Genomic DNA, 114,095 nt, shown 5'->3' on the forward strand with positions numbered 1-114,095 from the left:
GGGGCCCGGAGGGGGCGGTCCGGGTGGAGGTGGACCTGGCGGAGGCGGTCCGGGCTGACGGTCATTATCTGCGAAATACAGACAGCAGGCAGAGTCAGCATTCTGCCTGCTTATGAAAGCACAAGCGGCATGAAGCAGTCATGTCGCTCGCGGAGAACAGATCCACTTCAGTGGCGTAAATGATGAAGAACGTTTACCTGCCTCCCGGGTCACCGCAAGGACCCCTTCTCTCACGGGCCATAAGGTCACCGAAAACGACGTAAGGCAATTCCTTGAATATCATAATCGTCCGGGAAAACTGGGACTCTACACCCGCGTCGGCGGTGGCCACTATCCGCTCAGCCGGCTTAACCCAAGCGAAAAAGAATTCTGGATAATGGCAGAAGACTATTGCCGGACTTACAGTGTTCCGGTGACCTTATTTCTGCGTATTGTCAGTCCCCTTATCAGCGCAGTGCCGAAAGAAAAATGACGTGTACAAATACTGTTTTGGCAGGGGTGTGACTTTTCTATCTCACCTGTATTAACCGTATTTTGCCTTACCGCGATTGCCCAGCGCTTCAGTGCAGATGTCTGAGGTCATGATTCCAGCAGATTGAACATATTTGGTTATGCTCTGAGTGAAAAGTATCTATGGGCCACTGACAATGTACGAACTGTAAGCCTTTTGCACTGAATATGAAATTCAGTGAAAAGCCGGGACGCCTCGCTGAACGTAAATGATTACGCGGAATCTGACCCTCCGTTAATCATTTCAGAGAGGTAATTTAAGGTGAAGATACTGGTCATCTGCAGAGATAACATCGGCGACAGCATACTTGCCACGCCCCTCATAGTACACCTGTCCACTATCCACGGAGCGACCACAGATGTGCTGACAAACAGCTATGCCTCGCCGGTGTTCAGCCATAATCCGCATATCCGTAAAGTGCATGAGTACAGCAAATCCAAACACTGTAAAAACCTGATCAGCGTTATCGTGGCTGCTGCCGTACGATTAAAAACCATATTCAGGCTGAGAAAGGAAAAATATGACGCGGTGATTATAGCTAAATCGTCCTGGGATCCGCATTCGGTCAAGTGGGCTGCCGGCATAGGCGCAAAGCGCGTTATCGCATTCGGGGATGAAGCCCATCCGCTGATTGACAGGCTTGTGTCCCGGGCTGAAGGCACCCTGCACGTTGCTGAAAGGCTTTTCAGGCTGGCTGCAGCCGTAACGGAAGCGCCGCCGCTGCACCGGTTTATCCCCGGGAAGAGCAGCGTCTACCCGGCCCCTGAGCTGGTAACGAAGTTCAGGATGACCTGTGACGTTGCGCCGGGCGAGCGTATCATTGCCCTGCAGATAAGCGCACGAAAACCGGCCCAACAGTGGTCCGCGAGTAACTTTATCACGCTTGCCCGCCTTATCGCTGAGCGCTACAGATGCCGCATGTTTCTATTCTGGTCACCCGGCGACAGCTCGAACCCCATGCACCCGGGCGACGACATTAAGGCGGAATACATCATCGGACTGGCGGCGCGTTACGGACTTGAGGCCGTGCCTACCCGCACGCTGGAAGAACTCAAAGCTGCGCTCTCCCTGTGTTCAGCAGTGGTGAGCAGCGACGGGGGGGCTGTACATGTTGCAGCCGCGCTCGGATTACCGGTCGTGGCATTATATGGCAACAGCGATCCGGCACACTGGCATCCATGGCATGTGCCTCATCAGGCTCTGCGGGGCAGCCGTGAACACGTCAATGATATCAGCCCGGAAAACGTTATGAATGCGATCGTTCCGCTTATCAGCCCGGCAGGTGAGCAAGGAGCCAGCGCATGGAGTTATGCCTCGCGTACCAGTGCCTGAAGTCGGCCATGGAAAATCCGGCCAGCCTGCGGGTGGCGCTGGCTGTTTTCACAGAAAACCTGAGAACGCTGAGCAGGCACAGCGCCCTTCTTTTTGTCCGTTTAGTGATGCCGGGAGCGGTACTGCTCCTGTGCGGTTGCGGCTTTCACCGGCATGGACACATCCGCGGGGGACAGACAATATCAGTCAGTCTGACAACAACAGATCCTTACGGGCCCTACGCACGAGCGGTCAGGCGAGAGCTCAGGCTGGACGGCATAGAAGTCTTGCGGAATGGCAGTGATGCCACGCCGGAAACGGTCAGGGTGGATCTGATTTCTTCCCAGGTAGGATCGGATACTGCGTCAGTATTCATTAACGGCAGTACGGCGGAATATGAAATGGTTATGGATGCCCGCGTCAGCATTACCGCACCCGGCTGCTCACCCGTGAGCGTCAGCATCAGGCCCCACAAGTCGTATATAAATTATACCAGCGGGGCGCTGGCGGTGGATGCGGCGAAAGAAGTTTACACAGAAGAGATGTATCAGCAGGCTGCTATGATGATCAGTCGCCGTGTACTGACTACATGGGATAAGCACAGCACGTGTCGTCAGCCATCCTGACAGATTCAGGGACCCGTCAGGTCCCTGAAACCGTCCATCAGAAATGCAGTCCGAGCTCTATGTAGTAGGTGCGTCCCGATTCATTATACGTCCGGGCGCCTGCGCCGTAAGCGTAAGTGCCTGAGCTGCCGGTTGTGGTTGAATTGCCTTCTCTGAAGTGGCGTTTATCAAGAAGATTTTCAATGCCGGCTGTCAGGTCGACGTATTGACTCATGCTATATACGGCGCTGGCACCAAAAAGAGCATAAGGTGAAACCTGCCATGTTTCGCTGCCGGAGGTAGCCTCTCCTTTGTAATTATACTTTTTGGGCTTCTGCTTTCCGTACCAGGTCATCGTACCCTGTATGGCTAACTTTTCAGTGGCCTGCCAGTCTGCCGTAGAATTCAGGGTAAACTTTGGAATTACGGTCAGGTAATCACCTGTGGTCTTATTTTTATTCTCAATAATGTAAGTCAGATTGTTTTTGACATTAATTGTCTCACTGACCGGGAAGTTAAGGGTCCCCTCAACGCCTTGGACGACAGCCTTGGGCACGTTCTCCCACTTGTAAACATCGGATGTGCCATTAGAGTAAGCGGCAGAGTAGCCCGCCTCAATTTTATTATGGTAGTCGTTGCGATACCACGTCAGCCCGGCCTGAAGTCCTGCGTGCTTGTATTCAATACCGATTTCCTTATTAACGCTGGTCTCTGCTTTCAGATCACTGTTTCCCTGCAGATAGCAGCTTCCTGAACTCGCGTAACAACCATTTCCGCTGCTGTAGAGCAGATAGTTCGGGTTAGTCTGGTAGAGGTTAGGCGCTTTCCAGGCGCGGGCGATGCCCATTTTCAGGGTAAAGTCGTCGCCCAGCTCCTGGGAAAGATTAAGGGCCGGACTGAAGTTACTGCCGGTGATGGTCTGATAGTTAAAACGCAGTCCCGGGGTCAGTTTCGTCGAGTCGGTCAGCTCAACATTATCTTCTGTATAAAGACTGTAAATATCGGCTGAACTGTAGGCACTACGTCCCGAGCTGGAAACCCCGGAAACGCTGCCGCCGGAACTCGTCGACTGGGTATTTGAGGTCGGATCTTTCATAGACTGATGGTTCATTTCAGCACCCAGCGTGAGTGTCTGCGGAATTCCTGCCTCAAACGGTATGCTGACGTCTGAATGCAGATTAGTGTCATTCAGATAAATAGTTGAAAACCCTGTGTCAGACGTACTGAACATGCCTTCAACGCCACCCGATAATCCTTCATTAAGCCGGCGGTTACGGGTCTTTTCAAACTGAATATAGTTGCTGGTAGTTACGCCATTATCCCAGGAACCGGTATATTTCAGGCTCAGACTCTGACGATAAATAACGTTTGTTTCTTTACCGTAGTAGGATTTAGTAAGCGTACTGGAGTTGGTGTTCTGGGTATCGCCTGCGTAAAGATTGCCCTGCCGGCTAAATCCGGCTTCAAGCTCAAAGGCTTGCCGGGGCATAAATTCCCAGCGCAGGGCAGCACCAATATTTTTATTAATAACCCCTTCACGCCCCGCAGGATACTGCCCGGCATACTTGCCGGTTCTGGCTGCTTCATGACCGCTGTTAATATCCTGCGCGTCAGCCTGTGTCTTACCCCAGTTCCCGTAAAGCCGCGCCGTCAGGTTATCGGCGATTTCTCCACTGAGGCTGGCGCTGTAGCGCTTTGTTGAACCTTCTGACTTGTGCTCCGGTGCATTGAAATAGGTGTTAAAGTTACCGTGCCACTCGCGTGTCGCTGGTTTGGTGATGATATTTACCACCCCTCCCATGGCTCCATTGCCGTAGAGTGCAGCGGCAGGTCCACGTATAACCTCGATACGCTCAATCATTTCAGGCGGCACCCAGTTGCTGTCGCCACGGGTATCCCGCTCGCCCCGCCATCCGTAGCGCACCGAGTTGCGGCTGCTGACCGGCATTCCGTCTATCAGAATCAGTGTGTTTTCCGGCCCCATACCCCGGATATCGATCTGACGGTTGTTACCGCGCTGGCCGCTGGCAGAGTTGCCGGTCAGATTAACGCCGGGCATGGTGCGAATCATCTCTGACACGTCTCTTTGTACGGGATGCTTTTTCAGCGCATCACTTTCAATGATGGACACGCCGGGTGCCTGAAGCGTCTGCTCGCGGGCGGTCACCGTGAGTGTATTTTCCTTTACAGAGTTTTTGCGTGCTGAAATTTGCAATACCGAATCTTGCGTTGTCTGCTGGGTGGTCTGAGAAACTACATTAGCATCAGTGACCTGCTGCTCTGCCCTGACAGGGGATAAGAGGCCGATACAGACGGAAGTCATAATCAATGAATTATTCAATAGAGGTTTATTGCACACTTTCCGGATCCAGAGAATATAGTGGAAAAGAACCCTATTATATTCCGGTGAGAATGATTCTCAGTTAACGTTTCCGTATGGCAGTTGAAAGATATCCGTAATTCAATTGAAAATCATCCAGTGTGTCAGCCAGGGGTGGGTGCAGTGGCAAAAATTAAGTAATTATGAACCCCAGGCAAGTGAATATTGAATGAATAAATAGCGTAAATTTTGTAAAGAAAAAACAAACTCCGTGAATTTAACAGTTATAAAAATGTCTCTGAATCATGGAAAAAATTCCAGAAGGAGATATTAAAAATGAATACGTTGTGTGGAAAGATAATGCATGACTAAGCTCCGTGATAACACACGTTGTGGCCCCATAAATTTAATGTTGAATATTTCAGGCTATGATGACGAAACGCTGGTAAATCTGCTCCCTTTGCTGAAGGAATTTCGGGTGAAAATTCCGGACCTCCGATTGACGTTTTACAACTGTAATGCTGATTACCGCTTTACCCCTGAACTGATACGCTTGCTGGAGAAGCATGTGAAATATAATCTGTTCACACCAACATACTCAGACGGCGTAAAAATGCTGACTGCCGTGATAAGACGGCAACACGTGATTCTTACGGAAGATAATATGATGGTGCTTGCAGCCGGCGCGGCGCGGATTAAGACCGTCATTTTACCCGACGCAGGCTTGCACCATGCGCAAAGCGATGGCGCTGATTATGAGGGCACAAGATTGAGAAGTCATAAAAAAAAGCTTTTTATTCGCAGGCTGAAAAGCGGGCTCATCAACGCACTGGAAGAGGCAGCATATGATCACTCGTGATATGACTGCCGAGAAAGAAATCCTCAAAATGCTGACCTACTACGCTGGAAAAGTCACGGGGCAATCTGTCTTCACAAAAAAGGATATGCACCTGCTGTGGACCGGGATAAATGAAGTTTATGCAGAAATGATGATGGACGAATTTTTCACCCGGTTTAATGTAGATTCCTCCGGCTACCAGCACGCGCTGTATTTTCCGGCAGACGGCGAGACAAGCCTTTGCATCAATCTTATAAGGTATCAGCATGGACAGGAAAGTCGTGCAAAGCCCCTTACCCTGAAACTTCTTACAGAGTCAGTCCGGGTGGGGTACTGGATTGACAGGCGGGCAGAACCCACCTGTATAAGGCGGATTTGAATCAGCTGTAAAAGCCATTGCTGCTGACACTTGTACTGAGAATTCCCTCTGCTTCAGTGTTACTGACGCGCTGACATTCGGGCGGAATATCACTCACCGGAGATGTTCCGGGATAAATCACCGGCACTCGCAGCGATGCGGCCATCCAGGCCGCGTCCCGATCTGCACTGACTAACCTGCTGCACAGGGATATCATGGCAATAAAATCAGCTGTTTTTGTCGTGGTCACCACCGTCACGACCACGTCGCTGCATAACGACTCAGCTTCGGCCATGATTGCCCTGTCCTGGTGGGCAGATACAGATTTATCTCCGGCTGATATAAGGAAAACGCGTCCACGCACGGCGAGTTCACGCATGAGCTTTGCCCATTGCACTGCGGTCCAGCCGACGCGAGACGCGGAGTTAATGACTATACCGATATTTTCAGCCGTCAGAGAGATGCAGTAGCGTCTCGCCATTAACATGGCAGACTGGAGATCAGGGTACAGCTTCAGAGAGGCTTCCCGGGTTTGCACTCTCTCAGACTCTGCAAAAGTATCAGTTCCAGTCAGCTTATGATAGTAGTCAATAAAGCCATCATCCCGGAAATAACCGGCCCACTTTGCGCCACTGAGTATTTTCCACATTCTGGACTGACGGGTACTGACAGAATTGAGGGATAGAATACAGTCGAACTGTTCGTGACGCATGGTCATGAGTGTTTTCAGAAAATTCATCCGGAAAAATAACCGTCCCCATCGCGAGTGACGGGACGTAGCGTTGACTCTGAATATTTTTCTGAGATCTGGATTTGTAATAAATAAGGGTTGCTGTTCTGTACTGATCAGCATATCGATTTTAATGAGATCGTTACAGGCCAGTTTTCTGAGAAAAGGCGTAGCCGAAAGGTTGGTGACCACGTCATCGGCACCTATAATCAGTATCTTCATGTTATTTCCAAAAAAAGCCGGCATTCACGCCGGCGAAGATAATAAGTGTCTCAATCAAGGAATGGTTTGTCTCACCAGACGTTGTAAATAATAGGTGATATAATGATTATATCAAAACATGAAACACCCAATATAAAGTAAGATTTAAGATGAATTTGTAATGCTAATGAAAAACAGATGAATGATTGTTCTGTGAGTTGCCTTCACCCTTTCTGTATCCTGCGTAATATTTAACCTCGCAAAAATTTCAGATTTCTTTCCACCTGCCAGCATAAAATTTGACGGAGTGACCGCAGGGTTAAATAAAGCCGGGAGATCTTCCCGGCTGATAGGTGACTACCAGGTCTTACCAATGTTGAACTGGAACTGTTCTGACTTATCCCCTTCATATTTCTTAAGAGGCAGGGCGTAAGAAAAGACCAGCGGTCCAAGAGGGGACTGCCACTGAAGGGCCACCCCTGACGATACGCGGATCTTGGTTGGATCGCTGTAGTCTGGGATGCCCGCAGCACGGGTTTCGGCAGTATTCTGCCATTTTGTATCCCACACGCTCCCCGCATCAACAAAAAACGATGTTCTGAGCGAGTCCGCGTAACGCTCGCTGACAAACGGCGTCGGGGTAATCAGTTCCGCACTGATAATCCCCATCGCATTTCCTCCCACCGCATCGCTGGATTTCGTGACCGGGCACGTACTGGTACTGCTCTCAGAACCATTACAGCGGTAATAAGCAGCTTTAGGGCCGATAGTGTTCGAGGAAAAACCGCGTACAGAGCTGGAGCCGCCAGCGTAAAAGTTGTCGTAAAACGGCACCTCTTTGCCGCCCAGCCCAGCTGCATATCCCGCTTTCGTCCGGCCCATCAGTACCCAGCGGTGGTCACTGCTGATTGGCAGGTAAGCACTGGCGTTCAGCGTACTCTTGTAGTAACTGTTGGTTGAGCCCGGAATGGTGACTTTGGTATTGAACCCGGCTGTTACACCCGACGTAGGAAAAAAGCCGCGATCCAGTGAATTATATCCCCAGCCGGCATTCCAGAAGAAATCATTAGCGGTATAGGTCGCATCGCTCGCTCCGTCATCATCAACCGTACGAGTTGTCACGGAAGGATGGATCCCCTGTGAACCCAGATAGCGCCACATTGAAACCTGCGGAGACATGTTGCTTACGCGGTTATAAACATAATCAAATCCGGTGCTCAGATTACTGTTTTCACTGACAGGAAAACTCAGCGTGCTGCCCGCGCCAATACTTTTCAGTGTATACTCAGACAGGTCGTTGTCTTCTGCGCTGTAGTCATTATAGAAGAGCTTCCCACCCAGACTGACACCATCTACGGTGAAATAGGGGTTGGTCGCCCCCACCTCAACATAGGTCTGATAGCTGTTTTTTGTACCACTAAAGCTTACCGTGTTACCCGTCCCCAGCCAGTTGTCCTGGCTGACGCCAAGCTGATAGCTGATACCACTGTCCGTACCATAACCGAGGCCGACATTAAACGTTCCGGTATTGCGCTCTTTCACTTTGTAGATCACGTCAACCTGATCCGGACTTCCCGGTACGCGCTGAGTGTCGACATCCACGCTCTCAAAATATCCCGTGCGGTTCAGGCGAGCCTTGCCCTGTTCAAGCTTGTCTCCTGCGAGCCAGGCACCTTCCATCTGCCGCATCTCCCTGCGAAGGACGGCATCCCGCGAAGTATCATTGCCGCTGAATTTCACCCTGCGAACGTAAAAGCGACGCCCCGAATCGACGTTAACATGTAAAATTACCGTTTTATCTGCATCATTAATTTCAGGCTGCGTGCTGACCTGCGGAAATGCATAACCATTCCGGCCAAGCATTGATTTTACAGCGTCTTCCTTAGCCGTTATGGCCGCACCACTATACAGAGCGCCCTGAGGGAAATTAGCGATTTTTTCAATTTCCGCGGCATGTCCGGACATATCTCCGGTAAAAATTACCTGAGATACATGGTAAACATCGCCTTCATGAAGATTGACGGTCAGGTATATTCCTTTCTTATCGGGCGTAAGACTGACCTGAGTAGAATTAATAGCGAAACGCGCATAACCGCGGTCCAGATAGTAACTTCTGAGCGTTTCAAGATCGGCAGCCAGTTTCTGTTTCTGATACTTTCTGTCGGCGATGAGGTTCCACCAGGGGACATCGTCCCGGAGCTGTAAGTGAGAGATGAGCTCATCGGAAGAGAAAGCCTGATTGCCGACAATATTGATTTGCTGAATTTTTGCCGACACACCTTCATTAAATACAAATTTAAGGTCTACGCGATTGCGAGGCAACGGCGTGACAACCGCTTTGACGCTGGCCGTGTATTTCCCGGAACTGTAATAAAAATCTTCCAGTCCTTTCTCAATATCTGAAAGCATGGTGCGATCAAGAGCTTCTCCCACTCTGATACCTGACGCATCCAGATTCTGCCTGAGCTGGTCTTCCTTAAGCGCCTTATTTCCGGCGAAAGATATGCTGGCAATCGCTGGGCGTTCTTTGACTTTGACAATGAGGGTATTTCCGTCGCGTAACACCTGGACGTCATCAAAGTTACCGGATGCAAAAAGGGCACGAATGGTCTGACGGATTTCTTCATCGTCCACCTGTTCACCCACGTGAACCGGCATTGTAAGCAGTACTGCCCCTCTGGTAACTCTTTGCAGACCCTCAAATTTAATGTCATTTATCATAAGTTCACCTGCTCCCGCCGTAGCAGAGGTCGCGATGAAGAGTAGCCCGGTCACTAACTTTCTCATTCTTTGTTGTCCTGATGATCCGTCTGAATAGCCATACATATTGCTTTTAAAGAGACAGGTGCATGATTCACAGATATATGTTGTTTGATATGAGTAATGCGTTTTGAGACAGTTTGCGTTCATTTTAATTCTTGAGCGTTAACGATTTTTCGATTTCATTACAGTAACCTGTAATGAATATGCAGCATTGATACTGAATGAATATTTTTTCAAAGCAGGGAATGGTATCTTGAAATAATGCCAGCGATGAGATTTTCTTTTGACAGTCACACTGAACTTGTTTGTTTTGTCTCTGTCATATGCATACCTGTAATATGCGTAATGGAAAAGAGATGATTTTTACTATCAATAAACACAGCTGCAACAGAACAAAACAAATTTATTATGCTGTCAGCCCTCAGGGGTGCATATTGGTGTTGTCCTATAATATCCCCGTGTTTTTTTGCCAGGGGGACAGATTTATAAGAATGAACGCCGGGTCCATTATCTTCCAGGGAAGGTTAAAAATGCCTGTTTTTACTCATTACTTTGGCCACTGCGTCTTCACAGCTGAGAAAGTATACCGGAAAATGGTGAGTGCCGATCTCTCTTATGAACGGTATATTCGTGTTTCATAGTTTTATGTTTGAAAACAGGTGGATTTGAATGCCGAAATTTTTCTCCAGCAGGCTTATGCAAATTTAAAATATTATTATTTCAATAAGGGATGCTTAGCACTTCAAGATTTTTTTTATATCTTTTATGATATGATGACTTTTCTTTGATTCACTTTCAATTTCCCTGCCGATTTCTCAAAATTACCAGACAGGTTATTACATTTAATATCAACTCTATTCTGAACCGCCACTTCGGGGCTTTAACCATTGCTACATTCAAACCAGTGCTTAGACCGCTCGGGCATCTTTTTTCTTAGTCATAAACTGAATCTCCTGTGAGTGCCTGCTCCGGCATTGCTGACTTTTCCGGCAGCAGAGTAGTGTTTGCTGACGGTACAGACAATAAGCGCCCTGTACCCTTCAGCCCTTGATGTTATGAGCATTTCGCGTGCCAGCGCAGTGTTTTACTCAATTCAGTGGGTAGCCAGGCATCCACATCAGAGTGCCTGGACTGCGCCCTGCCCCGCCTGTTTTTCCTCTTTTCTCTTTACTTCAGTGAGTTACGTAACTTTTCCAGTCGGAACCGCCGCCGATCGCCCCGCTTTTTATTCCGGGCCGTCCAGGTTATTCTCCGTATACGGAAGAATAGCCGGAAAACCGATCCGAAGAGGATCCGGTGAGGATCGATTTATTCCCGTGGTTTTCGCTGGACAGACGCGCGAAAATACGTTCTCACATGCCAGACGACGGAGATTGAAAATCTGAGCACTTTACCCCGCGAAATCCCGCAGAATTCGCACAGCGTTGTCACTGAGCATAATCTGCACGATCATGGCGCCGCGCGCTACTTTGACTATGAAAGTGCGGTAGCGCTGCGCAACCTCGCCGCCGCTTACGGCACCGACATGCCCCGCTACCTGCTGGCGCCCGAGGTGGCGGTACTGCTCGCTAAGGTGACCGATCTCCGCAAACGGCTGTTCATCGACGCCCTGTGGAATACCGGCGGGCGACTGAACGAAATACTGCCGCTGACCCGGGAGGACTTTGTGCTCGACGACCCGCTCACCGGCGCGCCGCTGTCGTCACCGTTCGTGGTGCTGCGCACCCTCAAGCAGCGCGGGCTCGAGGAGGCCGCAAGAAACCGCAGCCGCCGGCGCGGGCGCCCGACGAAGGAGGAGCAGCAGGCGGAGCGGGAGGCTGAGGCCGAAATCAGGGATAACCCGCCGCGCGCGGTGCCGCTCACCGATCCAGGGTTCGTGCAGCGGTTAAGAGAATGGTTTGCGACGGTAAACCCGCCGGCGGGCGCCCGGCTGTGGGATATCAGGAGCGAGGATACCGCGCGCAGCTGGATCTCACAGGCGGTCGCGGCCGCCGAGCGTGACGGCGTCACCTTCTCCATCCGGCCGGTGACGCCCAAAACGTTCCGGGACTCGTTTGCGATGCACCTGGTGCAGCACCAGGTGCCGCAGAAGGTCATCCAGACGCTGATGGGGCACAAGGACGCGAAGTCCACCGAGTGGTACACCCGGGTGTTTGCGCTGGACGTGACCCGCCAGCTCGGCGTGCGGTTCTCGATGGATCCGGCTGAGGCACGCTCACTGCTGCTGCCCGGGGGGCGCCTGTGATAGCGGACTGGCGGAATTTTGTGACGCTGACGGACCTGCTGCTGATGGCCGGGCTCGCGGCGGTGGCGATGCTCAAAAAGAATGGGATATGAATATCACATGTCAGCGTAAACCCGGGGACTGTTAGTCCCCTGCTCACTAGAAAAAACTTATTGTACTTTTCTGAAGTTACTCTAGCCTGCCCTGCGGATAATCAATCATTATTTCATGAATATCCATCGTGTATACGTTGAATACCCCTTGGGTGTCTTTTGTGGTTCTGATGTGTATCTTTTGTGGTTGCATTGGGTACGCGAGGTGCTTGCCAACAATATTCTTTAGTGATATAAAAAACTAGTCCGCAGATATGCATTGGATATCTTGAGTGGATTCTCTGTGCGCACTTGGTGGATTCAATGTGCACTTGTCAGGTATACACTCGGTGGCGAATATGACAGTTATTGTTATGGCACATAATAAGGGCGGGGCAGGCAAGACTACTTCAGCTGTCCATATAGCGGGCGAACTCAAACCAACTAAAGCCCTGGACCTCGATACTCACAAAGGCCTCTCAATCATTCATGGTTTACGTCCTGAAGACAGGCAAATTCCTATATCAATCCCTGAGACCCAGGAAGAGTTGGTTCAAGAAATCAATCCGTTTAAAGAAAGCGAAGATATTTTATTTATTGACTGTGGTGGCTTCGACTCCGATATGACCCGTACAGCCGTCGCTTTTGCTGACCTGATTGTCGTCCCTGCGAAAGATTCTCTTACCGAGAGAATAGGTCTGATGAGCTTTGACAGAGTGTTGGGAGAAATTGTAAGCACACCCCTTTTAGTTCCACGCATCTTTTGAGATTTCCGGCTTTTCAGCCATCAGCCGGTACTCTTCCGGCGTCAGGTTATTCAGGGATTCGTGGGGGCGCTCGCTGTTATATTCAGCCAGCCAGTGCTCTGTCATTTCCCGTGCTTCATTCAGTGTTCTGAACAGATAAAAATCCAGTATTTCTGTTCTGTATGTCCGGTTGAACCGTTCGATAAAGGCATTCTGCGTTGGCTTGCCGGGCCTGATAAATTCCAGCATCACACCATGCTCTTCTGCCCACTGTGCCAGCGTCAGCGAGATCAGCTCAGGACCGTTATCCATCCGCATCTTCAGCGGATATCCACGGTTTGCCACGATCCTGTCCAGTACTCTCACAACCCGCTGCGCCGGGATATTCAGGTCAATTTCGATCGCCAGCGCTTCCCGGTTAAAATCATCCACCACGTTGAAGGTCCGGAAGCGTCTGCCGCACACCAGCGCATCGTGCATAAAATCGATGGACCAACTCTGGTTCATCGCCTCCGGCGTTACCAGCGGAGCCGGATTACGCACCGGCAGGCGCTGTTTTCCCTTACGGCGAAAATTCAGTTTCAGCAGGCAGTAAATCCGGTGAACTCTTTTATGGTTCCAGGCGTTGCCCTGCCTGCGAAGTACCTGAAAAAGCTTTTTAAATCCGTATCGTGGATAGCGTTCAGCCGCCACGGTCAGCGCCATAATCACCGGTTCATCACGTTGCGTATCCGGCTGGTAACGAAATACCGTCCTGCTCAGCGACAATGTCCTGCATGCCTGACGTAAGCTCATGGCAAACTGCGCGGTCAGATAGCTGACCAGCTCACGCTTTATCGCTGGTTTTAAAGCTTTTTTTCAATAACGTCTTTCAGTGCGCGGCACTCGAGACTCAGGTCCGCAAACATCTGTTTCAGCCGGCGATTTTCATCCTCAAGGTCTTTCATCTTTTTGATATCAGAGGCTTCCATACCGCCGAACTTCGCTTTCCAGTTGTAGTACGAGGCCTCAGAGATCCCGGCCTCGCGGCAGACGTCTTTAACGGTGCGTCCGACTTCGACGGACTTCAGAACGGCGATGATCTGGTGTTCGGTGAATCGTGCTTTGCGCATGGCGATCTCCTCCAGGAACATAATCAGTATGCCGGAAGATCTCTAAATGTGAATGGTCCGGTTTACCGGGATGCTTACACAGCTGCGGGAATACGACAGCAGCGGCCGCCGTATTCTGCAGCGCAGCCTGCTTTCCACCGGCGTGACCCTGCCGGAGCAGGACATCCTGTCGCGCGCCTTCCGCTACACCGCCCGTGACGAACTGGCCGGCGTCAGCGACACGCTGCGCGGGGAAATACAGTACGGGTACGACGCGGAGGGCCGCCTGCTGAAGCACTACGAGGCGCGGCAGGGGCACCGCAGCGACGCGTTCCGGTACGACTTGGCCGATAACCTGCTGCCGGAGGATGACGGCCTGCCCGCGCCGCCGGTTACGGATAACCGTCTGGGGCAGTGGCAGAACCTGTTCATGGAGTATGACGGCTGGGGCAACCTCATCCGCCGCCGGCGCGGGACGGAGGAGCAGCACTATGCGTATGACGCGGAAAACCGGCTGATATCTGCCCGGGGCACGGGGCCGGAAGGCGCCTTTGAGGCGCGCTACCACTGGGACGCGCTGGGACGGCGCACGCGGAAAATCGTCACCACCGCCCGTGGCACGGAGGAAACCCGGTTCCTGTGGCAGGGCTGGCGTCTGCTGCAGGAGCAGCAGGAAAACGGGGCGTGCAGCACTTACGTGTATGACCCGGCGGAGGAGTGGAGCCCGCTGGCGCGCATTGACCACCGGCAGCATGAGGCGCAGGGCGATATCCTGTGGTTCAGCACCGACCTGAACGGGGCGCCGCTGGAGGTGACGGATGCGTCAGGAAAGCTTCGCTGGAGCGGGCAGTACGGCAGCTTTGGTGAGGTGACCCGCCAGACGGACGGGGTCTACCGCCGGGCATCGCAGACGTCGCTGTCACACCAGCCGTTGCGCTACGCCGGGCAGTACGCGGACGCGGAAACCGGGCTGCATTATAACCTGTTCCGGTACTACGACCCGCAGACGGGGCGGTTCACGGTGCAGGATCCCATCGGCCTGGCGGGCGGCTGGAACCTGTACCAGTATGCGCCCAACCCCCTGACCTGGATTGACCCGACCGGACTCTCCCGCTACCCGGGAGTTGATTTTTCAGGCAGCGACGCCCTGTATCCGGATGGTGAAAGCATTGTTAAAATCCAGATGACCGGCAGCCGTTATGGTGATTTTAAAGCCGCTAATGAAATCGCGGGTTATGCGAATGCGTCGGGAAATATCACAGGTAAATCCCATCCGGAAAATTATACCGGGCACCACCTGAATGACTACGATCCGGTATCAAATACATCAACGATGCAGCTGGTTGACACCAGTGCACATGAAGCGACTTTCCCTCATTCAGGTTCAGTCAGCCAGTTTGAACAGCATCACGGCGTTAAATACGAATCAGCAGAAGCCAAAAAAACGGCTAAATCATTAAATTGTAAATAGACGGGATGATCACATGAACTCAGAAAACCTGAAGTTTTACGAAGATGACGAAGGTATGGCAGCTGAGCTGGTTCTGCCGGCATTAAGTACCGATCCTGTGCAGTGCATCAATCCTGAGTCGGCAACTGTTGATGAGAAAATGAAAAATGACATTGATTTTCTTATAGCAAAACAGACTGACTTTGCAGTGAAAATTGAGCAGGAAGCAGAGAAATACTGTATACGGGTGTACGGACAGAAAGCTACGGACCTCACACTGGTCAAGGTCTATCTGTCGCCGGATGAGGAAAATGAATACGGATTTATGTATTCCACCTCTCTGGACAATGAACACGGGGTCGGAATGAAGTTCAGCGGTCTGGATATGAAGAAAATCGGAAGCAGCGAGACGGCATTTTTATAGATTAAAATTTGCATGCCGGAACAGGCTTTATGTCTTTACATACATCGATAAATACTGCCCGCTGGCAGATGGAATATGACGATTACACTTACTGGTTCATCACCCTCACTAACAGAATAAAGGTGATGAACCGGGAATCGTTGCTGAATACATGAAGCATCCACGGTATCTACGTGTCTGGTACCCGGTTAACTGATCAGAGGCCGCCTCTGCTGAGGGGATACGTAACAAATGATCTCCGTTTCATTTTCAGTGACGGAGCCGAAGCAGTTCTTCTTCGGTCAGTCCGGTCATTTTCATGACAGTACTTCTGTCCAGGCCGCTCTTCAGCATGGTCCTAGCAATTTTAAGAGTTGCATCGCGCTCACCTTCCAGCTTCCCTTCCTGACGCCCTTTTTGTTCGCCCAGTTGAATACCTTTCTCAATCCCTTTCTGTTCAAGCTGTTGTGCAATCGTCATCAGTTCATCCTCATGCTGCGGCACTCTCTGCGCCAGGTTACGTACAAAGGTCTCTGCGTCTGACGTTTCGCCCGTCTGTACCAGGTAGTTTATCAGCGAAACCAGCTGCTGTCCCGTCAGATGACCGGTCACCAGCGTGGCGGCCAGCTGGTCCAGCAGGTCAGCCAGGTCCCGACGGTGAATGTGTTTCTGCAGCAAGGTCAGTGCGGCCATGCTGCGGTGGTTCATGATGTCATCGTCCGGAATGACGGTGACGTCAACCAGCGGAAACGCACCACTGTAAAGCGTGCCGGCCAGCTGAGGGTCATCAAACTCATCCAGCCAGCGGGTGGAAAACGGATAAGGGCTGCGCTTTCCGGTGTAAAACAGCACCGGAATAACCAGCGGCAGCTTCTTATGACCGCTGTCAAGATGACGCTGCATGGCCGCCACGGCATAGCGCATCAGGCGAAAGGCCATGTGCTTATCCGGCGAGCTCTGGTGCTCGATGAGTACCTGAATGTAGCCGTCACCGGCCGTTGTTTTCAGGCTGTAGAGCACGTCGCTGAAATACTGGCGGAGATCCTCCTCGACGAAGGAGCCGGATTCCAGCTTCAGGGTGCTGAGGTCGCAGACAGCGCGCAACTCTGCCGGGAGGTGCAGCTCGATAAAGTCACGGGCCGTAGCCGGATGCGTAAGAAACGCCTTGAAGGCTGCATCGTGCGGCACCGGTGTCGTCTTTTTCATTATTATTCCTGCTCTGCCTGTCCTGGTGAAGTTATATTATCACTCAGCTGCCTCGCGGCAGTGTCGCGGATGCGCATTACGGTCTGCCGGGTGGTGCTGAACTCACGTGCCACGGCAGCAACGCTGGCACCGGTGCTCAGTCGCGTCAGTATCTCCCGGCGTTGTTCCGGCGTCAGGGAGAACGGCCTGCCCGGATGGCGGCCTGCAGCCTTCGCCCGTTCAATGCCAGCCTGAGTACGTTCAATCAGAAGGTCACGCTCAAATTCGGCCACCGCCCCAATGACCTGCATGGTCATGCGACCGGCAGAGCTGGTAAGGTCAACCCCACCAAGAGCGAGGCAGTGCACCCGGATGCCCCCCCCTGCCAGCCGTTCAACGGTCGCCCTGACGTCCATTGCATTACGGCCAAGACGGTCAAGGCGGGTGACGACCAGAATATCGCCCTCCTCCATCCTGTCGAGCAGCCGGCAGAAGCCGGGTCTTTCACCGGCTGACACTGAACCGCTGATGCATTCCTCAATAATGCGGTTGCCCCGGACGGCAAAACCCGCCTGTCGGATCTCCTGCCGCTGATTTTCCGTCGTCTGGGTCGAAGTGGAAACCCTGCAGTATGCAAACACGCGTGACATAATCAAAAATTCGTCCGAAAAGGGTGTAAATTATAACCTGAGTGTAAACAAAATGAAACCCTTATTTACGTACATGGCTGGTATTGGGTGTCCGTAAACGATCGTATCCCTACACGCCTTTAATGGTTACAATGAGTAATTATGACTGTATAGGCTTTGTGTAGAGAGGCTAACGGGTTGAAAGGCTGCGCCGGAAAATATTTCTTCAGTATATTATTAGCATGATTGTCATTCATCGGATGATCTAGATCCGTACGACCTGGTTTTGCTGAGAGAACGGAGCACAGGCTGGTAACACCCTCTCAGAGTTACCGCACAGGAGCAGAAAGCAGGAAAACTCACCTATCTGTATCCAGTGGAATCAGCATTGCATGTACTGAGGAATGGATGTGGCTTGAGGCAGCAGGCGTGATTAACTTTCAGGGCAGCCTGTTCACAGCTAACGGAACGGCAGTCGCATGGCCGGAATATCGGGAAGCGGGATGAAAAGTCCTCCTGCCGGCCTGCACTCAGGTTGTTGAAAAGGCTTCGCAGTACCGGAGCACACAGGTAATACAGCAGCGTTGCCGGAAACGGCAACGCGCACCGGAGGGTTACCAGTGGTATCTGCCTGAGTCTTCCCACTCTTTGACTTCTTTTTCAGCCCGGTCTTTTTCGTAACCATACCGTTCCTGAATTTTACCAACCAGCTGCTCGCGTCTGCCTTCAACGACGGTCAGATCATCATCAGTGAGATTACCCCACTTTTCCTTCACTTTCCCCTTGAACTGCTTCCAGTTACCGCCGATACGATCTTCATTCATGACATTTCTCCTTCATGCTGCACATGCCCTGATGGGCGGTATGCCGGTCAACATCCCCATGACCAGCGTTGTTTTTAATGATGGCATAAATAACAGAAAATGCATGAGTAACAGCGGATCAGACTGAAAACAGGGGTGTTTTAAACCATTATGTGCCATAAGGCAGTATGCAGGGAGGGATAAATGACATGTCAGGTTGCGGTTTTTACAGGAAAAATGTCCGGCCACTGCGGTGTCCTGCCCGGTCATTTCCTGAACAGCATACCGATAAGTTCGCGCAGGTGCCCGGCATCTGCTTCATCCCCGGCCGCATCAAGCCGGGCGATAAGTTTCAGGCAGACGTTGATACGCGTAATTTTCCTGTCCTGCCGGAGAATTTCCATGGCGATCGCCCCGAGAATTTCCGTCTGACGGGGGTGAGTCACCCTGCTGAAGCAGCCGGAAAGTCCGGCCTGTCTGTCCGGGGGAAAACCGTCCTGACGCATAAAATTCCTGAAGGGTGATAATTGTCCGGATGCAAAGTAACCGATATGCGGGTCCCTGTACAGAACTGAGTGACCGGGGTGGTAGCTGCAACAGTCAGGGGGAAAATATGTATCCCGTGCCGGATACGGAAAAAGGAAGCATACGGGGGATACATGCTGTATGAAAATAAATACCGAAAGAATTTATCCCACCGCCTGAATTAATTCAGCCAGATGTCCTTGCTGAATCCGGAATATCGTAATGTTTAGCGGGTAATATACAGCTCGGGCCGGGTATGCTATAATCGGAGAGCCTGCCCGCTGGGCCTCATATAAACACAATTCTGAATCCCTTATCGCCCGTGGCAGACCGGGATCGCATAATCTGACCGGAGAATGACAGGCCGGACAGGGACAGGTTTTCATGAGCGGAAATGTGTCGGTAAGCTGCCTCCGTAAAGGCTTAAATGCATTTTGATATTTTTCCTAATCCAGCCGGGAAGTTATTTACGGCATATATATTTCCTTGTCTGTGACTTATTATTTTTTCAGGGGTATTTCAGTGATTTAATCTAAGAAATGGTGTCAGGGATCTGGATCTTATTGAAAGATGACCGTTGAATACTAAAATGTAATTATCATTTTTCGTCAATGGAGGATATACCGTGTTATTTCACGACGATGAGAAAGGTCACGTTATTATTGGTGAAGCCGCGGTGAACCTGGCTCTCGGCAAGAAAGAAATCAGCGTCAGTTCCCTCATCGCAGAGCTCAGCCAGATGGCAGAAAGCAAAGCCGGCGAGGACAGACTTGCTCAGATTGCAGACGCCCGGCGCTGGCTCAGGGAATTTATGCAGCCGGGCCGCCGTGATCAGGCGGTACTGCACTGGCTGACGGTAGCGGGGCCGGACGACGGCGGGAAACACAGCACGGATGTTATCCGCCTCCGCCCGGAAGACCACGATGAACGATAACCCTCATATCGTGCGTGCCGGTGCAACCGCAACCTGCTTCATGATGCCCGTTTCAGGGTGCAGACCCGCCCGTGTGCATCCTGTACATCTTTCTCACTGCCACTCATACCTGTACACCCGCATTATCTGCCTGCTAATACTCACCTAAGTTACTGTTAAGTATTAGCAAGCACTTTTTGCAAAAAAGCGTAAACGGGAGTTAAACAAAATTACTGTACAAGTTTGTTTTCTTTGTATAACTTTACCTGAAGCCAGAACCGGCTATATTTTAATCACCTGAGAGGTTCGCCATGCGTCAGAACGTTACGAAATATCCGGACACGGCCAGCGACATTGCCCACTATTTCAGTAAGCTGCCACAGCCGTCACAGCAGGAAACGCTCGGGCAGATTGTGGTTGAAATTCTGCGCGCAGGAAACAACCTGAACCGCAAGGCCGTGTGCTCAAAATTGATCCTTCGCCTTGAGGTGGCTTCCAGCCCGGAAGAAGAACAGCACTATCATGAACTTATCGGTCTGCTGTTTGGGCGCTGAGTCTTAAGTGTTTCTGAGGGCCCCACGGAGCGGCGGCCTGGTTTTTTTGCCCCGAGACGGCATATGCATCAGAGATTAGGTTATGCAGAGAGATAAAGCTGAAAGACTGACGGATATCGTTATCGGCGAAGCCGTCACGGTCATGCTGGCAGAAGATGATGCCATCAGCGCAGAGGCACTGGCACGGCAGCTCAGCAATATGATGTCGCGTGAGTCAGATCCCGGCCGGCTGACGGCCCTGCAGCGGGCCGTTGCGGAAGTGCAGGCTGTCCCGGCAGGTGCTCAGGATAGGCAGGGCACATCAGTGCATGCTTTCGCGATACCGGTCAGGCCGGATATCAAAAAGCATTAAGCGACAGGACAACTTTCCGGCACAGGCGGAAAGCGGGAAGGAACCCGCAGGATGCGGTCATCTCCGGATGGCCGTTTTTTATTTCACGCGGATTTTTCCGGCTCAGTTACCCGCAGTGGCGCGGGCATGGGATAACAGCATGCAGCAGAACACACCCGAAGCAGAACTCATTAATCATTTCCGCAGCGGAGGCGATAAGCTGGCGGCTGAAACCGTCGTGCTGGACGCCGTCATTCGCGACATAGTGGTGCACGGCCGGAAAGTGACCAGCAAGGCCATCATCCTGTATCTGATTGCCGAAATAGAGAGCACGTCTGACGTGGTAATGCTTGACGTGCTGCGCAGCACGCTGGAAATCGTGGTCGGACGCACGCCGGACGACGAAGGTTTCTGACCTGCCGCCTCCGCAGGACAGCCTGTGCGGCTGGCGGGAACCTGATGAATTTCTCCCGGCAGTAAAGTGATAATATCAGTTCAGTGCTGGAGAGGCTTCTGACATCTGCCCGCGGTGTGTACCAGTACGTGAGTATTTTTACAGGGGTCAGTGCATCTGGCGGGCGAGCAGGCGAACAGCATGGCGACAGGCATCGCGCACATCCTGGCCCGGGGCTGACTCGCCCATCTGATGCAGGGCGGCAGTGATATCGTGAAGGGTAAGATGCTGTCCCGGCTTAAGAAGGCGCGCCACAACCGTTCCTATAACGGCATAGATATCTTCAGCAGTGGTGTCATTTTTCACATGAGCTCCGGCTGGGGGTGTATTAATATACAGTATAACAGATGACCTCAGTGCTGTCAGCTCATGAGGCAGTCTGTCCTGTTCACCCGGAGCATATGGCTGGTCAGTGGAGTTTCCCGCGCGGGGCTAAAGGATCTGATGTGCTGTCATAACTTCTTTTATGGCCGCCAGAGCTTATCTGCATTTCGCGTCTGACCTCATCAATGGCGCGGACCACTGCCCGGAGGCGGTCCTCATCCGTTTCCCCGTTCAGCGCCGCGCGGAGTTTATTCAGCAGAGCAATCCATGAAATGTCCATCCCCGCGCTCAGGAGTTCAGAGACGGCCTCGCCGATGATTACTTCTGTCATCTTTTCGTCATGGCTGTTTTTCATCGGTCTGTCCGGCCTGTGGATTCGGGCTGTCAGATTACCATAAAATACGGGCGACATGAAAAGGTGGCCACCGGGCGGAAGCTGAACACCGTCCGGTGGCCGGAAATCCCCCGCCCCGGAGGAAAAGACAGACACAGCCATACAGAGAGGATATTGAATAATCCTCTCTCATATTAGCTGCTTAAAAGCATTCTGCCCCCCTGGCCCGACATTATTTTTACGGGCCGGGATACAGGACACCTGGATAGGCTATCTGCCGATGACCCGTGAGGAAGCCAGTCTGTTCTTCCGGTTGCTGAACCGTAGATATGAGAAAGCGAGCATCGTGCTGACGTCAAATAAAGGGTTCGCCGACAGGGGAGAGATGTTCGGCGATAACGTGCTGGCAACGGCAATCCTGGATCGACTGCTACACCACTCAACCACACTAAACATCAAAGGAGAAAGCTACCGGTTAAAGGAAAAACGCAAAGCCGGAGTGCTGGCAAAAAACGCCACGCCAATCAGTGATGATGAAATGGCGGAACGGGGGTGCGGACGATTTCCTGGACTGATTAATTATTTGTAGCCCAGTATCTGCCGGTACGTTTCCGGACTGACTGCCCCCAATGACAGCTTGATGCGGCAGCCATTATACCAGCGAATGTACCCATCCACCTGTTGCATAAAGCCGTCAAGTGTCACACCCGACCAGTCCCGGCCATAGTACATCTCGTTTTTCAGCCGCCCGAAAAACCCTTCACATGCGGCATTATCCGGAGAACATCCCTTGCGCGACATTGAGCGTGTCAGCCCCGAGGCTGATATACGCTGCAACCAGCCCGGCCACCGGTAATGCCCCCCACGATCGCTGTGTATGATCGGGCGTTCGTAGGGTTTAAGCGTGCCGATCGCGCTTTCCAGCATACTGTTGGCCAGCTCTGCGTCGGGCCGTGTGCCCACCGACCAGCTCACCACCTTGCCGTCAAAGCAGTCCACGACCGGTGACAGCCACACTTTACCTGCGGGCAGCTGGAACTCCGTGATATCCGTCAGCCACTTCTGATTGGGCAACACGGCGGTGAAGTCCCGGGCAAGAAGATTGGCAGGTGCCGGGCCGATTTCTCCGCAGTACGAGCTGTAACGCCGGCGACGGGCTGTACTGACGACGAGTTTTTCCTCTGACATCAGCCTGCGCACGACTTTTTCTGAGAGCCTGACACCTTCATGACGAAGCATTGCGTGCAGACGACGATAGCCATAACAGCAGTAGTTGCCGTGGAAGATCTCTGCCAGTGCAATACGTATACCCGCATGTTTATCACCGGCACGCAGCGTGGCACGGTGGTAAAAATAGCTGCTGCGGGCCAGGTGGAGGATGCTCAGCAGCGCCGGCAGCGGATACGCCTCCCTGAGGGCATCAGCGACCTTCGTTTTTTCTCTGTTTGTCAGAGCGCTGGCGCTGATGCCCGGGCCTTTTTTTATTATTTCATCCGCCTTCTTCAGGATGTCGTGTTCCATCTGCAGCTGCCGGATTTCCTGCAGGAGCTTATCCCGCTCACTGCGCAGTGCGTCGATCTCTTCATCTGCACTGGGTGCGCTGCGTTTACGCATAGCGCTGTATGCTTCATCACCGATGACCTCGTCTTTCCATTTATACAACACCTGACGGCTTACTCCCGCGTCCTGTGCGATATTTTGGGCGGATTCACTGCGGGTACATAGATCTCTGACGGCCTGCCGCTTGACTTCCGGCCTGAAGGGGGCAGTCGGGTTTTGCGTACCGGTAAAAATGCGCCGCTTCCCCGGGTGAAGTTCATCTAACCAGCGGATAAGGAGTGCGCTGCAGGGGTATCCCAGCGTTCTGCGGGTATAGGCAAGGCAGCAACCGTGCGTAAGATAATGGTCAACGGCAGCCTGTTTCTGCGCATCAGAGTAGCGTTCTTTGCGGGGCAGACAGCTGATGTCACCACCACTGGCTTCCCATGCCCGGACCCAGCGCCTGAGATTACGCTCGGTGGGGTAGCCCAGTTCACGAATGACAGCGGTAATCTTTCTGCCGTATTTAAAATAGAGCTCAATCGCGCGAATGCGATCCGCTTCGGTAAACATATTTTATCTCCTGAGAGTCCAGGAAATCGTCCGCACCCCCAAAACGGCCAATAATCTTGGCGTTGACAATTGAGGTCGCACCCCACGCCAGCCCTGCATCCACGGCTCCTGCCGGCATTGTCTCTACGCCACTGGACGACACGCTGGCCGATACCACCGTGCGCCTGCTGCGGGCATTGTGTTCACCGCTGGAAGCACGGGTGCTGGGACCTGCCATCGTGCGGGAACTGTGCTTTCGTGTTCTGCTAGGGGAACAAGGCGGCGCCATTCGTGCGGCCCTGGCCAGCCGCGGCAACTTCGGCCGTATAGCGCGCGTGCTGCGGCGCATCCATGAGGACTATGCCCGGCCGCTTAACGTGGCTACGCTGGCGCGCGAGGCTGGCCTGAGCGTGCCTGCCTTCCATGCGCATTTCAAAACCGTAGCCGCAACCTCACCTGTCCAGTATATCAAGTCGGTACGGCTGCATCAGGCCCGGCTGATGATGATCCGCGATAACGTCACTGCCGCCGGCGCGGCTGCACGGGTGGGATACGAGAGCGCCTCCCAGTTCAACCGTGAGTTCAGGCGGTTGTTCGGTCGCAGCCCCGGGGAAGAAGCGCGAGAGATGCGCTCGGCGTTTGCACTTATGGAACCGGCATCACCCGGAGTGCCGGTCGTCACACACTGAACGCGACAGCGTTCAGTGCCATTACGGTGTGAGCATGTCGTTGATGTGTAAACCCCCTGCTGACATCCAGTGATCCCGTGATACCCCAATGTCGCGCCGGGCTGATTTACGCAGCCCGAATGACGAACTTCTGCGTCATTCCCTGCGGCGGTAATAACGTTTACTGTACACAACCATACAGCTCAGCAGAAATATCACGTACCTGCATGATTTTCGTGTTTATCATTATAAGTAACCTGAAAACCTATTTTCCTGCCCGATTCACTGTATCCTGCACCCGCATCTCCTGTTAAATCCCGCAGATCCGGAAAAAGACAAAGCCGGATCTGTACTGATTAATCGTATGGGAGGGCAAACGAGATACGGCAGAAAGGAGTTCAAGGCAGAAGTCAGGTGGGAACGGAAGGTCCGCTTTGAGCGAGAAGCGGACGTTAACGTTCAATGCAGCGAGCGGCAAAGCAGTCCGATTGACTTTTTTGTTATGTGCCGAACTCATTGTGCGCTCTGAGTATCCGGTGTGCCCGTCTAATTGTTCGTTAGCTCTTGTAACTCATTAAGAGATATAGAATTGATAAATAGCCTAATTTAGGGGCCTTGGCGGCGTGGCACCGTTGGCCCAAGGCCATTTGCGGGTGATATCAATAGCTTCTTTGATACAAATTGCAATGAAAGGCTATATGCATAGTCGACAAAACTCTCTCCTAGACTAACAAGCAAAATGATCTTCGGGAGTTAAATGTCGACCGAGAAACATATTTCCCAGCTCCGCGACAATATCTTATAGAGGGGTACCAATGAGCCCTGCGGGTCTTGAACAATTACAGAATCTCGATGTATACATGCTAGCTGACATCATGAAAACGATAAATCCGCCCATTCTCGTTCACCTCTGCCACCTTTCTCAAAGCCTCCGCTGGCGACAAACCGAACTTTCGGGTTAACACAACGAACAAATGATAGAACTCGGATTTCAAATCCGCTGCAAAGATTCCCGGATCATCAGATCCCAAACAAATAGACATAGGGACGTCACCTTCAACCACCTCACCCGGCAAGCCTATCCAGCGAAAGATATGATGTTCGCTGACATCTCGATACTGACTTATGCGAGTATTGCTGGTCGGAGGGCATTCTATCGCAATGTTTCGGTCTGCCATTTTTGCCATTACAGCTTGTTGTAATGCAATAACTGCTTCATCCGGCAAATATTCCAGAGCAACTTCAACATATTCAGCACGCTGCTTTTGCGCATTGTGAGATGTAAGCCATTGCTTATACAACTTCAGCGGCCTTTTCATACCTGCCGTTTTAGCCAACTCTCTGGCGCGCTCGTACTCTTCCAACCATAGGGATTTGGGTTTTAATGGCCCATCCAGTTCACCCAGTAGGCCTTCCGATTCAGCCAACATCCCCCGCAACTCAAAGACCTGATCAAGGGTGGTAATCGAGATTTCTTCTTCCAGCGAAAATACCTCATGGGCCAAATGAACCGCTTCAATCGCTGCATCACTAGCGTAACGCAGCAGTTCCGGATGACTTCGAAGTTCCCGCCAGATAAATACCAAATCGAGCAGTCGCGTTTCTTTGGTCATGGACAAAGACAATGGCAAAGAGCGTTTCCAGATGCCAGGTGTGATGCCAATCGCCGTGCAGTGACCAAGACGGTCGCCATTCCGCAACGGCAAAAACCTCAAGGCATCATCAATTGATCGAATACCACTGATCAGATGCGGAAAGTCCTCGCCAACATGATAGGTAAAATGAGCAACACCCGATTTAGCCAGCACCCTGAACAAAGGTCCAAACAACTCTGGTGGAGCATGCATCTCATTAGCAGCAGCATCTACTCCTCGAATCCAGCGTGTTAAGCGCGGCTCATGCTTTAGCATGTCCATCAAGATAGCGGCCTGATTCTTCAGGTCCTTGAATAGTAATGCGTAAGGATAAACCTCACCCTTTTTTGGCTTTCTTTTGATAAAGTGCGGCACTAGCGCCAGCTCTGCACACTTGCCATTATTTTCAACCCGTTCGAGATTATCGAGTACTTGCGACACAGTCAGCGGCTTATCATGCACCCATTCAAGAGGCATATGAGCACTCAGGTATTCCCAATACCCTCTTAACACACTGAAGATCAGTTTTTGCATTTTGCTGGGGTCGCTCTTCGGAGCAAAACGTCCTTCCAGATAACGCACCTGAGAATACACACCGGCGCCATGCGCATGTTTGAAACGAGACAAATAAGATTTCTCGGTTTCTTCTCTCAGCTCCGTCATGGTGTATTTCTGGAACTGATCAAAACCGAAAAAATCGTCTCGCTGAACCAGCAGCGTCAAATACTGGTTCTGAATCAGCAAGTAAATCCAAAGCAGTCGCTCCAATCCTTCGGGCGCACCATGTCGCCATTTTTCCAATACCCCGGTTAACCAGCAAAATTCAGACTCCTGACTGTATTTGTAGTCAGTTGGCCAAACCGTGGCAAACCCATACTCCTTGCCCAGATGTAGAATTGTGCTGTACGCCAACTGCTGCGGGTGCTGCAATGACGCCATCCACTCTGGCAACTCCATGCCCTGAGCTACCCGACAAAGGATTTCGCGAATATTACTGGCGATTTGCAAACGATCCTTGAAGATTTCAGGTGTCAGAGAGGGGTCAATCTGGGCGCTGAGTTGTTTCATCTCTTGAGATGCCCAGCCCTTCTCGAAATCTCTGACGCTCACTTCTGGGTGCTTGAGAGCATCCAGCCAACACTCTTCCGCACTGGTACTGCCATTCAAATGTTGGTGAGTTTCATGTAGGCGTTCACGGGTAATGTAGTCCTCAACCGTCGGGTGATATGGGTATAAAGGCCAGCGAAAGCTATATTCCTGACTGGCAGGCCCGGGGTTAAATACCTGATGAAACGCCATAATTGGCAGGCACGACACTCGGCTCATCAGCGTTTGCCATTCCGAGAACAAAGAAAGATCGGTTCTGGGGCCATCTTTCTCGTTTTTAACAAATTTTTCAGCGATCAGGCGTAAGGCCGCTACCGGACCAAGTTTCATATTTCGCTGTTTGAGCCGCTGTTCCAGGGATGACCAAGCCGATTTGGCTACATGATCAGGCAAACTACGCGTTTGTTCGTATTGAGTAAGGAACACGGATGACTCCACCCTGTCATCAAGTGATATCTCATTCAACGGGACGGTGCTCAGTTGATCCAACAGTACTGTCGAGTTAAGAAGAAATCTTTCCATAACCAATCCTTAAATAGTTGCCAGCATTATTCATCTGCCGCTGGATTAGCTGAAGAATTAGCACTGTCACTCTTTTTCTTTGATTCATAAGGTGCAGCAGCAATACCAGCAACATTCAGAAACTTAAATCCCAATACAGATTCTGAAGAATCTAAAGACTCTACAGCACTAAACTGAACCTTATCCTTAAATCCATTACCAATAATTCCATCCAACAGAGTAAGAAGAATTTTTTCCTGTTGAGAGAGAAAATTATCTGCCGAATTAATACTACCCAAAGGGAAAATAAATGGATGCACTAATGGACACTTCAAAATAGAGTAGAAGATCGGATGCGTGTTGCTTATATCCGAGAGATTCTCCATCGATTGCAATTTAGTCACTAACTGACCAACAGATGTAACCGGATTCTGCTTAAAATTCACAGAAATACATGAAACAGAACTCTCGCTAACTCTATGATATGCATCTTCCTCAACTAAAACTGCATGAAGAAAGGCCAACACATTGAAACGCATAATTTTTGCCGCATTAGTCTGATTTGTATACTTACCTTCACTCGCTAAGGGATCACTACCCAGCAAAGATTTATGTTTTGCCGCAATATTTGATAGATTAAAAAACAGTCGCGTCCAGATCTTACCTATAAGCATAGATGACGGTTTTATCTTGGAAGATAATTGTCTAACAAGGCGATTCCATTTTATTAGAAGAACTATGGATGCGCTTATATCCTTCTCATCCACAACATCCAACTCATCAACTTCCTCGCCAACACCTTTTTCAGCATACCTAGACCACAACGGAGCAACACAAGTCGGTTTTGCAATGATCTTTATAACGGCCTTTCTAAAGCTTTCATTTTCAGAAATTATTTTTTTATGAATGGCAGGAGCATGTTCAGCAGTTGTTTCAATTTCCTTTATTTCAGAAACACCGGTATCTACATCTGCAAGATCAGCAATTGCTCCAATGAGATTAAAAACGGACAGGAAATCAGTCGGAGAAGGCGTCAAAGCGGAACTCAAAGATGCTGCAAGTGCAACCTTTGCCAGCCCACTTTCTGCATTGATATCTAGCGCTTTATAGGCTGCTCTTTTTTTCTTACTCATGTGAATCATACCAAGATACACACCAGGAGACGTATTAAGACTTCCATCATCAGAAATAACAGCGCAACTTCTATTAGCCCAATTGGTTACGCTTTCACGCCGCCCAATGGACATATATGATTTAAATTCAATATCCGTAGGTTGTTGATAACGATCACCATGATTTCCAACTAATTTTTGAACACTATCAAAAAGACTGACACTACCACAACCAACTAACATTAACTGAAGAAGCTGGGAAAGTCCCCCATCACATAGAGCGCTCACCTGAGATGCTAGGTATACAGAGCAATTTCTAAGAGCTTCATTACTCGATTGAGGGCGAAGGTAAAACCCTGTATTAACCTCCTGATCTTGGCGCGAATATCTAAATATATCATCACACAAAGAATCCATACCAATCCGATGCTGTTCATAATTCAAGCCTGCCCTATAAATACTACTAAGCATTGCTCCATATAACGAATCCCTCAGCAGCACACTTTCAGATATACTAGATGCTTGCAAACGGGAGTAATAATCCTGCATCACCTGCATTAACAATCTAACCGGCTGTTTCAAAAGCTCATCAACATACATATCAAGATCGGAGCCAACCCGTATGTTCAAACCATTCGAAACAATATTCTCCAAAGCACTCCTAACTGTATTGACCTTTATGCCATCTGAGCCTTTACTGTATAAAACACTAATCTTTTCAGAGTGTTGATCTCGCCCTTTCTCTCCCACTAGTTGCAGCATGGTTTTCAACTGCATACGCTTCTGAACCGGGAACAGTTTTAACAAATATTGCTGTTCAAGGTGCTCCACCATATAACCCCGCTCAGCTAAGCGGGCGCTCTCTTTTTCCTGATCGAGCAAAGTTTTGCTGTAATTTTCGTATTGCTTACCGCGAATCAATTGGGAATATAGGCGTAAGTCACCTGTCGCCACCACCACCAATTTCTGGCTGTTAAAGAATTTACGAATAGATTCAAGTACATCCCAACCCGCGTCAAACTGAGTATCAATATCATCAAAGGTGATCAAAATGGCTTTGCAGCCGAGAATGTCACACGCACGTTCAACCAGCTTGTCAAAGATTTGTGATAAATCCTGGCCACCAATGGAGTAATCAAGCTGGGCATCCAGCTTCAAAGCATCACTGAAATATTCCGGCTTATATTCCTTGTCTGTGAGCAGATGTAAACCACGCTGGAGCTGCGCAAGGTGATTCTGCCATTGTTCTTTTTGTTTTTTATGGTCATTCGACGACCAGCATCCTTTTAACTTGTCGGACACCATTTTATTCAGACGGGCAGTCACAGTGACCAAAATGGGTTCATGACGTGGCAACTTGGTAGGGTCGATGGTCGGCAAACACTTGATGCTGACTTTGACATCACCTGTGTCACTGTTCAGAGATTTGACCACGCTATTGATAAAAGTGGTTTTACCCGCACCGCGAGTACCATCCACAAAAAATACATTACGACCGGACTCATCAATAAACCGTGTTAGCCCAGCAGACTTATCAGCATCAGGAAGGGTAACCGAGTTTCGGATACTCTCGACCAACTGATCACGCAGAGATTTCTGAATGAGATCATCTTCATTGGTGCTGCCCGGAAGATTGGGCGCAAACAAGTTGATGATGATTTTTCCCTCGGTCGTTTCAGTGTGTACGCTGTCTGTCATGTCAGTATCGATCCATTTATTTTGATTTTTTGCCAGCCTGAGCATCAGAACTGGTACTTTAAATTTCCACTGCATTGATTTATGTAATGCTCAATGCCCTTAGCTTCAATCAGTTCGTTGGGGCGCGCTTCGCCAAGATCTATCCTACAAAACCACCTGCAGCGAAGGTAAAACTGACCACCTCATTCATTGCCCCCATCCACGCGACTGAACGGTTCGTTTTGTCGCGCAGACATTACTGCACGGAGTGTGGGACCGAGGGTAAAGCATGAAATGCTCATATTGTGTCGGCACATCTCCACTAGTTCTAGTGGATAATATACTAGCGTTAACTTATTGATAAATATTAACTACGATCAATTACTACTCCTGTTACTCACAGCGTGCTGGTATATTATTACTTTTTCCTAGCCATTTGTTTTTAGGTTGCCCTACCCTAAGTGCCTAAATTGGCTGGCTTTACCTTCTTCAGCAACAAATGAGTGTTGCCTGTTTATTTGCTCAACGCGAACCTGTTTTATGGCGAAAATAAACAACTACTAGTATTTATCCACATGAACAACTAATGTCTGCTTCTGGCACAAAGCGGAATTCAGGGGCGGCCATGATGTCACAGGTCAGAACGGCAGATCAGGATGAAATGATGAGTGCCGCTTAGTCGCTGATTCGGCGTCGGGCTGACTTGTTCACTCAGAGCAATAATAGTCACTATTCATTTCAAAAAAGACAATAATCCAGATATAGCAACAATCATCCTTAATTAATGCCTGTCCTGCATCAATATTTAACTATCCTCTCCCAGATCCGGAAACCCCAAAAGCCGGATCTGTACTGATTAATCGTATGGGAGGGCAAACGAGATACGGCAGAAAGGAGCGAACAACGGACATTCCTATTATCCTTTTGTGTGAGTTAACGGGGAGCAGGTTAGCAGTACCAGGATCGCTGTACGCTAATCAGTAGGAAGTCTTGCATCCTAAGCCAGTTTGTCGCTAAGAAGGTTTTCCGCAATTTGCAATGCGGCAATATGTTTATGGTGAATACTAGGTTTTATACAATTACAGTCATTTTCATGATATTCCCGTTCCCATAAACCATCCTTATTCTTTCGGTAAAACCAGCCGGTGCTCAAACCTGCTTCTTTCATGTCTATTCCTGGATGCCTCACAATCAATTCGCATACTTCAAAAAGTTCAGAGCCATGATTGATTATTGCGACTCCCTTTTGATAGACAGTCTTATATCCCATGTTAGGATGCTTAATGATTTCATCTATTTCGAATGCCAGGTAATTTTTATCCCTGAGTAAGCGTTCAATCTTAGGGAAATGTAATGGAGTCGGTGTATTAACTGTTCCGTAAATGATTATTGCTGGAGACTGAATGATTTTTCCATTTGTTATTGGTCCATAGCGTGTTTCTATAGAGTCAAACATCTCATTTATCTTACCACCCCGGTAAAAGGCCGTTGAGGGTGAGGCTATTTTCTCAAAGCTCTTTTGGTACTCTGGCAATTCGAGTGCTCTTTTGAATACAGGCACACCAAATGCCGGATCACGAACAGACTCAATTTCTCTCCATGGCAACTCCAGAAGCGCTTTAAGAATAGGGTCTTTCGATGTAGGGGGGAACAGGGTATCTGTGTGCGTTAATCCGTTTAAGGCGGCGTATTCACGAAAAATAGACCTGCTGGCTGTAATCTGCAGTAAAAAACATTCTTTAGGAACCGGGTTACCTTGGGTGGGACCTAGTAGCCATGCCTTTTGCACTTCTGTTCGGGGGAGAAACCCTTCGATTGTCAATTCAGCCAAATCCACCAGACCTGTGCCTGCTGCGATAGATTTATCGATAACATAGAGATGGCCCAAACCGTCTTCAAATTCATAGCGGGCGAATTTCTTACGTTCCCAGAGAAAATTCTCGCCGCAGTCTTCGCACATATCAATGCCGGGTGACTCAATGTATCTGTGGCTTGCGAACCATGCACTGACCGAAGGACTTGAAGAACAATCCACGAAAAAGGACCGCCATCCATAATGCTGTAAAAGTGCCTGTACATACCCAAAGTCATTTACATGATCACCAATGAGTGATTCAAGCACTTTGCTTGCATAGCAGGACCACTTCATGGTTTCTGAAGGGATGCACCCCTGACGGTCCAAGGATGCCGTAACAGAGGGGGCGCCAGGCTCACCGTAATGTTCCAATTGTCCTCTGAACAGCATACCGTTATCAAGGCTATTGATAATATCCTGCAACTCACCCACTGAATTTGCCTTAAGTTCCTTCATTGTCCTCACCCGGAAGTCAAACTTTTATTAAAAGATGGTAATGAATTATGTTTGAAATATGAGAATGATTATTCTCCTGTTACTTAAATACCAAGTGATGTTGGATGCTTCCTTCTTTAATAAATTTACAATCAAGGTTGGATATGGTTATTTCATATCATTCTGTTAAGACGGACGTTGAATTCATTTAGGTACAACTGGTTAACGCATCAGACGAACATTTACTTCATCACTTTCCTATCGTGCTGATTTTGAAAAGAGCGTTCTTCCTCTTCACGTTCAATCTCGGCTTCAATTTGTGAGTATGTCTTTCCTCCACGTGAGCTAGTTTTGGCCCTGACTGTGGGTTCATTACTGGTGAAGTTCTTTTCAAAGTCGAGTTTTATAGCACGCATTTCCGCATGCATTTTGACATAACCCCTGACCATGCTCTCTTTGAACTTGTAAAAGCCACGACGTTTACTACCAAAAGCGGAAATGACAATTTCACCATAATCAGCTTTGCTCAACAATGATAACACTCGCCCAAGTTTCTTTTCATCTGGCGAAATGTCAGACAAGAATTTTTTTCTGACCAACTGTTCAATCACATCTGTATAAGAGATAAATATATCACTTTTCTTGCGTTGCATGTCAGCTGAATCGGCAACTGCCCAAAGAACATACGCTATATCCGGACTTCGTCCTGCTGTAGCCATGTTATAGTCTTTCTTGAGGAACTCGGCGACGGAACTGACTGCATCTTTAAGCCCATCTAAAAATAAATTGAAATTTATCTCTGTCGTATTATTCTGATACGCTCTAATAAGCATCTTTTCACACACAAGATGTACATAGTGCGGATAACCATCGCTAAGCCCAGCAATCCTAAAACGTATTTCATCTGGAACCGTCAGTCCAAACTTCTTGAATGCAGTATCGATAATGGCATAACGCCCACTCCATGACAGAGGTTCTAGGTTTAGTTCCTGGATCTGGCGAGAGCTTGAAGCATGACCGCCCAATAATTCACGCAATGAATCACCTATACCTGTAAAGATAATTTTAACAGAACTTTTTTTATCTCCTAGTTGTTTTAATAACGTGCCAAACTTTTCTTTTTCTTCCAGAGATATCATCCGGTCAAATTCATCTATAACTATATAGGGTGACTTAGAATGTATCTTAGTAATTAGACCCAAAGCATATACAGCAGAAGATACGTCTGTAATCTCGACTTTTTCCTGCGGATGTTTTTGTGCTTTGTTTTCAATTTTAATCCACGTTGAGCTTACTCCTAGAGAGGCACTTGCTGACCACTCCGAACGGCTATGGTCCATTCGTTCAATGGCCTCTCTGAAAGCATCAGCGGTGATCCCTGCAAGCGTAGACTCTGGGACACAACTTACAAAGATTGGATCGCTTTCTTCCTGCATATTGAAAGCTACTGTGTGTGCTAAGGAAGACTTACCAACCCCACGATCCCCGTATATAAAAACATGACGACCTGGTGCGTAGAGGGCAGTTTCAAGAATATCCACCTGATCTGACCTGCCAAACAAAAACTCATTCGCGTCGATTGGTTCAGCCGGGCGGACAACAGTGTATAGCTCGTTCAGAAATACATCTTTAGAGACTTCCAAAAAATTTTTCACTTACACCTCTCGAAAGTCGTGCCTTGAAAGAAAAAACTACAGCATGCGTTTTCTACTGGATTTTATAATTTATATACTCTGTAAAATGCAAAGTAAAAAGTGACCTACTCCCGGAAAGTTAATGCAAAACGGGCTTTGCAATGTCCGCTCATGGCACAGAGCAGACATGTTAACGAAGCTGAGGGTCCTCTGTGAGCGAACTGCCGACATACTGCTGCCCTTAAAATTGCTTGATTGCGTGTGAGTAAAATTTAATTTAGAATTTACTAAATTTAGAAAATGCTAAAGTAAAAAATGAACGAGACTCATCTGTTCCAGTTACAGCAAAGCGCTTTGCTGGCAACAACGCTTCTTAAGTCGATGAGCAACAGCAATCGACTGTTGATCCTCTGTATTCTGATCGACAAACCTGGCACCTCTTCAGGTGATTTAGGGCATTTGACCGGCTTAACTCCTTCAGCAACCTCCCAGCACTTAGCAAAAATGAAAGAAGACGGTTTAATTGAGTCTGAAAGGGTGGCGCAAAAAGTGAAGTATTTCATCAAAAACGACGCGGTGAAAAAGGTTATATCCACGCTAAAAGACATTTATTGTCCCGAGGATTTCAAATGACTTTAGAATCAGTATCACCACAAGAAGCAAAAAGGCTTATTGATCAAGGTGCTGTTCTTGTTGATATAAGAGATTACGCTGAATACTTGCGTGAGCACATACCGAACGCGCACTCACTACCTCTTACCGATATTAGGGCAGGTAAAAAGTTAGAAGGTACAGATCGCTTGCCTGTCATTTTCCATTGTCTGTCAGGCATGCGCACGGCTCAAAATGCCAACGAGCTCATGAAAGCAGCAAGCCCTTTGCCGGTATTACTGATGACTGGCGGCATTAACGCCTGGAAGAGCGCCAACCTCCCGACTATTGAAGACAGGAAACAACCGTTGCCGATCATGAGACAAGTTCAAATTGTTGCGGGCACACTGATTCTTGTCGGCGTTGTATTAGGATACACCACGGATAGCTGGTTCTTTTTACTGCCAGGCTTTGTAGGAGCAGGCTTACTCTTCGCAGGAGTAAGCGGTTTATGTGGGATGGCAAGTGTATTGTTAAAAATGCCATGGAACAGACCTGATAAGTAGATGTAAATTGAATTTTTTGATAGCAGCTATGTCCGCTCCTGGCACAAAGCGGAATTCAGGGGCGGCCATGATGTCACAGGTCAGAACGGCAGATCAGGATGAAATGATGAGTGCCGCTTAGTCGCTGATTCGGCGTCGGGCTGACTTGTTCACTCAGAGCAATAATAGTCACTATTCATTTCAAAAAAGACAATAATGCAGATATAGCAACAATCCTCCTTAATTAATGCCTGTCCTGCATTAATATTTAACTATCCTCTCCCAGATCCGGAAAAGGGTGGACCCGGATCTTCTCTGAGATGGTTTGGAACGGTCCTGAAAGGTGTGATGTGTAACAAAGAAAGTGGCTGACGTTTGATGCTTTTTATGGCGGTTAAATTATCCGCGTCTAGGAGATATACTGATTCGTAAATAAAAAAATCAGGTAAAAACAATGATGCAATTACCACAGCTACCAAAATTCCTGAGAGGGAACCCCTGTGAGACTAACCAGAACGTACAGGTGATTTACAGCTATGAAGCCCTGACACCTTCTGTCATTGAAACACAAAAAGCACAGACTTATATCGAAGCGCTTAACTTTGCCTGTTCAAGGCCAGATATCAAAAATATTGCTGTGACCGGTCCATACGGGGCGGGAAAAAGCTCAGTTCTGCTGACTTGGGTCAAATCAAAGAGAAATGATTTACGCGTTATGACCGTCTCGCTCGCGGACTTTCACATGCAGGAAGACGTTGACAGCAAGCCCGGGGTGGAAAGTAAGGAGGGGGGAGGTGACCCATCTGGCAGTAACAAAGCAAGGGCTGAAGAGAAATCCATCGAGTACAGCATTCTGCAACAGCTTCTCTATAAAGAGAAAAAAAGCGCGTTACCTTATTCCCGTATAGAACGCATCTCGGATATTACCTCAGGGCAGGTCTCTGCTATGGCAGGTCATCTGCTGCTGATGCTTAGCATGGCAGCTGTCGGGATGCTGTTTCTGTTTCCTGATTACATCCGGGCTAAGCTGTCCCTTTCGCCGTGGCTGAGTCAGTTTCTGCTGGATCTGCCAGATGTGTGCAGGCTTGGAGGTGCAGGTGCATCTTTGTTTGCAGCTTTCTTCCTGATGCTGAAGAAGTTACACCGTATAGGCCTGTTTGACCGGCGCGTGAGTGTAGAAAAAATAGATATGCTGAAGGGAGCAATAACAACCCGTCCTTCTGCCCCTTCCCTTCTCAATGTCTATATTGACGAAATCGTGTATTTTTTCGAGCAGACCGAACATGACGTCGTGATTTTTGAGGATCTTGACCGCTACAATGATGGTGCTATTTTCATCAAGCTGCGCGAAATCAACCAGATCATCAATAACTGTCTGCCTGCTGACAAACCCGTCAGGTTCATCTATGCCGTCAGGGATGAACTGTTCAGCACTCCGGAATCCCGTACCAAATTTTTTGACTTTGTCATGCCCGTTATCCCGGTGATGGACAGCGAGAATGCCTCTGAGCATTTTTCCGGTAAGTTTACTGAATCTGAACTCAGCCAGCCCGGATTCAGGGAATGCCTGTCACGCATGTCAGTATTCATCCCTGATATGCGTGTTATGCATAATATTGCTAATGAGTTCCGGCTTTATCGAAATATTGTTAATAACGGTGAGGATCTTAAGCGGCTTGTCTCCCTGATTTCCTATAAAAATCTCTGCGCCGAGGATTATCATGGAATAGATAAGCGTAAAGGTGTTCTTTACGGAATTGTGTCCGCTTACACGTCTGGTGAGTTGAGGCGTATTTATGAAGAAGAAATAAAATCAGATATATTGAAATTTAAGTCTGAGTCTCAACTTATCATGGAGGAAGAGGCTACTGAAAGAGCAGAAATACGAAAAGACATCCTCACGCCATATATAAGTGATAAAACAACGAGCGCAGTGTATTTCCATCTGCATAATAATGTAACTTTTTCTCTTGAAGATGTGATAAAGAATGAGGATAATTTTTTAAATATGCTTGCTGGACATTCCTTTTACGTCAGGGTCAGGCAGTACAGCAATATAAACATCACGACGGTTGATTCAGCTGCCGCTCAGAATATAAAAGCTAGCTATGAAGAGAGATGTGAATATCTGCGATTAAGATCTGATGGTCGGGCCAGCCAGTTGCAGAGAAAAATTGAATCCCTCATCCAGAATATACAGGTCCTTCATGGCCGCGACCTTGCTTACTTCATTGACAGAATGAGAAGCGCTGGCTTCGCCGACTGGGTAAAAGCAAATGTGGTCAGCATCACAGGCGACAATGATTCTTCCGTTATAAGCAGTGAGCAGGTGGATTTCATTTATTTCCTTCTGAGACAAGGTTATCTGGCCACCGATTATATGTCTTATCGCTCCGTGTTTATGCCCGGCAGTCTGAGCGTTGAGGATAACAGCTTTATCAGGGCTGTCAGTGCAGGAAAGGCTCATAGTGAAACAACGGCCATAACGCTGAATAAAGTCGCAAACGTCGTGACAAAACTCAGTGGGCTCGGTTTACAGTTGCAGGATAATGCCTGGCATCCTCAGGTTCTTCTGCATTTCCTGCACAGTGACAGGACAGTGCTTCAGAATATCATTAATATGCAGACTGAGCACGGAGAGGAGCACCGCCTCATCAGGCTGGCTGAAGAGATATTCCCGCAGTGGGCTCTGGCAGACAGACTGGCATATGTGCAGCTTCTTGTATCGGACTACAAGCAGTTGGCAGTTCTTATCCGTCAACTGACATTGCTGCGGGATACGTCTGCCGAACGCCAGTTGTTGGCCCTGCTGCTGAGCGTGCCTGATCTGCCCTGGAGCATGCCCTCTGCTGACACGCAATCTGAACTGCAGCAGTTGTTATCTGGTTATTATGATTTACCGGAGACCGTTCCTGCAGGCTGCGTGGCTCAATTTACTGACAACCTGAAAAAGTCCGGAAATCTTATCTGGCACATCCCGCTGAGTGAGAGTGAGATTGGTAGAGAGGTGATCCGCGCGGTCGCTGAAAGAGATTTGTGGGCATATTCTTCATCAAACTTGCTAAATATATTTCTTTCTCTCGCTTCCGGAAATGGATGCGGTCTGCAGACATTCCGGCAGAAACCGATGTCATCGATTAAGTCGCTCCGGATTAATGAACTGAACGAATGCCTCGACCGGAATATGCACGACTTCATCAGGGAGATATTCATCAATTCCGCTGAAACTGAACTTGTTCCGGAGTTGCTGAATTCAGGAAGGATTAACTGGAGTGATGCAGAACTTATCGTGACAAAAATGAATTTTATTATTCATGATTTGGCTGAAGTTGATAACATTGAAGGTGAGGTGCCGGTACTTCGAGGTGAGAACTATCGACGTAATATCTATTCTCTCCTTCTTGAATTCGACCGGGTTTTGCCATCATCAAATCAGTTTGTATTTTTACTTGAAGAAGATTCGGATATTACCGAGGATGTAATCTGTAAATGGCTCAACAAAAACTATTCCGCATTCACAGGTGAATATATCTCTCTTTCTGAGGAACTCTTCACGCAACTGCTTACCAAAATAATCACGTCAGAAAAAATCAGTATTGAAGCGCTTGCCAAGGTTACAGAGATCTTCCCCGTTATGCTTACAACGGTGCCAGCTAATATTCGGCTGGAAAATGCTGCCGTGCTTATTTCCAGGAAATACTTCGCACCAACGTCATTTGTGTTTGAAGATCTTTATCAGGCTTTACATGAGAAAGGTGAACAGCTCACCCCGCTTCTTTATGAGTTCGTCTGTTACTATCCCGCGCTACTCAGTCAGAATTATGAACTCGTCTTGTATAAAGATGGGGAGTTCCATGAGGAACTTGCATGGCAGCTGCTGAATCAGGGAGATCTGTCCGGACAACAGTGCGCCGGTATACTGAACTGGCTGTGGGAACACGAATCGGGAATTTTTGATAGCGTATGGCTGCTCAGCCCTCAGGTGCTGAGTAATCTGGCCCCAATGCTGACCGATGACGCGCTGCGGCACGCATTGCTGATACAGTGCCTGAAAACTGGTGACATCCCTCACAGAGCCATCCGCTCAGTGCTGTCAACCTTCAAAGGCAGCTGCTATGCGGCTTTTCTTGCGGAAAGCACCTACCGTAACATTGAGTTCTCGGAACCCATGTGGCAGCTGGCCACGTTGCTCGAAATAAATGGTTTCATCCGCCGGGCCAAGAAAAGTCACAGCGACACTCGTATACGTATCGAGCCGCTCAGCAGCGCCGAGAATGAGTAACCTGAATCCATATTTAATTTCAGCTGCGGGCCCCGATTCTTCCGGCCTGCATGCTGGTTTCAGCATAGGGATTAGCTGGAAGTCGTAAATATGAGGAGAAGGTTATGTCAGCGTTCAGAGGGAGGCTTACGGTAAAAGGTAATCAGTGGGTGGCCACATTGCATGCAACATCAAACATACATCTGACCGATGTTAGTGTAAATGCATCCTCCTTATTCAGAATTAATGCTGTCAGTTCAAAGTAGCTTTTAATGCATAAATAAAGCTCATAAGCAGAATTCGAGATTTTTAATCAAAATCCTCCCTACCCCGTCATTTGTTAAATACCCCGGATCCGGAAAAGGGAGGAAGCGGATCTCCTGTGCCTGCTCGGCGGCTTTTTTGTCCGAACACAATATATAGTGGCATATTCGGCTGCAGAAGGCACAAGATACGGGATGCGTCAGGGTAAGGCGTCGAAGCAGAGGGTGCTTTTCCCCGGCGGCGGCGCGTGCTACGCTTCCGGGAAACTCCCTGATATGGAAGAAAGCGGATCCGGGGAAGACAGGGAGCAGGTAATTGCGGTAAGGGAATATAATCAGGGTGAAAGACAGGTGTGCTTACTGTCACTTATTGTGACTATTCCCATGGTGATAACCGTCCAGATAATCATGACTTAAGACATTATAAGGCGCATTACAGTGAAGATGATGGACAGTAACGTGCTGGACGAGATTGCCGGCCTCACGGCGGGCGCGTTCCGGCTGCGCGACCTGTGGCTCCGGGAAACCCGGATTGCCGGCGGCCCCTGGCAGGCGGCGCAGCGCCGCCGCGAGATCGTCACCGGCGGCGGCCGGGTCATCTGCACCCTGCTCGAAGACGGCGGTATTATTCCGGGCGCGTACCCGCGCACGCGGTTCGCGGGGGACGCCGGCAACCCGGAAATCACCCATGCCGCGGACGCCGGCGTCCGCGTGGAGCGGCTCGACGAGCACCTTTACCGCATACGGCAGGAGGCCACCCTCCGGCGGCTGAATGCCTCAGGGCCTGAGGACTGACGGGATGTCACAACAGAGCAGGAGCGGAGAATAAATGGATGGCGGGATTTGTGATGCCGTATTAATTCTATAGGGAAGATCGCTGATGAGCAGAACTAAAGACTATTTTATGGAGCTTGAAGAGGATCGCAGGGATGGCTGGATCTCCCATCATTATCCTGACGCAGAGGAAGGGTCTGAAGAGTGGGAGTATGCGGCTCTGGACTATGCGTCCTTCCTGGACTGGGAGGAGGCCGTGCATGAACAGCAATTTTTTGAAGAATCGCTTTCGAACATAAGCGACAGGTTCCAACACGCACTGCAGGAACTCGCCAGTATGGATGGCCGGCTTCAATCAATTAAGGATGATCTTCTGCTCAGGCTTATATTTTCGCACGCCATCACTGTACTTGACTCATATCTGATATACAGCGCGCGCGCTCTGCTCATGCATGACAAACATCTCGACCATTTTCTCTTACATGTCAAAAATGCCGGCTTCAGAAAAGATGATGTAAAAGAAATATTAAATCCCAAATGGACTGAGCAGGAGCCTGAACAAGTTACGCCTTATCATTTTTTCAGATGGCGCGCTCAGGCTGTTCTAACCCGAACGTCGTTTCAAAGCCCCAAATTCATCAAGCATTATTTCACCCTGATGCTGGCCACACCCCATGACTGGCCGCTGGATGAGCTTAAGCGTCTGGTTGAGACGCGCAATGACCTCATACACCGCAACGGGATAACGACCTCAGATGAACGTGTGAATCTAACGAGTTCTCGCGTAGCTGACGCCATCAGTTCGATAAGAATGCTGATTCTCGCCGCGGGCAGTACCTTTCATACCGAAGATGATCTTTTCAACGCAGAGTTTTGATAATGAAGAAAACAAACGGTATCTGTATCCACCGATTCAGCAAGTTGACGGGCGCAGTACAATGTCAGGAATGATTTCTTTCAACCCGCCTTCACAATCCCCTTCCCTACCCGTAGCTATCGATTACCCGGCGGCACTGGCGCTGCGCCAGATGGCCGCGATCGTCGACGACCTGCCGAAGTACCTGCTGGCGCCGGAGGTCAGCGCTCTGCTCCACTTCATGCCCGACCTTCGCCGCAGGATGCTGTTCACCACGCTCTGGAACACCGGCGCGCGCATCAGCGAGGCGCTTGCGTTGACGAGAGGGGACTTTCAGCTGCGCCAGCAGTACCCGTTCGTGCAGCTGGCCACGCTCAAGCAGCGGGAGGACAGGGCGGAGCGCCGCGCCGGCCGCCTCCCCGCCGGTACCGTGCCCCACCGGCTCGTGCCGCTGTCCGACGCGCAGTACGTCAATCAGCTGGAGATGATGATCGCCACCCTGCGCATCCCGCTGGAGCGCAGGAACGAAAAGACGGGGCGCACAGAGCGGGTGCGGCTGTGGGACATCACCGACCGCACGGCGCGCACCTGGCTGAATGAAGCCGTTGAGGCGGCGGCGTCAGAGGGAGTGAACTTCTCCGTGCCGGTGACCCTGCACACCTTCCGCCACAGCTACGCCATGCACATGCTGTACGCCGGCACCCCCCTCAAGGCGCTGCAGAGCCTACTCGGGCACAAGAGCGCGAAGTCGACGGAGGTGTATACCAGAGTGTTTGCGCTGGACGTGGCGGCGCGGCACCGGGTGCAGTTTTCGATGGCGGGCAACGAGGCGGTGGCGATGCTCAAAAAGAATGGGATATGAATATCACATGTCAGCGTAAACCCGGGGACTGGTAGTCCCCTGCCCTGCGGATAATCAATCATTATTTCATGAATATCCATCGTGTATACGTTGAATACCCCTTGGGTGTCTTTTGTGGTTCTGATGTGTATCTTTTGTGGTTGCATTGGGTACGTGAGGTGCTTGCCAACAATATTCTTTAGTGATATAAAAAACTAGTCCGCAGATATGCATTGGATATCTTAAGTGGATTCTCTGTGCGCACTTGGTGGATTCAATGTGCACTTGTCAGGTATACACTCGGTGGCGAATATGACAGTTATTGTTATGGCACATAATAAGGGCGGGGCAGGCAAGACTACTTCAGCTGTCCATATAGCGGGCGAACTCAAACCAACTAAAGCCCTGGACCTCGATACTCACAAAGGCCTCTCAATCATTCATGGTTTACGTCCTGAAGACAGGCAAATTCCTATATCAATCCCTGAGACCCAGGAAGAGTTGGTTCAAGAAATCAATCCGTTTAAAGAAAGCGAAGATATTTTATTTATTGACTGTGGTGGTTTCGACTCCGATATGACCCGTACAGCCGTCGCTTTTGCTGACCTGATTGTCGTCCCTGCGAAAGATTCTCTTACCGAGAGAATAGGTCTGATGAGCTTTGACAGAGTGTTGGGAGAAATTAGTGACATCATAGGACAGCATGTAGACGCTCACTTATTCTTGTGTAAAACAAATCCAAATAAAAAACACTACCCGAAGTTAGAGGCTCTACTTCCTTCATTCAATCACATAAAACTAATGAGAAGTCGTCTTTCATACCGAACTCAGGATTTTGAAGAAACAATCGAAACTGGTTTTGGCATCACTGAGTCTGTTCATGGGCGTGTTACTGCAGGTGGTAAAGAGGTGATTGCTATGGTTGAGGAAATGTTGGAGATCATCAGAGGAAAGTGAGTACTCAAAGGGATCACTAAAAATACACAAAGTGTATCTTTAGTGTATTCTATGCATATCTTTTGTAGATTTATTATGGATCCACGGTGTATCTATGACTAAAAAACTCGATTTTGCTAATCAACATGAAAAGCTTGCCGGGCTGATGAGTTCAGCAAAGCTTAAAACGTCGCCAGCCCCAGTCGAAAAACCTAGTGTCGATACCAGGCCTGTCGTCAAAAGCAAGGCTCGAAGCAAAAATCTAAGGGCTGTACCAGAAACCTACTTTGAAGCCCATGCGCAACTCAAGGCATCAAATAAGACCTCTCTGGATTTCAGTGCTTATATTCTTGAGGCCTTACGTGAGAAGCTGGAGAATGACGGGGCGCTAGAAAACTAGTTCACTAACAGGCATAAGTTGCGAATATATAATGAGTATTTATTGAGTTCACATTGCATACCTTATGTGTATACATTGAATATCTTATGGATGCTTAATGTGTATTGGATTTTTTCTATATAGACGACTCAATAAGGTATTCAAATGGAGGTAGATGTGAACAGAGCGTTAATGCTTGTATCGGGATATCTGGGGATTATAAAGCTCACCGGCAAAGACAGAAAAAGTGCTGCTGAATGGGGCTTTCTCCTGAGTGCCCTGTTCATCGTGCCGCTCTTTTTCTTGCCGCACGCCAGCGAGCTGATCAAAATTGGCCTTCAGCTGCTGTGGGGGGCCTGCGTATCACGTGCGGCATTCATGGCCAACGACAGCTGGAAGAAAAACAAATCCCGCTGAGCGGTGGCAGCAGGATGGAGAGTCAATATGTTAATGCATGAACTGTATAGCCGGTTCCGCGGGCAGGGAAGGGGGCTGACCATCACCCAGTCTGCAGATATGTTTAAAGGCAACGTTCGTAGGCGCCGTCCCGCGTTTGATGAGTGGACCCGGAAGCTGCATCCCGGTGACAGACTGCCCCGGGGGCGTTACTTCCGGGACAAAAAACCGGGGCTTCCTCTTTTAATCATGGATGAATTCTGGCTTTTTAACCGGTAAGGTAAGCCGCTCGCTGACCGATACCCTGAACTGTCCGGGATATCCGCGTTGTCTCAGAGTACCCGAGCAACGGGAATATCGCTCCAGCGCGTGGTCCATGCAGGTGAAAGCATCTCACGTTTCATCTGCCAGCCCGTATCCACGCCCTGACTCGCAAACCAGATATTCCCGAGCCCCGACTGGTTAATGCCATCTATCACCTTCATCAGCTGCGCACTTTTCGGCCTCGGGCGGTCCTCATCAAACAGGTTCAACTGGCTGACGCCGTGCGGCGTGAAGTCATCGAGCATCACGCCGGCTTTCATGTAGCGCCGGCCTTCCAGCCAGATGTGGTCAAGTGCTCGCATGGCCACCGCAATGATGTCCCGGGTATCCTGCGTGGGCAGCGTCAGCTTTTCGCCGGCGCTGTTGCCATAGAATACCTCCCCGGCCGCGTGGGGCGATGTCCGGATGAATACGCTGATGTGCCGGCAGAACTGGCGTTCACCCCGCAGCTTTTCAGCCGCCCGGGTGGCATACTGGCACAGTGCCTGCTGCATGGCCGATTTTGCGGTGATGCGCTCACCGAAAGAGCGGGAGCAGACAATCTGCTGCTTAGCCGGGGGCAGTTCCTCAAGCGGAATACAGGACTCCCCGTTCAGCTCGCGCACGGTTCGCTCAAGAACGACGGAAAAGTTTTTCCGGATAAAGGCCGGGTGGGTGCGCGCCAGCTCCAGCGCCGTGCGTATACCCATCGTGTTCAGTTTTTTGCCGATACGGCGCCCCACGCCCCAGATTTCCTCAACCGGCTGACGGGAGAGGAGGGTAGCAGTACGCTTCAGATTATCCGGCGTCAGCGCGAGCACGCCGCGGAACTGTTTCCATTCCTTGCTCGCCCATTGTGCTGATTTTGCCAGCGTTTTTGTCGGTCCCATGCCCACGCCGATGGTGAGTCCGGTGGTTGCCAGTACATGCTGACGCAGCCGCCGGCCGAAGTGCTCAAAGTCTTCACAGCCATTGATGCCGGTCAGCTCCAGGAACATCTCATCAATCGAATACTGCTCCACCTTTGGCGTCATTTCTTCCAGCGCTGACATCACCCTCTGGCTGAGACTGTGATAAAGCCCGTAATTGCTGCTGAAGACATGCACCCTTTCAGGAAAGTCCGCGTTCTTTATCTGAAACCACGGTACGCCCATTTTTATACCGAGCATTTTTGAGCGGGCGCTGCGTGCGATTACGCAGCCATCATTGTTACTGAGCACCACCACGGCCTGACCACGCAGGTCGGGCCGGAACAGCGCCTCGCAGCTGGCATAAAAGCTGTTCACATCGGCCAGTCCGAACATCGGCAGACTTACCTCCGGCGCGCGCGGGTGCTGTGGAAGAACCAGGTCACCACGCCCATCAGCTGCAGCGACTCCGGGTAAATGGCGGGATAAGCCGGACTCATCGGCAGCAGCGCCAGTCGCGGATGCAGCTGCAGGCGCTTGACGGTGAACTCCCCGTTCACCTCGGCGATCACCACATCGCCGTGGCAGGCTTCTTCCGCCCGGTCAACGACCATGACGTCACCGTCGAACAGCCCCAGGTCCTCCATGCTGCTGCCGCTCGCCCGGACAAAGTAGCTGGCCGCCGGGCGGCGGATGCACAACTCATTGAGATCGAGCTCGGACTCGACATAATCCGCGGCCGGGCTGGGGAACCCGGCCGGGCACAGATCGGCATAAAACGGAATGCCCAGCTGAACCCGGTGTTCTGCGGGACGAAGCAGGGTCATGCCTGTCGGTCCTGGCAGAGTTTCACTCTCAGCATGTCCCGACTGTCTATCGTAAAGCGGAGGGGTGCTATGAGCCTGTGGCATGGTTTTACCTCTGAATATAACTGTATTTATATACAGTATCGTATCGCATGAAGCCGATCGCAAGAGGGCAGGGGAGAGAACCGGAGCCTGCGTGAACCATGTGGCTGACGCGGCAGGCAATTTTATTTCTCCGCGGCTATGCCGGAAACCGCACTATAATCACGGTGAGCAACATAGCGTAGCGGCAGGGATGCCTTCCTTAAGGACTCCTTCTTCTGCCCGGTCTCCGCCGGGCTTTTTTTATCCCCGGGCCTTCAGTCCATTCCGGGCGTAAGCAGACTCTATCTGCCACCGGTGACGTGACGCTTCCTCGCCACGGCTGTTCGTTCCTCGCTGGCGCTGCGGTACGCCTCAGCCGTGACTGCGGCGAGCGTTGCTGGCAGACGGTAAAGGGCGGGTTATTATTTCCGGTCAGTTATTGTGCAGAGCAGAGACGGCGTTTTATGCTGCCGGTAACAATAATAAAACTCTGGGGTCTTTATGGACGGGCGCACTTCTCCCGGGCGGTTTCTTGCTTATCTTATGGCTGAGCACGATATTTCCGTGGAAATGTTCTGCCGGCGTACCGGACTGGATAATGCTGACGTGTGGGCCTTTCTCGGGGGGCGAATTCCAGTCACGCCCGGACTGGCTGAGCAGCTGGGCAGAGTGTTTCACTCGCCAGGATTCTGGCTCATCCGGCAGGCCATGTGGGAGCTGAAGGCGCCTGCTGCAGATGACAGGACGGACTGAACGGCGTGGTCATTCCGCCCGGTGCGTGATAATTTCTGACAGGCCTGCGCGGGCTCCCTGCTTAAGCCACATTTCGTTACAGGGTTGCATTGTCCCGCCACTGAATTATTATTCTTCTGCTACTCACTATTGCATGGCAGTCTTCATGCACTCACGTTACCCCTGTGGTCTCTCTGACAGCCGCAGGGGTCTTTTTTAAGCGAGCCGGCCTGAAGACCGGACACCTGAGTCGATATGGCTTCATCGCCCGGTTTAACCTCCCGGGCTTTTTTTTGTCCATTTTCTGAAGGCCGTCGCTGCGCTCCGCTTCCATGCGGCGCGGCGTACCGCCTGACGCCGCCTGCTGTTCAGCCCCTCACTTTCCTGCCGGTTTCACGCGCCACCCAGGGGCACGCCGTGCCTTCACGATAGCCGGGCCGCCTCTCAGACAAGGGACGCTGTCGCCGGCCTGTTCACCCGTTCCCCGCCGTGCGCGGGACATTCAGTCCGCTCCGGCGGCGCGTGCGGCTTCACGTCCGCCCCTGTCTGTTCAGCTTTTCGCCCGTCTGTTGTGGCGGCACGGCGTGAGAGTGCGCCGTGCAACCATCAACGGAGGAGAGGAACATGCCGAACTGGTGCTGTAACCGGCTGCGCGTGAGCGGCCGCAGTGAAGATATCGGGCAGGTGAGGGCGCTGTTTGCCGGCGGCGGTTATCCGTCGTATGCGCGGGCGGCAGCGGAGGGTGTCCAGCTGTTCCTGGCCGGGTGTGCCGGGATTCTGCGCCCGGCAGACGGTGAACATTATGCGCCGTATCCGGCGCTGACGGGCGCGAAAGGTTACCCGTCGTGTGCAGAAGAAGGACGCGACGGACATCACGATGTGTCAGGTAATCAGGCGTTTACGCAGTGGCTGTGCTGCCTGCGCGAGGGCACTGTGCTGACGGACGCCGCGTGCGATGACCTGCATGCCCTGTGGCTGGAAAGTGGCCTGCGTGACCGGCGCTGGAATGACCTGACTCCGGCCCGGCAGGAATGCATCGTCGCCGTGTTCGCCGGGCAGCGTCACGACTGGTGCGGAAGTTTTTCCGCCACCACCGTGCAGACATGGTGGGATACCGTCTGTGACGGTCTGCCGGAGCTGAAGGCACAGCCCCTCGACCTGCTGATGGTGCTGCCGCCGCGGCTGGATGTGGAAATCAACGGCTTTAACGGGCGTCTGCTGGCTGGCGTGCCTTCCGGTTACGACTGGTACACACACCACTATGGCACCAAATGGCCGCGCGGGTATGACCTGAATATCTGTAACGGTGGTGAGGACTGGCTGGCGGTGGACTTCGACACGCCGTGGTCGCCGCCGTCGGAGTCGTTACTGGCCGCCCTGAGTGGGCGTTACGGCGTCACCGTCGAACACTGGTACGCCGAAAGAGGGTGTGACTACTGCGGTTATGCCCTCTACAGCGATGGTGAGCAGGCAGAGGCGTGCTGCGATTCACTGGAGTGGAGTGAGGAAGAAGACGAAGACGGATTCCGGGAAGTGACCGGCCCGGCATGGATTGTGGATAACGTGGCGCATTTCGGCGGCTGACAGGAGGCGGCGGGCGCAGGCCCGCCGGAAAGAGCATGAATAAACCCGTCACCATCGCTGATTTTATTGCACATCTGCAGCGTTTTGCCCCCGCAGTACCCTGCGTCTGCCACATCTGGATTGCGGATGATTTTGAAGACGTTGCCCCGGAGCTGACCCCGGACGAGGTGCTGGCCACGCTGGCGCTGGCTGACGCCACCCTCGATGCTGACACCAGCCTCAGCTGGTACTTCCTGCGTCACTGCGCTGACACCGTGCTGGCCCGGCGGGAGGAGGACGTATGAAAATCTGGCTGGTTTCCTTTCAGACAGAGTGGCAAGGCGCATGTTCAGAGGAACACCTGCTTATCCGGTCTCAGGACGCGTTGCTGACTGAAGCGGCGTGTACGCATATGGGCCGGACGTGGTGGAAGGAGGATGCCTGTGAGAGTGAGGGCTGTTACTGGCGCTTCGGCGGCAACGATGTCTGGCTGAAGGCCGTCGTCCTGCTCAGCGACGCACAGGCGCAGACGCTTACCGGCCTCCGCTTCCTGGATGAGTGGACCGTGACCGGCACCCCTGACGCGCCGGTGGTACGGGACCGGAATGGTAACCACTGGCAGGACTTCCGCGACTGAAAACGGAAACAAAGCGGCCGCCCGACGGGCGGCGCTTTCCACTGAAAGGATAATGACGTCGCTGCGCTCCGCGCTTATGCCGCTCCCCGTCCTGCGGCCGGAAAACGGCGGGCAGAAAGTGCCGTGCCCTCACGGTAGCCGGGCGGCCTCGCAGACAAGGGAAGCCTTGCCGCCATCCTCACCCGTTCCCCGCCGTGCGCGGGACATTCAGTCCGCTCCGGCGGCGCGTGCGGCTTCCGGTGTCGCCCCTGTCTGCTCTGCTGTTCGCCCGTCTGTGTGGAGGTCACGGCACCACTACCGGTGCCCCTTTCACACACAGGAGCATCACTATGTCACGATTCATGCACGGCGACAGCGTACAGGTTATGGGCGGCTTTCCGGATAACAGCATTGATTTCATATTAACCGACCCGCCTTACCTCGTCGGCTTTAAGGACCGTTCCGGCCGCTCAATTGCCAACGACGTTAACAGCGAGTGGGTGCTGCCGGCCAGTCAGCAGATGTACCGGGTGCTGAAAACCAACAGCCTGGCGGTGAGCTTCTACGGCTGGAACCGCGTCGATATCTTTATGCAGGCCTGGAAAGCGGCGGGTTTCCGCGTTGTCGGCCACCTCGTTTTCACCAAGCCCTACGCCTCAAAGTCCGCCTTCGTCGGCTACCAGCACGAGAGTGCGTATGTGCTGGCCAAAGGGCGCCCGGCCCTGCCGCGTAACCCGCTGCCGGACGTGATGCCCTGGCAGTACACCGGCAACCGCCACCACCCGACGGAAAAGCCGGTCAGCATCCTGCGGCCGCTGATTGAGAGCTTCACGCAGCCCGGCGACCTGGTTCTGGACCCGTTTGCGGGTTCGGGGTCGACCTGCGTCGCGGCGGACCAGTGCGGGCGACGCTGGATTGGCATCGAGCTGATGGAGCAGTACCACACGGCGGCCCTGCGTCGCCTCGGTGAACAGCGTGCCGCACGCGCGGCCTGACGGAGAATAATCATTGTGATGAGTACAGATAATCAGCAGCAGCGCGCCCGTGACCGCCTGGCGGAAGACGTGGCCGACATTGACGATACCCTGACGGAGCTGTTTCTGCGCATCCATGCGATGCGTCAGTATTGCCCGCGCGACAGTGACAGCGCGGACCTGCGCCTGACCATGCTGGCGGTGGAGGATATCCACCGGGTGCTGACGGACGCGTCGCGGCGGGCGGCCCGGCTGCGGTCCTGTCTGCGGGGATGACTGAGCATACCGGGGTGTGATTAAAAAACGACCACACCCCGAAAGGGCGGATGCTCAGCGGCAGGGCCATTTTTATCCACAGATTTCCGGGCGTGATATGCACCCGGATTGTGGATAAATGTCACGGAAGGTTCATAAAAGGATGTTGCTGCGCGCCACATTTATGCCGCCCGGCGGCGGAAGGGCAGAAAACCGGTCCGTGCGGCCTGCGGCCGGTGCCGTGACTTCACTTTAGCCCGGCCGCTGCGTGTTCAAGAGATCGCAGGCTCGCCTCCTCGCCCGTTCGCACTCGCGCCGGGGCGCTGACTCCCGTCGCGCTTCCGCTCATGCTTCGCGTCAGCACCGTCCGTCATCCCCCCTCTGCTCGCTTGCGCTGCGGCCTCGTCGTCGCTCATGAACACTCCGCTTTCCGCCGGGCTGTCATTCAGTCACGGCACAGGCCGGAACTGTTAACCACCCTGACTGCGGAGATTTTCTGATGAATACAGCCACCCCTGACTTTCAGCCTGCGCGCATCCTGGACGGCTACGTGCGCCTGCGTTTTTTGCCCGCCCTGTTCGGCGACGATTTCTTTCGCGCTGAATATAACGTGTATCTGTACGCCGACCGTTACCTGGAGGGATATGACGGGGCTGTGTGGGACTTCGCGCAGCTGCCGGACAGCGGCGGCTTTATGAAGCCCGCCACGGATGAAAGCTGGCGCTTTGTGAACCCGAATAACGGCAGCGATATGACGGTAAGCAGCGAGGCGGCGGGGATCATCATCACGGCGCTGGTGCTGAACCACCGGAGCTGGATGTATGACCGGCACGATGAGGAAGAACTGTGCCGTCATTACTGCCTGCGCCACCGCCAGCTGATGGCGTATACAGAAACCCACCCGGAAGCGGCCGCGATTTTCCGCGCTCTGGACTGATAACGGCCGGGGCGGCGGTGCCGCCCCGCAGAGGAGATATCGCGATGACCGGACACGGTAATGTGAATGAAATCTGTGCGTGGCTGCTGCGTGATTACGGCCCGGACATGCGCCTGACGGCGCTGATCTGGACGGCGCAGGACGTGCATCACTGCACGGAGGGAATGGGCACGACGGACGACGAAGCGGAGATTGTCCTGGCGGATATCGCCGCGCACCGGGAGCACCACGACACCGGTATTGACCGGCAGGCGGTACGCGAAATGGTGAGAAACTGGCGTGCGGAGGCGCATCGTACCCGCATGGTGAGCCTGCCAGCTGACAGCCTGGAGGCGCTGCTGAACAGCGCAGGGCGGTGGCTGGTATCCGGGGGTGAAGACGCTGACGGTATCCGTCAGGCTGTCGGGCTGGCGCAGGAAGCGCTGGGGAAATGACGGCGGCGGGCAGGGAAGCCCGTTCCTGCGGTGAGGCCGCCGGAAAACCCTGCCGCTGCGCGGCGGTGGAGAAAGCCCGCGCCTGCGGCGCGCCTTCCGCACCCTGCATTCACTGTGTTCTGTCGTACAGTGCTGGTTTTCAGCATTGCTGAACCGGAACTGGCCACTGTCTGACCGGTCTGCGCTTTGTTTCTGCTTCTGAAACCAGAAATGCCACCATCACAACCAGAAAACACGGCAAAAACCGGGGCCACGCTCCGGCTTCCCGTCCGTTCCGGCCGGGTCGTCGAGCCCTATGTCGCTAAGCGGCAAGCCGCCAAGCGCCACCGAACCCCTGCGGGTTTCGTCCGCGAGCGGTTTCGGGCTGATGTCCAGGTTCAACGGCTGCAACCGGCTGTCGCCGGTGCGTTCACCGGGCGCGCAGCGCCCTTTAATGCCGCCCCGCCGTTCCGTCGTGTCGGGTGTGTTCCTGCTCATCTCCCCCTGTCGTGCAGCCTGTTCCGGCGTGTTCCCCGCGGAGGGCTGGTCGTAGCACAGTCAGATTCACTCCCGAAAGCGCACCGCTTCGCTGCCTCCTCACCCGTTCGCACTCGCTCTGCTCGCTTGCGCTGCGGCTTCCGGGGGCTCCCTTTCTCCGTTCACTGCCGGTGCTACTTTGCCCTTCGCCGCGAGGAACTCACCGAAACAGGGTTAAAGCAACCGATAAGAGGAAACCAGCATGAACACACAGAACGTCAACACCGCCGCTTCAGAATCTACCGAAACAGGGGTGAAGGACTTTTCCGTTATTTACCTTTCCCGTAAGGCCAGTGCGTTGATTAACCTCGCAAAAAAGGAAGGCGACCTGCTGATGTTCCGTGCATTTGAACGTCTCGGCATTGAGGCACCGGATCATGGTGATGAACTTTTCGCCCCGCAGGAAGCGGCCTTACTGGTGACAGAGCTGGCAGAGATGGGCGGAGTAACCACCCCGGCTGTGTATGACATAGTCCGCTCCGTGGAGTCCCTGTCACAGGATCTGAATTCATACCTGTGGCGCGAAGAATACCCGGAAAACCTGCCGGAGCTGGCGGTGTTTCAGGCCGCATCGGCAGAAAAGAAAGCACAGACTCTTCGGGGTATGAAAACGGCCGCGCATGAGTCTGCTGATACACGGGCTGACGTGCCGGAAATACCTGGCCTCAGTCAGGCACTGCGCAACGATCTGGCTTATCTGGCTGCACTCAGCACGAGAGAGATGGATGAGGCTGAACGTGAGGAACTGCTGTACGGCACGATACGGAATATGGCGGATCGGGTCTGCGACACGGTAACGGACTGGACCCGCCCGCGTCCGGTGGTGCCGTTTTCATCGCTGTCAGCCTGGAACCGTGCCGGGCAGCTTGCCCTGAACCTGTTTGGGGAAACCGGTGAAGCCGCGTGGCGGGAGGGCTGTTCTCACCTGGCGCTGTTACTGATGGCAGGGTATTCCATGTATGTGGCTGATATTGCGTGATTATTTATCCGGCAGTCAGAGTGCCGGGTCGGGAGTTAACCATGAAGACGCATCACGCAGGCAGGGCAGCTACGTCCCTGCCGGAAAAATTCACGCCACCTGCCGGTCTGTCGCCGGAGCTGGCCGACAGTCTTGCAGAACTGACCGCACTGCGCACGCAGAATCTGAGCGACAGCGAACAGCATGCGCGGCTCTGGTCCGTGCTGAGCAACCTGGCGCAGGTGGTTGCCGAAACCGCAACCGGCGACGTGCTGCCGCTGGCCTCATTCCGGGCCTGGATACTGGCGAGTCATATCGTGCACGAGCGTTTCGGCCTGGCGGGAGAGGTGGCGTGGGGGCGGGCCAGCGGCTGGCTGGCCGGACGTCTCAGTGAAATCAGTGCCGGAGCATCCGGCGGACCACAGGCGTAAAAAAAGCAGGCATCCTGCCTGCTTCTTAAACGGCGGGAACTCCCCCCCGGGAAAACCCGCCACGTCAAAAAACTGTACTGGAGAGTTATATGAATTCTGACCCGCAAATCCTGTCACAGGCAGAGGCGTTTGTAAATGCCCTGAGAAACGGACGCAGGGCCACCATGCGGCCCATGCCATTCCGGCAGTGGCCGCAGTTTATGCAGGCTGTACACACAATGATGGAGGCAAAAGCATGAGTACGGGAACCCTTCAGAATGCGGCATCAGCGCTGACGCCGGTCACCCAGGCCGATATCGTCCGCGTGATGGGTGCATACTGTTTTATCCGTCTTGATAACGGCGATGAGGCATTTTTCCACAACGGGCACTGGCTGGACGGCGCAGACGCCGCCAGCGGCGAACCCTCCGTGCTCGGCCTTGCACAGCGTGCGGCGCGGGCAGGGGAAAAATTCCTGCGCTGCATGGAGCTGCCGGTGCCGGATTCGGCAGAGTGGTGCTGGAGCGACGTCGCGGAGCAGCTGGCGCGCAGCGCCGTCACGCTGAGCGTGCGCATGGAGCTTATCGTCACGGGCTGCGAAACGCGGCAGGGGAGGGGCGTGCACTTCTGTAACGACCCGCTGCTGAGCGGTATCAACAGCAATCTGTGGTTTCCGGTGCGCCCGGATGAGGACTGGTTTGCGGGCATTGAACGGATTCTGGTGATGAACGGCGTAGCGGAGAACGTAGTCAGCCTGACGCCGTTGCGGGACAGCCCGACCTGTACCGACTGGAAAGTTATCTGTAACCGGAAAATCATTGCCTGATACGAAAAAGGGCAGGGGGGTGCCCCTGCCCGGTTTCGTCACCAGTCAGGTAAAACCGGCAACATTACCTGAACCTCGGAGAAGCCGTCCATGTCTTCATCAGTAACTGTAGCAGCTGCCTGTTATCCTGCTTATCACGAACTCTTTTTTGCGGACCTGGTCACCCTGGCCGGGGAAGAGGGCGGGATGCTGCCCTTCGATGCTGATAACGCAGACCGCGTCAGCGCCGACGCTGCGGCGCTGGTTGCCTTTGCAGAACGGACCGGTCCGGACCACGCGGGGCGTGTTCCGGGCCTCCCGGCCAGGGTCTGATGGCGAAGGTCGGGGGCTGCAACCGGCTGTCGCCGGTGCGTTCACCGGGCGCGCTGCGCCCTGTAATGCCGCCACGCCGTTCCGTCGTGTCGGGTGTGTTCCTGCTCATCTCCCGATCGTGCAGCCTGTTCCGGTGTGCTCCCCGCGGAGGGCTGTTCGTAGCACCGTTCTCCGTCTGCCCTGAAGGGTACGCTTCGCCGTTCCTCGCCCGTTCGCACTCGCTCTGCTCGCTTGCGCTGCGGCCTCCGGTGACGCCCTTCGTGCATCCCTCGCCCGTCGCTACTCTGCCCTTCGCCGCGAGGAACTCACCGAAACAGGGTTAAAGCAACCGATAAGAGGAAACCAGCATGAACACACAGAACGTCAACACCGCCGCTTCAGAATCTACCGAAACAGGCGTGAAGAGACAGGAAAACCGCGACCTGAGTCCGGCTCAGTTTGCGGACCTTTACCTCTGGATCCGTGCAAACGGTGAGTTTACCGGTGTGGCGGGCATGCACTGGGCCGTACTGGCCGGACTGACGCTCATTGAGGAGCCCACCCCGGAGCCGGAAGCCCTGAAAATTTACGTCCACAAAGGGTATCCCGTGGCCGTCCAGGAATATGACACCGGATTTGTGGTCGTCCGGGCGTATTACGCCGCCGCTGCCGGGCAATGATCCCGGCCGGAAAACACGTCGATTTCACCGTCTTTCTCAATATAAGGAATTTTATTATGGTCCGTTTTGCCACCCGCTACGCCGCCCCCACGTCTGTCCGTAAAAATAATCCACTGACCAATGATGAGCTGATGCGCGTCGTGCCGAGCGCCTTTTCCGCTGAAAAACACGACTCCCGATCTGACCGGTATACGTATATTCCAACCATCACCCTGCTGGATAAACTGCGCGACGAAGGTTTCCAGCCTTATTACGCCAGTCAGTTACGCGTGCGCGACCCGGAGCGCCGTGACTTTACCAGACACATGATCCGCCTGCGCCGGGGAAATAATCTGTCCGGTGAAGAAGTTCCTGAAATTGTTTTACTGAACAGCCATGACGGATCGAGCGGTTATAAAATGATCCCCGGTATTTTCCGCTAGGTGTGTACCAACGGACTGGTGTGCTGGAAATCATTTGGTGAAATCAGCGTGCCGCATAAAGGAGATATTGTGTCGCAGGTGATTGAGGGGGCTTATGAGGTGCTCGGGGTGTTCGATAAGGTTGAAAATAACATCGACATGATGAAAGCCATTCAGGTAAACAGCGAAGAACGCCGCCTGCTGGGACAACTGGCGCTGGAGTATAAATATGAGGGAAAGGAGCCGCCTGTATCGGCAGAACGAATTATTCAGCCGCGCGCCTGGTATGACAAAGGCACCGATTTGTGGACCGCGTTTAATATTGTCCAGGAGAATCTTATCAAGGGCGGCGTCCCCGGCAGAACGGCGAAAGGAAAAAGAACTACGACCCGGCCGGTAACGGGAATTGATGGCGATATAAAACTTAATCAGGCGCTGTGGAAAATGGCGGAGGAGTTCGCAAAACTCAAAGCATAGCGATTAACCCCGGTGTGCTGGGTTATTTTATGGGGGTGTCAACGTCTGCGCTGATAAAGGTTTCCGGCGCAGGCGTTTTTTTATTCTTCTGTGTCATGGCAACATAAACCTCATCGCGGGCGATCAGCACGCGATAGATACTTTTAATTATTGCTGCATACTCCCGACGCTGTTTTATCAGCTTCGGGCTGGGTCCGGTATTATACATTCCGACGCTGTCCCAGTTTCTGCCGTACTGTCTGAAGTTGCGCGCCTCGATCCATGCGCCGGTATAAATGCAGATGCACGGATCTTTCAGCAGCCTTTCCCGCGTAATATCAAACTTTTTCAGCTGACTGAAATGAGAACTGTTGATCTGCATGTTGCAGACGTCATGCGTTCCCCCGCTACTTTTGGTATTCAGCGCATTATTACGCATGCGTGATTCCTGAATGGAGTGTGCCATCAGCAGGCGCGGATCAATACCGAAATCCTTTCCGGCTTTCGTGAAGCACATTTCCGGTTCGGCCTGCACGCTGAATACAGCGGCGAGCCCGAGAACAGCAAACCATTTCATTCTGATAATCTCACGTGCATGCGCATAATGCGCCAGGCGGGTTCGTGTGAAAAATACGCGTTCAGATCATCGCTGGCAAGATAATTCGTTACAGACGCGCACGCGGCGCTTGAGGCAGTCTGATGAAGACCATCCCGGATATAAAGAATTCATGAGGATGGCGTTATTTAACAAGCCGCTCTCCGGGGGCTATCTTTCATCACACCCCACGCAAGATTTTATCTTGCGGTTTTTTGTTTTTAAAACATGACGTTACTGGTGATATTTTACTGCATCCGGCCTGTATGCGCGAAATAGTGTGTTAATTAACACACTTTGCAGTGCCGGATTAGATGATATGACAGTGCCGGATTGTGTGTTAATGCAGTGCCGGATTGTGTGCTGATACAGTGCCGGATGGTGTGTTAATCAGGCACTGCAAACGGCACTGCAGGGTGTGTTAATTGTAGCTATTGTTTTAAATCAATATTTTATTTTGATAGAGATCACATGTAGTGCCGGATTAACACACATGAAAACCGGGCACAGTGCCGGATTAACACACACAAAAACCGGGCACAGTGCCGGATTAACACACATAAAAACCGGGCACAGTGCCGGATTAACACACATAAAAACCGGGCACTGTGCCGGATTAACACACATAAAAACCGGGCACTGTGCCGGATTAACACACCTGATAAAATTAATGCACGGTGCCGGATTGACACACAGTGAAATCCGTAAGAATAATAAAAAAAGGAACTGTAAGGGTTCATCCCGTCCCGGTGGCAGACCCGGAGTTAAAAAACAAAAATATACAACACACAGCGGACAGGAAATACCCCGTTCGTGCAGTAAGGAAAATGGTATGGCCAGAAGAAATATCTACTTCAAAGAAAAAACCGAGAGGGAAGTGCAGGAGCTGGTACAGATTGAGATTCAGAACGGGGCCACGCACGGTGACGTGAACTTTTCCTCCGTGGTGAATGAACTGGTCGGCATCGGTCTGATGGTGAAGAAACACCAGGGTGAGGGGAATAAATTCGACATGGAGGGATTTAACCGGGATTTAATCCGCAGGGTCTCCGGCAGTCGTGAAGGCATCAGCATCATGATGGCGATGCTCTCCGAAATGTATCTGCGGATCCGGGGTGAAGACGTGGACAACGGGCTGGAAGAGATTATTGACCGTAACCTTTCGTCCATGTCCGCCGCTGAAGATAAAGCGGAGAGTAAACACTTTCTTCTGGAAGACAATTAATCACCCTGGTTTTTCTGTATCCGGTCTGAAGCTGGTCACGAATTTTAATTAAATAACCGCCGGAGAAGTCGGCGGTTTTCTCACCCAGTAAAACTCATCATGTTTTCTGTCCTGTATCACTGAACAGGTAAGCCCCCTCCGCGACAAACACAACTGTATGTTATGATTTTCGGCAGAAAGACTGCGTCAGGTTTTTATTTTTCTCTCCGGCATGCAGGCAAGGTGTGACGGAACATTCTGTGCCGGCGTTATCTGATGCCATCGTGGTGTTAATGATTTATTCCGGCAGGAATGAGAAATGTTTTTACTGAACCCTGACTGTGTCCGGTATATTGCGGTTGCTGCAGGAGGGATCATCCAGGCAGTCCTGCCGGTCTGACTCCGGCGCAGATTTATGCTTCCTGTCCGGGATTAAAAATTACGGGGTCGGCCAGGCTTATCCTTTTTTACGGAGATTTCCTGAAAGAGATAAAAAAGCCGGGCATCCTGCCCGGCCTGAAGACTGCCTTACTGCTTTTCTTTTTTTTCTTCCCCGGTGTTATTCGTCAGCGGGTTTTCCGCCACCGCCACTTTTTCCGCAATAAATTCGTCAAAGAGAATGGCCAGTTCACGCAGGCGCCTGACTTCTTCGTTCTCCGGCAGCTGCTGCTCCGTGAAATAATTCAGGGAATCCAGCAGGCGCTCCATAATTTCCTGATTCACGCTGCGCTGATTAAATCGCGCACTGATTTCCATATCGCGGCGTAAATTAAGGGGAAAGCTGCTGCTGAACGCCCGGTTCTTTCCCGGCACGAACGTTTTCCTGTCCGCCCCGTTATTTTCCTGTACCGCATACTCCCGGCGGATAATATCCAGCCGTGACTGGAGGAACTCATCAAATAATCTTGCCAGCGCAACCATCCGCTGACCCTCATCGGTTTTAATCACCGGCCGGCGCGGCGTGAACCGCAGGGAACTTACCAGGCGACTGATGACTTCATCATTCGTCGTATACCCTCTGACGCGGGCGGCGACCCGCAGCTCCATCAGCAGGTTCTCCGGCAGCCACAGCTTGCGGTACTGCATTTCTCCCTGTGCGTACTTGCGGGGACGTCCGCGTCCGTCTCCCAGCTTCTCTTTGACCTTCATGTTGTTATGACCCCCTTACGAGGCGTGCCCTGAGTAAGCGGAAAGCCTACGCGCCTGCCGTCCGGGAATAATCCTAAAAATCTTAAAGTGAAGGGTTAAAAGTGTGACATACGTCACAGATTTTTTTTTTTTGAGTAAATGTACACTTACGTCGCGTTACGTCTGTTTACGCGCAATGACATTTCCTTAACTCAAACTGAGGGTTTTTTACATGAAAGTTGTCACAGGCAAACCCGCGCTGGCGGAGGGGGCTGCGGAAGCCTGCCCGGCGTTCCGGACCGCAGCACCATCCGGTTTTATCGGCACGCTTTACCGCAGCTTTAGTCTTCTCTGGCGTCACCGCGTTAACGTGCTGCTGATTGCTCTGGCGGTGCTGTTCTTCGCGCTCCCGCATCTGGTGCGCGCCGAAGACCTGCTCTCCAGCCAGAAACAGGACGCGAAGGATACGTTCGGCCACGGCAGCACCATCGAGTGGGGGCTGTACATTGCCGAGGTCATCATCTCCATCGGCGCCTACATCAAAACCCGCAACCCGATGCTGTTCGTGGGCGGCCTCGGCTTCCTCATCGTCGTCACCCGCGTTCTCTTCAGCCTCGCCGGTTAATCCCCGTCATGGACAGGGAATCGCTTCAGTACCAGTTCCCGGAAACCCTCAATCAGCAGAAACGCCTGCTCGGACTCCCGCCAGAGGAGGCCGGCGTCATCGTTGCGTGCGCCGGTATCGGCCTGCTCTGCGACATGTTCATCGTGATGCTGGTTGTGGCCGGCGCGTTGTGGCTGTTAATCCGCCATCTGAAGAAGGGGCAGGGCACCTGGTGGCTCCTGAACCTCCTTTACTGGTATCTGCCGACCGCGCTGCTCCGGCTGCAGTTCAGGCGGGTGCCCGACTCGGGCAACCGGCACTGGATGCAGTAACCCGTGCGCCACCTGCGGGTGGCGCGTATTACAGACAGAAGGAAAACCGATATGAGGTACAAGGTCCGGGAGGGGCGCAATCGTGTAACAGTGCTGGCGCTGGCGGGGCTGGGTTCGCTTCTGGCCCTGAGCCTTGCCGCGAACGGCATCACCGGCGCCCTCGCGTGGCACTTTGCCCGCACCCAGAAAACCATCACCGTTCCCATGCTGTTTGACCGGCCGTTTGTCTCCACCGCCGCCTCCGGAGACGACGCCCTGAACGGACTGCTGGTCCGCTCGTTTATCAATCTCCGCCTGTCCGTCACGCCCGAGACCGTGGACAGCCAGCACGCCGCCCTGCTGCGCTTTGTCCCGCCGGAAGACCGTGACGCCATGAAAAAACAGCTTGCCGCCGAAGCTGAGTACATCAGAAAGAACGGCGTCTCCTCCGTGTTCCGCCTTGACGATGAAACCACCGACACCACCACCGGTGACATCATCGCCCGGGGAACGCTGAGCGCCGGCACCACCAACGGCAACCTGAAACTTTCGCTGCCGGACACGAAAAAAGCCTGGCGACTCAGCGTGCACTACGTGGACGGCCTTATCCGCCTGACGGCCTTCACGGAAGTACCCTGGACGCAACCTGACCGCCGCCCGCAACAGGAATGAACCATGAAGAAAACCGTTTCCGTGCTCACCGCTCTGGCAGCGCTCACGCTGGTGCCTGCTGTGGCCTCAGCTGTGGTGCCCGGCCCGGCCGGCACCGTATTTGAGAATAACGCGCACCTCAAAGCGCAGATGAGCAACACCAGCCCGAACAAAATCGTCATTGACGGGGAGCTTATCACCGCCGTCACCGGTCCGGAGGGCGCGTACACAAAAGACAGCACCGCCGACGGCGCACTGCTCATCACCCCGCTGACCGGGCAGGATTTCACCCTCTTTATCGAAACGGCCGGCGGGGTGAGCGTCTCGCTCGACGTGTCCCCGAAACCCGGCAGCGGCCGCACGCTGGAGCTTATTCCGGCGGACGTGCCGCTGAAGCCGAACCCGGATGCGAAGGCGTGGGAGGAGAGCCAGCCGTTCCAGAAGACGCTGGTCAGCGTGGCGCGCACCGTGGCAAACGGCGGCGTGCCTGACGGCTATACCGACATGAAGGCCAGCCGGGCTCCGGCGTACAACCCGCCTGCCGGCGTCCTGCTCACGCCGGAGCGACAGCTGGCAGGCTCGCACCTGCGCGTGATGCGTTACCGGATGAAAAACACCGGTTACGTCACCCGCACCCTCAGTGAAAAGCAGTTCTGGCAGCAGGGCGTGCGCGCCGTGATGCTCTCCACCCGCACCCTGTATGCGAACGGCGAAGGGTACGTGTGGGTGATTTTCTCCACGGATAAGGAGGGCGGGGCATGAGCAGCATCAATACCCTGACCCGCCGCCGGCAGTGGATGATTGCCGGCGCGGCCGCGGCGGTGATGCTCGCCACCGGCGGCGGTATCTGGGCGTATTCACGCCATCAGGCTGAACTGAACCATCCGGCACAGAAGTCCGCGCCGGATATGACCGGCAGCCTGGTCAGCACGTCCTTCACCAGCGGCGTGGCCACCTCGGCGCTGCAGCAGCAGCAGAATAAAACCGCCGGGCTGGAGAAAGACCTCTCAACACTTACCGGGACGCTGAAAACGCAGAATGAGGACCTGAAGAAGCAGCTCAGTACGATGGCAGATGCCATCGCTCAGTTACAGAAGCAGCAGTCTCAGGAAGGTAACAAACCGCCGGCCGGACCAGGACAGACCACCACCCCGCCGGCCGGTCCCGCTGCGAATGCCCCGGTGGCCACCGGCCCGGCGGGACCGGCGCAGTGGCGTGTGAGCGATCCGTCAGGGGGGCCTTCTGCCGGTCAGGGAAGCCGGTTTTACCCCGGCACCGGCACGGTACGCGCCGGTGGCCTGCAGCGTGACACCTTCACGTATGCTTCGCTCGCGGCGAAAAAAACGAACCTGCCGTGGATACCGTCGGGTTCGTTCTCCGAGGCGGTCATGATTGAGGGGGCAGACGCCAACGCCAGCGTGACCGGTCAGCAGAATACCTCGCCCGTGGTCATCACCCTTATCGGCGATGTCTCCCTGCCCAACGGCAAAACGTACAGCCTCGACCAGTGCCGCGTCACCGGGGAAATCTACGGTGATATTTCCAGCGAGCGCGGCGAAGTCCGCACGAAAAACATCAGCTGCATCCTGAAAAACGGTAAGCACATCGATATGCCGTTTGACGGACATGTGGCTTACCAGGGCAAGCAGGGTATCCGCGGCAAGCCGGTCATGCGCAACGGGGCCATCATTGCCAATGCCGGTGCGGCCGGCCTGCTGTCCGGTTTCGGTGAGGGCATCAAATCGGCCGCCACGCCGACCGTGGGTCTGGGGGCCTCGGCGTCTGTGGGCGCGGGCGATATCCTCAAGCAGGGACTCGGCGGCGGGGCCAGCAAGGCCGCTGACACGCTGAGTCAGTACTGGATCAAGCGTGCCGAGCAGTACCACCCGGTGATTGATATCGGCGCCGGTAACGCCGTCACCGTGGTGTTCCAGCAGGGCTTCCGGCTGGAGACCATTGAGGATGCGGAAGCAGAGAAAGAGAAGAAAGCCGCGCCACAGCCTAGCGCGCAGCAGACTGCCGCGGTCACGCCGGCAAACAGCGGTGGCGGCAATGCCCCGGTACTGAACCCCGACGAAGTGCTGCGTCAGGCCAGCCAGCTGCGCCTGGGTGACACCATCAACTGACAGGAACAGGAGACGGCTATGGAAAACTGGTACGTGGCGCAGACGAAGTACGCGCAGGAGAAGCGGGCGCAGCAGCAGCTGCAGAGTCAGGGAGTGACCTGCCTGCTCCCGGTCTTCTCCGAGGTCCGGCTGCAGAACGGGGGCATCCGGCGCATCGCCGAGCAACCGCTGTTCCCGAACTATATTTTTGTGCGTTTTGACCCGGAGGTGGTGCATACCACGGCCATCAAGGCCACGCGGGGTGTCTCAACGCTTATAAGCTTCGGCGGTCTGCCGTCCGTGGTGCCGGACAGCGTGATAACCCGGCTCAATCAGGGGTGGGAGAGCGCGCCGCTCACCACGGATGCACCGGCGCACGGTGACCGGGTGGTTATCCGCGACGGCGTGTTCGAAGGGCTGGAGGCGGTGTGGTATGAGCCGGATGGCATGAAGCGGGCGATGCTGCTTCTGACCCTGATGAACCGCCAGGTGCCCGTGCCGGTGAACAGCCATATGCGCTTTCATATCACCGCGCGGGGGGCCGCTGCATGAACAGGGCATGTCGTCAGGTGCTGAGCGCCTCAGCGTGTGCGATGACGCTCACGATCGCCATGATGGTTGTCAATAAAACCACGCTGGCTCTGCTGCTCAGGGCCGGTCACATGCCGGCTCCACTGGCGTCCTGGCCACTCTGGCGGGTGTCTGTACTGATTGCGGCCGGGATAGTGTCTGCACAGTACTTTCTTCAGAAGGGTAAGGCTCGCTGGCGTATCCCGCTGGCGCATGTCATTGCCTGGCTGTTCATTCCCGCATGGTATGGGGCCTTCGCGTTCTGGTACTGGCAGATCCCCGTCATCGACATGCAGGACCTGTGCTTACCATCATTATCCGGAATGGCCATAACACTGTTATTTATCTGGTTTCATTTAATAGAGACCTTTACGGAATGAGGGCTGGAGCGTGAACAGAAATCAGAACCCGACTGCCCGTCAGCGGTGGGCGCAGCACTGCCGGCTGCGACGCATGGCGGACGAATGGTCAGCAGGCTATCCGCCGTATATAGAGAGTCTGACGGTATGGTTCGTCACGGCATGTTTATCGGCGATGGCGGCGACCGGGCTCTTTACCGGCAGACCGGTGCTTTACGTTGCGACAGCCGGGTTTGTCCTGCTGTCACTCATCCTGCTGATACGATGGGTGGGCAGACCACATTCCTGGCCGGATATTACAGCTCAGGAACTGAAAACGTACTGCCCCGCTGACGCAGTGGCGTTCCGGGAACTTCAGTGCTGTGTGGCGGAAACCGGGCATCTCACGGCGCGTGTGCTGTCATACTGGCTGGAAAAAGAGCGGAGTGCGCTCACCCGGCGTGAATACGCGTTTACATCCCGTCAGGTCAGAAATGATGAGACTGAGGATATCCCGTATGAATAACCACACCCGTCGTGAGCAGCTTATCCGGTTATGTGCCCTGCGCATCCGATATCGCCGGGCCTGGCAGTCAAATGCCGATGCCTGTCAGTTGGCGGCTCTGCTGACTGAAACAGAACGTCAGCAGCGTCTGTTGGCCGTGAAGGAGGCAGAGTGAATGTAAATCCAGCCTAAACCGCTGACCATCTGCGGGTGCTGATGACCATCATCACCTTCATCTTCTGGTTCCTGCTGACGATGTGCTTCCGGAAAGGTATCAGGTTAAAGAGCATGGTGCGTGACTGTTTCCATTCTTCTCCTTAACTGATCCGAATATCTTTTATTACCGGAGCCGTACAGTGACGGCTCCCTGAGTTCTGTACCACCGCCCCTTGTGCCTTTCGCCGGCATCAGCCTGCTGTTACCCGACGCTCTGTTTGAAGCCATAAACCACACCATTCGCGGTTCGGCCGCCACTAAGGACACCAACATGCAAAAACTCTTTGCGTGCGCACTGCTGTGCGCTGCGCTCACCGGCTGCGCCGGTATGAACTCCGACTTTGACTGCAACAAAACCGCCACCGACCAGTGCCTCTCGATGTCGGACGCCAGCCACCTGGCGTCAAAACACCAGAGCCTCGACGACCTGAGCGCCGCGAAGGACAGCGGCCCAAAGCCTGCGGCTGAGGCGCTGGCGACGCCCGGCAACCTGAAGCCTGCCGTTAATCCGAACCGCACCGTCAGTGTGGCCACGATCGCACCCCGCGCCGTGGCGGGACAGCCCGTCAGTCCCGCATTGCTCCGTGCCTCCACGGTACCGGTGCACACCGCTGCAGTGACGGCCGGCAACATCACGCCGGCCGATTACAGCGGACCCGGCCAGGTGGATGCCCGGCGTATTCCGGACGCCACGCAGCGCCTGTGGATAGCGCCCTGGGTGGATGAGCAGGACAGCTTCCATCAGCCTGCTGTCGTGGAGTTCGTGAAGCAGAAGTCCCGCTGGGACGAAGACTTTCGCGTGATAAGCGAGGGAGAGTAATGACGATGTATGTTCACTGTAGTGAGAAGACGGCATTATTGCCGCCACGACCCGTTAGCGGGACGGGCAGGGCTGCTTACCTGACAGAGCCGATGCCCGGCACGCTGACATCGGCTGCGCTGCATCACGCCATTCAGTCCGGTGCCGGTGCAGGTGTCAGGGGGCCGGGGACGCTTTGCCGGAATGTCTTTTACCACGGTATTACCGGCCGGGGTAAGAGTGCCCTGTCAGAGAACGTCATGCAGGCGCTGATGACAGCACAGACGGGAGGACGTGATGCTCAGTAACGTTATCGATCACCTTGCCGGTATCCTGAGCAGCAGCCGCGACGAGGGCGGGGCAAAAGCCGCCTCAAAAATGCTGCGGGAAAACTTCAGCTACCCCTCGCTGACCAGCCTGCTGCCTTACCGTGAGTACGATGAGAAATCCGACCTGTTTATCAACGGCCGGTCCGTCGGTTTCATCATGGAGGTGGCACCGCTCGCCGGCGCTAACCAGCAGGTGGTGCAGGCACTGGACGACCTGCTGCGCAAAAAACTCCCCCGTAAAACACCGGTCACCGTGCTGATGGTCGCCAGCAAGTGCGTGGGGGACATGCTGGAGAACGGGCTGAGCCGCGACATGTGGAAAGGCAGCATGGCACCGCGCCTCAACGCCATCACCAGAGCCTACTGGGAACGCTCAGCGCTGAAAGGGCTGGTGAATAACCGCGAATATCCGCTCTATCTGCGTAACTACCGCGTGTTTCTGGTGTATGCCCACCCGGGTACCGGCGGCATCCGGGTCATGGATGAGGTGGCGCAGATCCGCGAAACCCTGCGCGTGTCGATGATGGCCGCGCACATGGACACCCGACGGGTGGCGGCGGCCGAATTCCTGACGGTCATTCGTGAGCAGCTCAACTACCGTCCTGGGCAGGTGAATGCCGGTACGGAAAACTGGAATCCGGAGCAGGAGCTGCACCGCCAGTGCGTGGACCACAGTACCGAGCTGGAGGTGCACCCGGGTTACCTGCGCCTCACCACGGCGCGCCAGCCCGGTGACAGGCGCATGGGGGATGAGGCGGATACCGCCGTTGCCAGCACGCGCATCGTGAATATGCAGCTGACAAAGGTACCGAAGAAGTTTGCCCTCTGGCAGGCGGCGGACAACCTGCAGAACATGCGTTTTCCGGACCTTGGCATCCCCTGTCCGTTTCTGCTGAGCTGGACCATCTGCGTCGAGGAGCAGGTCAGCAGCCAGAACGAAGCGTTCCGTAAGGAACAGGACATGGGTAAAAAGGCCAACTCCTCCTACGGAAAACTCTTCCCCAACACGCAGCGCACCTATGAGGAGTGGCGTGACCTGCGCATGGGGCTGAACAGCAACGAAATCGCCATGTGCAGTTTCAGCATGAACCTGACGCTGTTCTGCCCGGATGACGACAGTGAACAGCAGGCCTGTGAGCTCGCCGCCATCAACGTGTTCCGCAAGAACGATCTGGAGATGTCTGCACCGCGCTACCAGCAGCTGCGCAACTGGCTCACCACCTTCCCGTTCCTGATGCAGGAGGGGCTGTGGGACGACATGAAGCACATGAATGCCACCCTGCGCTGCAAGAGCTTCAACGCGGTCAACCTGATGCCGGTGGTCGCCGAGCGGCAGATGGCCCCTTCGGGAAGCCCGCTGCCGACCTACCGTAACGCGCTGGCGTTTTTTGACATGTTCAGCGAGAGCAACGGTGCCACCAACTTCAATATCGCGGTCACCGGCACCACCGGTGCCGGTAAAAGCTTCTTTATCCAGGAGATCCTGCGTCAGGTACTTAATTCCGGCGGGTTTGGCTGGGTTATCGATATGGGGGGCAGCTACCGCAACTTCTGTAAACAGGCGGGGGGCGCCTATCTCGATGGGGCCACGCTGCGCTTTAACCCGTTTGCCAACGTGCGCGATATCAAGGAATCGGCCGAGGGCATACAGGGGCTGCTGACCGTGCTGGCAAGTCCGAACGATGCGCTGGACAAGGTCAGTGAGACCATCCTGCTCAAGGGCGTCGTGGCTGCCTGGGAGGCGAAGCTGAACCGGGCGCGTATCGATGACGTGGTGCTGTACATGAAATCGCAGGATGTCCGGTCAGAGTACGGCAACCAGCCGACCATCATGAACCGCATCAACGAGCTGGTGCTGCTGCTGGACCGCTGGTGTACCTGGGGAGCCAACGGTGATTACTTCAACTCGGACAAACCGACGCTTGACGGTGACACCCGTTTTGCGGTGCTGGAGCTGCTGAGTCTGGAAAACCAGCCGCATCTGCTGTCCGCCATCCTGTACTCACTCATTCTGGCGATTCAGGAAAAGATGTACCACTCGCCGCGCAGTCTGAAGAAGGTGGCCATTATCGACGAAGCCTGGCGTCTGTTCAGCGGCTCCAACCCGCACGCGGCGCGCTTTATCGAAACCGGCTATCGCACGGTGCGCCGCCATCGCGGGGCGTTCATCACCATCACGCAGGGTATCAAAGACTTCACCGGTACCAAAGACCAGGCGGCACCGCCGGCAGCGGCAGCAGCGTGGGACTGTTCCGGTACCAAAGTCACGCTACTGCAGGATGCGAAAGCGTTCAAAACCTACCTCAATGCCAATCCGGATCAGTTCAGCGAAATGGAGACGCAGGTTATCCGCGGTTTCCAGCCCGCCCGCGATACGGGGTTCAGTTCGGTGATGATTTCCAGCGGGGAATACAGTTCCTTCCACCGGGTGTTTGTGGACCCGGTGACGCGTGCGATGTTCAGCACCCGCGGGGAAGACTATCAGTATATGAGCGATGCGCAGGAGGCGGGGGCAACCAGCGAGGAGGCCGCGTACCTGCTGGCCTGTGAGCCGCACATGTATCAGGCCGAAATGCAGGAGCTTGAGCGCTGGGCCGGTCTGCCGGCGGCGTAAACAGAGGACATAACGATGCAGGAAGAGAAACATCCGCCCGCAGGGTCGGACAGTGAAACGGCCGATGACAGCACGCTGCGTGATGCCATCGGTAAAAAGGCAGAAATATCGACAGGACGCGGTCGGGTGGCCCGTATTGCCGCCCTCACCACAGTGGTCATCGCACTCAGCGCCGGTATCAGTGCCCTGGTTGCCCGGGCGATGCAGCCGGAATACGTGGTGTTTGACATGAAGGGTACCCTCGACACCTTCCGGCAGCAGACTGCGCAGACTGCGCAGACGCCGCTGACGCAGGATGCCCTGACCGCCCTGACCACGCGCTTCGGGACGGCGCTGAATGCCAGCCTGACAGGCTGGCAGTCGGAGCACGGTGGCGTCATCCTGGTGAAGGGGGCCGTTGTCAGCGGTGCGACTGATATCACGCCGGTGATACAGGCGGAGATCTCCCGTCAGATGCAGGGGACACCATGAGGTCCCGGCTGGCAGTGCTGCTGCTTGTCCTGGCGTTCCCGCTGTTCACCAGCGCAAAAGACCTCGGCACCCTCGGGCATCTGTTCCCGATTGCAGAACCTGACCTGCTGACCTTTATCGGTCAGCGGCTGCAGGGGATGAAGGAGAGCGGGGAGCTGGACAGGATACAGCGCGAGGCCGAAGCGCGGGTAAAGGCCCATGCGGTGAGACCTGAACCCGTAGCGGGGCTTACGCCGGCGGTGAAAGACCGGACGTTCCGCTATGACCCGACCTTTACCGTGCAGGAAACGGTCCGGGACATGCAGGGTAACGTGATTGCCCGCGCCGGTGACCGGGTGAACCCGCTGGATAAGGTGCCGTACAGCGAGACGCTGTACTTCATCGATGGCGATAATCCGGTGCAGATGACGTGGGTCCGGCAGCAACTGACCGGTCAGCAGAACTTTAAGGTCATTCTGGTGAAGGGCAATATCCGGGACACCAGTCTGGCGCTGGATGAACCGGTGTACTTCGACCAGTACGGCACGTTAACAACAAAATTCGGCTTTGAGCACACGCCGGTACGCATCACGCGCGATGACCGCTGGCTTAAGGTGGAGGAGGTGGCACTGAAATGAGTCACAATGCACGGGGGGCGCTGGCCCCTGAACAGGTAAAACGTCATGCCACGACCGTGCGCATCAATGACGCAGATAAGGACGGCCTGCGCAGCATGACGGAGGAGCATCCGCTCTACACAGAGTCGGTGATTATCCGCGCGGCGCTGCAGGTACTGCTGGCCTGCAGCAACGATGTCAGAACTGCTATCGTCATTGCCTCACTGAACGAGAAAAACGTCAGCGAGGTAATGCGCAGGCACGGTATGGGAGCACTGAGCGAGCAGGGCGCGGCGCGTGCCGTCTGAACTGCTTCTGCCACCCGCTGCGGACTCCATGACGCGGGCCGGCGAAGGCAGCTGTGCCAGCAGAAAGATATCCCGCATCGTATAACCATTATACAGTATGCGCTACAACGGGGGACGGGGCGGGGGTGACGATGACGGCAGGTGATGGATCTGTTCAGTTCAGCTTTGAGCAGCGGGCGCTGATCTGCCTGCTGCTGATATTACTGGTCATACTGTGGAGCCGCCTGGCGACCCGGATCCTTGAGTGGTGGCGGTTAAAACGGCTGAAGCGGGAGGGATACCGCCTGCATTTTCACACCGGAGCGGGACTGCGGCAGGAGGGCTTCATCCTGCTTGGCGAGACGGTCATGGCCCTTGTCCTGTCTGCCGCCTCAGTCTGGTTGTTTGATACCGTCATCCCGCTCTGAATTCACAGTCTTCAGAAAAGGTATCCTCCCCGCCGTGCGCAGGCTGTTCGTTCCTCGCGCCGCTGCGGTACGCCTCAGCCTGCACCCCGCAGGCAGGCCTGAATAACGTCTGATCCTCCGGCAGTTCCGCTGCCACCACTACGGAAAACCCTTTATGACACACCCTGCTGAATTATCGGCTCAGCCGGTCGTGCGCGATCGCTGGGGCTGCTGGACACACCCTGATTTTTTTACGCCTGCAGACAACCGCGAATATCCGCTGCCGGGCGAGTTTGAATCCTGGCTGGCGGCACATCATCTGACATCCGCCACGACCTGGATGGATAACGACGTGCCGGAACACATGTCCGTCCGCTTCGGGAAAACGGGCGACTGCAGTGACTGGCAGCCCTCACGCCCGGCCGGTGAAGGCTGGTTTATGGGCAGTATTCACGACACGGAAGAGGGGGCGGTCTGCATCTGGCTGCGCCAGCGGGAGGAGGGCGGGACAGCATGAAACGGTTCTTTCTTGTTGCCTGCCTGCTGCTCTCTGCCATTCTGGCAAAGCCGGTCATGGCGGCGGCCAGTAATGCCGGCGACGGTCGCTGGGTGAATCCCATCAGCGACGTCTGCTGGAAGTGCCTGTTCCCGATGACGCTCGGCAGCATTCAGCTGGCTTCCGGTTCGCATCCGGACACGCCGAACCCGGGCTCCCCCATTCAGCTCTGCCCGGTGGGCATACTTTACCGGCTGGGGCTGGCCATCGGATTCTGGGAGCCGATGGCGATGACTGACGTAACCCGTGAACCCGGGGTGATGGTCAATATGGGCGGCTTTAAAATCGATCTCGGGCGGACCGGCACCGGCACCGGCGGGCAGAGTGATCGCCCCGTCGCTGGCGCGTTCTATCACGTTCACTGGTACAAGTACCCGCTTATCTGGTGGCTGAACATCATCACCAGCGTCGGCTGCATGCAGACCGGGGACATGGACATTGCTTACCTCTCTGAGGTTGACCCGCTCTGGAACGACAGCACGCTGTCCATGATCATTAACCCGGAGGTGGCGCTGTTCAGTAACCTGGTGGCGCAGGGGGCCTGTGCGGCCGATGCGCTGGCGTCCGCCACGGGGATGCCGCTGGACCCGCTGTTCTGGTGTGCCGGTGCGCAGGGTTCGATGTATCCCTTTACGGGCTATACCAGCAACGAGTTTTCCCCGCTGGAGGCCTCGCTGCTGGTCAGCGAACGCATGGCCTTCAAGCTGCACCGGGAAGGACTGGTGATGGAAACGGTGGGGGCGGATACCGCCGTCTGTTATGAATACCCCTCCCCGATCATGCCGAAATCACGCTGGCGCTATCAGATGGTGAACATGTACCCGGAACCCTCGGACTGTCACCCGTTCGGCACCACCACCCAGCTGTGGGGCAGTACACACAATTCCCCGACCTCGAAAAAGAACTTCGGTTATCTCCTGTGGCGCAAACGTAACTGCGTTTTCCTGTAAGGACCCTGTATGAAAACCTTTCTGATGACGGCGCTGATGCTCAGTGCCGTGTTCCCGTGCGCGGCCCGTACCGCGGTGCAACCTGTCGTGTCCGGCGACGATATGGCCTACATGAAACAGCAGCAGCGCGACCTTGAACTGTTTAAAAGCCAGCTGCAGGGCATGAATATCACCCTGCCGGCGGCACAGGAGGGGCGCGTGGCGCAGCTGCAGAATGATATCGCAGCGTCACAGGCGGACCAGAACAGCGCCAGCAGGACCACACCGGCGGCCATTTACTTTGTGAGTCTGGGCATCCCGGAGGAAGGGCTGCTGCCGATGCTCGCAGACGCCCGCCGGTTCGGCATCCCGGCCACGCTGCGCGGTCTGCTGGATAATGACTTCCGCAAAACCGCGTCGGCCATGTTTGAACTGTCAAAAAAAGATAAGCAGGCCGGGGTGCAGATTGACCCGACACTGTATCAGCAGTTCGGCATTAAGGCGGTGCCGGCGCTGGTTGTCACCTGTGGCGGAAAGTTCGACGTGCTCTACGGCAGCCTGCCGGTGAAACAGGCGCTGGAGGAAGTAAAACAGCGCGGTGACTGCGCCGGGATTGCCGCTCAGCTGCTGAAAAACGGGGAGGCAGCCCGATGAAAAGACTGCTTCCTTTTCTGCTGCTGGCTGTGGTGCAGTGTGCCGTCGCGGACGACGTCAGTGATGCTTACAACGCCGGGGCGGCGGTTGCCGGCAGCAGTAAAAGTCAGGGGACGTCGGCGGCGACCGGGACCGACCCGTCCTCGGTTATTCCCGGCTACACGGCCAGCCCTTCGCAGAGAAGTTATTACGGCGGTGTGCAGGGCGGAGACGGAGACATCAGCTCAAAGGGCCAGTCAGCGCTCGGGCAGGATGATGTAGGTCAGAGCATCATCAGCTCCGGCACGACCAACCCCGCGACAACGATCGACCCGACGGCGGATTTTATTCAGAACGGAAAAAATGCCGAGGCGAACAGCGCCAGCATCACGGACGGCACAAATACGCAGTGCACCACCAAAGTTGTATCGAAATCGGTGTTTGAGAACTACAGCTGTGACCGGGATGTGAACCAGGTACAGACCTGCGCCCGCACGGGCACGGTAACGGGGCACTATGAAGACACCACGACTACGGAGACGATAACCATTGACTCGGATTCGCTGGCTTTTGATTCGAACACGCTGACGGTGAACTGGGGGCCGGTGCCGGAAGGAACGGTGACCTCGGCCGTGTTTACCTATACGTTCAGAAAAGGCCTGGCCTACAGCAACCCCGTCTGGTTTCTCAACGTGACCACGCTCGGCCAGAAGCTGACAATGTACGACGATTCCGGATCATATACCCTGGCGTCCGGGCTGAGTCTCAGTGCGGGCGATACCCTTTCGTTCACCCTGGGCAATCAGGCCAACGCCAATAACCCCGGTTCAATCTGGACTGCGGGTCAGGCCAATAACATGTATCACTTTGTGCTGACCCTTACGATACAGAAAATGGATCGTAAATATGTCACGGACGTGACCTGGTCTGAATCCTGCGGTTTTGATAAATCCACCGCCATTGCCACTGCCGGAACAACCTGTGTGGACCCCGGAGGAGACCGGACGGTGACCGTGGATGGGCAGACGTACACGCAGAGTGCCGACTGCTGGCAGTATTCGGATGCGTATATCGTGCCGGTGAGCTCCACCGGGAACTGCGCCACGCTGATGGCGGACCGAAACTGCACACTGTCGGCACGCAGCTGTACCGAATCTGAAGGCAGTACCTGCCTGCATGAGGCCGATACGTATCAGTGTCAGACGACCTTCAGTTCTGAAGGACTGCTGTGTGCCGGACAGTATTTCTGCCAGGCCGGTGACTGCAGTGAGACTGACGGGGCCGGTGACAGCGGTTTTGATACGGCGGTGGCCAAACTCGCCGGGCTGGCCTCGGCCGGTGAGGACGTCAGGGATGATCAGGTCAACATAAAAGCCTTTACCGGGCAGGCGCTGTACTGCCGCAAGGCGATGGCGGGCTTCTCCAACTGTTGTGTGGACACCGGCTGGGGCAACAGCGCCGGGCTGGCGAACTGTAACAGCGACGAGATGGCCATCGGTAAAGCCAAAGCGAAAAAGGTGACGGTACTGGTCGGCGAAGCCTGCAATGTTTCTGTGATGGGTGTCTGCGTGCAGAAAAAGCAGGCGTACTGCGTCTTTCAGGGCAAACTCGCCCGCATCATTCAGGAACAGGGGCGTCGCGACCAGCTGCACATCAGCTTCGGCAGCGGCGATTCACCCGACTGCCGCGGCATCACGGTACCGGAGCTGCAGAGCATCAACTTCGACCTGATTAACTTCCAGGACTTCTACAGCGACCTGATGGCTAACCAGAAAATCCCGGATTCGGCGACGATGGTGCAGCAGGCAAAAGACCGCATTGCCGCGCAGGTGGCGGCGCAGACGGGAGGGAAATAATGAAAAAGTGGTTACCTGGCCTGCTGCTCCTGGTCTGCGTGACCGGTGCACAGGCGGATGAAACGCCGCCTCCCGCCGATGCGGTGGTGACGCCGGCCGACCCGTTTACCGGCTGGCACTGGTACAACGAGCCTAAGAAAAAGCCGGACACCCCGGCGCCGAAACCACCGGCACCGCGCGTGCCGGACTTCAGTCAGCTTTCACCGGAGAAGCAGGCGGAGGTGCTGAAGGGCTACACAAAACAGGCGCTGGACCGCGCCATTCTGTACCCCTCGGCGGAAAACACGGCCACGTTCCTGCGCTGGCAGAAGTTCTGGACCGACCGCGCCTCGATGTTCAGTCAGTCGTTCGCGGTGGCGCAGCTGGATCATCCGGATCTCGACTACAACCTGGAGCACCCGCACTACAACAGCACGGCCCCGCTCCAGCAGGCGCGTGACCAGGAGGAGCAGACGCAGGCTATCAGCAGGCTGGCCGGGCAGTACGGGCTGTTCTATTTCTACCGGGGTAGCGACCCGATTGATGCGCAGATGGCGGGCGTGGTGGCGGATTTTGCGCGTCTGCGTCGCATCTCCCTCATCCCGGTCAGCGTGGACGGTACCGTGTCGCCGCAGGTGCCGGACAGCCGTCAGGACAGCGGGCAGAGCGCGCGCATGGGGATCAGCCACTTCCCGGCGCTGTTTCTGGTGGACCCGGCCACGAAGGATTACCGGCCGCTGGCCTACGGCTTCATGACCCAGGATGACCTGGCGAAGCGCTTTCTTAACGTGGCCACTGGTTTTAAACCCAACTTCTGAGGATTCTGTAATGCTGACACTTTCACCGGCCTGGCACGGGCGCCTGCGCGCTGCGGACCGGGTGCGTAATCTGCTGCTGCAGACACTGGTCATCCATCCTGCTCTGCTGTTTTTTCTGCTGTTTGTGCTGGCCGCGCATAACACCGGCAGCGCCGGACAGATGCTGCTGAACGAAGCCGAGAGGCTGGTGCGGGACGCGCCGGCCGGGCAGGTGTGGGGCTGTGCACCGCAGACCACGCGCGTGGCGGATTTTCCTCCCGCCTCCCTCCAGACGCTTCGTGACGGCGCACCTGTTACTGCTGATTTGAAGACAGCTCCGCCGCCATTCACCTGCGTGAAGGCACCGGAAAGTCGCGAGGCCTGGATAAACGAGACAAACGGCACGCTGCTGATGTTCTATAAGACCGGGGTGCTGTTTTCGATCCTCGCCAGTCTGGTGATGTGGGGCATCCGCCGTCTGGCACAGGGAGCATGCGCATGAGCCGACTGCCTCTTATCGCCACGCTGTTTATGGCCGGCATCATTTTTAACTGTCTGCGCCAGCTGATGAACTATTCGCTGACGCTGACCCATCAGGTTCTGGTCACCGGCACCGTGGCCGGTTTTTCGCTGGCCGCAGCGGTGCTGGCGGCCGAGATCATTGCATACCGGCGTTCGCGCCGCAGCCGGGGGGCACACCATGAGGCGTAGTGCACTCCTTACGGCCCTGATACTGCTCAGTCCGCTGGCGGCCCGGGCGACGGTGGCCGATGAAATAGCCGTTCTTGACCAGGCCAAAGCGCAGCGCGGCGCGGCGCTGCCGGATTTTGGTATCCCGGGTTCACAGCCTGCGCGACCGATACCGGCAAAGCCGCCCCATCTGATGACGCTCACTGATGGCCGCACGGTAAACCTGAATGATTACGCCATCGTGGTGTTCATGCAGCGCAGCTGCACCCACAGCGCGAAATTTGATCCCCTGCTGCGGGACTGGGCCGACCGCACGGGGATAAAAGTGTATCCCTACACGCTGGACGGCTACGGTGACGCCTCTTTCCCGGTGGCGCTGATCCCGCGGAAAGCCGCGGCAAATGAGCCGATAGCCGGTGAGATCCTCACCTTCTTCGGTAACGGGCTGCCGATTGCGACGCCGACGACCTTCATGGTCAACGTCAACACCAACGTGGCGTATCCGCTTTATCAGGGTGAAACAGACATGAACACGCTCAGTCAGCGCCTGGCGCTGATGATTGAGGCCGACATTGACCACCTCACACCGGATACGCTTGGCCCGGTGCCTTCCAGCGCGGAAGTGACCCCACAGTAACCTGGCGGCGATAGCTGTCGTCTGACGGAAAAATCATGTACGAGACTCCCTTAACCTTCTCGCGACTGGAGACGGCGCTGCTGCTCGTCTGTGTGTCGCTGCTGGCAGCGGCTGGGTTGTATGCCTGGCTGGTCTGTGAGCTGATGAACCGCAACATCATGGCGGCGGCAGGCGGTCCTGACGGACTGATCATGAACGGCCTGCAGGTCTTCCCGCTGCTGTTTCTTTTTGCCCTTGCCGGCGGATTCGGATGCGGCGCGCTGGTCAGTGTCACGCTACGCCGACAGGGGTTCATGGATGCGCCGGACGCAACGATAAAATATCCCGCCTCCACGGAGACAAAACGATGAATTTACGGCAGTTACTTCTTTGTGCTGCAACGGCGCTGATTATCAGTACGCCGGCGATGGCCGACGTACAGGGCGACCTGAACGGCTATTTCGGCAGCCTCGGCTTTGACGGCAACGTCTCAAAGGCGCAGGCGTGGCAGGGGCAGGCGGCCGGTTACGTGACCGGCGGCTCGGTCTATCTGCGTAACCCGGTCAAGCAGGTGCAGCTTATCTCGATGCAGGTGCCGTCACTCAATGCGGGCTGCGGCGGGATTGATGCCTATCTGGGGGCCTTTTCCTTCATCAACGGTGCCGAGCTGCAGCGCTTTGTGAAGCAGATTATGAGTAATGCCGCCGGTTATGCCTTTGACCTGGCGCTGCAGACGATGGTCCCGGAGCTCAAGCAGGCCAAAGACTTCCTGCAGAAGCTGGCTTCGGATGTGAACTCCATGAATATGAGTTCCTGTCAGGCCGCACAGGGGATCATCGGCGGCCTGTGGCCGGTCTCGCAGGTATCGAACCAGAAAATCTGTCAGGACATTGCCGGGGAGAGCAATATCTTCTCGGACTGGGCGGCATCGCGGCAGGGCTGTACGGTGGGCGGGCAGGGTGACAGCGTCACCAGTCAGGCCTCTGACGCTGAAAAAGACCAGGTGCTCAAGAACAAAAATCTTATCTGGGATGCGCTGGGACGTAACCACCTGTTTGACGGTAACCGGCAGCTGAAAGAGCTGGTCATGAGCGTGGTGGGTTCCATCATCTTCAACAAGGACGGGCAGGTCACCATCCTCTCGCCGCTGGTTGATAATCGCGACATCATCACCGTGCTGATGCGCGGGGGAACCGCAAAAATCTATGGCTGCGATGAACCGGATCTCTGCCTGGGCCCGACCGTCGAAGACGTCACCGTCAGCAGTGACGTCGCACTGGTCACCCAGGTACGTAACCTGATGATTTCCATCGACAGCAAACTCAGCGCGGATACCGGCCTGTCGGATAAAGAGAAGGGCTTCATCAACACCACCTCGGTACCGGTGCTGAAGTACCTGACCAACTCGCGCAGCATGGGCATGAGCCCGACCTACCTGATACAGGTGGCGGACTTCATCGCGCAGGACATGATGATCCAGTACCTGCAGGAACTGGTGAAGCAGGCCAGCCAGTCACTGGCGGGCAAAAACTTCCCGGAGCAGGCGGCAGGCGAGCTGCGCAACAACGTCATGGCCGCGACCTCGCTGCTGGCGCAGATGAAGCTGCAGTCCACAGCAGACCAGAACGCGCTGGACGGTATCGACCGCAACATGCAGTACCTTCAGCAGCAGGTCTCAACCATCATCTCAACGTCTTATCAGGGCAACTACCAGTGGGGGACCGGCAATGACTGAAGTCTGGACCATTTACGGCGGGGACATGTGGCGGCAGGTGTTTAACGGCGTGGTCACCATCATCGGCTCGGATACGTTCAGCACGCTGAAGCGCATCGTCGGGCTGTTCGGCGTGCTGGGCGTGATGTTCAGTTTTATCAAATCACGCAACCCGATGGTGTTTCTGCACTGGGTTGCCATCTTTTTTGTCATCACATCGGTGCTGCTGGTACCGAAGCGCAGCGTGCAGATTATTGATATCACGGACCCGGCGGCGGTGTACGAAGTGGATAACGTGCCGGCAGGGCTGGCAGCCATTGCCGGTCTGGCGACGGGGGCCGGTTTCGGGGTGGCGCAGCTGTATGACTATGCGCTGGCCCGCCCGGACACCCTGACCTACACGAAGTCGGGAATGCTGTTTGGCTCGCAGGTGGTGGCACAGTCGTCTGACTTCCGCACGCAGAACCCGCAGCTGGCGCAGATGCTCACCGACTACGTGGAAGACTGCGTGGTGGGCGATATTCTGCTGAACAACAAATACACCGTGGCGCAGCTGCTGAACAGCACCGACCCGCTGACGCTCATCACCAGCAATCCGAGTCCGCTGCGCGGTCTGTACCAGGATGCGGGCGGCGGGCGCCAGTTCATCACCTGCCAGCAGGCGGCGGTAGTCATTCAGAACCTGATCGGGTCCGATATCAGCATCGGCGGTACCACCTGGCACGCGCTGGCCACGCGCCTGTTTGGCAGCCGCGTTGACGCAAATGCCCTGCTGAGCAGCGCGATGGATGACAGCTATAACTTTTTTTACGCCGGTGGACTGAGCGCCTCGCAGATTATGCGTAATAACGTTACCAATGCCGCCATCCTGGACGGCTGGAAAGGGTTTGCGGCGCGCTCGTCTGACACGGCCAACCTGCTCAACCTGGCCACGGAGTCCAGCCTGACCAAACAGCGCATCAGCTGGGGGGCAGGCGGGGTGATAGCGGCCCGCACCCTGCCGATGTTCCAGTCGCTGATGATGCTGGTGCTGATAGGCCTGTTTCCGCTGGTGATTGCGCTGTCGCTGGTCAACCACAGCATTTTCGGGCTGAACACGCTGAAACTCTACGCCGGGGGTTTTCTGTACTTCCAGATGTGGCCGGTGATGTTTGCCATCCTGAACTCGCTGGCCAACTTCTACCTGCAGTCGAAGACCGGCGGTACCGCGCTGGTGCTGGCGAATCAGGACCAGGTGGCGCTGCAGCATTCGGATGCGGCGAACATCGCGGGCTACCTCAGCATGTCGATACCGGTGCTGGCGTTTTTCCTGACGAAAGGCGCAGCATCGGTGGCGTCGCAGGCAGTGGGGGGCATTATGAGTTCGGCGGCGTTTGCGACCGGCGGGCAGGCGTCCACCACGGCAGACGGCAACTGGTCGTTCAACAACATGTCGATGGATAACGTCAACGCCAACAAGTTCGACACCAACATGACCCGCCGGTCCGGGCAGCAGGCATTCCAGACCGGTAACGGCTCGATGCACACGCAGACGGCTGACGGACACAGCGTCTATGACACCAGCGGAGCGATATCGAACCTGCCGGTGAATATGCGGCTCAGCGCGCTGGCCAGCAGCGGTTTCTCCGAGCAGGCACGGCAGGCGCAGCAGCAGGCGCAGAGTTCGCTGGACGGGTATAACCACAGCGTGACCAGCGGCTTCCAGCAGATGAACCAGCTGACGCACCAGAGCGGGAACAGCGACAGTGTGACGCAGGGCAGCGACAGCAGCGTGGCCACCAGTGTAAGCCGCGGGGCCAGCAGAATGCAGTCGGCCGTGGAGAGCTACGCGAAATCGCATAATGTCTCGGAGCAGCAGGCGTATAACCAGCTGATGGATATCACCAACCAGGGGGGGACGGGTGCCAGAGGCTATGTCAAATTTGACTCCGGCGACCAGCTGGCCGGTAAGCTCGGTAAGTGGGCCACCGGACTCAGCGCAGGTGGTGAAGGCAGCGTTGACTGGCGTCATACTTCCGGCAGCTCACACGGTACGCAGGACAGCCATGCCGAGGGCCGCGACAACCGCCACGACCGGAGCAGTCAGGAAGCCCGCGACTTCCGCGAAGGTATGGACATGGTGACATCTGCGCGCCTGACCGAGTCGGGCAGCCATACCGACAACCAGTCAGCCTCGCAGGCGCAGCAGTTTGCGGCGACGCTCAACGATGCGAAGAGTCAGTACCACCAGTACACGGAGAGCAGTACGCGCAGCCAGGAGTTCAGCCGCATGGCCACGCTGTCGCAGACGCAGAGCGCCAGCCTGGACGCCAACTACAACCAGGAGTTTGTGGACTGGACGACCGCGAAGTACGGCAGCGACGCACAGAACATCCTGACCAACGTCAGAAGCGCGCAGGGCGCGGCCACCGAGTTTATGCACGAACGGCTTGAGCCGGAAATCATGCGAAACTACGGTGCGCGGACTGACCAGGTCAGTGGCCAGCCGCTGCAGCCGACCCGCTCGTCGGATGAGCCGGCTATGCCTCTTAATGGCGATGCCCGGATTCAGGCGGGTTCACCGGTGTCAGGTCCCGACGTGCTGGCAGGGGAACATGCCGGAAACGTCAGCAACGGCGGTGTTCGTGAGCAGCATCAGGTCTCTGCGCCGGGCAGCATAAGGCAGAACGGTCATGAAGTGACAGCTGGCGAATCGCAGGTTCCCGCCAGCGGAAGTGCCCTGGCGACTGTGGAAAATGTTCACCGCCGTGAGCGCAATCTTACCGTCCCGGCGGGTGTGCCGTCGCAGGCAATGACCGATGATTTCCGCAGCGGTTCACAGCGCGTGAGCGGGCAGGCCGCAGGCGCGGGTATCCGGAGTAATGTGGCCGATAGGGTGGCAGCACAAAGATCTGGCCTGATGGAAACTGTCAGGGAAAATGACGGCAAAATCGCTGAAAATAAAACCACTGTTCAGACGTCCAGTGATATACTCAGAAATGAGCATCAGGGTGCGGTTAAGAGTCAGCAGATAGGCCGGACGGAAGAAGACTTGAGGCAGACTAGACCTTGGATTGACGGTAGCGAAACAGATAATTTTAAAGAGAAGCTTCAACGGCTTAGAGAGCATCAGAAAAAAGCCTCGTAAGTGTCTATAGGGAGAGGGGATATGAGTCAATTTACTAAAGCTGAAATTGATGCAGATATGGCAATGCTTACTGACAAAATTGCTTCTGGGGGCACGGTTATAGCTTCCAGTTCAGATTTGCTCAAAAAAAGCTTTTTTATACCTGCTTTATCAATTTTATTGAGCTTGGTTAATACGTGGACGTTTTATTACATTAACTCTCTCAGATATAAATATGCTTATTCGGAAGGCTATGTTGAATTTCTAACATCAGATGGCTTGTTTGTGCTCATTCCTACAGTGATCATTGGCTTGCTGTTTTCAATTATGACATACAATAATTTGTTGATATATCTAACCATTCCTGACGATGTGCGCAAGAAATCACTTATATTAGGCCACCTCGAAAAAATCGTTTTCCGGACAGTGGTTTTTTTCTTGGGTCTAATGATCCTTTCAGTGATTTTATCAGGTTTCATTTCATGGTTTGCTTTCGGTATTCCGGCACTTGAGTTTGCTTTGTTTCTGGTTCTTAACATGATCGTAGGAATGGAAATCAATCGCCTCGGAGCAGGTCTGGCTCTGGAAAAAATCAGCAATCTGATTAAAAAGATTTAAGTTCTCACAGCATCTGCCGATATTCCCTTCCGGCACTCTGACGGAAGGGTTCTCTCCGTAAATTCCCATTAAATCATCGTGCCCCGGGGCGTGCCTGTCCCGCTTTTCCCGTTGAACAAGGATACGTAAATGAAAAAACGCAATGTATTTGTGGCGGCCATTGCTGCTACCTCCCTGTTACTGTCCGGCTGTGGTGCCATGAGTACCGCTATCAAAAAGCGCAATCTCGAAGTCAAAACCCAGATGAGCCAGACCGTCTGGCTGGAACCGTCCAGTCAGAAAACGGTTTATCTGCAGGTGCGTAATACCTCTGATAAAGACATGAGCGATCTGCAGACCCTGCTGGCGCAGGACCTTCAGGCGAAAGGCTATACCGTGACGTCTTCTCCGGATACGGCGTACTACTGGATTCAGGCCAACGTGCTGAAGGCGGATAAAATGGACCTGCGTGAGTCACAGGGGTTCCTCTCCAGCGGTTATGAAGGGGCAGCAATGGGTGCGGCGCTGGGCAGCGGCATTACTGCTTATAACAGCAACTCCGGCGGTGCCATCCTTGGCGTCGGACTGGCAGCCGGTCTGGCCGGGATGGCAGCTGATGCGATGGTCGAGGACGTGAACTACACAATGGTGACCGATCTGCAGATTTCAGAACGCAGCAAAGCAACAGTGACCACTGATAACGTGGCGGCGCTGCGGCAGGGAACGTCCGGTGTGAAGGTACAGACCAGCAGCGAGGAGGGTAACCGCATGAAATACCAGACCCGCGTCGTGTCAAACGCCAACAAGGTCAACCTGAAGTTTGAGGAAGCAAAGCCGGTGCTGGAAGCACAGCTGGCGAAGTCGGTTGCCGGGATTATGTAAGTCACCCTGAGCGGCACCGCGGTGCCGCTTCTCTGATTATATATGGTACTGTTTCGGAACCCTCAGCCATGACAGGACCTCCCGGATGCACCGAAAGACTGAACTGCTCGACAGCCTGCTGCCTGAATGGTCCACAACTGTGGCGCTGAGTATCCCGTTCACGCTGATTTTTCTCTTTTCCACCCAGGGTTTTCTTCCTGAAATGTTGCTGGACGTTGTACAGAATACGATGGCGCAGAGTTCCTCTCCCGCAGGCATCCCGTTTGCGGAGGTGCTGGTACCGGTATTTTTTCTGTATGTCCTTCTGGCGTGTGCGGTCGGGCTGTCTGTCGGTACAGTAATCAACCGTTTTGCGCGGTATCTGTGGCGTCTTGCAGAGCGGAGTGAAACAGGTTATTAATCATCTGCCGGGTCCACCACACCGGCCGCGGATGTCCACGGTGAGCATTTACCCGTTTTCACTGGACACGACGGCATCCGCACTCCCCGTCCGCACATGCATTCTGCGGACACAAAGGTGGTACCTGCACAGCAGGTACCACCTCCTCCCTGCCACAGGGTTCCCGTAATTCTTCGTCGCTGTCCGTCAGGACGGTGCGTTCGTGCTTATTTCCATTCCCGTGATGTTTCGCCTCCTCGCACAGGTGCCGCCGGCACCTGTGCTGTGGCGGGCGCTACGGTGTTATTAACGTCAGTCTGTTCCTCAATACATCATCCATTAAGGAGTTTTTATGCTGCAGAATCACGGTGCGGTCCGCACCCTTATTGCCTGGTTTACCCTGTTTTTCGCGTGGAGTGCTTCCGTCCTCTGGTTTCAGGGGGTGGCGCTGATGAAATTTATGATGAGCAACAGCAGCCTGTTCGCGTATGACCTTGCGCTGCGCAGTACCGGTACCCTGTTACCGGACGGTATCCCGCTGATGCTGCTGGCCCTCCTGGTGCTGGCCTCCGGCGCGGTGCTGTCCACGGGGTCACTGGTGGCGGTTTCACTCCTCCGGACCTCCCGCCGTCAGGCTTCACATTTTTCCCGCGTGTCATAACGCACCCGCGACAGTTTTTCATCCCTGACGGGCCCGGCTGCGGCCCGCCTCTCACGTTTTATCCGTAACGACAGTCTGCCCTGAACCGGGCGGGCTGCGCCTGCGCGATATCCGGAGTTTTTATGAGTTTCACCCCGAAAAACCTCACGCAGGGCGGCCAGATGACGGCCTACCGCCTGCGCATGTTTGGTCAGGTCAGCAACTGGATATTTCACTGGATACTGCTGCTGTTCATTGCCGCCGTGGCGGTGCTGTTCTGGCTGACCACGCCCGATGACGTGCTGCGAAACGGCTTCTGGTACTGGGCCGCGTGGCCGTCTCATTCGCTGCTGGGGCTCGCCCCCGGCACCACTACGGCCACCTGGGACATCCTGTGGCACTGCGGTGACGGGACGTCGCTGTGCACCACGAAAATGACTCCGGTACAGCTGCTGGCCGATCCGTGGATGCAGGCAATGGGTGACGCGTTTGTGGCCAGCCTGAAATTTCTGGCGACGGTCTGCGGCATCACGGCCTTTGCCCTGTGGTGCCTGATCGCCTGGTTCGTGGGGCGCATCGGGAAAAAGGAGAGCGAGGACGAGTTCATCTCCGGCATGACGCTGACCGACCAGCCAAAAGAAGTGAACCGTCTGCTGAAGAAGGCGGGCGAGAAGTCCGACCTGCAGATTGGCGGGCTACATATGGTGAAGAACGCCGAGGTGATGAACTTCCTCATCCACGGCACCATCGGTGTCGGTAAGTCCACGCTCATCCGCTGGCTGCTGGACTACATCCGTCGCCGCGGTGACCGCGCCATTATCTATGACTCCGGCGGCACCTTCATTGAAACGCACTACAACCCGCGCCGCGACAAAATCCTCAACCCGCACGACAGCCGCTGTGAAAACTGGGTGCTGTGGCGCGAGTGTCGGGAAGTGGTTGATTACGAGAACCTGACGGCGGCGCTGATGCCGGTGGAGGGGGACTCTGATCCGTTCTGGGTGTCTTCCTCGCGCACCATCTTCAGCGACGGTGCGATGCAGTTCGCGGCCGACCCGGCGCGCAGCATTGAGACGTTCCTGAAGACCCTGCTCTCCATTGACCTGAAAAGCCTGCGCGAATTTCTGAAGAACACGCCGTCGGCCAACCTGGTCGAGGAAAAAATCGAGAAGACGGCCATCTCCATTCGTTCGGTGCTCACCAACTACGCCAAATCGCTGCGTTATCTGCAGGGGCTGGATAAAGAGGGCAAGCCGGAGTTCAGCATCCGCGAGTGGATGACCGGTGCGCAGTACGACAGCAGCTGGCTGTTTATCTCCACCACGGCCCGCCACCGCAGGGCGGTGCGTCCGCTGATTTCCATGTGGCTGTCGCTGGCCACGCTGCTGCTGCAGAGCATGGGCGAGAACAGCGGGCGCCGCGTGTGGTTCATCGGTGATGAAATCGCCAGCCTGCAGAAAATCCCCGAGCTCAACGAAACGCTGGCGGAGGCCCGCAAGTTCGGCGGCTGTTTTGTGCTGGGTGTCCAGAACATCCCGCAGCTGGTGCACATCTACGGTCGCGAGATGGCCAAAGCCATTTTCGACCTGCTGAACACCCGTGCTTACGGGCGTTCACCCAGTGCTGAGGTGGCGAAGATGGTAGAGGAGGAACTGGGTCACCAGCGCCGGCGCGAGGCGCGTGAGCAGAACAGTTACGGCCTGGATCAGGTCCGTGACGGTATCTCCATCAGCAAAGACAAGGTCAATGAGCCCGTCGTGGACTACGACCTGATCATGAAAATGCCGAACCTGCGCTTTTACATGCGCCTGCCGGGTGAGTATCCGGTGGTGAAGCTCAGCCTGAAATACCGGAAGCAGAGAAAGTCTCACCGGGCGCTCATTGAACGTGACTTCCGCGACCGGCTGAGTCCGGAGCTTGAGCGGATCATCGAGAGCAACGAGCGCAGCGCCCGCGCGGCAGACATTTCGTTCCCGACCGGGGAGGAAATTCTGGAAGCCGGCAACGTGCAGTCAGTACAGAAAGTCCCTGAACCGGTGGCAGTTCCCGCCAGCCCCGTGACGGTCAGGAAGGTGACGGATACCACGCCGGCGCCGGGCGGGGCAGACATCGCGCGGGACACCCTGCCTGTCATTAAGCCTTTTTTACCGGAGGCGTCACTGCCGGCTCCGGTCCGTGAAACGTCAGCGGGCAGGGAGGATCTTCCTGCAAACGTCAGACCGTTCCCGGCCCGTCAGGCTGTTCCGGTCACTGCCCCTTATGTGACTGAGGCACGGCGCCCGCAGGCGCGGTCCGCAGAAAGCCGGTCCGGGCATGACGCGACTGTCCCGTCACACACGCCGGCACTTCTCCCGGAGGTCCGGCCGGAAGCGGTCCCTGCAGTGCCGGTACCTCCCGTTTTCCCGTCGCCACGCCCGGCTGCTCAGCCTGTAAAACCCTCACGCCCGGCACCGACAGCCCTGAGCGCGCTGGACATGCTGGCCCGCCGGACAAAAAAGCCAGCGGCCGCAGAGAGTGACGCTGACGCGTCCTCCGGTGACGCGCAGGGGGAGGCCCCGGAACTGAACATGCAGGCGGAAAAGGATGAGGCCGGCAGGCTGACCGTGCGCAGCGCCGGGCACCGTAAAACCGACCCGGAGAGCCGGGAAGAAGCGTATGCCGCGCAGTACGGCAGGGCAAATCAGCAGATGGCGGATGAGGAGCTGAACATCCTGCGCCATCGCGAAGATGACGAAACGTATCAGGCCATGAGTCAGCACCATGAACCCGGAGGACATGAGCGATGATGACCATTGCACCGGTGGCGTCCGCCGCGGACGCGGCCGGTTACTACAGCAGCAAGGATAACTACTATTTCCTGGACGATCTGCAGAGCCAGTGGCTGGGCGAAGGGGCCCGTGAACTGGGTCTGGAAGGCCCGGTGGACCTGGACACCTTTACCGCCGTACTGCACGGAAAATTGCCCAACGGGGTGGAAATGGGTAAGGACGTGCAGGGCAGTCACGTTCACCGCCCCGGGCATGACCTGACGTTTTCGGCCCCGAAAAGCATCTCCATGCTCATTCTGGCCGGGGGGGATAAACGTCTGCTGGCCGCCCACCATGAGGCGGTAAAGGAAACGCTGGCGCTGGTTGAGCAGATGGTAAGCGCCCGTGACACCCGGGACGGGGTGACCCGCATCACGGCGACCGGGAAAATGGTGGCCGCCCTGTTCACGCACGACACCTCACGTAATCTTGACCCGCAGATCCACACCCATGCGGTGCTGGCCAACGTGACAGAGCTGGAGGGGAAGTGGAAGGCGCTGGCCACGGACACCATTCACGGGGCCGGGTTTATCGAAACCCTTTACCGCTATCAGGTGTCATTCGGAAAGCTGTACCGCACCGCGCTGAAAGGGAAAACCGAGGCGCTGGGGTATGAGACGGAATTCACCGGCGGAAAGCATGAGCTGTGGGAGGTGAAAGGTTTCACCGACGCCGTACTGGAGGAGTTTTCCTCCCGGCACCGCGAAATCAGCGCGCGCGTGGGTGAGGAAGCGTCGCTGAAAAGCCGCGACGTGGCGGCGCTTGACACCCGGCGGCCCAAACAGGATATCAGCCGGCTGGATGACGGCCAGCCGGTCCCACAGGGTGAGCAGCCCGTGACTTCGCCGGCAGGAGATAACAGGACCCCGGATACCGTGCCGCCCGAACGGGCTGTTCAGCCGCAGACGCTCAGCCGTTCCGATGCACCTGAGCAGGGCGAGCCAGACGCGCCTGACGGTCGCGCGGTTGCCCGCACTGCTGAGCAGGAGAACACGCTGCCAGAGGCACCGGGCGCGGAGCAGGAAGCCCCTCAGCCGGGAGAACGTCCGCCCGGCCGCGACAGCATGAATGAACAGGCCGGGCCTGACCAGGAACCTCCCATCGAAAAACCGGAAACCCCGGACGGCAGAGCCCGCCTGCACGAACGCTGGCAGCGTCAGATGGACAGCGTGGATTTTGACATTGGGGGAGTGATGCGTGATGCCCGTGAACGCGAGGCGGCACGGACGGAGCCCGGAGAGGAACCACCCCTGCCGGGTGAAGTGATGGACGCCGTGCGCACCGCCATTTCGGTACTGAGCGACAGCCGGACGCGCTTTACTTACGGCGACCTGCTGCTGACGGCCCACCAGGCCGGTGAGCAGCAGCACAGCATCCCGGAGCTGCGCCGCGCGCTGGACCAGGCCATCAGTGACAACCTGCTGGCCCCGCTGGACGGGGATAAAGGCGTGTTCACCTCCCACATTCACCTGCTGGATGAGCTGTCCGTGCAGTCACTGGCGGCCGATATCATAAAGGAGAATCGCGTGGCGAACTTTCGTGAATCCCCCGGCATGACGCCGGAACATCTGAAACAGGCGCAGCGAGCACCGGTGGCCATCCTGAACGCCCCGGCGTCGGTACAGCGCCTGCGCGATACGGTGGAGGAACTGGTGACAATGTCACGGGAAAACGGCCGGGAAGTCAGCGTCCTGGCCTCGGGTGCCGAACGCGCCCTGACCCTCGGCAAATCGGCGCTGCTGAAAGATACCCTGCTGCAGCGCAGCCGCGTCACGGAGAAAACCTTCAGCCTGGCGCCCCAGAGCACGCTGATTATTGAGGGGGCGGAGAAGCTGGGGCTGAAGGAGATGCTGGTCCTGACCGGCGAGGCGCGGGAGAAGAACGCCCAGCTGCTGTTTCTCGACAGCGCCGGCCGCCAGTCGAACACGAATGCCCTGTCGGTGCTGGCCTCGGCCGGCGTTGAACGCCTCAGCCTGACGGCCCCCGGACCGGGGCTGGAGGCGCGCGTTTTCAGCATTCAGGACAAACGTGACCGCTACCGTGCTCTGGCAGAGCGCTTTACCGACCTGAGCGGCCCGGACAATACGGTCACGGCGGCCGTGACCGGCGCGCGTGAACAGCAGCAACTGACGGGGTACATCCGCGATGCGCTGCAGAATGCCGGGAAGCTCGGCCGTGACACCGTGCAGGTGGAGGCGCGCACGCCGGTCTTCATCACGGCGAAAGAGCGGAAGCTGCCGGTATCGTACCGGCCCGGCATGGTGCTGGAGGACCGCAGCGACCGGCAGGAAATCCGCCACTACATGATTGACCGGGTACATGACGACACCCGAATGCTGTCGCTTATCGACGGTGACGGCGTGCTGAGCCGGGTAAAACTCAGCACCCTCACCGCCGACTGGCGTCTGTTCACCCGGGAACAGCTGAGTATCGCGCAGGGTGAGCAGCTGTTCGCGCTGGCCGCAGACCGGTCTGCCGGGCTGAAGGCGCGCGACCGTCTGACCGTCACGGCGCTGGAGAACGGGGCGCTGACGGTGATGCGGGAGGGGCAGCAGAAGCCGCTGCGCATCGCCACGGACCGCCCCCTGTACGTCACCCACGGGTACGTCAGCGCGCCGGGCGCGCGGGATAACGAACGGGGCACGGTGCTGGCGAGCCTGAGCAGCCGGGAGCTGTCAGTCAACATGATGAACGCCTTGGCGCAGTCCGGCACTGAGGCCGAAATCTTTACCGGAGAGGCACTGAACCGGGCGGAGGAGAAGATGATGCGGCTGCGCACCGGCCGTTCCCCGGTGGCGCTGGTCAGACAGGCCAGCGGCCGGGAGGACGTCAGCGACGCGCTGGAGACGCTGAATGCGAACCTGCTGTCGGATGCGGAGAAGGCCGTATCCCGCGCCGTGGCGCAGATGCGCCATGTGTCCTTTTCCGAGGTGAAACTTCTGGAGGGAGCGGAGGACTTTCTGGAGAACGTGCCGGCGCTCCGGACCGAAATTGCCCGACAGGTGAAAGCCGGTGACCTGATGCCGGTGAAGGTCAGCGGCGAGCCGCGCTTTGTCTCCCGCGCAACGTGGGAAATGGAAAAGGCGATTATCGGGGAGATTGCGGCCGGCAAGAACGCGGTCGAGCCGCTGATGGCCACCATTGCCCCGTCCCTTCTCACCGGACTCACCGCCGGGCAACAGGCGGCCACCACGCTCATTCTGCAGAGTCCCGACCGCTTTACGGCGGTACAGGGGTACGCCGGGACGGGTAAAACCACGCAGTTTAAGGCGGTGAAGGCGGCCATTGAGACCCTGCCGGAGAGCGGGCGTCCGCTGATTATCGGGCTGGCTCCCACACACCGTGCGGTCAAAGAGATGCGCGATACCGGCATAGAGGCGCAGACGCTGAAGTCGTTCGTGCTGGACTGGCAGCAGCGTACCGCCGCCGGTGAAGAGGTCCGCTACGGCAATACCCTGTTTCTCATCGATGAGTCCTCGATGCTGGGCAACCAGGACACCGCTGCAGCGTACCGCGCGATTGCGGCCGGTGACGGGCGCGCCGTGCCGGTCGGGGACGTGGCGCAGCTGGAGTCCCCGGAGAGCGGTGCCCCGTTCCGGCTGATGCAGGAGCGCAGCCCCATCGATGTCGCCGTGATGAAAGAGATTGTGCGCCAGCGCGACGCAAACCTGAAATCCGCCGTCTACAGCGTGATTGAAAACAAGGCGGCCGCCGCGCTGGAGAAAATCAACCGGGTGTCGCCGGGGACGGTGCCGCGGGAAGCCGGTGAGGTGGTCCCGTTACGCTCGGTGACGGAGACGGGCTCCCCGGTCAGCAACATCGTGGCGGATTATATCGGCCGCACAAAAGCAGCCCGGGAGCAGACGATGATCGTGGTGCAGCTGCATGAGGACCGTCGCGCCATCAATGAGGGTATCCACGCCAGCATGGTGCAGCGAAAAGAGCTGGGCGAAAAAGCCGTCACGGTGCCGGTACTGGACCGCATCACCGGCGGCCGCCACGACTTTAACCGTATCGGGGACTGGAAGGCCGGGCAGGTGGTGCTGGCAAACGAACGCTACCTGACCGTGACCGGCGCTGACCGGGGAACCGGGCATGTGCTGCTGCGGGATGAAAGCGGGCGGATGCAGTACTGGTCGCCGGCGGAGCTTAACGCCACCGAAATCGAGGTGTTTGAGCGGCGTGAAATCGAGCTGAGGGAAGGCGACAGCGTGCGCCTGAACAAAACGCAGAAACAGGCAGGTCATGCCGCGCACGAGCAGTACCGCGTGGCGGAACTGCGGGAGAACGGTGAGATCGTACTGAAGAACAGGGACGGTGAAAAGGTCATTGACCCGAAGGCCGTCACGGCAGACCGGCATGTGGACTATGCCTGGGCGGTGACCGGTTACGGCGCACAGGGGGCAAGTACCGACTACGTGATCGCGCTGGAGGGAACGGAAGGGGCCCGCGCGAACATGAGCGGAATGCGGGCCTTTTACATCAGCGCCTCGCGCGCGAAGGACCATGTGCAGATTTACACTGACGGCCTGAAAGACTGGCTGGAGACCCTGCAGGGTGGGAAGAACGGTCCGGCAACGGCGCATGATGCCCTGTCACCGGAGCCTGAGCGGGCTCAGGCCCGGGCCATCTGGGCGATGGGGCAACCTCTGTCGAAAACGGCGCTCGGTCGCGCCTTCCTGCGCGGGCAGGGGCTGAAGGGGGCACCGCTCACCGCCCGGATTATCCCGCCGACAAAAAAATACCCGGACGCGCATCTGGCGCTGCCGGTGTATGACGGCAACGGCAAGACGGCGGGGCTGACGCTGGTTCCGCTGACAGCGGAAGCCGGCCAGCCTGAGCCGGGTGAGGTGCGTCAGCTTATCACCGGTGGTGCACAGGCTGCCATCGTGCAGAAAAGCCGGGACGGAGAGATGATCATCGTCAGTGACCTCCAGCAGGCGCTGGCGGCCGCACGGAATAAGCCACAGGCGGGCGTGCTGCTGCTGACCGGGCGTCATCCGCCGTCGGCCCAGTTACTGAAAGTGGCCGGTGGCCAGCCCGGGCGGGGCTGGCGTCCCGATGCCACACTGCTGCGTCTGGTACAGGCTGAGCTCCGGGAGGGGCTGCGCGACCTGCCGCCGGATGCACCGGTACCCGATGAGCGTGCCGCACTGCGTGCAGCCCTGGACGCACTGGAAAAAGGCCAGGAAACCGGTCAGAACGTTCCGTCCGCGCCAGGACGGGACAGTGCTCAGGAGAACAGCCGTGACGTGCGTGCCATTGCACAGCAGCTGACAGAGGGTGCGATGGCCAGCCCGGGCACCGTCCCGGTGGTGACGGAACGGGACAGGGCACAGCTGTCTGCGCTGCTGGCCATGCGGGTGGTGGAGGCGATGAAGCAGCAACTGCCGTCCCTGCCCGGCGAACCCGTACCGGACTATGCCGCTCTGGTCAGACAGGCCTCAGCTGCACTGGCGGCCGAAGCCGGTGGCCCGGACAGTGCGGCTGTCCGGGCCGTTCTGGACATCCTGTCCGGCGTCTCGCTGCCGCAGGAGCCGGGAATTTCTGCCACTACCGGCCAGGGTGACAGCATACCGGCAGGGGTACTGAAGCAGGTCCGGGAGGAGATTGCACGCGAGCGGGTACCGCCCGGGGCACCACAACAGCAGGCGCTGTCAGAAAGTACACTGGCCGGCGTGGCCCGTGAGCTTGAACGGCGGCCGGAGCTGCCGTCAGACATACGGGGCCGGGAACCGGAACGTGAAGAGCTGACACGCGAGAGCGTCCGGCATATCCAGAAAGAACGCTGATTACTGCAGCCCGCCATTGCGGGGCTGCTTCACTTATTTCGCCGGCAGGGCGCCGGCTTCCGGAAGACAACATGAAAAAATACCTGAACGTGGCCGCGATTGCGCTGGCCATCAGCACCGTACTGCCCTCTGTTTCTGCCTCAGCGGCAGACAACGCCGACTTTACTTCTGCACAGCAGGCCCGCATCGGGGAAATTGCCGCAGATTACCTGGTTGCTCATCCCGACGTGCTTATTGAGGTGAGTAAAAAGCTACAGGCGCGTCAGGCCGAACTGCAGCGGCAGGCCCTGACGGCATCAGCGCTGCGTGGTCACCGGCTGCTGATGCAGCTCGATGGCGTACCGGTAAAGGGACCCGCCGGTTCAAAGGTGATTGTGACAGAGTTTTTTGACTACGAGTGCAGCGTGTGCAGCGCGATGGCGCCGGTGATGGAGAAAGTCATGGCTGCCCGGCCGGATGTACGCTTCGCCTTCCGCGACTGGACCATCTTTGCCGGGCGTTATCAGGAATCCACAGCGGCGTCCCGTCGCGGGCTGGATATCTGGAGGCAGAAGGGAGCAGATGGCTATATGGCTTTCCATAACGGGATTTACCGCACCGGTCACAATGAGGGGCACCTGACGGTACAGGACATCGAGCAGGTGGCCACCGCGGCCGGTGCCGGACCGGAGAACGTGACCGGCTACAGTCAGTCTGATGCATTGATCAAAGGCAATGATGAGCTGGCAGAGATGCTGGGTCTGACCGGTACGCCGGGTATCATCGTGATGCCGGCAGAAAATGCCACGGCGGACAACACCACCGTCTTTCCGGGAATGGCGGGGGAGCTGGCGATGAAGCAGGCCATAGACCGCGCAGCGAAGGGCTGAAAAAAGCCCGGGGCACAGCATCCGGGCAAACCAGCAGCGCCGGCTTTTATGTCATGGGGTACACCGGCCGGTCGCGGGGAGACTATCGGCTAACCGGCTGAAAACTTTACCCCTTTAAACGGGCAGACCCTTCAGGCTGTTCGTTCCCCGCGCTGCTGCGGTACGCCTCAGCCTGAAGGGTCTGCCCGTTGCCTGTTAAACGCGAACGTCAGCGAACATGTCACCCGCCCGGTATCCACATTTAACCTTCTTTAATGGTCTGCTTTTTCCTGACAGAAGTCCGTCACCGCACCGCCATGCGCGTGATTTCGGTTAAGTCAGAATAAAGATATGAAGCAGGTCACGGCATTTCCGGACGGTGAACTTTTTTTATCCATACGATTAGTGCCATGTGCAATCTGTGCTGGATTTAACCGGTTGAGATGAGTATTCTTTTCAGAATTCGCCGGGCGGCGATCTTATTTTGATCCTTATCGAATACTGTGGTGGTTGACGATGAGGATGTGCGAAAACCTGTGGCCGGACATGCGCGGTGCGGGAAAGAATTTACCGGATGGGACGTATCCGTAAAAACGTCCAGGGTACGGAGCTTCAGTTTTACCGGGCTCCGAATGCAAAAACCCCCTGATTCTGCTCAACTTTGGCGGGCTGACAGAAATCAGGGGGTTCAAAAGCAGGCGCTGCGCCTGTGAAGGATTATAACGCATGCTATTCATAAGACAACCCCTGTCCGCCATAAGTTCGGGACAGGGTGAATGACCAGATTTTAATCGGGTTAAACGGCCCGAACCTCAAAAAAGACGGACGCCGTCGTGGCGATCACTCCGTTGTCTGTAAGTGTTCAAACCCTGAATGGTTTGCACCTGCTAATTTCCGGCGTCTGCCCGGACAGATGGGACATGCCATGAGCCGGCTTGTCATGAAGAACAAGCGCACCGGAAAAATGGTGCTGCGCCAGCGCATGTCCCGCCACCCGTATTTTGTGCAGCTGCGCGATGCGGCCGGACGTAAACGTGATTTCCGGCCGGAAAAGCAGGCGCTGTATGATGCGATATGGCCGCTGCTGATCCAGCGCGCCGATCTGGCCACGTCTGTGGTCACGTTCAACTGCAGCAAACTGGCTGACGAGCTCAGCCCCCGGGATGAGAACGGTAAGGTCATTCCTGAAACCCGCGTTGAACCCTCCCGGCTTTCCCGCCTCTTCGAAGAGTGGGAACGCTTCGGCCTGACTGAACGGCCGGACCTGGAAACGGACCCGGTGACGGGCTACTGCATGCCGCGTCACATTGTGCTGACTGACCGGTTCTGGCAGCTGTGCGGCATCGACATGGATAAATTCCTGGCAGAACGTAACGCCCGCCTTGCGGCGGAGGCTGACGGCATCACTGAACCCGGCACGCATGATTCGGTCCGCGCCGCGCGCCGGCGCTGGTACGAAAACATGCGTATGGCCACGCTGCTGAGTCGCCGGGAAAAAGCCTCAAAACTGAAGCGTCGTAAGCGTCTGAGTAAGCTGCCGATCGATGACCGACGTAATGCGATGGCCAGGCTGCTGCGCGCCCGTCCGGCGCATGAGTGGATGCACCTTCCCCCGGAGGAGTTTGACCGTCAGGTCTGGAATCGTCTCAGGCAGCTGGACCTTGGGCTGGATTATGAAGCCAGCCCACACCCGATACCCGATATCGTGCATTAGCGCTTTCTCCCTTTCTTTAACCGCCTTAACTGGCGGTAAAGGCATTTGTGCCGATCGCAAAATGGCCGGTGCAGGGACTCCGCCGCGCCGGCATTTTCCCCCGAAAACAGAAAAAGTGGCCATAACAGATGCCACTTCTTTTTTTCTTCACAGTTACCCGCAATCAGTATCCGCCATTTACCCGTAAATACAGTCAGCACTACCTGCAAGATATTCCTGACTTTCGTCAGAAGAGATCTTCATAAAAATAAATAGTTTTTCATGCAGGCATTCTGCGTGGATAAATAAGGCCTTCGCTTGCAGCGGACACAAGCGTCCGCGCCGCTCAGAATCTGAAGCAGCTCCCGCTGACGCGGGCCCGGGTGCAATATTAGTTACAACAAACATCCACGCGTAGTAATAACACAGTTCTGAAGCTCCGCGCCCCTCCCGGACCAGACCTGCGCCACATCTGAAACCCGGTTGCCCCCACTGAACAGCCCCCGCCGCCCGGCCCGGAGGGCCGGAACAGCAGTGGCTGATAAATGAATGCTGTAACTACAGAAAATGAGTCGCTGTCAGCGATTTTGCTTCACGCTCTGGTGAACACGCCCGTAAGCGGCCCTGACGGCCCGCTAACGCGGAGATACGCCCCGGCTGCGGCTTTGCCTTGCCATGACCACTCCGACGGCGCACAATCCGTTCTGTAACGCTGAAAGCGGGTATGGCCTGGCAGGAATGGGATGGGCATCGGTGAAACCTTTCATACCGGAACCGGCTTCGCCGGGTCACGGCGCCCCTTACCCTCAGTGCCCCATACAGCACCGGCTGGCGCCTCCATGCGCGATGCGCATAGCAGAACTGACATAATTCATTTCTGCCGGTACGGCGGAGGGTATAAATTATATCTGAAAAAGGAGAGTCAGAATGGAAATGGCATACAGGGAACCGGCTGAAGCCCGGGCAGTGATTCTGCGCATGATTGCGGAGAAGCCCGCACTTTCAGCAACCGAAATATCTGCAGCAACTGGCTATCCCTCCTTCCGGGTCCGCGCCATCCTCACCGGACTGTTCCGGGAAAAGAAAACGGAGAGAACCGGCTGTCTGAGGGGACAGGGCCGCTACTGTATTGCGGGGCAGAAGATGTCAATCATCCGCTCTTATCTGCGGACTGCTGAAATACTGACAGAACGGGGCAGACACGTAACAGCCCTGCATGTTCTGCTCTGGCTGCGCCGCTGTTTTCTTCTCACCGGTACAGAACAGTCCCGCTGTGAACAGTCACTTCAGGGCGTCCTGCGCTCGGCACTGCGCACTTTTTTCCACGACAGGAGAAAGAAAACGGCACGGCTCCGCGAATTTGCAGACCATTTTGATATGTCCACAAGGATAACCTGGCAGCTGCTGCTGCCACTTGCGGACGCCGGTGTACTGGAACGGCGCGTGGGTGGTTTTGCTCTCTGCGAACAGTCTGCATTCACTGAACTGCGGAGGCATGCAGGGGCGTCATGAGCCGACAGGATCAGCGGAGTATGAAGCGCGGCGGACGAAAACTGCAGAAATCCTGTGTAAGGAGGTGGCCAGAAAAGGTTAACGAGGCGCTTTTGCCACTTGTTATTTTGCCTCCGATCACTGAGGCTCCGGGATGTCCGTATCAGTTCCTGTAACCGATTACGGGCACACACCAGATAAGCAGATCACCGCTATCTTTTGCAACGATCTCCACAGCTGAGTGGCCAAAAAAACCTCAAGTATCATCGTGCCATGAGACTACCACCCAGGCGTCCACTTTCATAATAAACCTATCGTCTGCCTAATAACGGTAGTCTGCTTTCATAAACGCAATACATAAAGCGGTTACATTCATAATAAAAACACCGTTCATGCTCTCTGCACAGGTAAAGTTTATGAAAGAACCCTACTCATCAGAGTGACACTTATGAAAGTAGCCGCCAAGCAAGTCATTTTATGAAAGTAACCGCTTAGTCGGCGTTAGAGAACGCTGAACGTTGTAGTTTTGGTGACCTACTATTGATAACAAACATGATTTCACGCCCTTTCTTGTACTCGTTAAAGTCCAGATAACCAATTCTTACTAAATCCGCCAAGGCCCGGCGGATTATGACGTTTTGATCTTTTATCTGCGATTCAAGAGCCAAACGCTCGCGAAACCTTCTCATCGAGATGTAGAGTGGGCCGGCAGGCATGCTCTCAAGATAAACGTAAAGGGACTGAGCAGCCTCTTTCCGTGACAGTTCAGACAGTGCTTTTAACCCAAGTAATACCTTATGATCATACCGATACAACTCCCAAAGACTGCTGTCGCCTACGATCTCTACCTGGTCTGTTTCATAATTAAGAACAGCTCTCTGAACGAGGTGGGTAACGAGAGACTTTTTTGCATTTTTTCCACGAAAAGATAGGGTTACGCTGGATAAGTTAAAAAGTGAATCGTGTAAACGTGCCCTGGCTCGTCCGTTGATATCAGTGGGTTTCAGGCCACACATGCGAGCAAATTCAGAGAAAGGTAAAGTGATCTTTTCAGTGCTGTAGCCATATTTTGAAAAAGCAGAAATTATGCCGACCCAAGTTTTGAAGTCAGTCGACATGCTGAGCTTAGCGCCTTGAATCTTGATGTCTGTGTACCCTTCTTGTCTTGCTACTTCTAAGCTGCATAGTTCTTCCGAGGCATCAATCAAAAAGTCGCGTTTACCTTTTTCCTTTGGTGCTACCGGAGTGAATACGCTCAAACGCAGGAGAGCTACAGGCTGAACTGACTTATTACTTGTAGGTACCAGTTCATAACTTGTGTTTGATTCTTTTTTTACAATAGAAAAAGGACTGTCTATGTGTATGTTTTCCTGTTCTTTTTCCATTTATCCTTACCTAAAATGAATTCGACATGCGGTTTTATGAAAGTGACCACCTAATGTTTATGAAAGTAACCGCCTTGCTTATGAATGTAAACGCCTTTTTTATGAAAGTAACCGCTTTTTTTATGAAAGTGACCGCCAATATCTGAGGTTTAATCAATTAAAACAATATCTTAGAAACTCGGTGATCTTATTTGATCTTTAAGTGATCTATATATGAACTAAAAGAATTGATCTATTCAGTGGATATGTGAATAAGTGTCTAACGCGGCTTCAGCTTGTTCACCGGGAATCGCATACACAAAGAATCCGCGTATGCAGTTCCCGTTATCTGTAAAAGCTGTTTGTAACTGTCTGTTCTGTTCATTCAGCTCACTAATTTCCAGACGTGCGCTGGAACGCGGTCGAACAACTTTCCAACCGTCAATTCAGCCTTGCGGTGATCGTAAGCTGAGGTGAAAGCAAATTCTTCTTTCGGATCACCTTCGTACTTCAGGTGTTCGTAGACGGTTTCCAGGGTATCTATTGAACGACAGCGCCTGAACCTCATCAACCAGTCTGTTTTTGTCATACTTTTCCCTGAAATAGTGGAAGCATATCGCTTCAGTTAAATTCAGAACTGAATGGCGTTTACTGAGAGACACTCCTGTGTTTTTAAATATAGCCCTGAACGTGGAAACACAAGAATGAATATATGTCTTAAACGATTTTAACCGGGTAACTACAATACAAACAATTCTCCGGTTTTCAGTCTCGTGCGTCACATCCTCACAGACGATCTTCCTGAGTTCGGATACCGTAACGGGACCGGTTGTTGCTGGCTCAGCAATCCGCTCCAGGTTTACGACCCTTTCTGAGGGGAATTCTGGTTCACACTCCCTGTTCTGCTCAGCCATCATCCTGGCATACTCATCGTAATAATTTTCTGCTTTCAGTCGGACACGGCTGAAAGATCGTGAAAAACGCTGCTGGTAACCACATCGCTTTTCACGGGAGGCCTGTATCAGCGTCTGCTGCACCCACAACCAGAACGCGCGTCCGGTGTGTGATGGCACGCTGTAACCGGCCTTTTTCATTATCTTACGCGCGATATTTTCCGGCCATTCGCGGATTAACGCAAATGCGCTTTTAATATCCCCGCGGGATGTCATCGTATTCAGTTCGTGAAATGAATTCATATTTTTTCCTCCGCTGTTATTTTTATTATCGGAAATCAGAAAGGAAGATTTAGTAAAATTATTAAGTGATTTATGGAATAGTTACCTCTGACTGAATAACAGTCGGTGTATTGAAGGGGATTATTGTGTAATATTAAAATCATGATATTTACTGAGTGGTTCATGATGAAAAAATATATATTCGCATTTATTTTACTGCTGCTGAATCAGCCCGGCGTTTATGCAGAGGTCAGTATCTCGGCCGGGTTTTCTCCCGGCGGGACGGCACAGGCACGGGTACTGCAGACCATCAACAGCGCACAGCTGACCGCTGATATTGCGGCGTATGAATTCACCAGCTGGCCCGTGGCCGATGCGCTCGCGGCTGCGGCGTACCGGGGCGTGGCCGTGCGGCTGGTCGCCGACGCCGGGGCAAACCGCCAGGCCTGGCTGCCCGCGCATCAGCTCGCCTGTGCCGGCATTCCGGTGCGGCTCAGCAGCCGCTACCGCATTATGCACAACAAATTTATCGTCACCGGCAATAACCTGGTTGAAACCGGCTCTTTTAATTTCACCGCGGCGGCCGCGAACAGGAATGCGGAAAATGTGGTGGTGATAAACGGTGACCGCGCGGTTACTGACGAATATCAGACTGAATTTAACCGGCTGTGGGATGAGTCAGTGCCGCTTCCCTGCGACAGAAAATAACGGACTGCGTCAGGCAAGGATAACCGCATTCCGTGACAGGAGAAATGTTATGGGTAAAAAGACAGTATACACCGTAAGATTTTCTGGCCTCCGGGGCGTGTCGGAAGCCGGCGGGGATTTTCAGCGGGATCGCGTGGCCGACTGGCAGCGCTGGCTGAGGCATGCGCGGGATAATAAACTTACCACCGTTGTGACCTGCCAGTGCCTGCCGCCGGAAGGTGAAGAGGTGAAACGGCGTCTGAAAGTACACCTGTCGCAGAGCTCGGACCAGTGCTGGCTTTCCTCTTACGCTTTTACGGGGCATGACCACGCGCCGGATTGTCGCTTTTACTCCGTCTGGCCCGACGAGCGGCAGGCGGCAATATACACCACGGACGTTGTGAAGGCGGACGCGGAGGGCGCATTCGTTATCCGCCTGCCCACCGGGCTGCAGAAGAAAGACGCCGGGGAGGAAAAAGCAGCGGTACCGCCTGCAGACGGGGAGAGAAAGACGCGCCGCCGCCAGCCCTCAATGCAGCTTCTGGGGCTGCTGCATTTTCTCTGGGAGCAGTCGGGCATTAACCTGTGGCAGCCGGCGTTTGACCGCAGCCGGATAAAGCGTAACGCCGGATGGGTCAGCGCGCGGTTGAACACCACAGCGGAGAACATCCGGGTGGGGCGGGTACCGCTGCCGGAAAGCCTGCTGCTGATGGCGCGCAAAGGGACACCGCAGGCCGATGAAAACCGTGCTGCGGTCCGGAGAGCAAAAGAAGCATCCCGCCGGCTCATTTTCGTCTCGTTGCTGGCCGGCTGGAGTGAGCAGGCAGAAGAACGGCTGCTCGGCACCCTGCCGCTGGGGCACTTTGCCGGATTTCCGGTACTGACGCTGCCGGAAGATGTGCGCGGGCGGCTGCTGAGGAGCTTTTCGCGCGAACTCGGGCACTGGCGCCGGGGCATGAAAGTGGTGGTGATCGCTCAGGGCGACCCGCCGGTGATGACCTTTCCGCCGTCAAACGGGCTTACGTGGCCTGCTGACGGCTGCACGCTCACGGACGTTGCGCTGATGACCGTCAGCCCGCGCTTTATCCCGCTGGACTCGGTGTATGAGGGGCTGGTTGAAGAAAATCTGTGGCAGGGAAAACGTGCTTTCATTAAACCACTGCGCTATGACGGGGAAGAGGACGTGTTTCCTGACTTCGTCCTTACGGACGTGCAGGGCACTGACGCCCTGCCGCTGGAGGTGTTCGGGATGAATACGCCGGACTATCTGGCGCGTAAGCAGAAGAAAATCGCGCATTACGACCGGGAATACGGCGCCGGACGGTGGTGGCAGTGGGATGCGTCTTCTGATCCGGAGGGTGATGCAATGCCGGCCTTTCCTGCTCCTTAACGGAGTGGCCGGTGCCGGGGTATGGTAAAATACAGGCTGATTTCAGCGTCGGGAAGCCTGTGTTTTTCACTGCACCCCTTCCCGGACACCGTACAGGACACACCTCCGCGTGAACAGACATGACATCACCTCCGGCCTTTTCCGCAGCGCCGGCTTCGATCCGACTTCCGGCATCCTCGAGCTGGAGTACCGCAACGGCGCCTGTCGCCGCTGGCTGGCGGTGCCGGCCCGGCTTTATCAGGGCTTCTGCGCCGCAGAGGACCCGGATGCTTTTTTTCGCCGCCACATTGATGGTCATTTTTTCTCCCTGCACGGAGAAAGCGGGCCGCTGCGCCGCTGAAGGAGGCTGAACGTGGAAAATAAGTAAGCGTCTTATTTAGACCGTCTGTGCAGTTGGCTCCGATTCCTGGAGAATAGTGTCCACATTCTTTCAATTGTCATTGTCGAAGCTGACTTGCATGAGATTCATATCAGACTCCTCATACTTAATTAATCATCATCTTTTTCCAGATCGTATCTGATCCTTGCGGCATCAAGTTCAGGGAAATTTATCTCGGCCCAGCGATCAAGAGCTTTAAGTGTGCTGACGAGTGAGTCTGCCACTCCTGTCAGACTGTATTCTACGCAGGCAGGTTTTTCTTCGTGGTCAAATCTGGACACCAGGCCATGTCGTTCAAGTTGCCGCAGAGTCTGGGTAAGAACCTTTTGTGAAATTCCCTCGATTTTTCTCATCAGTTCGCCATTGCGCATGGGATCTTCAGCGAGAGCAGGAAGGATAAGCATTACCCATTTTCCTGATATAAGCGCAAGGGCATCACGTGCTGAACATTTAGCAGAGTAAACGCTTCCTGGGTATGGCATGAGTAGTTACCTCAAAGTGCGTAATTGATTGCATAACCAAAAGAAAACACTATGACAGTTAAAAGTCACCAGGGAGGTCCAATATGAATGTACTGATTATCACCGCTCACCCTGAGGCGGATTCGTTTAACTCATATCTGGCTGCCAAAGCCGCACGAGTATTTGAAAAGCAAGGCTCAGTGGTTAACTCAGTCAATTTATACAGTGAAAACTTCGAACCTGTTGAGGGTAAAATCTTTTACCCGGACAGACAGGATTCAGTGAGGTTTGATGCCCTGAGGGAACAGCGCCACCACTGGGAAAAGAAAATTCTGCCCGATGATGTTTCGAGACACATTCAGTTATTGATCAACTCTGACCTGTTGCTTCTGCATTTTCCTTTCTGGTGGTTTGGCATGCCCGCCATCCTGAAAGGATGGATGGATCGGGTGTTTGTTTATGGTGGGATCTATGACAGCAGGCAACGACATGAGAATGGCGTGATGAAAGGTAAGCGTGCGTTACTCTCCGTTACTGCCGGTGCGCCTGAAAATGCCTGTGGCTATAATGGACGTCATGGCGACATGCGATTGATGTTATGGTCACCCATACATGCGCTTCATTATATAGGTTACAGCATGCTGGAACCTTATCTTATACATGGGGTGCGTGGCGGCCTCGATGGAATAGCAAAAAAAGAGCAGCAGAAGTTACTTGATGAAAAAGTGGAAGACTTTGAAAACAGACTAACCAATATACATGAATGGCCCATCATCCCCTTCAATAGAGAAGATGATTTCAACGAAGACAAAACATTGAAGCCTGAAGCTCCGGAATACAGTCCGTTTGTGAGACATGATCCAGATGGCTGGAAAAAATCTTAATTTCAGGCTCATGCAGGCTTCAATGACTTTCAAACAGAGTTAATATGCAAGTCTCATAAAAACCGTGTCGACAACCAAACAGCATGACTATGCTTAATTCCGTGTTGGAGTTGATGCTGGACTGAGAAGGCTTTGATACATGAACTCCATAGCCGAATTTTGTACATGTAACAGATAATCTTTGGCTTCTTTTACATGACAGCGTTTGTCCAGCATTGCTTCAGATGAAACCTCCTGGCCACGAGTTACAGGGGGGCAGGGTATAAACACAGTGTCGGCGTCGCAGGTCGAAAGTAATTGCCTGTCAACCTGATACCTCTCCAGTTTACTTCTAAGCTCAGTGGTAACACGGGCTGGCCAGCAGTCAGTAATGATCACGTCAGCACTTTCTATGACATATTTATCATGAGTAGTATGGAAGTTTTTAATTCTGCCACCATGAGCAATCAGTAACTCTGGGGGCGCTATCTGAGTAACCGTTATAGGCAATACAGATGCAGCTTCGATCCATGAGCGTAATATGTTTGCATCAGGCCCGAGAACGACAATGTGGATATTGTTCCACCCTCCCTTTAAACGTCTTATGTATGTCAAATCTCCCAGAATCTCACAGGGATGATTACTGTGAGTTCGCAGGTTTATGACTGACATTTTGGTTGCTGCAGAAAATTGTTCAAGCTTATCAAGAGAAGGTGTCCGTATGGCAATAATGTCAAACCAGTTTTCAAGGAAGGACGCCAGGTCCTCCACAGACTCACTACCTTCAAGTCTGGCATTCAGGTGGGTGACATTTGCACCCATGGCGGCACCTCCAAGACTAATTGCTGCCGGATTGCGCCAGCCCGGCAACTCCTCAATTAATCCCACTCTTGCATGGCAAAGCGTTTCAGGCATTTGTCGACTCTGCCAGCAAGAAGACAGTTCGATAGCTCTTATGGATACTTTTTCTATGGTATCTGGATCCATCGTATCGATCCTTATCAGACTGGCTGGATTCATCTCTTGTCCTTTTCTGTTAAGAGCAAACATTATATATCTTAACCGCGAGCCGTTTTCCTAGTCACAGGTCACTCCGGTATTCCACGGCAGCAGATCGCGCAGCTGGTTCACAGGCCATTCCTGGATATTGCCAAGGACATACCGTAGCCACGTCTCCGGGTCCATACCGTTAAGCCGGCAGGTTCCGATAAGGGAGTACAACACTGCGGCCCGCTCACCGCCGCTGTCTGAACCGGCGAACAGCCAGTTTTTCCGGCCCAGGGCAACACCGCGCAGCGCGTTCTCCGCGATGTTATTGTCTATCTCTGCCCAGCCGTTGCTGCAGTACAGGTTCAGCGCGTCCCACTGTTTCAGCAGGTACGCGAACGCCTTCGCCGTATCCGAGTGGCGTGACAGGACCTTCATCTGCGACTGTATCCAGTCGTACAGCGACTGCATCAGCGCGATGGTTCTGGTTTTTCTCACCGCCAGCCGTTCGTCTGCCGGACTGCCGCGTATCTCCGCCTCGATGGCGTACAGCTCACCGATGCGTTTTAGCGCTTCGGTGGTGATATCCGTTGGTGTACGGACGTGCACGTCGTGGATTTTTCGCCGGGCGTGCGCCATGCAGGCCGCCTCAGTGATGCGTCCGTCCTCGTACAGCGCATTATAGCCACCGTACGCATCCGCCTGCAGGATACCGCTGTACCCGGCAAGGTGCTGCTGCGGATGCACGCCCTTACGGTCCGGCGAGTATGCGAACCAGACTGCAGGCGGAAGCTGTGAACCCGCGTTACGGTCATCCCGCACGTACACCCACAGCCGCGCAGTGCGCGTTTTGCCGCTGCCCGGCTCCTGAACCGGTACCGGGATATCGTCGGTGTGCACCTTGCCCGGCATCAGCACGTACTGCCGCAGCAGGTCATACAGCGGCTCCAGCAGTTCGCTCACCGCACCCGACCAGCGCCCCAGCGTGGCCCGGCTCAGCTCCACGCCCTGACGGCGGTATATCTCTGACTGGCGGTAGTGAGGCATATGCTCTGCGAACTTCGCCGTGACGATGCGCGCCAGCAGGCCGGAGCCCGCATAGCTGCGTTCGATGGGTTTTGACGGCATCGGGGACTGAATGATGTGGTCACACTTGCAGCAGGCCAGCTTCGGCCGCTGCGTTTCGATAACCCTGAAGGCACTGCTGATGAGCTCCAGCTGCTCCGACACGTCGCAGCCCAGCGGGTTGAGGCTGCCGCCGCACGCCGGACAGACAGTTTCGGCTGGCGGCAAAATACGGGTTTCGCGGGGAAGCGTGGCCGGCAGCGGCTTACGGGCGGACGACTGGCGCAGCGCCTGCGGGAGTACCGGGTCATGCTGCTCACCCAGAACTTCCGCCATCTCTTCCTGCAGAGCGCTGATGCGCTCTTCAGCTTCGCGCACCTGCCGTGCCGTTTTCTCCCGCAGCTTTTCGGAGCTTTTGCCGAACTGCATGCGCTGCAGCTTAGCAACCAGCGCCTTCAGCCGGTTGATTTCGCTGGCGTACGCTGCCACCCGCTGTGAGAGCAGGCGGTTGTACTCCGCCATCTGGCGGATGGTGTGCTGCTGCGTGTCCAGCAGCGCCCGGAGGCGGGCATTTTCATCGGAGAGTGAGCGTTCCATGCAGCCACATTACTCCGGTTCAGATGCGCAGACCAGGGCGTTCCGTCCGCTGCGGATGTTTCCAGTTAATGCCCTCCAGCAACATGCCCAGCTGCGCCGGCGTCAGATGGACTTTACCGTCGCGGGTTACCGGCCACACGAAGCGCCCGCGTTCCAGCCGTTTGGTGAACAGGCACAGTCCATCCCGGTCAGCCCACAGCACCTTTATCATGTCGCCCCGTCGCCCGCGAAAGATAAACAGGTGCCCGCTGAACGGGTCAGTACGCAGCGTGTTCTGCACTTTCGCTGCCAGCCCGTTAAAGCTGCAGCGCATATCCGTCACACCGGCGACCAGCCAGATGCGCGAGCCAGCCGGAAAGTTAATCACGCCTCACCCTCCCTGAGTTCGCTGACCAGTACGTGCAGCAGCTCCGGCGTCAGTGGCCCGGTCAGGCTCAGGCTGCCGCCCGACAGCGTCAGCTTGCAACTTATGATCGGGGGAGAGTCTGATGATACTGCCCCGTTGTGCCTGGGTGGCGAAAGAGGCTCCACGGTAACCGGGATGAGAGCGGCCCTGCTGGCAGGATCCAGCAGTCCCTGACGATGCAGATTACGCCAGTTGAAGAGCAGGTTATCGTTGATGCCATGCTCACGTGCAATTTGTGCCACACAGGCGCCCGGCTGCAGGGTTAAATCTGCCAGGCGGATTTTGAACTCCAGAGGCCAGTCCGGACGGCGTTTTTTGACAGGCAGGTTTGTTTCAAGGTTGAAGGCGTAAAGCTCCTCCTCCAGGCGCTCAGGCGTGTATTCCTCCGGCAGCGGCCAGTTAATACCCGTGCGGCGAAAACGCTTGAACATTTTATGCGTAGCGGAAGTGCTGACGTTAAGTTGCTCTGCGATTTCACGATAAGTCAGGGCGTCGTTAAACCGCAGGCTTAGTGCAGTGAAAATCCAGGGTCTTCTGGTGTAAGGCGTGTTTCTGTCCACGGTAGTGTCCATGTTCGCGAAAGTGTCCATGGTAGGAAACGCGGAAAAAAATAAAAGACGGTCTGGATAAGACGCTTACGAAAATAACAACGCTGCCGTTGAACATCTTGCCTGGTGCGCGCTGGTTGCGCTGCACCTGGCGCGACGCGACGGCCAGGCGGCCTCACCCGCGCAGGAAAATCTCTTTCTCACCCGCTGGCTGGCCAGCGCCGAAAAACAGCGGCGTTTCCGGAAGGAGCTGGCGAACGATATCCGCTGGCTGCTGAAGGAGGGTCGTGAAAAGGGCGTGCGGGCCGACCTGCCCGGTAAGCTGGATTACCTGTGGCGGGCCGGCAGCAGCGACCTGCTGGCGCAGAACGACCTGTTCCGGCTGCAGCACGCGCTGAACACCCTGAAACTCGCCGGCTGGATTTACATGGTGCTGAGCGAAAGCGAGTGGAGCGGTCGCCGGGCGCTGAAGCTGAATCCGTCCGTTACCGGCCTGTATCTGAATAAAAATGCGCTCGATGTGGGGTTTAATGAGCACGGCGGGCAGCGCTGTCCCCTGCCCGCCCGCATCACCGGGAACACGGCCGGACTGGACAGGCTGCTGCAGCGCTCCGGGTGGCGGCGTGAACCGACGGGCAGTGACCCGCTGCTCCATCATCTTCTTGCCGCGATGGACTGACGGTAAGGCGTGAGAATGCGTATACGACAACTTTTTCACCCGATACAGGAAGTTGGACAGTCTGGTGCACGTTAATCAGCTGCAGGATCAAGGGCTGGCGAAGGTGGCCGATCAGCGGATGTTTCATTAACGCCACCCGGCGTGATGCAGTGCTCCCGGATGCCCTTCCGGAGTCTGGTTTACACATGAGGATAAAGGTTTATATTATCTTCAGAACGGTAAAGTCTACAGGGAGAGTGAAAATGGATGCTGCGTTACTTTCAATGATGCGTTCAGGTGGCCGTAACCGGGCATGGGCCGAAACGATGGTCAATCTGGAGGCGAGAAAGCTGGTAGAGGCCGCAAATGTGGTTTCAGGCTTTCACCTGCGCGACAGCCTCACCCGGCTTCAGTTTGTTCAGGAAATCAGGGACGTTGTAGAGAAACAGTTTGCCGCAGCACGTCAGGCCAGGACTGACGAAGACTGTATAGCCTGTATAAAAAAACTGCGGGAAGAGACTGAGAACCTTCGTGAACAGGATCGACTGCTACGGATGCAGACCGCAAAGCTCATCGCTAAAGTGGAGTTTATCCGGGACAATAACAAAATCGTCGGGTATGTCATATCTGCGGTACATATCGTTTTGTCCGGGGTGGCCATGTTCGGCGGGATGATCATGATCTCTTCCATGACCCCCATTGGTATGCTGGCCGGTGCCACACTGTTCATTGACGGCGTAAATGGCATATCGAAGGAAGTCAGCCATCTCCGTTACGGCAAAGAGTCGCACTCTGAAGGAATTTTTGCAGACGGGGCAATGGAGGCTGCGCAGTTCATGGGATTCAGCCCGAACACCGGACTGGCGTTCTACAATGCGGCAACACTGAGCGCCAGTGTTTACAGTGTTTTTGGTCTGGCAAGAAAACCCGGCGCGTGGCGTCTGTTCAGGTGGCTTCCCCGTGATTATTACCGGAAAGTTGACACCATGAGCAGACCAAAATTAACGATGAAAATCGTGGATTATGGCGTCAGGGCGAAAGTGATTTTTGACCTTCTCACGACCGATCAGCAAAGTCGCTAATTCCTGTGCGCTCTCTGGTATCGCCAGGACTTATAAGACAACACAGGCGGTTGTACAAAAATGGCAACCGCACAACCGCAGAGAAGCGCAATCCCACCGGAAAAAACGGTCTCGCTGGAACCAACAAAGAGCAGAAAAATAAATACAGCAAGACAACACAGCACAACGGCCAGCGCTATTGTGAAGCGTCTGGAGAGATCCTGAATGGCATCCCCCAGGGTGCCGCCGTAACTTTCCAGGTTGTTTTTGACTTTTCGCAGGTCTGCGGGGCTGAAGCCAGAGCGCAACAGGGCTTCTTCACTTACTCTCATTGCCTTTCATCCTTAAAATGCGCCAGGGAACACCACAGATATAACAGAAAGCGGTCCCGTTATCGACCCCCGCCGATTTCCCCCACAACATCCCGGCAGGCAGAATTACTACGGAGAAAGAATCATGACCTCAGTACCAGACCGCAATTATGGGGATGTCTTCATGTGACTGATGAAGACATTGCTAACATCGCGGTGTATCAATCAACGGGGAGCAGGTCAGAGAAGCCGATCAGGATTAAGCCCGCTACAAGCACTCCTTCAAGCAAAGTGGGCATAGTTCTAAACCCCGACCAGGCTGCTTAGCGGGATACCAAACTGTGTATGCAGCTTCCTGATCATGGGTAATGTCAGGTTGCGTTTATGGTTCAGGATTTCATACACGCGGTTTTCTTTACCGATGGCCGATGCCAGGTCTTTCACGGTCAGCCCTTTCTGTTCCATTCTAAACTTGATGGCCTCTACCGGATCTGGCGCTTCAATCGGATAATGTTTCTTCTCATATTCTTCAATAAGCAGGCACATAATTTCGAAGTAATCGCCTTCTGGTGTGTTCAGCCCTGGCTCATTGTCGAACATCGGTGAGACGGCGCTGAGCGCTGCCTTATAGTCCTGCTCTGTTCTGATAGGTTTAATCTGCATGGTCATTAATCTGGCTCCACAGTTTCCGCATTTACTTTATCGTATTCTTTATGGGTTCCGATGAACTTAACGAACATCCAGCCTCTTTGATAAGCAATCGCAACAATCAGTCTGTAGTCATTCCCCTTGATGTTAAACACCACGCGCCTGTTTTTAAGGATACTTGCGCTGCGGTATTGCTCTTTGATTTCTGCCGGAGTTTTCCAGTCTGCTTTGCTGGCTTCATCCACCCAGCTCTTTAACGGCTGTTCTGCATCAGGGTTCGTCGTCCAGAAATCCCTTAGCGTTTTGACTGAGATTATTTTCATTTGTCTATAGTAGTCCCATTATGGGACTACTGCAAGCAAATAATCCCATTTGGTACGTTATTAAGGCCGCTTAGCAGCTTGAAAGAGCGCTTTCATGTCGCGGAATAGATTCAAAAAATGTGATGTACTTAGCACATTGGTAGGGGTAAAGAGACGGCACTCTCCCTGCGACGCTGAAAGATGCAAGCCGACGAACACAAAGTTTCGCAGTACAAAAAGGCCACCTAATGAGGTGGCCTTTTTGTATCTATGTTGGTCGATTATTTTTTTTCATACTCCTGATGTGAATAAAGATCTCTGGTGATTTGTTTATAAACTTGGTTCTTAAACAACATAAGTTAAAATACTGGTTACGCTGCGACGTTTAATCTTCAGGGGCGTACTCTCCGCAATGGTCTTCCAATCAATATCCTCCGCAACCTGAATGGTTTACCGTGATGTGTGGCTCCGGCATAGATAAAGCATACACCGGAGCTAAGGGGTATTACTCTTGAAGGTGCATCTCTTTCAGATTCGTTTCAAAGTAATCAATATAAACTCGCTCATTTTTGGACTTCATTATCAGCTGAATACCGTTGGGAACGGGCGGGCATGAGGCTCGATAGGTGAAAATTTCATCCTGGATATTCCGGAGCGTATAACCCAGTTGCTCTTCTTCTGCCCTTCCGGACTGAATCGCCACGGGTTTAACAGACACCTCGGAGTCATTTAAGATGGCTTAAAGAGAGGTGCCCATGAGCGGTAAGCGTTATCCCGAAGAGTTTAAAATTGAAGCAGTCAAACAGGTTGTTGATCGTGGTTATTCTGTTTCCAGCGTTGCAACACGTCTCGATTTACGCCTGGATAAAGAAATACGGCCCGGATTCTTCCAATAATAAAGAACAGTCAGATGCTCAGGCCGAGATTCGCCGTCTCCAGAAAGAGCTGAAGCGTGTTACCGACGAACGGGACATATTAAAAAAAGCCGCGGCGTACTTCGCAAAGCTGTCCGACTGAGGTACGCCTTTATCCGTGACAACACCTGTTGCTGGCCTGTTCGCCTGCTCTGTCGGGTGCTGGATGTTCATCCCAGTGGCTTTTACGCCTGGCTTCAGCAGCCGCATTCACAACGCCATCAGACAGACCTTAGACTGACAGGACAGATTAAACAGTTCTGGCTGGAGTCGGGATGCGTCTATGGTTATCGCAAGATCCATCTGGATCTGCGGGACACCGGGCAACAGTGCGGAGTCAACAGAGTCTGGCGACTGATGAAACGTGCCGGGATAAAGGCTCAGGTCGGATACCGGAGCCCGCGGGCACGTAAAGGCGAGGCCTGTATCGTGTCGCCCAACAGGCTCCAGCGACAGTTCAATCCGGATGCTCCGGATGAGCGTTGGGTAACGGACACCACCTACATCAGGACCCACGAAGGCTGGCTGTATCTTGCCGTGGTTGTTGATCTGTTCTCACGCAAAATTATCGGCTGGTCGATGCAATCCCGGATGACAAAGGACATTGTCCTGAACGCATTGCTGATGGCTGTATGGCGGCGTAATCCCCAAAAACAGGTGCTGGTTCACTCTGATCAGGGCAGTCAGTACACAAGCCATGAGTGGCAGTCGTTCCTGAAATCACACGGCCTGGAGGGGAGCATGAGCCGTCGCGGTAACTGCCACGATAATGCGGTTGCAGAAAGCTTTTTCCAGTTGCTGAAGCGTGAACGGATAAAGAAAAAGATCTATGGAACGCGGGAAGAAGCCCGCAGCGATATTTTTGATTACATCGAAATGTTTTATAACAGTAAGCGCTGGCATGGTTCGAGTGATCAGATGCCACCGACGGAATATGAAAATCAATATTATCGACGGCTCAGAAGTGTCTAGATTATCCGTGGCGATTCACCGGAGAGGACACCTGTGACCTGCTAATCTTCACACGTAGCTAATTAACTGTTAATGACTTCCTGACGTCAGAAAATCAATGCAGGGGCTCTTTACCTGCACAAATCTTCGAACTCCTCTCTGAAATTCCTGGAAGAAGTCTCAGTGATAAATGCCTGTGCCATATCAATTTATGAATATCTGACTGCCTATACATACTTACACCGATGACTCACTCAGGTCGGCATGCCGCCAGATGCCCGTGCTGACTCAAATCTTATGGAGCCGCAAATGAATGACAGACTTACCTTTCCGTATGTGCGTAACGTGCTGGCGGTGTTTTTAATTTTTTTCGCCGGCCTGACGCAGGCCGAAGCGGCCCTGCAGTCCTTAACGCCCGTGAGGCCGGTAATGTCCTGCAGCACTTTAGGAGCAACCCGTATTACTGAGGGCGTAGATGCAGGAGTCAGCATCAACTCGGCGCGGGAGCTGAAAACCTCACAGGGCACTTTCTGTCTGGTCAGCGCAACACTTTCACCGTCAGTCGGGGTTCAGGTCGCTTTACCTGAAGATAAGTGGACGCAGCGCCTGCTTCAGGTGGGCTGCGGAGGCCTGTGTGGCCAGATTAACCTCGGGTTGTCCGATGCAAAAGGCTGCATACCGGCGATGAACGGTGAATTTGCCGTATCCTCAACCGACATGGGCCACTCGGGCAGTATGATGGACGCCGCCTGGGCGCTTGACCCTCAGAAACGTATTGATTTTGCCTACCGCGCGCAGCATGTTACGGCACAATTTACAAAAGCGGTTATCCGGACTTTCTACGGACAACCGCAACAATATGCCTATTTCATGGGGTGCTCAGACGGAGGGCGTGAGGCGCTGATGGAGGCCCAGCGCTACCCTGAAGATTTTAACGGAATAAGCGCGGGCGCACCCGCTGCGTGGTTTTCAACGCAGAACTCATTTTTCCACGGCTGGAACGTCACGGCGAATCTGCGTGCAGACGGTACGCCTGTCCTGCTTCAGAGTCGCCTTGCGCTGCTCCATGAAGCAGTAATAACACACTGCCCTTCGCTTTCCGGCGTCAGTGACGGCTTGCTGGAAAATCCTTTCGCCTGCCATTTTTCACGGACCTGGATAAGCCAGTGCGCGCCTGGTGAGCAGGATAAAAGCGCCTGCATGACTTCAGAAGAGCTTAAGGTTGCTGATAACCTTTACCGCGGCGCACATGATGACATGGGAAATCAGTTTGTTCCGGCGGGGCTGCCAGCCGGCTCCGAGTTGCGATGGCCGGTTCCTGCTAAAGCAGGGGAACGTTCAATGTCGGAAATGATGGCGCTCCCTGCTCTGCAGTACATTTTACTGCCCGGTGGAAAGCAGTCGCTGAATCAGATCTCCGACTTTGCTTTCAATCGCGAAAACTTCAGAAGGGTTGCGGAGCTGGCGCCGCTTTATAACGCCACAAATACCAATCTGGAACCTTTCAGAGCCACAGGCGGCCGACTGATCCTCTGGCATGGACTGGCGGATGATTCGATCACCCCCGCCGGCACCGTTGACTATTTCCGGGGAGTCCAGCAAAAGTTAGGGATAAAGAAAACGGATTCATTTATGCGTCTTTTCCTGCTGCCGGGTGTGGCGCACTGCGGTAACGGTGAGGGGCCGGACCAGGTCGACCTGCTTTCAGCGCTAATGGACTGGACGGAGAAAGGCGTGGCGCCGGACAGTCTGATCGCAGGTAAAACAGCATCCATTGAGCAGCAACCTTCTGAACCGCCTGCGGGAACCCCACCGGACAAGGCAGGCACTCAGGACGCATCCGCGCATTTTCACGGGGACCAGAAGCAGGGGCTGCCTTATGCAGAAGCCCCTGCGGCCTTCACCATGACGCGCCCGATATTTCCTTACCCATATGTGGCACATTATCGCGGAAAGGGAGACCCGCGCAACGCCGCTAATTACGTCCCGGTGCAAGCGGACTACGGCAGCCTGAGGATGGTCTCACCTGTAAGCAGCCTGCTGGGGTCTGATAACCAGCGCGCGTACAGCGTAGTTAATGGCAGGCTGGTCTCCCGGTGACAGGGTTGTACGGCTGACCGAGCGCGTAAAGAGAATATCGCTCTTCTGTTAGGTCAGGGGACTGCGGCCTGGTCACGCCATGACGTGACCAGGTTCACCCATATTTATGAAAAACTTCAATAATTTTACGATGCCTTAGCAGGTTACCGCAGGAAAAGATTTTCAGTCCATATAAGCTTTATTTTTTACATGTGAGCTGATGAATTGAAAGTACTGACCTTATTGCGCGGCCTTCCATTGTTTGCCCTGAGCCTTTTTTCGTCCGGGGCCATGGCCAGCGTCGACATTTTTACCGTTCCTGATGATCCTTCCACGGCTACAAGTGATTTTGCAGGTAACGTTCAGGGCAGCTACGCCCATCAGGGAGGTAATTCCCGGACATCTACCATTTCGGCTGATTCAACGCTGACCTGGTTTGATAAGGCGAACGCTTACAGCCTCTGGGGAGAAGCCTACAACTACAGCTCTGATGACACCCGTTCCTCCGAGAAATATCAGGCGGGCCTGCGCCTGCGGCATAACCTGGACGGCAAAAATTTCCTTTTCGGACAGAGCGGGTGGTCAGGCGACAGATTCAACGGGTACCGCGGCCGCTACACCACGGTAGCCGGATACGGCAGGCAGATATTCAGCGGGCCGCTTCACACGCTGCGCGCTGAAGCCGGCCCTGGCGTCAGGCATGATGAGTTCACTGACGGTAGCGGAACGACCAACGCGCTTGCCTATACTGCGCTGAGCTATTCTTACAAGCTCACTGACGCCGCTTATTTCATCCAGGGCGTTTCTGTGCTTGCTTCGAGAGATTCCACGCTTAATTCCGAAACCGGCATAAGAATTGATCTGAATAAAAGGTTCGCCCTGAAAGTGACGTATAACTACACGCATAATTCAAAGCCGCCTTCCACCGCGCCGGACAAAACCGACACAAAAACGCAGGTTTCCATTGTATATAACATTCCCTGACGCAGGGATCTTTCAGTCCGCCATCAGGGCAACCACTTTCGTTGCCCTGATGGCCACTTATCACATCACACACTCAGCAGACCTCCGGTCTGATACGCTGAGACCTTCTGAGGAGAGGTAAATGAGAAA

The 114,095-nt window shown here is 54.6% G+C and carries 108 protein-coding genes and 7 pseudogenes; 84 read left to right on the forward strand and 31 right to left on the reverse strand.

The window, feature by feature from the left end:
- The first annotated feature begins 772 nt into the window (after positions 1–772).
- Together PAT9B_RS28775 and lptE are read left to right on the forward strand one after the other, a co-directional pair.
- Positions 773–1,843 (forward strand): glycosyltransferase family 9 protein, encoded by a 1,071-nt coding sequence (locus PAT9B_RS28775; protein ID WP_013512808.1) that lies wholly within the window; start codon positions 773–775, stop codon positions 1,841–1,843.
- Positions 1,844–1,851: 8 nt separating this feature from the next.
- Positions 1,852–2,448, forward strand: a complete 597-nt coding sequence (gene lptE, locus PAT9B_RS28780) for an LPS assembly lipoprotein LptE (RefSeq protein WP_190274706.1) — start codon at positions 1,852–1,854, stop codon at positions 2,446–2,448.
- Positions 2,449–2,485: 37 nt separating this feature from the next.
- Here lptE and PAT9B_RS28785 read toward each other — a convergent pair whose 3' ends face one another.
- Positions 2,486–4,786 (reverse strand): TonB-dependent siderophore receptor, encoded by a 2,301-nt coding sequence (locus PAT9B_RS28785; protein ID WP_013512810.1) that lies wholly within the window; start codon positions 4,784–4,786, stop codon positions 2,486–2,488.
- A 325-nt stretch (positions 4,787–5,111) separates the two neighbouring features.
- Here PAT9B_RS28785 and PAT9B_RS28790 point away from each other — a divergent pair, with 325 nt between their 5' ends.
- Complete coding sequence (locus tag PAT9B_RS28790; protein ID WP_013512811.1) at positions 5,112–5,606, forward strand: hypothetical protein; 495 nt, start codon at positions 5,112–5,114, stop codon at positions 5,604–5,606.
- Positions 5,593–5,964 carry a DUF1493 family protein gene (locus PAT9B_RS28795; protein ID WP_013512812.1) on the forward strand — a complete coding sequence of 124 codons (372 nt, stop codon included), beginning with the start codon at positions 5,593–5,595 and terminating at the stop codon, positions 5,962–5,964. The genes PAT9B_RS28790 and PAT9B_RS28795 overlap by 14 nt, the downstream gene beginning before the upstream one ends.
- Position 5,965: 1 nt before the next feature.
- Here PAT9B_RS28795 and PAT9B_RS28800 read toward each other — a convergent pair whose 3' ends face one another.
- Together PAT9B_RS28800 and bamA are read right to left on the reverse strand one after the other, a co-directional pair.
- Positions 5,966–6,895: a glycosyltransferase family 9 protein gene (locus PAT9B_RS28800; RefSeq protein WP_013512813.1), complete on the reverse strand. Its 930-nt coding sequence runs from the start codon at positions 6,893–6,895 to the stop codon at positions 5,966–5,968.
- Between the two features lie 336 nt (positions 6,896–7,231).
- The gene (gene bamA, locus PAT9B_RS28805; RefSeq protein ID WP_013512814.1) at positions 7,232–9,661 is read right to left on the reverse strand and encodes an outer membrane protein assembly factor BamA; all 2,430 of its coding nucleotides are present in this window, start codon (positions 9,659–9,661) and stop codon (positions 7,232–7,234) included.
- A gap of 1,357 nt (positions 9,662–11,018) precedes the next feature.
- Here bamA and PAT9B_RS28815 point away from each other — a divergent pair.
- Together PAT9B_RS28815 and PAT9B_RS28820 are read left to right on the forward strand one after the other, a co-directional pair.
- A complete protein-coding gene (locus PAT9B_RS28815) occupies positions 11,019–11,882 on the forward strand; it encodes a tyrosine-type recombinase/integrase (RefSeq protein WP_013512815.1) in 864 nt (287 codons plus the stop codon).
- A gap of 430 nt (positions 11,883–12,312) precedes the next feature.
- Positions 12,313–12,690, forward strand: a pseudogene (locus PAT9B_RS28820) (ParA family protein); the annotation flags it as partial.
- 9 nt (positions 12,691–12,699) lie between these two features.
- Here PAT9B_RS28820 and PAT9B_RS28825 read toward each other — a convergent pair.
- Positions 12,700–13,811, reverse strand: a protein-coding gene (locus PAT9B_RS28825; RefSeq protein ID WP_150105917.1) for an IS3 family transposase whose coding sequence is annotated in 2 segments (ribosomal slippage) — positions 12,700–13,550 and positions 13,550–13,811 — 1,113 coding nt in all. Because the reading frame shifts where the segments join, the coding sequence is not laid out codon by codon here.
- Between the two features lie 79 nt (positions 13,812–13,890).
- Between PAT9B_RS28825 and PAT9B_RS28835 the strand changes: the two are divergent.
- Both PAT9B_RS28835 and PAT9B_RS28840 read left to right on the forward strand, forming a co-directional pair.
- Positions 13,891–15,261, forward strand: a pseudogene (locus PAT9B_RS28835) (RHS repeat-associated core domain-containing protein); the annotation flags it as partial.
- A gap of 13 nt (positions 15,262–15,274) precedes the next feature.
- Positions 15,275–15,664, forward strand: a complete 390-nt coding sequence (locus PAT9B_RS28840; RefSeq protein WP_013512820.1) for a hypothetical protein — start codon at positions 15,275–15,277, stop codon at positions 15,662–15,664.
- A 249-nt stretch (positions 15,665–15,913) separates the two neighbouring features.
- On the opposite strand, the gene PAT9B_RS28845 is transcribed toward PAT9B_RS28840, so the two are convergent.
- Positions 15,914–16,852 (reverse strand): Rpn family recombination-promoting nuclease/putative transposase, encoded by a 939-nt coding sequence (locus PAT9B_RS28845; RefSeq protein ID WP_369700797.1) that lies wholly within the window; start codon positions 16,850–16,852, stop codon positions 15,914–15,916.
- Positions 16,852–17,478 (reverse strand): recombinase family protein, encoded by a 627-nt coding sequence (locus PAT9B_RS28850; protein WP_013512823.1) that lies wholly within the window; start codon positions 17,476–17,478, stop codon positions 16,852–16,854. Before PAT9B_RS28850 ends, PAT9B_RS28845 begins: the two co-directional genes overlap by 1 nt.
- 366 nt (positions 17,479–17,844) lie before the next feature.
- Here PAT9B_RS28850 and PAT9B_RS31335 point away from each other — a divergent pair.
- Positions 17,845–17,964: pseudogene (locus tag PAT9B_RS31335) on the forward strand (cyclic di-GMP phosphodiesterase); the annotation flags it as partial.
- A gap of 107 nt (positions 17,965–18,071) precedes the next feature.
- Here the strand turns inward: PAT9B_RS31335 and PAT9B_RS28855 are convergent.
- Together PAT9B_RS28855 and PAT9B_RS28860 are read right to left on the reverse strand one after the other, a co-directional pair.
- Positions 18,072–18,281: a CsbD family protein gene (locus tag PAT9B_RS28855; protein ID WP_013512824.1), complete on the reverse strand. Its 210-nt coding sequence runs from the start codon at positions 18,279–18,281 to the stop codon at positions 18,072–18,074.
- Between the two features lie 245 nt (positions 18,282–18,526).
- Entirely contained in the window at positions 18,527–18,766 is a 240-nt protein-coding gene (locus tag PAT9B_RS28860; protein WP_013512825.1) for a biofilm development regulator YmgB/AriR family protein, read from the reverse strand.
- Positions 18,767–19,410: 644 nt separating this feature from the next.
- Between PAT9B_RS28860 and PAT9B_RS28865 the strand changes: the two genes are divergently transcribed.
- From PAT9B_RS28865 to PAT9B_RS28880, 4 genes are all read left to right on the forward strand, one after another.
- Positions 19,411–19,719 (forward strand): hypothetical protein, encoded by a 309-nt coding sequence (locus PAT9B_RS28865; RefSeq protein ID WP_013512826.1) that lies wholly within the window; start codon positions 19,411–19,413, stop codon positions 19,717–19,719.
- A 290-nt stretch (positions 19,720–20,009) separates the two neighbouring features.
- Entirely contained in the window at positions 20,010–20,252 is a 243-nt protein-coding gene (ycgZ, locus tag PAT9B_RS28870; protein ID WP_013512827.1) for a regulatory protein YcgZ, read from the forward strand.
- An 82-nt stretch (positions 20,253–20,334) separates the two neighbouring features.
- Positions 20,335–20,604 carry a hypothetical protein gene (locus PAT9B_RS28875; RefSeq protein WP_013512828.1) on the forward strand — a complete coding sequence of 90 codons (270 nt, stop codon included), beginning with the start codon at positions 20,335–20,337 and terminating at the stop codon, positions 20,602–20,604.
- Between the two features lie 139 nt (positions 20,605–20,743).
- Positions 20,744–20,998: a biofilm development regulator YmgB/AriR family protein gene (locus PAT9B_RS28880; protein ID WP_013512829.1), complete on the forward strand. Its 255-nt coding sequence runs from the start codon at positions 20,744–20,746 to the stop codon at positions 20,996–20,998.
- Between the two features lie 147 nt (positions 20,999–21,145).
- On the opposite strand, the gene PAT9B_RS28885 is transcribed toward PAT9B_RS28880, so the two are convergent.
- Both PAT9B_RS28885 and PAT9B_RS28890 read right to left on the reverse strand, forming a co-directional pair.
- Positions 21,146–21,343, reverse strand: a complete 198-nt coding sequence (locus tag PAT9B_RS28885) for a hypothetical protein (RefSeq protein WP_013512830.1) — start codon at positions 21,341–21,343, stop codon at positions 21,146–21,148.
- A 103-nt stretch (positions 21,344–21,446) separates the two neighbouring features.
- Positions 21,447–21,716, reverse strand: coding sequence for a hypothetical protein (locus PAT9B_RS28890; protein ID WP_013512831.1), 270 nt, complete (start codon positions 21,714–21,716; stop codon positions 21,447–21,449).
- A gap of 244 nt (positions 21,717–21,960) precedes the next feature.
- Between PAT9B_RS28890 and PAT9B_RS28895 the strand changes: the two are divergent.
- Positions 21,961–22,284 (forward strand): annotated as a pseudogene (locus tag PAT9B_RS28895) (ATP-binding protein); the annotation flags it as partial.
- On the opposite strand, the gene PAT9B_RS28900 reads toward PAT9B_RS28895, so the two are convergent.
- The gene (locus PAT9B_RS28900; protein ID WP_013512832.1) at positions 22,275–23,807 is read right to left on the reverse strand and encodes an IS3 family transposase; all 1,533 of its coding nucleotides are present in this window, start codon (positions 23,805–23,807) and stop codon (positions 22,275–22,277) included. The pseudogene PAT9B_RS28895 and the gene PAT9B_RS28900 overlap by 10 nt on opposite strands.
- A gap of 59 nt (positions 23,808–23,866) precedes the next feature.
- On the opposite strand from PAT9B_RS28900, the pseudogene PAT9B_RS28905 reads away from it, so the two are divergent.
- A pseudogene (locus PAT9B_RS28905) lies at positions 23,867–24,475 on the forward strand (helix-turn-helix domain-containing protein); the annotation flags it as partial.
- An 842-nt stretch (positions 24,476–25,317) separates the two neighbouring features.
- On the opposite strand, the gene PAT9B_RS28910 reads toward PAT9B_RS28905, so the two are convergent.
- The 4 genes from PAT9B_RS28910 to PAT9B_RS28925 form a co-directional block, all read right to left on the reverse strand.
- Positions 25,318–27,717: a hypothetical protein gene (locus tag PAT9B_RS28910; protein WP_013512833.1), complete on the reverse strand. Its 2,400-nt coding sequence runs from the start codon at positions 27,715–27,717 to the stop codon at positions 25,318–25,320.
- A 26-nt stretch (positions 27,718–27,743) separates the two neighbouring features.
- Positions 27,744–30,506: a hypothetical protein gene (locus PAT9B_RS28915; RefSeq protein WP_013512834.1), complete on the reverse strand. Its 2,763-nt coding sequence runs from the start codon at positions 30,504–30,506 to the stop codon at positions 27,744–27,746.
- Positions 30,507–31,482: 976 nt separating this feature from the next.
- Positions 31,483–32,796 carry a hypothetical protein gene (locus tag PAT9B_RS28920; protein ID WP_013512835.1) on the reverse strand — a complete coding sequence of 438 codons (1,314 nt, stop codon included), beginning with the start codon at positions 32,794–32,796 and terminating at the stop codon, positions 31,483–31,485.
- A gap of 221 nt (positions 32,797–33,017) precedes the next feature.
- A complete protein-coding gene (locus tag PAT9B_RS28925) occupies positions 33,018–34,430 on the reverse strand; it encodes an AAA family ATPase (RefSeq protein ID WP_013512836.1) in 1,413 nt (470 codons plus the stop codon).
- A gap of 294 nt (positions 34,431–34,724) precedes the next feature.
- Between PAT9B_RS28925 and PAT9B_RS28930 the strand changes: the two genes are divergently transcribed.
- The 9 genes from PAT9B_RS28930 (at position 34,725) to PAT9B_RS28975 (ending at position 44,272) form a co-directional block, all read left to right on the forward strand.
- Positions 34,725–35,042, forward strand: a complete 318-nt coding sequence (locus PAT9B_RS28930; protein WP_013512837.1) for a helix-turn-helix transcriptional regulator — start codon at positions 34,725–34,727, stop codon at positions 35,040–35,042.
- Positions 35,039–35,566, forward strand: coding sequence for a rhodanese family protein (locus tag PAT9B_RS28935; RefSeq protein ID WP_013512838.1), 528 nt, complete (start codon positions 35,039–35,041; stop codon positions 35,564–35,566). Before PAT9B_RS28930 ends, PAT9B_RS28935 begins: the two co-directional genes overlap by 4 nt.
- A 433-nt stretch (positions 35,567–35,999) precedes the next feature.
- Entirely contained in the window at positions 36,000–39,827 is a 3,828-nt protein-coding gene (locus PAT9B_RS28940; protein ID WP_013512839.1) for a hypothetical protein, read from the forward strand.
- A 686-nt stretch (positions 39,828–40,513) separates the two neighbouring features.
- Positions 40,514–40,864 (forward strand): hypothetical protein, encoded by a 351-nt coding sequence (locus PAT9B_RS28950; protein ID WP_013512841.1) that lies wholly within the window; start codon positions 40,514–40,516, stop codon positions 40,862–40,864.
- An 85-nt stretch (positions 40,865–40,949) separates the two neighbouring features.
- On the forward strand, positions 40,950–41,720 hold the full coding sequence (locus PAT9B_RS28955) for a hypothetical protein (protein WP_013512842.1): 771 nt from the start codon (positions 40,950–40,952) through the stop codon (positions 41,718–41,720).
- A gap of 61 nt (positions 41,721–41,781) precedes the next feature.
- Complete coding sequence (locus PAT9B_RS28960; protein WP_041526340.1) at positions 41,782–42,561, forward strand: site-specific integrase; 780 nt, start codon at positions 41,782–41,784, stop codon at positions 42,559–42,561.
- 291 nt (positions 42,562–42,852) lie between these two features.
- On the forward strand, positions 42,853–43,497 hold the full coding sequence (locus PAT9B_RS28965) for a ParA family protein (protein WP_013512844.1): 645 nt from the start codon (positions 42,853–42,855) through the stop codon (positions 43,495–43,497).
- A gap of 94 nt (positions 43,498–43,591) precedes the next feature.
- Positions 43,592–43,876, forward strand: coding sequence for a hypothetical protein (locus PAT9B_RS28970; protein WP_013512845.1), 285 nt, complete (start codon positions 43,592–43,594; stop codon positions 43,874–43,876).
- Positions 43,877–44,032: 156 nt separating this feature from the next.
- Entirely contained in the window at positions 44,033–44,272 is a 240-nt protein-coding gene (locus tag PAT9B_RS28975) for a hypothetical protein (protein ID WP_150105919.1), read from the forward strand.
- A gap of 311 nt (positions 44,273–44,583) precedes the next feature.
- Here PAT9B_RS28975 and umuC read toward each other — a convergent pair whose 3' ends face one another.
- Positions 44,584–45,858 (reverse strand): translesion error-prone DNA polymerase V subunit UmuC, encoded by a 1,275-nt coding sequence (umuC, locus tag PAT9B_RS28985; RefSeq protein WP_013512848.1) that lies wholly within the window; start codon positions 45,856–45,858, stop codon positions 44,584–44,586.
- An 8-nt stretch (positions 45,859–45,866) separates the two neighbouring features.
- Positions 45,867–46,289 carry a translesion error-prone DNA polymerase V autoproteolytic subunit gene (umuD, locus tag PAT9B_RS28990; RefSeq protein ID WP_041526325.1) on the reverse strand — a complete coding sequence of 141 codons (423 nt, stop codon included), beginning with the start codon at positions 46,287–46,289 and terminating at the stop codon, positions 45,867–45,869.
- Positions 46,290–47,708: 1,419 nt separating this feature from the next.
- Between umuD and PAT9B_RS29000 the strand changes: the two genes are divergently transcribed.
- The 7 genes from PAT9B_RS29000 (at position 47,709) to PAT9B_RS29030 (ending at position 51,863) form a co-directional block, all read left to right on the forward strand.
- Positions 47,709–48,668 carry a DUF1281 domain-containing protein gene (locus tag PAT9B_RS29000; RefSeq protein WP_013512850.1) on the forward strand — a complete coding sequence of 320 codons (960 nt, stop codon included), beginning with the start codon at positions 47,709–47,711 and terminating at the stop codon, positions 48,666–48,668.
- A 35-nt stretch (positions 48,669–48,703) separates the two neighbouring features.
- On the forward strand, positions 48,704–48,952 hold the full coding sequence (locus PAT9B_RS29005) for a hypothetical protein (RefSeq protein WP_013512851.1): 249 nt from the start codon (positions 48,704–48,706) through the stop codon (positions 48,950–48,952).
- Positions 48,949–49,284, forward strand: coding sequence for a hypothetical protein (locus tag PAT9B_RS29010; protein WP_013512852.1), 336 nt, complete (start codon positions 48,949–48,951; stop codon positions 49,282–49,284). The genes PAT9B_RS29005 and PAT9B_RS29010 overlap by 4 nt, the downstream gene beginning before the upstream one ends.
- A gap of 329 nt (positions 49,285–49,613) precedes the next feature.
- On the forward strand, positions 49,614–50,258 hold the full coding sequence (locus tag PAT9B_RS29015) for a DNA methyltransferase (RefSeq protein WP_013512853.1): 645 nt from the start codon (positions 49,614–49,616) through the stop codon (positions 50,256–50,258).
- 18 nt (positions 50,259–50,276) lie between these two features.
- On the forward strand, positions 50,277–50,513 hold the full coding sequence (locus PAT9B_RS29020; RefSeq protein WP_041526327.1) for a hypothetical protein: 237 nt from the start codon (positions 50,277–50,279) through the stop codon (positions 50,511–50,513).
- 478 nt (positions 50,514–50,991) lie between these two features.
- Positions 50,992–51,429, forward strand: coding sequence for an antirestriction protein (locus PAT9B_RS29025; RefSeq protein ID WP_013512855.1), 438 nt, complete (start codon positions 50,992–50,994; stop codon positions 51,427–51,429).
- Positions 51,430–51,473: 44 nt separating this feature from the next.
- Positions 51,474–51,863 (forward strand): DUF1380 family protein, encoded by a 390-nt coding sequence (locus tag PAT9B_RS29030; RefSeq protein ID WP_013512856.1) that lies wholly within the window; start codon positions 51,474–51,476, stop codon positions 51,861–51,863.
- A gap of 219 nt (positions 51,864–52,082) precedes the next feature.
- Here the strand turns inward: PAT9B_RS29030 and PAT9B_RS29035 are convergent, their stop codons facing one another.
- On the reverse strand, positions 52,083–52,340 hold the full coding sequence (locus PAT9B_RS29035; protein ID WP_013512857.1) for a hypothetical protein: 258 nt from the start codon (positions 52,338–52,340) through the stop codon (positions 52,083–52,085).
- A gap of 241 nt (positions 52,341–52,581) precedes the next feature.
- Between PAT9B_RS29035 and PAT9B_RS29040 the strand changes: the two genes are divergently transcribed.
- The 6 genes and pseudogenes from PAT9B_RS29040 (at position 52,582) to PAT9B_RS29070 (ending at position 56,422) form a co-directional block, all read left to right on the forward strand.
- Positions 52,582–53,358: a hypothetical protein gene (locus PAT9B_RS29040; RefSeq protein ID WP_013512858.1), complete on the forward strand. Its 777-nt coding sequence runs from the start codon at positions 52,582–52,584 to the stop codon at positions 53,356–53,358.
- A 41-nt stretch (positions 53,359–53,399) separates the two neighbouring features.
- The gene (locus tag PAT9B_RS29045) at positions 53,400–53,768 is read left to right on the forward strand and encodes a hypothetical protein (protein ID WP_013512859.1); all 369 of its coding nucleotides are present in this window, start codon (positions 53,400–53,402) and stop codon (positions 53,766–53,768) included.
- A 235-nt stretch (positions 53,769–54,003) separates the two neighbouring features.
- A complete protein-coding gene (locus PAT9B_RS31340) occupies positions 54,004–54,573 on the forward strand; it encodes a hypothetical protein (RefSeq protein ID WP_013512861.1) in 570 nt (189 codons plus the stop codon).
- Between the two features lie 90 nt (positions 54,574–54,663).
- A complete protein-coding gene (locus tag PAT9B_RS31055; protein WP_013512862.1) occupies positions 54,664–54,885 on the forward strand; it encodes a hypothetical protein in 222 nt (73 codons plus the stop codon).
- 347 nt (positions 54,886–55,232) lie between these two features.
- Positions 55,233–55,544: a hypothetical protein gene (locus tag PAT9B_RS29065; protein ID WP_013512864.1), complete on the forward strand. Its 312-nt coding sequence runs from the start codon at positions 55,233–55,235 to the stop codon at positions 55,542–55,544.
- Between the two features lie 56 nt (positions 55,545–55,600).
- Positions 55,601–56,422: pseudogene (locus PAT9B_RS29070) on the forward strand (DUF932 domain-containing protein).
- 22 nt (positions 56,423–56,444) lie between these two features.
- Here PAT9B_RS29070 and PAT9B_RS29075 read toward each other — a convergent pair.
- Positions 56,445–56,978 carry a lytic transglycosylase domain-containing protein gene (locus tag PAT9B_RS29075; protein ID WP_013512865.1) on the reverse strand — a complete coding sequence of 178 codons (534 nt, stop codon included), beginning with the start codon at positions 56,976–56,978 and terminating at the stop codon, positions 56,445–56,447.
- A 46-nt stretch (positions 56,979–57,024) separates the two neighbouring features.
- Between PAT9B_RS29075 and PAT9B_RS30845 the strand changes: the two genes are divergently transcribed.
- Positions 57,025–57,228 (forward strand): hypothetical protein, encoded by a 204-nt coding sequence (locus PAT9B_RS30845; protein ID WP_150105921.1) that lies wholly within the window; start codon positions 57,025–57,027, stop codon positions 57,226–57,228.
- A 600-nt stretch (positions 57,229–57,828) separates the two neighbouring features.
- A complete protein-coding gene (locus PAT9B_RS29080) occupies positions 57,829–58,221 on the forward strand; it encodes a relaxosome protein TraM (protein WP_013512866.1) in 393 nt (130 codons plus the stop codon).
- A gap of 507 nt (positions 58,222–58,728) precedes the next feature.
- Here PAT9B_RS29080 and PAT9B_RS29085 read toward each other — a convergent pair.
- On the reverse strand, positions 58,729–59,349 hold the full coding sequence (locus PAT9B_RS29085) for a hypothetical protein (protein WP_013512867.1): 621 nt from the start codon (positions 59,347–59,349) through the stop codon (positions 58,729–58,731).
- A gap of 211 nt (positions 59,350–59,560) precedes the next feature.
- Between PAT9B_RS29085 and PAT9B_RS29090 the strand changes: the two genes are divergently transcribed.
- The 36 genes from PAT9B_RS29090 (at position 59,561) to PAT9B_RS29260 (ending at position 96,157) form a co-directional block, all read left to right on the forward strand.
- Positions 59,561–59,953 carry a type IV conjugative transfer system pilin TraA gene (locus tag PAT9B_RS29090; RefSeq protein WP_013512868.1) on the forward strand — a complete coding sequence of 131 codons (393 nt, stop codon included), beginning with the start codon at positions 59,561–59,563 and terminating at the stop codon, positions 59,951–59,953.
- A gap of 8 nt (positions 59,954–59,961) precedes the next feature.
- Positions 59,962–60,264: a type IV conjugative transfer system protein TraL gene (gene traL, locus PAT9B_RS29095; RefSeq protein ID WP_013512869.1), complete on the forward strand. Its 303-nt coding sequence runs from the start codon at positions 59,962–59,964 to the stop codon at positions 60,262–60,264.
- A gap of 51 nt (positions 60,265–60,315) precedes the next feature.
- Positions 60,316–60,915, forward strand: coding sequence for a TraE/TraK family type IV conjugative transfer system protein (locus tag PAT9B_RS29100; protein ID WP_013512870.1), 600 nt, complete (start codon positions 60,316–60,318; stop codon positions 60,913–60,915).
- Between the two features lie 3 nt (positions 60,916–60,918).
- The gene (traK, locus tag PAT9B_RS29105) at positions 60,919–61,656 is read left to right on the forward strand and encodes an F-type conjugal transfer protein TraK (RefSeq protein ID WP_013512871.1); all 738 of its coding nucleotides are present in this window, start codon (positions 60,919–60,921) and stop codon (positions 61,654–61,656) included.
- Complete coding sequence (gene traB, locus PAT9B_RS29110; RefSeq protein ID WP_013512872.1) at positions 61,653–63,020, forward strand: F-type conjugal transfer pilus assembly protein TraB; 1,368 nt, start codon at positions 61,653–61,655, stop codon at positions 63,018–63,020. The genes traK and traB overlap by 4 nt, the downstream gene beginning before the upstream one ends.
- An 18-nt stretch (positions 63,021–63,038) precedes the next feature.
- Positions 63,039–63,551: a transcription/translation regulatory transformer protein RfaH gene (gene rfaH / locus PAT9B_RS29115; RefSeq protein ID WP_013512873.1), complete on the forward strand. Its 513-nt coding sequence runs from the start codon at positions 63,039–63,041 to the stop codon at positions 63,549–63,551.
- Between the two features lie 41 nt (positions 63,552–63,592).
- Positions 63,593–63,949, forward strand: a complete 357-nt coding sequence (locus PAT9B_RS29120) for a hypothetical protein (RefSeq protein ID WP_150105922.1) — start codon at positions 63,593–63,595, stop codon at positions 63,947–63,949.
- Positions 63,950–63,959: 10 nt separating this feature from the next.
- Positions 63,960–64,433, forward strand: a complete 474-nt coding sequence (locus PAT9B_RS29125; protein ID WP_013512875.1) for a hypothetical protein — start codon at positions 63,960–63,962, stop codon at positions 64,431–64,433.
- Positions 64,426–64,587, forward strand: a complete 162-nt coding sequence (locus tag PAT9B_RS31060; RefSeq protein ID WP_013512876.1) for a hypothetical protein — start codon at positions 64,426–64,428, stop codon at positions 64,585–64,587. Before PAT9B_RS29125 ends, PAT9B_RS31060 begins: the two co-directional genes overlap by 8 nt.
- 312 nt (positions 64,588–64,899) lie before the next feature.
- A complete protein-coding gene (gene traV, locus PAT9B_RS29130) occupies positions 64,900–65,448 on the forward strand; it encodes a type IV conjugative transfer system lipoprotein TraV (protein WP_013512877.1) in 549 nt (182 codons plus the stop codon).
- Positions 65,448–65,735, forward strand: coding sequence for a hypothetical protein (locus tag PAT9B_RS29135; RefSeq protein WP_013512878.1), 288 nt, complete (start codon positions 65,448–65,450; stop codon positions 65,733–65,735). Before traV ends, PAT9B_RS29135 begins: the two co-directional genes overlap by 1 nt.
- Positions 65,725–68,370: a type IV secretion system protein TraC gene (gene traC, locus PAT9B_RS29140; protein WP_013512879.1), complete on the forward strand. Its 2,646-nt coding sequence runs from the start codon at positions 65,725–65,727 to the stop codon at positions 68,368–68,370. Before PAT9B_RS29135 ends, traC begins: the two co-directional genes overlap by 11 nt.
- Before the next feature lie 15 nt (positions 68,371–68,385).
- Positions 68,386–68,841, forward strand: a complete 456-nt coding sequence (locus tag PAT9B_RS30195) for a TrbI F-type domain-containing protein (protein ID WP_013512880.1) — start codon at positions 68,386–68,388, stop codon at positions 68,839–68,841.
- The gene (gene traW, locus PAT9B_RS29150) at positions 68,838–69,458 is read left to right on the forward strand and encodes a type-F conjugative transfer system protein TraW (protein WP_013512881.1); all 621 of its coding nucleotides are present in this window, start codon (positions 68,838–68,840) and stop codon (positions 69,456–69,458) included. The genes PAT9B_RS30195 and traW overlap by 4 nt, the downstream gene beginning before the upstream one ends.
- Positions 69,455–69,745, forward strand: a complete 291-nt coding sequence (locus PAT9B_RS29155) for a hypothetical protein (RefSeq protein ID WP_013512882.1) — start codon at positions 69,455–69,457, stop codon at positions 69,743–69,745. The genes traW and PAT9B_RS29155 overlap by 4 nt, the downstream gene beginning before the upstream one ends.
- Before the next feature lie 131 nt (positions 69,746–69,876).
- Entirely contained in the window at positions 69,877–70,152 is a 276-nt protein-coding gene (locus PAT9B_RS29160) for a hypothetical protein (RefSeq protein WP_013512883.1), read from the forward strand.
- Positions 70,153–70,306: 154 nt separating this feature from the next.
- Positions 70,307–70,648: a hypothetical protein gene (locus tag PAT9B_RS29165; RefSeq protein ID WP_013512884.1), complete on the forward strand. Its 342-nt coding sequence runs from the start codon at positions 70,307–70,309 to the stop codon at positions 70,646–70,648.
- The gene (gene traU / locus PAT9B_RS29170) at positions 70,645–71,637 is read left to right on the forward strand and encodes a conjugal transfer pilus assembly protein TraU (RefSeq protein WP_013512885.1); all 993 of its coding nucleotides are present in this window, start codon (positions 70,645–70,647) and stop codon (positions 71,635–71,637) included. Before PAT9B_RS29165 ends, traU begins: the two co-directional genes overlap by 4 nt.
- 9 nt (positions 71,638–71,646) lie before the next feature.
- Positions 71,647–72,270, forward strand: a complete 624-nt coding sequence (gene trbC / locus PAT9B_RS29175; RefSeq protein ID WP_013512886.1) for a type-F conjugative transfer system pilin assembly protein TrbC — start codon at positions 71,647–71,649, stop codon at positions 72,268–72,270.
- On the forward strand, positions 72,267–74,105 hold the full coding sequence (gene traN / locus PAT9B_RS29180) for a type-F conjugative transfer system mating-pair stabilization protein TraN (RefSeq protein ID WP_013512887.1): 1,839 nt from the start codon (positions 72,267–72,269) through the stop codon (positions 74,103–74,105). Before trbC ends, traN begins: the two co-directional genes overlap by 4 nt.
- Positions 74,105–74,902 carry a type-F conjugative transfer system pilin assembly protein TraF gene (gene traF, locus PAT9B_RS29185; RefSeq protein ID WP_013512888.1) on the forward strand — a complete coding sequence of 266 codons (798 nt, stop codon included), beginning with the start codon at positions 74,105–74,107 and terminating at the stop codon, positions 74,900–74,902. The genes traN and traF overlap by 1 nt, the downstream gene beginning before the upstream one ends.
- Positions 74,903–74,912: 10 nt before the next feature.
- Positions 74,913–75,383 carry a hypothetical protein gene (locus PAT9B_RS29190; protein ID WP_013512889.1) on the forward strand — a complete coding sequence of 157 codons (471 nt, stop codon included), beginning with the start codon at positions 74,913–74,915 and terminating at the stop codon, positions 75,381–75,383.
- On the forward strand, positions 75,380–75,592 hold the full coding sequence (locus PAT9B_RS29195) for a hypothetical protein (protein ID WP_013512890.1): 213 nt from the start codon (positions 75,380–75,382) through the stop codon (positions 75,590–75,592). The genes PAT9B_RS29190 and PAT9B_RS29195 overlap by 4 nt, the downstream gene beginning before the upstream one ends.
- On the forward strand, positions 75,582–76,208 hold the full coding sequence (gene trbB / locus PAT9B_RS29200; protein ID WP_013512891.1) for an F-type conjugal transfer protein TrbB: 627 nt from the start codon (positions 75,582–75,584) through the stop codon (positions 76,206–76,208). The genes PAT9B_RS29195 and trbB overlap by 11 nt, the downstream gene beginning before the upstream one ends.
- Positions 76,209–76,243: 35 nt before the next feature.
- Complete coding sequence (locus PAT9B_RS29205) at positions 76,244–76,558, forward strand: hypothetical protein (RefSeq protein ID WP_013512892.1); 315 nt, start codon at positions 76,244–76,246, stop codon at positions 76,556–76,558.
- The gene (traH, locus tag PAT9B_RS29210) at positions 76,555–77,922 is read left to right on the forward strand and encodes a conjugal transfer pilus assembly protein TraH (protein WP_013512893.1); all 1,368 of its coding nucleotides are present in this window, start codon (positions 76,555–76,557) and stop codon (positions 77,920–77,922) included. Before PAT9B_RS29205 ends, traH begins: the two co-directional genes overlap by 4 nt.
- Positions 77,915–81,028 carry a conjugal transfer mating-pair stabilization protein TraG gene (gene traG, locus PAT9B_RS29215; RefSeq protein WP_013512894.1) on the forward strand — a complete coding sequence of 1,038 codons (3,114 nt, stop codon included), beginning with the start codon at positions 77,915–77,917 and terminating at the stop codon, positions 81,026–81,028. The genes traH and traG overlap by 8 nt, the downstream gene beginning before the upstream one ends.
- 21 nt (positions 81,029–81,049) lie before the next feature.
- The gene (locus PAT9B_RS29220; RefSeq protein ID WP_013512895.1) at positions 81,050–81,625 is read left to right on the forward strand and encodes a hypothetical protein; all 576 of its coding nucleotides are present in this window, start codon (positions 81,050–81,052) and stop codon (positions 81,623–81,625) included.
- A gap of 129 nt (positions 81,626–81,754) precedes the next feature.
- Positions 81,755–82,486 (forward strand): conjugal transfer complement resistance protein TraT, encoded by a 732-nt coding sequence (traT, locus tag PAT9B_RS29225; RefSeq protein ID WP_013512896.1) that lies wholly within the window; start codon positions 81,755–81,757, stop codon positions 82,484–82,486.
- A gap of 85 nt (positions 82,487–82,571) precedes the next feature.
- Positions 82,572–82,886 (forward strand): hypothetical protein, encoded by a 315-nt coding sequence (locus PAT9B_RS29230; RefSeq protein ID WP_013512897.1) that lies wholly within the window; start codon positions 82,572–82,574, stop codon positions 82,884–82,886.
- A 331-nt stretch (positions 82,887–83,217) separates the two neighbouring features.
- Positions 83,218–83,526 carry a hypothetical protein gene (locus tag PAT9B_RS29235; protein ID WP_013512898.1) on the forward strand — a complete coding sequence of 103 codons (309 nt, stop codon included), beginning with the start codon at positions 83,218–83,220 and terminating at the stop codon, positions 83,524–83,526.
- A 122-nt stretch (positions 83,527–83,648) separates the two neighbouring features.
- On the forward strand, positions 83,649–86,291 hold the full coding sequence (gene traD / locus PAT9B_RS29240) for a type IV conjugative transfer system coupling protein TraD (RefSeq protein WP_013512899.1): 2,643 nt from the start codon (positions 83,649–83,651) through the stop codon (positions 86,289–86,291).
- Positions 86,288–92,104, forward strand: a complete 5,817-nt coding sequence (gene traI, locus PAT9B_RS29245; protein WP_013512900.1) for a conjugative transfer relaxase/helicase TraI — start codon at positions 86,288–86,290, stop codon at positions 92,102–92,104. The genes traD and traI overlap by 4 nt, the downstream gene beginning before the upstream one ends.
- A gap of 71 nt (positions 92,105–92,175) precedes the next feature.
- Positions 92,176–92,973, forward strand: a complete 798-nt coding sequence (locus PAT9B_RS29250) for a DsbA family protein (protein ID WP_013512901.1) — start codon at positions 92,176–92,178, stop codon at positions 92,971–92,973.
- A 751-nt stretch (positions 92,974–93,724) separates the two neighbouring features.
- Positions 93,725–94,666, forward strand: coding sequence for a plasmid replication initiator RepA (gene repA / locus PAT9B_RS29255; protein WP_013512902.1), 942 nt, complete (start codon positions 93,725–93,727; stop codon positions 94,664–94,666).
- Positions 94,667–95,572: 906 nt separating this feature from the next.
- A complete protein-coding gene (locus PAT9B_RS29260) occupies positions 95,573–96,157 on the forward strand; it encodes a hypothetical protein (RefSeq protein ID WP_013512904.1) in 585 nt (194 codons plus the stop codon).
- 470 nt (positions 96,158–96,627) lie between these two features.
- Here the strand turns inward: PAT9B_RS29260 and PAT9B_RS29265 are convergent, their stop codons facing one another.
- The 3 genes from PAT9B_RS29265 to PAT9B_RS31065 form a co-directional block, all read right to left on the reverse strand.
- The gene (locus PAT9B_RS29265; RefSeq protein ID WP_013512905.1) at positions 96,628–97,521 is read right to left on the reverse strand and encodes a RepB family plasmid replication initiator protein; all 894 of its coding nucleotides are present in this window, start codon (positions 97,519–97,521) and stop codon (positions 96,628–96,630) included.
- A 364-nt stretch (positions 97,522–97,885) separates the two neighbouring features.
- Complete coding sequence (hha, locus tag PAT9B_RS30200; RefSeq protein ID WP_083810370.1) at positions 97,886–98,089, reverse strand: hemolysin expression modulator Hha; 204 nt, start codon at positions 98,087–98,089, stop codon at positions 97,886–97,888.
- Entirely contained in the window at positions 97,998–98,696 is a 699-nt protein-coding gene (locus PAT9B_RS31065) for a hypothetical protein (protein WP_041526329.1), read from the reverse strand. Before PAT9B_RS31065 ends, hha begins: the two co-directional genes overlap by 92 nt.
- Before the next feature lie 162 nt (positions 98,697–98,858).
- Between PAT9B_RS31065 and PAT9B_RS29275 the strand changes: the two genes are divergently transcribed.
- The 3 genes from PAT9B_RS29275 (at position 98,859) to PAT9B_RS29285 (ending at position 101,092) form a co-directional block, all read left to right on the forward strand.
- The gene (locus PAT9B_RS29275) at positions 98,859–99,383 is read left to right on the forward strand and encodes a phospholipase D-like domain-containing protein (RefSeq protein ID WP_013512907.1); all 525 of its coding nucleotides are present in this window, start codon (positions 98,859–98,861) and stop codon (positions 99,381–99,383) included.
- 49 nt (positions 99,384–99,432) lie between these two features.
- The gene (locus PAT9B_RS29280; protein WP_013512908.1) at positions 99,433–100,752 is read left to right on the forward strand and encodes a DUF1173 family protein; all 1,320 of its coding nucleotides are present in this window, start codon (positions 99,433–99,435) and stop codon (positions 100,750–100,752) included.
- A gap of 109 nt (positions 100,753–100,861) precedes the next feature.
- Positions 100,862–101,092: a KTSC domain-containing protein gene (locus tag PAT9B_RS29285; RefSeq protein WP_041526330.1), complete on the forward strand. Its 231-nt coding sequence runs from the start codon at positions 100,862–100,864 to the stop codon at positions 101,090–101,092.
- A gap of 149 nt (positions 101,093–101,241) precedes the next feature.
- On the opposite strand, the gene PAT9B_RS29290 is transcribed toward PAT9B_RS29285, so the two are convergent.
- Positions 101,242–101,613 carry a helix-turn-helix domain-containing protein gene (locus PAT9B_RS29290; RefSeq protein WP_013512909.1) on the reverse strand — a complete coding sequence of 124 codons (372 nt, stop codon included), beginning with the start codon at positions 101,611–101,613 and terminating at the stop codon, positions 101,242–101,244.
- A gap of 83 nt (positions 101,614–101,696) precedes the next feature.
- Here PAT9B_RS29290 and PAT9B_RS29295 point away from each other — a divergent pair, with 83 nt between their 5' ends.
- A complete protein-coding gene (locus PAT9B_RS29295) occupies positions 101,697–102,476 on the forward strand; it encodes an NAD(P)H-dependent oxidoreductase (protein WP_013512910.1) in 780 nt (259 codons plus the stop codon).
- Positions 102,477–102,569: 93 nt separating this feature from the next.
- Here PAT9B_RS29295 and PAT9B_RS29300 read toward each other — a convergent pair whose 3' ends face one another.
- The 4 genes from PAT9B_RS29300 to tnpA form a co-directional block, all read right to left on the reverse strand.
- A complete protein-coding gene (locus PAT9B_RS29300; protein ID WP_255360086.1) occupies positions 102,570–103,442 on the reverse strand; it encodes an ornithine carbamoyltransferase in 873 nt (290 codons plus the stop codon).
- 90 nt (positions 103,443–103,532) lie between these two features.
- Positions 103,533–105,104, reverse strand: a complete 1,572-nt coding sequence (locus PAT9B_RS29305; RefSeq protein WP_013512912.1) for an IS66 family transposase — start codon at positions 105,102–105,104, stop codon at positions 103,533–103,535.
- A 19-nt stretch (positions 105,105–105,123) separates the two neighbouring features.
- A complete protein-coding gene (gene tnpB, locus PAT9B_RS29310) occupies positions 105,124–105,471 on the reverse strand; it encodes an IS66 family insertion sequence element accessory protein TnpB (RefSeq protein ID WP_013512913.1) in 348 nt (115 codons plus the stop codon).
- Positions 105,468–106,070: an IS66-like element accessory protein TnpA gene (gene tnpA / locus PAT9B_RS29315; protein WP_190274705.1), complete on the reverse strand. Its 603-nt coding sequence runs from the start codon at positions 106,068–106,070 to the stop codon at positions 105,468–105,470. Before tnpA ends, tnpB begins: the two co-directional genes overlap by 4 nt.
- Positions 106,071–106,191: 121 nt before the next feature.
- Between tnpA and PAT9B_RS29320 the strand changes: the two genes are divergently transcribed.
- Together PAT9B_RS29320 and PAT9B_RS29325 are read left to right on the forward strand one after the other, a co-directional pair.
- The gene (locus PAT9B_RS29320; RefSeq protein ID WP_049792273.1) at positions 106,192–106,737 is read left to right on the forward strand and encodes a DUF2913 family protein; all 546 of its coding nucleotides are present in this window, start codon (positions 106,192–106,194) and stop codon (positions 106,735–106,737) included.
- Positions 106,738–106,979: 242 nt separating this feature from the next.
- Positions 106,980–107,798 (forward strand): DUF4225 domain-containing protein, encoded by an 819-nt coding sequence (locus PAT9B_RS29325; RefSeq protein WP_013512915.1) that lies wholly within the window; start codon positions 106,980–106,982, stop codon positions 107,796–107,798.
- Here PAT9B_RS29325 and PAT9B_RS29330 read toward each other — a convergent pair.
- From PAT9B_RS29330 to PAT9B_RS29340, 3 genes are all read right to left on the reverse strand, one after another.
- Positions 107,795–108,109, reverse strand: coding sequence for a hypothetical protein (locus PAT9B_RS29330; RefSeq protein WP_013512916.1), 315 nt, complete (start codon positions 108,107–108,109; stop codon positions 107,795–107,797). The genes PAT9B_RS29325 and PAT9B_RS29330 overlap by 4 nt on opposite strands.
- 282 nt (positions 108,110–108,391) lie before the next feature.
- Positions 108,392–108,751, reverse strand: coding sequence for a type II toxin-antitoxin system HigA family antitoxin (locus PAT9B_RS29335; protein WP_041526348.1), 360 nt, complete (start codon positions 108,749–108,751; stop codon positions 108,392–108,394).
- 5 nt (positions 108,752–108,756) lie between these two features.
- Positions 108,757–109,059, reverse strand: coding sequence for a type II toxin-antitoxin system HigB family toxin (locus PAT9B_RS29340; protein ID WP_013512918.1), 303 nt, complete (start codon positions 109,057–109,059; stop codon positions 108,757–108,759).
- Between the two features lie 734 nt (positions 109,060–109,793).
- Between PAT9B_RS29340 and PAT9B_RS29355 the strand changes: the two are divergent.
- From PAT9B_RS29355 to PAT9B_RS29365, 3 genes and pseudogenes are all read left to right on the forward strand, one after another.
- Positions 109,794–110,924, forward strand: a pseudogene (locus PAT9B_RS29355) (IS3 family transposase).
- A gap of 288 nt (positions 110,925–111,212) precedes the next feature.
- Positions 111,213–113,003: a tannase/feruloyl esterase family alpha/beta hydrolase gene (locus tag PAT9B_RS29360; RefSeq protein WP_013512920.1), complete on the forward strand. Its 1,791-nt coding sequence runs from the start codon at positions 111,213–111,215 to the stop codon at positions 113,001–113,003.
- A gap of 204 nt (positions 113,004–113,207) precedes the next feature.
- A complete protein-coding gene (locus PAT9B_RS29365) occupies positions 113,208–113,966 on the forward strand; it encodes a YdiY family protein (RefSeq protein ID WP_013512921.1) in 759 nt (252 codons plus the stop codon).
- Positions 113,967–114,095: the final 129 nt, after the last annotated feature.

Origin of the sequence: Pantoea sp. At-9b (genome assembly GCF_000175935.2) — a bacterium.
GTDB lineage: Bacteria > Pseudomonadota > Gammaproteobacteria > Enterobacterales > Enterobacteriaceae > Pantoea.

Excerpts from the sequence above, each read along its gene's own strand:
- lptE (WP_190274706.1), top strand. The coding sequence starts at position 1,852 with ATGGAAAATCCGGCCAGCCTGCGGGTGGCGCTGGCTGTTTTCACAGAA.
- PAT9B_RS28790 (WP_013512811.1), top strand. The coding sequence starts at position 5,112 with ATGACTAAGCTCCGTGATAACACACGTTGTGGCCCCATAAATTTAATG.
- PAT9B_RS28795 (WP_013512812.1), top strand. The coding sequence starts at position 5,593 with ATGATCACTCGTGATATGACTGCCGAGAAAGAAATCCTCAAAATGCTG.
- PAT9B_RS28800 (WP_013512813.1), bottom strand. The coding sequence starts at position 6,895 with ATGAAGATACTGATTATAGGTGCCGATGACGTGGTCACCAACCTTTCG.
- bamA (WP_013512814.1), bottom strand. The coding sequence starts at position 9,661 with ATGAGAAAGTTAGTGACCGGGCTACTCTTCATCGCGACCTCTGCTACG.
- PAT9B_RS28840 (WP_013512820.1), top strand. The coding sequence starts at position 15,275 with ATGAACTCAGAAAACCTGAAGTTTTACGAAGATGACGAAGGTATGGCA.
- PAT9B_RS28850 (WP_013512823.1), bottom strand. The coding sequence starts at position 17,478 with ATGTCACGCGTGTTTGCATACTGCAGGGTTTCCACTTCGACCCAGACG.
- PAT9B_RS28855 (WP_013512824.1), bottom strand. The coding sequence starts at position 18,281 with ATGAATGAAGATCGTATCGGCGGTAACTGGAAGCAGTTCAAGGGGAAA.
- PAT9B_RS28860 (WP_013512825.1), bottom strand. The coding sequence starts at position 18,766 with ATGCGTCAGGACGGTTTTCCCCCGGACAGACAGGCCGGACTTTCCGGC.
- ycgZ (WP_013512827.1), top strand. The coding sequence starts at position 20,010 with ATGCGTCAGAACGTTACGAAATATCCGGACACGGCCAGCGACATTGCC.
- PAT9B_RS28875 (WP_013512828.1), top strand. The coding sequence starts at position 20,335 with ATGCAGAGAGATAAAGCTGAAAGACTGACGGATATCGTTATCGGCGAA.
- PAT9B_RS28880 (WP_013512829.1), top strand. The coding sequence starts at position 20,744 with ATGCAGCAGAACACACCCGAAGCAGAACTCATTAATCATTTCCGCAGC.
- PAT9B_RS28890 (WP_013512831.1), bottom strand. The coding sequence starts at position 21,716 with ATGAAAAACAGCCATGACGAAAAGATGACAGAAGTAATCATCGGCGAG.
- PAT9B_RS28900 (WP_013512832.1), bottom strand. The coding sequence starts at position 23,807 with ATGTTTACCGAAGCGGATCGCATTCGCGCGATTGAGCTCTATTTTAAA.
- PAT9B_RS28910 (WP_013512833.1), bottom strand. The coding sequence starts at position 27,717 with ATGGAAAGATTTCTTCTTAACTCGACAGTACTGTTGGATCAACTGAGC.
- PAT9B_RS28915 (WP_013512834.1), bottom strand. The coding sequence starts at position 30,506 with ATGACAGACAGCGTACACACTGAAACGACCGAGGGAAAAATCATCATC.
- PAT9B_RS28920 (WP_013512835.1), bottom strand. The coding sequence starts at position 32,796 with ATGAAGGAACTTAAGGCAAATTCAGTGGGTGAGTTGCAGGATATTATC.
- PAT9B_RS28930 (WP_013512837.1), top strand. The coding sequence starts at position 34,725 with ATGAACGAGACTCATCTGTTCCAGTTACAGCAAAGCGCTTTGCTGGCA.
- PAT9B_RS28935 (WP_013512838.1), top strand. The coding sequence starts at position 35,039 with ATGACTTTAGAATCAGTATCACCACAAGAAGCAAAAAGGCTTATTGAT.
- PAT9B_RS28940 (WP_013512839.1), top strand. The coding sequence starts at position 36,000 with ATGATGCAATTACCACAGCTACCAAAATTCCTGAGAGGGAACCCCTGT.
- PAT9B_RS28950 (WP_013512841.1), top strand. The coding sequence starts at position 40,514 with ATGATGGACAGTAACGTGCTGGACGAGATTGCCGGCCTCACGGCGGGC.
- PAT9B_RS28955 (WP_013512842.1), top strand. The coding sequence starts at position 40,950 with ATGAGCAGAACTAAAGACTATTTTATGGAGCTTGAAGAGGATCGCAGG.
- PAT9B_RS28960 (WP_041526340.1), top strand. The coding sequence starts at position 41,782 with ATGTCAGGAATGATTTCTTTCAACCCGCCTTCACAATCCCCTTCCCTA.
- PAT9B_RS28965 (WP_013512844.1), top strand. The coding sequence starts at position 42,853 with ATGACAGTTATTGTTATGGCACATAATAAGGGCGGGGCAGGCAAGACT.
- PAT9B_RS28970 (WP_013512845.1), top strand. The coding sequence starts at position 43,592 with ATGACTAAAAAACTCGATTTTGCTAATCAACATGAAAAGCTTGCCGGG.
- umuC (WP_013512848.1), bottom strand. The coding sequence starts at position 45,858 with ATGTTCGGACTGGCCGATGTGAACAGCTTTTATGCCAGCTGCGAGGCG.
- umuD (WP_041526325.1), bottom strand. The coding sequence starts at position 46,289 with ATGACCCTGCTTCGTCCCGCAGAACACCGGGTTCAGCTGGGCATTCCG.
- PAT9B_RS29000 (WP_013512850.1), top strand. The coding sequence starts at position 47,709 with ATGCCGAACTGGTGCTGTAACCGGCTGCGCGTGAGCGGCCGCAGTGAA.
- PAT9B_RS29005 (WP_013512851.1), top strand. The coding sequence starts at position 48,704 with ATGAATAAACCCGTCACCATCGCTGATTTTATTGCACATCTGCAGCGT.
- PAT9B_RS29010 (WP_013512852.1), top strand. The coding sequence starts at position 48,949 with ATGAAAATCTGGCTGGTTTCCTTTCAGACAGAGTGGCAAGGCGCATGT.
- PAT9B_RS29015 (WP_013512853.1), top strand. The coding sequence starts at position 49,614 with ATGTCACGATTCATGCACGGCGACAGCGTACAGGTTATGGGCGGCTTT.
- PAT9B_RS29020 (WP_041526327.1), top strand. The coding sequence starts at position 50,277 with ATGAGTACAGATAATCAGCAGCAGCGCGCCCGTGACCGCCTGGCGGAA.
- PAT9B_RS29025 (WP_013512855.1), top strand. The coding sequence starts at position 50,992 with ATGAATACAGCCACCCCTGACTTTCAGCCTGCGCGCATCCTGGACGGC.
- PAT9B_RS29030 (WP_013512856.1), top strand. The coding sequence starts at position 51,474 with ATGACCGGACACGGTAATGTGAATGAAATCTGTGCGTGGCTGCTGCGT.
- PAT9B_RS29035 (WP_013512857.1), bottom strand. The coding sequence starts at position 52,340 with ATGAGCAGGAACACACCCGACACGACGGAACGGCGGGGCGGCATTAAA.
- PAT9B_RS29040 (WP_013512858.1), top strand. The coding sequence starts at position 52,582 with ATGAACACACAGAACGTCAACACCGCCGCTTCAGAATCTACCGAAACA.
- PAT9B_RS29045 (WP_013512859.1), top strand. The coding sequence starts at position 53,400 with ATGAAGACGCATCACGCAGGCAGGGCAGCTACGTCCCTGCCGGAAAAA.
- PAT9B_RS31340 (WP_013512861.1), top strand. The coding sequence starts at position 54,004 with ATGAGTACGGGAACCCTTCAGAATGCGGCATCAGCGCTGACGCCGGTC.
- PAT9B_RS31055 (WP_013512862.1), top strand. The coding sequence starts at position 54,664 with ATGTCTTCATCAGTAACTGTAGCAGCTGCCTGTTATCCTGCTTATCAC.
- PAT9B_RS29065 (WP_013512864.1), top strand. The coding sequence starts at position 55,233 with ATGAACACACAGAACGTCAACACCGCCGCTTCAGAATCTACCGAAACA.
- PAT9B_RS29075 (WP_013512865.1), bottom strand. The coding sequence starts at position 56,978 with ATGAAATGGTTTGCTGTTCTCGGGCTCGCCGCTGTATTCAGCGTGCAG.
- PAT9B_RS29080 (WP_013512866.1), top strand. The coding sequence starts at position 57,829 with ATGGCCAGAAGAAATATCTACTTCAAAGAAAAAACCGAGAGGGAAGTG.
- PAT9B_RS29085 (WP_013512867.1), bottom strand. The coding sequence starts at position 59,349 with ATGAAGGTCAAAGAGAAGCTGGGAGACGGACGCGGACGTCCCCGCAAG.
- PAT9B_RS29090 (WP_013512868.1), top strand. The coding sequence starts at position 59,561 with ATGAAAGTTGTCACAGGCAAACCCGCGCTGGCGGAGGGGGCTGCGGAA.
- traL (WP_013512869.1), top strand. The coding sequence starts at position 59,962 with ATGGACAGGGAATCGCTTCAGTACCAGTTCCCGGAAACCCTCAATCAG.
- PAT9B_RS29100 (WP_013512870.1), top strand. The coding sequence starts at position 60,316 with ATGAGGTACAAGGTCCGGGAGGGGCGCAATCGTGTAACAGTGCTGGCG.
- traK (WP_013512871.1), top strand. The coding sequence starts at position 60,919 with ATGAAGAAAACCGTTTCCGTGCTCACCGCTCTGGCAGCGCTCACGCTG.
- traB (WP_013512872.1), top strand. The coding sequence starts at position 61,653 with ATGAGCAGCATCAATACCCTGACCCGCCGCCGGCAGTGGATGATTGCC.
- rfaH (WP_013512873.1), top strand. The coding sequence starts at position 63,039 with ATGGAAAACTGGTACGTGGCGCAGACGAAGTACGCGCAGGAGAAGCGG.
- PAT9B_RS29120 (WP_150105922.1), top strand. The coding sequence starts at position 63,593 with ATGACGCTCACGATCGCCATGATGGTTGTCAATAAAACCACGCTGGCT.
- PAT9B_RS31060 (WP_013512876.1), top strand. The coding sequence starts at position 64,426 with ATGAATAACCACACCCGTCGTGAGCAGCTTATCCGGTTATGTGCCCTG.
- traV (WP_013512877.1), top strand. The coding sequence starts at position 64,900 with ATGCAAAAACTCTTTGCGTGCGCACTGCTGTGCGCTGCGCTCACCGGC.
- PAT9B_RS29135 (WP_013512878.1), top strand. The coding sequence starts at position 65,448 with ATGACGATGTATGTTCACTGTAGTGAGAAGACGGCATTATTGCCGCCA.
- traC (WP_013512879.1), top strand. The coding sequence starts at position 65,725 with ATGCTCAGTAACGTTATCGATCACCTTGCCGGTATCCTGAGCAGCAGC.
- PAT9B_RS30195 (WP_013512880.1), top strand. The coding sequence starts at position 68,386 with ATGCAGGAAGAGAAACATCCGCCCGCAGGGTCGGACAGTGAAACGGCC.
- traW (WP_013512881.1), top strand. The coding sequence starts at position 68,838 with ATGAGGTCCCGGCTGGCAGTGCTGCTGCTTGTCCTGGCGTTCCCGCTG.
- PAT9B_RS29155 (WP_013512882.1), top strand. The coding sequence starts at position 69,455 with ATGAGTCACAATGCACGGGGGGCGCTGGCCCCTGAACAGGTAAAACGT.
- PAT9B_RS29160 (WP_013512883.1), top strand. The coding sequence starts at position 69,877 with ATGACGGCAGGTGATGGATCTGTTCAGTTCAGCTTTGAGCAGCGGGCG.
- PAT9B_RS29165 (WP_013512884.1), top strand. The coding sequence starts at position 70,307 with ATGACACACCCTGCTGAATTATCGGCTCAGCCGGTCGTGCGCGATCGC.
- traU (WP_013512885.1), top strand. The coding sequence starts at position 70,645 with ATGAAACGGTTCTTTCTTGTTGCCTGCCTGCTGCTCTCTGCCATTCTG.
- trbC (WP_013512886.1), top strand. The coding sequence starts at position 71,647 with ATGAAAACCTTTCTGATGACGGCGCTGATGCTCAGTGCCGTGTTCCCG.
- traN (WP_013512887.1), top strand. The coding sequence starts at position 72,267 with ATGAAAAGACTGCTTCCTTTTCTGCTGCTGGCTGTGGTGCAGTGTGCC.
- traF (WP_013512888.1), top strand. The coding sequence starts at position 74,105 with ATGAAAAAGTGGTTACCTGGCCTGCTGCTCCTGGTCTGCGTGACCGGT.
- PAT9B_RS29190 (WP_013512889.1), top strand. The coding sequence starts at position 74,913 with ATGCTGACACTTTCACCGGCCTGGCACGGGCGCCTGCGCGCTGCGGAC.
- PAT9B_RS29195 (WP_013512890.1), top strand. The coding sequence starts at position 75,380 with ATGAGCCGACTGCCTCTTATCGCCACGCTGTTTATGGCCGGCATCATT.
- trbB (WP_013512891.1), top strand. The coding sequence starts at position 75,582 with ATGAGGCGTAGTGCACTCCTTACGGCCCTGATACTGCTCAGTCCGCTG.
- PAT9B_RS29205 (WP_013512892.1), top strand. The coding sequence starts at position 76,244 with ATGTACGAGACTCCCTTAACCTTCTCGCGACTGGAGACGGCGCTGCTG.
- traH (WP_013512893.1), top strand. The coding sequence starts at position 76,555 with ATGAATTTACGGCAGTTACTTCTTTGTGCTGCAACGGCGCTGATTATC.
- traG (WP_013512894.1), top strand. The coding sequence starts at position 77,915 with ATGACTGAAGTCTGGACCATTTACGGCGGGGACATGTGGCGGCAGGTG.
- PAT9B_RS29220 (WP_013512895.1), top strand. The coding sequence starts at position 81,050 with ATGAGTCAATTTACTAAAGCTGAAATTGATGCAGATATGGCAATGCTT.
- traT (WP_013512896.1), top strand. The coding sequence starts at position 81,755 with ATGAAAAAACGCAATGTATTTGTGGCGGCCATTGCTGCTACCTCCCTG.
- PAT9B_RS29230 (WP_013512897.1), top strand. The coding sequence starts at position 82,572 with ATGCACCGAAAGACTGAACTGCTCGACAGCCTGCTGCCTGAATGGTCC.
- PAT9B_RS29235 (WP_013512898.1), top strand. The coding sequence starts at position 83,218 with ATGCTGCAGAATCACGGTGCGGTCCGCACCCTTATTGCCTGGTTTACC.
- traD (WP_013512899.1), top strand. The coding sequence starts at position 83,649 with ATGAGTTTCACCCCGAAAAACCTCACGCAGGGCGGCCAGATGACGGCC.
- traI (WP_013512900.1), top strand. The coding sequence starts at position 86,288 with ATGATGACCATTGCACCGGTGGCGTCCGCCGCGGACGCGGCCGGTTAC.
- PAT9B_RS29250 (WP_013512901.1), top strand. The coding sequence starts at position 92,176 with ATGAAAAAATACCTGAACGTGGCCGCGATTGCGCTGGCCATCAGCACC.
- PAT9B_RS29260 (WP_013512904.1), top strand. The coding sequence starts at position 95,573 with ATGGAAATGGCATACAGGGAACCGGCTGAAGCCCGGGCAGTGATTCTG.
- PAT9B_RS29265 (WP_013512905.1), bottom strand. The coding sequence starts at position 97,521 with ATGGAAAAAGAACAGGAAAACATACACATAGACAGTCCTTTTTCTATT.
- hha (WP_083810370.1), bottom strand. The coding sequence starts at position 98,089 with ATGACAAAAACAGACTGGTTGATGAGGTTCAGGCGCTGTCGTTCAATA.
- PAT9B_RS31065 (WP_041526329.1), bottom strand. The coding sequence starts at position 98,696 with ATGAATTCATTTCACGAACTGAATACGATGACATCCCGCGGGGATATT.
- PAT9B_RS29275 (WP_013512907.1), top strand. The coding sequence starts at position 98,859 with ATGATGAAAAAATATATATTCGCATTTATTTTACTGCTGCTGAATCAG.
- PAT9B_RS29280 (WP_013512908.1), top strand. The coding sequence starts at position 99,433 with ATGGGTAAAAAGACAGTATACACCGTAAGATTTTCTGGCCTCCGGGGC.
- PAT9B_RS29290 (WP_013512909.1), bottom strand. The coding sequence starts at position 101,613 with ATGCCATACCCAGGAAGCGTTTACTCTGCTAAATGTTCAGCACGTGAT.
- PAT9B_RS29295 (WP_013512910.1), top strand. The coding sequence starts at position 101,697 with ATGAATGTACTGATTATCACCGCTCACCCTGAGGCGGATTCGTTTAAC.
- PAT9B_RS29300 (WP_255360086.1), bottom strand. The coding sequence starts at position 103,442 with ATGGATCCAGATACCATAGAAAAAGTATCCATAAGAGCTATCGAACTG.
- PAT9B_RS29305 (WP_013512912.1), bottom strand. The coding sequence starts at position 105,104 with ATGGAACGCTCACTCTCCGATGAAAATGCCCGCCTCCGGGCGCTGCTG.
- PAT9B_RS29325 (WP_013512915.1), top strand. The coding sequence starts at position 106,980 with ATGGATGCTGCGTTACTTTCAATGATGCGTTCAGGTGGCCGTAACCGG.
- PAT9B_RS29330 (WP_013512916.1), bottom strand. The coding sequence starts at position 108,109 with ATGAGAGTAAGTGAAGAAGCCCTGTTGCGCTCTGGCTTCAGCCCCGCA.
- PAT9B_RS29335 (WP_041526348.1), bottom strand. The coding sequence starts at position 108,751 with ATGCAGATTAAACCTATCAGAACAGAGCAGGACTATAAGGCAGCGCTC.
- PAT9B_RS29340 (WP_013512918.1), bottom strand. The coding sequence starts at position 109,059 with ATGAAAATAATCTCAGTCAAAACGCTAAGGGATTTCTGGACGACGAAC.
- PAT9B_RS29360 (WP_013512920.1), top strand. The coding sequence starts at position 111,213 with ATGAATGACAGACTTACCTTTCCGTATGTGCGTAACGTGCTGGCGGTG.